The following is a 115343-nucleotide window of genomic DNA, read 5'->3' as shown; positions in this document are numbered from 1 at the left end:
CAACTCGGCCTGAAGGTACCGTTCTACGACCACACGAAGCATTACAACCAGGTGCGCGGCAAGTGGTGGGGCACCGACATCAATGAATGACAATACGGCTCCGGGTCGGCCGGCTCAACGACTTGGTAGTAATTTAACCTGTGGTGCCATAGGCTCCGGGTTCCCGATCAGGCCCCTGGGGTTGCGCTGATGAGTGATACGAAGTCCCAGCAAGAACCGTCGATGGAGGAAATCCTTGCCTCCATCCGGCGGATCATATCCGAAGACACCGAGCCTGCCGAGCCGAGCAAGCCTGAACCCGCACCGGCGCCCGCGGCGCCGCCGCCTGTTTCAGCCTTCGCACCGCCGCCGCCGGCTCCGGAGCCGATGGATGAGGACGTGCTGGAACTCACCCAGATGGTCCAGGACGACGGGTCGGTCATCGATGTGGAGGACCCGCCGGAAGACGATCCCTGGACGCGCGCCATGGACCCCGATCCCGAGCCGGAGGATGAGCCCGAGCCTCCGCTGTCGCTGGAAACCCTGGACGACCTGTTCGACAAGCCGGTGTCCCGGCCGCAGCCGATGCCGTTCAACCGGTACGACGACGACGACCTCGTGTCGGCGCCGACCGCCGCCGCAACCAGCGCCGCTTTCGCGCAGCTTGCCAGCACCATGGGCGGCAACCGCCTTTCCGGCGGCATGCATGCCTATGGCGGCGGACCGACGGTCGAGGACATCCTGAAGGACCTGCTTCGCCCCTTGCTGCGGGATTGGCTCGACCAGAACCTGCCGCCGATGGTGGAGCGCATGGTCCAGCGCGAAATCGAGAAGATGGTACGCCGCGCCCAGGGCGGCTGACGGACGTTCCAGCCACCGGCCCCGGGCGCGGGTATGAGTTGATCGGGGCGGGCCATGCTGAATGCAAGGCCCGCCATATCGTCGTTTATTCCGGCATTTTACGAAATCCGGACCAGTGAGAGGTTCAGCGATGCTGGACAAGACCTACAGCCCGGCGCAAGTCGAAGCGAAGCACTACGAAGCGTGGGAAAAATCCGGCGCCTTCGCCGCCGATGCGGACAGCAACGCGCAGCCCTACACCATCATGATGCCGCCGCCCAACGTCACGGGCAGCCTGCACATGGGCCACGCGCTGACTTTCACGCTTCAGGACATCCTGATCCGCTACCACCGGATGCGCGGAGACGACGCGCTCTGGCAGCCCGGTACCGACCATGCCGGCATCGCGACCCAGATGGTGGTGGAGCGGCAGCTGGCCGCCGACGGCAAGACCCGCCACGACCTGGGCCGTGCCGGCTTCATCGATCGCGTCTGGCAGTGGAAGGCCGAATCGGGCGGCACGATCACCCGCCAGCTCCGCCGGCTCGGCGCCTCGCCGGACTGGGACCGCGAGCGCTTCACGATGGACGAGGGACTGTCCAAGGCGGTCGCCAAGGTCTTCGTGACGCTGCACAAGCAGAACCTGATCTACCGCGACAAGCGGCTGGTCAACTGGGACCCCAAGCTCCACACCGCCATTTCCGACCTTGAGGTCGAATCGCGGGAGGTCAAGGGGCATCTCTGGCACTTCAAGTACCCGCTGGAGAACCGGCCGGACCAGTTCATCACGGTGGCGACGACGCGGCCCGAAACGATGCTCGGCGACACCGCCATCGCCGTCCATCCGGAAGACGAGCGCTACAAGGACCTGATTGGCAGCTTCGCCGTCCTGCCCCTGGTCGGCCGCCGCATCCCGATCGTCGGCGACGAGTACGCCGACCCGGAAACCGGCAGCGGCGCCGTCAAGATCACCCCGGCCCATGACTTCAACGACTTCGAGGTCGGCCGGCGCAACAAGCTGGAGATGATCAACGTCCTCGACCGGGACGCCAAGATCATCGACGACGCGATGATCCCGGAAGCCTATCGCGGCCTGGACCGTTACGAGGCGCGCAAGCGCATCGTAGCCGACCTGGAAGAGCAGGGGCTGGTCGAGAAGATCGAGCCGCATACCCACATGCTGCCGCACGGCGACCGGTCCGGCATGGTGATCGAGCCCTGGCTGACCGACCAGTGGTATTGCGATGCCGTGTCGCTCGCCCAGCCCGCCATCAAGGCGGTCGAGGAGGGCAGGACCGTCTTCGTGCCGAAGCAGTGGGAAAACACCTATTTCGAATGGATGCGCAACATCCAGCCCTGGTGCATCAGCCGCCAGATCTGGTGGGGCCATCAGATTCCCGCATGGTACGGCCCCGATGGCGCCGTCTTCGTGGAAGAGACTGAAGATGAAGCCAAGGCGGCGGCGGAAGCCCACTACGGCGCACCGACCGACCTCACCCGCGATTCGGACGTGCTCGACACCTGGTTCTCGTCGGCGCTCTGGCCGTTTTCGACGCTCGGCTGGCCCGACCGGACCAAGGAACTTGAGCGCTACTATCCCGGCGACGTGCTGGTCACCGGCTTCGACATCATCTTCTTCTGGGTCGCCCGGATGATGATGATGGGCTTGCACTTCATGGGCGACGTGCCGTTCCGCCACGTCTACATCCATGCCCTCGTCCGCGACGAACGCGGCCAGAAGATGTCGAAGTCCAAGGGCAACGTCATCGATCCGCTCGAACTGATCGACGAATACGGCTGCGACGCGCTTCGCTTCACCCTCGCGGCCATGGCCGCCCAGGGCCGCGACATCAAGCTGGCCGTCGGCCGGGTCGAAGGCAACAGGAACTTCGCGACCAAGCTTTGGAACGCCGCGCGCTATTGTCAGATGAACGAATGCGCGGCGCAGCCGGGCTTCGACCCGGCATCGGTCAAGCTGACGGTCAACCGCTGGATCGTCGGCGAGGTCGCCAAGACGGCCGCTCGTGCGGCGGAAGCCATCGAGGCGTACCGCTTCAACGACGCGGCCAATGCCCTGTACCAGTTCACCTGGAACACCTTCTGCGACTGGTATCTGGAATTCACCAAGCCGATCCTCAACGGTGACGACGCCGAAGCCAAGGCGGAGACACGCGCCACCACCGGCTGGGTCCTCGACGAGATCCTTCAGCTCTTGCATCCCTTCATGCCCTTCATCACCGAAGAGCTTTGGGAAGAGCTCGGCACCGGCCGGGAACACGGCCTGATCCGCGCTTCATGGCCGCAGTTCGGCTCCGACATCGCCGACGCTTCGGCGGAGGCCGAAATGGACTGGGTGGTCCGCCTGATCTCCACGGTGCGCGGAGTCCGCTCCGAAATGAACGTCCCGGCAGGCGCCCAGATCCCGCTGCTGCTGAAGGATGCTTCGCCCGGAACGGTGCAACGGCTCGATACCTACCGCGACATCATCCTACGGATGGCCCGCCTGTCCTCCGCCGACACGACTTCCGATGCGGCTCCCAAGGGCTCCATCCAGGCTGTGCTGGACGAAGCGACCGTCGTGCTTCCCTTGGCCGGCGTCATCGACGTCGATCAGGAGAAGGCCCGCCTATCGAAGGAGATCGACAAGCACACCGCCGAGATCGCCAAGATCGACCAGAAGCTCGGCAACGCCAACTTCGTCTCCCGCGCACCCGCGGAAGTGATCGAGGAACAGCGCGACCGCCGCGCCACCGCCGAAGCCGCCAAGCAGAAGCTGGCCGAAGCCCTGGCACGGCTGAGCGCCGCCTGACCCTCTTCCGCATCCGCGATTCTGATCTGTGTGGACGGTGTTTGTTAGGCCACGGCCCAACCTACGGGCTTCTGCTTCGTAGGTTGGGCCGTGGCCGAACACGTGCCGACCGCCGGTCAAGCTTTTCAGCTCCTAGCCTCAATAAAAACGGTGACACTTTCATCCAGCATCAGTATTTTCGGTGACAGTGTGCATTAAAAATCACGAATCCAATTGGCTTGACCTGCGATCGGCCGTCGAGTGTCAGCAGTGATGTCGGGCTGAAGAGGCCCGACCTACAAAGGCACATATTCCCTTCCATGGACAATGGACACTCCGGCCATTGTCCATCGTCCATGAGCACGCTCGCGTAGGTCGGGCCTCTGCAGCCGGACATCTAACGTTCCAGTCCAATCGACACCCTCTTCAGGATTGACCCAGCAGCCGAAAAAGGATAATAATCCTTTCATCAACGTCCCGGAAAGCGCCGCCATGCCCCAGTCTGCTGAAGCTTCAGCCGAATCCCCTTGTCACGTCCACCTCCCGCGCCGGCAAGAAGCTTTTGCAAGGCACGTGGCCGCCGGCCGCAGCCTGACCGAAGCGGCGCGGCTGGCGGGCTATGCCTGGGACAGCGCGCGCCAGACAGGATCGCGCCTGATGAAGGAGCCGCACATCGCGGCACGGGCGGCCCATCTTGCCCTTGCCCGCGAAGATCAGCGGCAAGACGAACTGGACGAACTGGTGGCGGTCCTCAAGCGCGTCATGATCGACAGCATGGGACGGCAGAACGACTTCGCCGCCCTTCGCGCCATCGCCATGATCGCCCGCCTGCGCGGCCTTGTGCCGACTGCTGCCAAGCGATCCAGCGGCCTCGAAACGGCAATGGAGGAAATGCGGCTGCAAGAGCCCAGGGCCGGCGAAGCGGAAGAGGAAGCCGGGCAGGCGGCCGAACAAGGCGAAGGCGTCACCGCGCAGGCTCCTGTCCCGGACGCCGAATCGGATACGGTTTTCGAACCGCCGATGCCTCCGGAAGCGCCATCGCCAGTCGATGCCTCGCCAGCGCCCGAACTGACGCATCCCCGCTCCACGGACCGGTCCGTTCAGCGTGCCGCCGCCCTTGAAGCCAACCGCGCCGCCGTCAGGCGGCGGATCTTCTGTTGCGAACACCTGTTGACCCTTCACCCGGAGCTATCCGGCCGAATAGATGACCCGAGCGACGCTCTGGCCTATTTCGACGAGAACGACCGGTTGCTGCCAAAGGACCTCTGGCCGTCAGCCAGAGTTCCACCCTCCCTCCAGGCCGGCGGCGAGGGGCCGGCCCGCAGTGATGACGTTTGATGACATCCGCGTCCTGTTACAGGGGGTGCTGCGCCCCGGGATCCATGCGGCAGCCGCTTCCCTCCCATCCGGACCGCAAACCGGACTGGGCTTTGCCGGAACACGGCGCTATGTTTCGACGCAAGAAATGCAGCCCCACGGGGACCTGAAAGCAACAAGAGGGAGTCGGCCATGCCCTACGGCGACAAGAAAACAACCACCTGGGACAAGTCCAATCTGCCGAGCCGGCATGTCTCCGTTGGACCGGAGCGGGCACCGCACCGCTCCTATTACTACGCCATGGGAATGACCGAGGAGGAGATCGCGCAGCCGTTCATCGGTGTCGCGACCTGCTGGAACGAGGCGGCCCCCTGCAACATCTCGCTCAACCGCCAGGCCCAGGCCGTCAAGATCGGCGTCAAGGCGGAGGCCGGCACCCCGCGCGAGTTCACCACCATCACCGTCACCGACGGCATCGCCATGGGCCATGCCGGCATGAAGTCGTCTCTGGTCAGCCGTGAGATCATCGCGGATTCGGTCGAAGTGACGATGCGCGGACACTGCTACGACGGTCTGGTCGGGCTGGCCGGCTGCGACAAGTCGCTGCCCGGCATGATGATGGCGATGGTCCGGCTCAACGTCCCCAGCGTCTTCATGTATGGCGGTTCGATCCTGCCGGGCCGCTACAAGGGCAAGGACGTCACGGTCCAGGACGTGTTCGAGGCGGTCGGTGCCCACAGCGCCGGCAAGATGAGCAACGAGGACCTGCACGAACTGGAATGCGTCGCCTGTCCGTCCGCCGGCTCCTGCGGCGGCCAGTTCACCGCCAACACGATGGCCTGCGTCTCCGAAGCGATGGGTCTGGCTCTCCCCGGCTCCGCCGGCGCTCCGGCTCCCTATGAGAGCCGCGATGCCTATGCCGAGGCGTCAGGCCGCGCCGTCATGGAGCTGATCCGGCGCAACATCCGCCCTCGCGACATCGTAACCCGCAAGGCGCTGGAAAACGCCTGCGTCGTCGTGGCTGCCTCCGGCGGTTCGACCAACGCCGGCCTGCACCTGCCCGCCATCGCGCATGAATGCGGGATCGAATTCGACCTGCACGATGTCGCCGAAGTGTTCAAGCGCACTCCCTATATCGCCGACCTCAAGCCGGGCGGACGCTACGTCGCCAAGGACCTGTTCGAGATCGGCGGCGTCCCGGTCCTGATGAAAGCCCTGCTCGACGGCGGCTACCTCCACGGCGACTGCATGACGGTCACCGGCAAGACGATCGCCGAGAACCTCGCCGACGTCGTGTTCCCGACCGACCAGGACGTGATCCGCCCGACCAGCGACCCGATCACCCCGACCGGCGGCGTTGTCGGACTGCGCGGCAACCTCGCTCCGGGCGGCGCCATCGTCAAGGTGGCCGGCATGAAGAAGCTCCAGTTCTCCGGTCCGGCCCGCGTGTTCGACTGCGAGGAGGACGCCTTCGCCGCCGTCGAGCGCCGCGACTACAAGGAAGGCGAAGTGATCGTCATCCGCTACGAAGGACCGCGCGGCGGTCCCGGCATGCGCGAGATGCTGTCCACCACCTCGGCCATCTACGGCCAGGGCATGGGCGACAAGGTGGCATTGATCACCGACGGCCGGTTCTCCGGTGCCACTCGCGGTTTCTGCATCGGCCATGTCGGTCCGGAAGCGGCGGTCGGGGGTCCGATCGGCCTGCTGAAGGACGGCGACATCATCACGATCGATGCCGACGCCGGCACCATCTCGGTCGGACTGTCGGACGACGAACTGGCCGAACGCCGCAAGGCCTGGACCGCCCGCCGTCACGACTTCCAGTCCGGCGCTCTCTGGAAATACGCCCAGACCGTCGGCGATGCGGAGAGGGGGGCGGTTACCCATCCCGGCGGGGCGGCGGAAACCCACTGCTACGCCGACATCTGATCGTATCGGTGCGCCCGCCCCACTCCAGCTTGAACAGGTCAGGCGCCCCGCATCATGATCTTCGTCCTGTCGAAGCTGGGGTGGGCGCTCGTCCGCCCCGGCAACCTGCTTGCCCTGATGCTGATCCTGGGGCTGATGTTCCAGGCCACGCGCCGCCCGCCTTTCCAGCGCCTGGGAAAAAAGCTGGTCATGGCTTCCGTGCTGCTAGTGGCGGCCCTGACCCTGCTACCGGTCGGACAGATGACGCTCCGCCCCCTGGAGGACCGTTTTCCCCAGCCTGAACTGCCCGGCCGGATCGACGGCATCGTCCTGCTCGGCGGCTCCGTCAATACCGAGATGTCGGCGGACCGGGGACAGCCCGTCCTCAACAGCGCTGGCGAAAGGATCACGGAGTTCGTCGCTCTGGCGCGCCGCTATCCGGAAGCCAAGCTGATCTTCACCGGCGGATCCGGCTACGTCTTCGCCGGCGACCTGCGCGAGGCGGACGTGATCCGGACCGTACTGGATGGCTTGGGGTTCGACACGTCGCGCATCGTCTTCGAGCGCGAGTCGCGCAATACCTATGAGAACGCGCTCTTCAGCCGCCCGCTGGCCGACCCGGCCCCGGGTGAGACCTGGCTTCTGATCACGTCGGCCGCCCATATGCCGCGTTCGGTCGGCATCTTCCGCCACGCCGAATGGCCCGTCACCGCCTATCCTGTGGATTACCGGACGGCGGGTTCGCTGACCTGGAGTCCCGATCTGCTCTACGGTCTGGATGCCCTCAACGAAAGCCTGCGGGAATGGGTCGGGTTGGCGGCCTACCGGCTGATGGACCGCACGGACTCATGGTTTCCCGGACCTGTACGAAACGATTAACCATTTTTGTTGGAGGTTATGAGTATATGAGGTAGTTTCGCTCCGCCTTTAGAGGGAAGTCAGGATGGCCGGTAAAGCTATGGCCAAGGATTCAGTCGCCGGCCGGTCGGGTGCGGGCAGGATGGCAAGGGGTCTGCTGATCGCCGTGGCCCTTCTGGCGCTCTCCGGGTGTGCTGAAACCAAGCAAGGGCAGAAGTCGGCCGTCCAGGGTCAGGCGCGTGCAGTCGGCGGCTTTAAGATCGGGGAACCGTATCAGGTCAAGGGCGTCTGGTACTATCCCAAGGAAGACTTCGGCTATGACGAGACTGGTCTTGCCTCCTGGTACGGTCCGGGCTTCCATGCCGAAACCACGGCCAACGGCGAGACCTTCGACCAGAACGAGCTGACCGGCGCCCACAAGACCCTGCCGTTGCCCAGCCTCGTCCGGGTGACCAACCTGGAGAACGGCCGCTCGATCATCGTCCGGATCAACGACCGCGGTCCCTTCGTTCCGGGCCGGATCGTCGATCTGTCCCGCCGAAGCGCGCAGTTGCTGGGTTTCGAAGGGCAGGGCAGCGCCAAGGTGAGGGTCGCGATCCTGCCGGAGGAAAGCCGCGCCATAGCCGCGGCGGCCCGTGCCGGTCAGGCGGGCGTCAGCGTCGCCGACATTTCGCCCGACGGCGCGCCCAAGCCGGTTGCGGCGCCCCGCGCCGCGGTCCAGATCGAGGGTGCGTCGCCGGTGGCGCGGCAGGTCGCGGAGCGGCCGGCGTTCGATCCGTCGCAGACCGTGGCGGGCGCCACCGTCGACGGAAGGTTCCTGCCGGCCGCCGTCGTCGCCGACACTCCGGTCAGGTCGAACGGCAGGTTGTACGTGCAGGCCGGGGCCTTCACGGTGTATGACAATGCCAACAGGCTGCGTGCCCGCTTGTCGGACCTCGGCACTACCCGGATCGATCCGACCATAGTCGGCAATACACAGTATTTCCGGGTTCGAATCGGTCCGCTTTCGAGCGTCGAGGCTGCCGACTCGATCCTCAATCAGGTCATCGAAGCCGGCAACAACGGTGCCCGCGTCATCGTGGACTGAACCGGATCCGCGTCAGAATCAGGAAACAGAGGGTAGCAAAAACAGATGTCCGTCGCCCATCCGCGCAAATCGATCGCCTGGATCGCCGGGATCATGATCTCCTGCATCGCGTCCGCCACGTCGGCCGCGTCGCTCGACACCATCGCGAAACAGGCTGTTCTGATCGATATGTCGACCGGCACCACCCTGTTCGAGAAGAACGCCCATCAACGCATGGCGACATCGTCGATGAGCAAGATCATGACGATGTACATGGTCTTCGAGCGGATCAAGGCGGGCCGGCTGTCGCTGGACGACACCATGCCGGTCAGCGAGCGTGCCTGGCGTATGCAGGGCTCCAAGATGTTCACGGAGCTCAACGCGCAGATCAAGGTGGAAGACCTGATCAAGGGCGTGATCATCCAGTCCGGCAACGACGCCTCGGTCGTCCTCGCCGAGGGGCTGTCGGGCTCGGAGGAGCGGTTCGCGGAGGAAATGACCAAGCGTGCCCGCGAGCTTGGCATGGCGGACAGCAACTTCAAGAACGCGACCGGCTGGCCGGACGACAACCACTACTCGACCTGCTACGATCTGGCTTTGCTGGCGGAGCACCTGATCAAGGAATATCCCGAGTTCTACCACTACTACTCCCAGACCGAGTTCACCTATCACGGCATCAAGCAGGGCAACCGCAACCCACTGCTCTACCGCAACATGAACGTCGACGGGATGAAGACCGGCCATACCGAAACCGCCGGCTATGGCCTCACGGCTTCGGCCGAGCGCAACGGCCGCCGCCTGATCCTGGTGGTCAACGGCCTGCCGAGCATGCAGGCCCGCGCAGACGAGTCCGCCCGCATCATCGAGTGGGGCTTCCGCGAGTTCGAATCCTACGCACTCTTCAAAAAAGGTGAGCCGGTCGAGCAGGCCGCCGTCTGGATGGGCGCCGCCGGCACGGTCCCGCTGGTGGTCGAGGACGACCTTCGCGTCACGATGAACCGAGACGAACGCAAGAACCTCAAGGTTTCGGTCGTGCTGGAGGAGCCGGTGCCGGCGCCTGTCGCCAAGGGCACCAGGCTCGGCAAGGTCGTCATGGAAGCGCCGGGCTTCAGCAAGCGCGAAGTGCCGCTGGTCGCGGGGCAGGACGTCGAGCGGCTCGGCTTCATCGGCCGCATCGGCGCCGCCGCCATGCATCTCGTTTCAGGCTCGGGTAGCTGACCGGTGACGCGCGGACGCTTCATAACCTTCGAAGGCGGCGAAGGCGCCGGCAAGAGTACCCAGGTACGCTTGCTGGCCGCAGCCTTGGCCGGGCAGGGGCGGGACGTGCTCGCCACCCGCGAGCCGGGGGGCGCCACAGGTGCCGAGGAGATCCGCAAGCTTCTGGTTTCCGGCGATCCCGGCCGCTGGGATGGGGTAACCGAAGCGCTGCTCCACTTCGCGGCCCGGCGCGACCATCTGGCGCGGACGGTCTGGCCGGCGCTGGACGCCGGCCGCTGGGTCGTATCCGACCGCTTCGCCGACAGCACTATGGCCTATCAGGGCTACGGCCACGGCCTCGGCCGCGAACCGATCGAACGCCTCTACGAAGTCGCCGTCGGCGGTTTCGCTCCGGACCTGACCCTGATCCTCGACATCCCGCCGGAAGCCGGCGTCACCCGTGCCCATGCCCGGCACGACGGCGAGGACCGCTACGAACGGATGGACCTGTCTTTCCATCGACGCCTGCGCGACGGCTTCCTGGAGATAGCCGGTCGTGAGCCGCAGCGCTGCGTCGTCATCGATGCGTCCGGCAGCGTCGACGAGGTCCATGCCACCATCCTGAAAGCCGTCGCCGACCGCCTGCTCGCATGAATGCTGAATTCCCCGATCCGCGCCATAACCCGGACCTGCTCGCCCATCACGCCGCCGAACAGGTGCTGCTGGACGCCTGGAACTCCGGCCGATTGCCGCATGCCTGGCTGATCGGCGGCATTCCCGGCATCGGCAAGGCGACCCTTGCCTTCCGCTTCGCCCGCTTCGTCCTGGCCAACGGCATCGAGCAGACCGGCGGCCTGTTCGGCGATCCGCCGCCCGCCGAGAGCCTCTACGTCGCCCCGACGCATCCGGTTTTCACGCGGATAGCATCCAACGGGCATGCCGACCTGCTGACCATCGAACGGCCGTTCGATGACAAGAAAGGCCGGCTGAAGACCGACATTCCGGTCGATCAGGTGCGCCGGATAGCGCCGTTCCTTCACCTGACCGCAGCCGAAGGCGGCTGGCGGGTGGTTATCGTGGACGGCGCCGACCGGCTCAATACCAGCGGTCAGAACGCAATCCTGAAGATCCTGGAAGAACCGCCGGCGCGCACCGTACTTCTCGTCGTGACTGAGAATCCCGGCGGGTTGCTCCCGACGATCCGGTCGCGCTGCCGCAAGCTGCTGCTGCCGCCTCTACCCGAGGATGTCGTAAGCGATCTGCTGGGACGGCATCATCCCGATCTGCCGGACGCCGACCGGGCGGCGCTGGCGCGTCTCGCCGAAGGCAGCATCGGCCGCGCACTAGACCTTGCCTCCGCGGGTGGGCTGACGCTGTACCGCGACCTGATGGGTTTGCTCGGCACCCTGCCCAAGCTCGATCTGGTGGCGGCGCATGGGCTTGGCGACAAGCTGGCGCGCAAGGGTTCCGATACCGCATACTACGCGGTGACGGATCTGCTGGTATGGTGGCTCGCCCGCTTCGCACGCTCGCTCGCTCGCGAAGCGCTGCCGCCCGAAGTGGTACCCGGCGAGGCAGCCCTGATGTCCCGGCTTGCCGGGGATCGCGGCCTTGATCGGTGGGTTGAGGTGTGGGAAAAGGTCAACCGCCTTTTCGCACGGGCCGAAAGCGCCAATCTCGATCGAAAACAGGTCATTCTGAATGCCTTGCAGACGGTGGAGGCTGCCGCCTCCGCCTGATGCGGAGCGGTACTATATATAGCCGTACAATATAAAAGACGACACGCCGCGCAGGAGAGCCGAATGGCCGGGTCAAAGCCCTATTACATCACGACGCCGATTTACTACGTCAACGACGTACCCCATATCGGCCACGCTTACACGACCTTGGCGTGCGATGTCCTGGCCCGCTTCATGCGCCTCGACGGCTACGACGTGAAGTTCCTGACCGGCACCGACGAGCACGGCCAGAAGGTCGAGAAATCGGCCAAGCTGGCCGGCATCGACCCGCAGACCTTCACCGACCGGGTTTCGCAGAACTTCCGCGACCTGGCGGCCGCGATGAACTACTCCAACGACGATTTCATCCGCACGACCGAACCGCGCCATATCGAGGCGTGCCAGGCGCTGTGGCGCAAGCTGGCCGACAAGGGGGAGATCTATCTCGGCTCCTATGCCGGCTGGTACGCCGTCCGCGACGAGGCTTTCTATGGCGAGGACGAGCTGACCACGACTCCGAGCGGTAAGAAGCTGGCGCCAACCGGTGCCGAGTGCGAATGGGTCGAGGAGCCCAGCTACTTCTTCCGCCTCTCGGCGTGGCAGGACCGGCTGATCAAGTTCTACGAGGACAACCCGGATTTCATCCTGCCGCCGGGCAAGCGCAACGAAGTCATGGCCTTCGTCAAGTCGGGCCTGCGCGACCTGTCGGTCAGCCGCACGACCTTCGACTGGGGCGTGCCGGTTCCGGGCGACGAGCAGCACATCATGTATGTCTGGCTCGACGCGCTGACCAACTACATCACCGCCGTCGGATATCCCAACACGGCGCCCGACAGCGACTACGGCAAGTACTGGCCGGCCGACCTGCACATGGTCGGCAAGGACATCCTGCGCTTCCACGCCGTCTACTGGCCGGCCTTCCTGATGGCGGCCGACCTGGAGCCGCCGAAGCGCGTGTTCGCCCATGGCTGGTGGACCATCGAAGGCCAGAAGATGTCGAAGTCGCTGGGCAACGTGGTGGCTCCGGATGCTCTGGTCTCGACCTACGGTCTCGACCCGACCCGCTACTTCCTGCTGCGGGAAGTACCGTTCGGCAACGACGGCGACTTCTCCAGGCGCGCCATGGTCAACCGCCTGAACGGCGACCTTGCCAACGACTACGGGAACCTTGTCCAGCGCGTGCTGTCGATGATCCAGAAGAACTGTGGCGCCAGCGTGCCTCAGCATGGCGAGTTCAGCGATGCCGACGGCAAGCTGCTGGGAGCCTCTGCGGCGCTGCTTGAAACCGTTCGACGGGAGTTGTCGGTGCAGGCTTTCCATAAGGCGATCGAGGCGCTCTGGGCCGTCATCGGCGACGCCAACCGTTACGTCGACGAGCAGGCCCCCTGGGCTCTGCGCAAGACCGATCCGGCCCGCATGGGAACGGTGCTGTATGTGCTGGCCGAGACGATCCGCCGGCTTGCCATCCTGACCCAGCCGCTGATGCCCGATGCGTCGGCCAAGATCCTGGATCAGCTCGCCGTGCCGCAGGACGAACGCGGCTTCGACCGTCTGGCCGAGGGACAGGCGCTCGCGTCCGGCACGCCCCTGCCGCCGCCGCAGGGCGTGTTCCCCCGGTTCGTCGAGGAAGCGGGAAACTGAGTGCGATGCTGATCGACAGTCACTGCCATCTGGATTTTCCGGACTTCGCCGAGGAACGGGACGAGATCGTGGCGCGGGCGAAGCGGGCAGGGGTCGGCCGGATGGTCACGATCTCCACCCGCATCAGCCGGTTCGACCAGATTCGCGAAATCGCCGAAGCCTACGAGGAAGTCTACTGCACCGTCGGCGTCCATCCGCACCAGGCGGCGGAGGAGCAGTCCGTTACCTCGGTCGGAAAGCTTGTCGAACTCTCGACTCATCCGAAGGTTGTGGGCATCGGTGAAACCGGGCTGGACTACTTCTACGACAACAGCCCGCGCGACATCCAGGAAGCGGGTTTTCGAATCCACGCCCAGGCCTGCCGGGAAACCGACCTGCCGATCATCGTCCATACCCGCGACGCGGATTCGGACACCGCCAGAATCCTTAAGGAGGAAGGGGCAGGGCAGGGCTTGCGCGGAGTCCTGCACTGCTTCAGCTCCGGCCGGGAACTGGCGGAGCAGGCCCTGGAGTTCGGCTTCTACATATCCCTGTCCGGCATCGTAACTTTCCGGAAGTCCGAGGAACTGCGCGACATCGTACGTTCGGTTCCACTGGACCGGATCCTGGTCGAAACGGACGCGCCCTTCCTCGCACCGATGCCGAAACGTGGCAAGCGCAACGAACCGGCCTTCGTCGCTCATACGGCCGCCGTGGTCGCGGAGGTCAAGGGCATCCCGGTCGAGGAACTGGCGGCTCGGACGACGGAAAACTTCTTCCGGCTCTTCAACCGGATGCCGGCACCGACGTCATGAGGATCACGGTTCTCGGCTCCGGCGGTTCCGCCGGCGTTCCGCTGATCGGCGGCGACTGGGGAGCCTGCGATCCCGCGAATCCAAAGAACCGGCGCAGACGTCCGTCGATTCTGGTCGAGGATCGCGGCGTCCGAGTCCTGGTGGATAGCGGCCCCGATGTCCGCGAGCAGTTGATCGCGGCAGGAGTCACTTGGCTGAGCGCAGTCGTCTACACCCACTCCCATGCCGACCATACCCATGGAATGGACGACCTGCGCGGCATCAACATTGCCATGGGCAGGCCGCTGGACGCCTATGCCGACCGCGGCACCCTCGACGACCTGATGCATAGGTTCGGCTACTGCTTCACGCCGATCAAGCCGGGCGCATTCTTCTATAAACCGATGCTGACGATCCACGAGATCGACGGTCCGTTCAGCATCGGGGGGATGGAGATCCTGCCGTTCGAACAGGACCACGGCTGGATGAAGTCCCTCGGCTTCCGGTTCGGAGATTTCGCCTATTCGACCGATGTCGTCAGGCTGGACGAAGCCGCATTCGGCGCGCTGGAAGGGGTCGATACCTGGATCGTCGACTGCGCCAGGATCGCGCCGCCGCATCCCGTCCACGCACATCTGGAAACCACTTTAGAATGGATCAAGCGGGTCAGGCCGCGCCGGGCTTACCTGACCCACATGAACCAGACCATGGACTACGACAACGTCATGCGGCTGTTGCCGCCGGGGGTCGAGCCGGCCTATGACGGGCTGGTCATCGAGATGGCTGGAACCGCTGCTCCATAGCTTGGCGAACCCGGACAGCCTCGCTGTCGTTCGGGATCTCGATGTCCGACCACGTCACGGCTTGTCCTGCCGGAACGTCGTTTCGCAACTTTACTTTGTGAGCAAGCCCGATCGGCAGGATGCCCATCTTTAGGCTCTGGTCGGCGGAGACCAGCTTGCCCCAGACCGTATAGCCACCCTCGCCATCCAGCATCTCTCCGGCCTTCAACTGCCGCTTGGCGACGGACGCCACATCGCCCCGGAAGCTGCGCGTTTGACCCGTCGGTTCGTGTCGCAAAGCCGCGGAAAGCACCGAAATACCAAGCTCGAGCCCGATCAGGTGATACGGCTTATACATCGCTGCATAGACGCCGCTATCGTCGGTCTTCAGCCCGTACTGCTTGAAACAAGCCTTGGCATAATCGTTTGGCGCCTTGAGAACGACATAGACGCCCCAGCGGAGGTCTCGAAAAACCGGTCGTCCATCCCGTTCCAGCGACGAGACGACCTCGACCATTCCCTCGCGTTCCAGAACACCGCCCACCGACTTCGGACGCAGGATATGGGGAAGATCATCGACGCCGCAGGGAGGAAACAGCAATCCGTCGGATGGAACGTCCAACTCGCAGGCATTGGCGATAGCCGCCATCTCGATCGCCGACTTGGTGCCGTCAAGGAAGGAGTTGAACATCTGGGCGTTCATTCCGCCCTGTCGAGCTTCCTCGTCGGTCAACCCATAGTGGCCCCAGACGTCGTCGGGAGTGACGGTATGAAAGAGCGGCAGGTACTTGGTGCCTTTGCCGGCAGCGACTACCTGGAAGCCGCACGACCGCGCCCAATCGACCATCTCGGACGTCAAGGCCGGCTGGTCGCCGTATGCCATCGAATAGACGACGCCTTTGGATCGGGCTTCCTCTGCCAGCAGAGGTCCCGCCAATACATCGGCTTCGACATTTACCATGACGATATGCTTGCCGGCGGCGATCGCCGCCTTGGCATGGGCGATACCGGCCGCCGGCGACCCGGTCGATTCTATGACGACCTCGACCTCCGGATGACCGCAGGCTTCGGCACCGGAGGTGACGAACTCAGTCCGCTCGATCCGGCCCTCGTCCCAACCAACCTGTCGGCAGGCATTTCGCGCCCGCTCGGGATCGAGATCGGCGATCACGGCGACTTCCAGGCCGGCAGTCGTCGGAACCTGCGACAGGAACATGGAACCAAACTTGCCGGCGCCGATCAGGGCGACCTTTACCGGTCGCCCCGCAGCCAGACGCTCCTTGAGGAGTTGGTGGAGGTTCATGATCTACTCCGCCGCCAGCCGGTGCGACCGCGCATAGTCGAGCAGCGCATCGTCCGGAACGGTCTGGATCGGCGCGAAGTCCTGATGCGCGATCCATTCTGGTCGTGTTGGCTTGCGGATGTAGTTCGACACCGAGTTGAGCGTCAGATAAACGATCTTGCGAGGGTAGGGGGTTATGTTACCTGCCGAGCCATGGACCAGATTGCCGTGGAACATCAGTACCGAGCCCGGCTTGCCGGTCGGCGCCACGATGCCGCCTTCATCGACCAGACGGCTGACGGTATCATGCTCCAAGGTCCAGAGCGGGTACGACGTCGTCTGCTTATCGTGACCCGCAGCCAGCGTGCCGTGCTTGTGGCTCCTGGGGATCAGCATCAGCGGCCCGTTGATCGGCATGACCTCGTCAATGAACACCGAGATGTTCATGGCCCGGGGGTCCGGCATGCCGTCGTCCCTGGCCCATGTTCCATAATCCTGGTGCCACTGCCAGACCTCGCCGTCGAACGCGGCCTTGGCGTTGATCTTGTACTGATGCATGTAAAGCTGTTCTCCGAAGAACTGCTCTACAGGCTCGATCAGGCGTGGGTGAGCCCCCAGGATCCGGAATGCTTCGTTATAGGTGTGGGCGGCGAAGGCGGTACGAGGCGCACCGCTTTTCTCGCGCCAGACTTCCTTCCGGTCGGAATGATAGATACCCTCGGCTTCGGTCCGAAGAACTTCGACTTCCTCGGGAGAAAAACACTCCGGCAAGAAAATGTAGCCTTCTTCTTCGAACTTCGCGAGCTGTTCTGCTGTCAGTTTCATTGTCGTCCCCTCCGTAAATTGGGTCTATCTTTGGCGACCCTTGTTTTCAGATTCTTGGAGTTCTCAAGCCGCCTCATTGCTGATCAGGGCCGCGAGGCGCTTCGCCGTTTCCGAGCCGGCCCGGCTGGTATGATCATGAGCCGCCAATTCGGCACGCTGCGCATTGCCGGCCAGGATGAAGCGGACGATGGCCGCATGTTCATGCCAGACCAGAAGACGCTCATCCGGGTTGTCGAGAACCACACCCATTGACCGCTTGAGGTGCGGCCACTGGGCCGCAACCGTTTCTTCGATCGCGGAATTTCCCGACAGGCGGTAGATGGTCGTATGGAAGTCGACATCCGCCTGGATGAAAACTGCCGCCGGACGGTCCGGTTTCAGCGACGCTCCGTTTTCCAGCGATTCTTCGAGTTGACGCCGCAGGGACGCATTCGCAGAACCGGCTGCGCAACGTTGCGCTGCGAGACGGGCGGCGAGGGCGTCCAGGGATGTCCGGACCTGATACAGATCCACGATCCTGCCGGCATCCAACGGTGCGACGGTCAGACCGCGTTTGCCGCTTTCGGTCAAGAGGCCCTGATGCTTGAGGAGTTGAAGCGCATGACTTACCGGTTGCCGCGACACGCCCAGCCATTCGGCAAGTTCTTCCTGGCGGATACGGCTGCCGGGAAGCAGGCTTCCGTCGGCAATCGATTCCACAAGCTGCTGGTAGACCTGATCGATGAGAACCGGCTGGGTGGCTATGGGCATCATGACGAAACGTCTCGGTCAAGGTTAGTGAATTCGGAATTCCGAATTCACTAACCCTGAGGCAAAAAGACAGTCCGGTCAAGCCTCATGTCGTTATATCTCACTGATAATTTCCATAATATAAATTATAGCTTTGATATTGTAGCTTGGGGTTTGCAGCCGCTTCCATGTCCGCTAAGGTCGTTGTCTCCCATCCGCTGCGGCAAGATCATCCCCTATGTCCGGAAATATAGATCGACTTATCGAGGTCATGGCCCGCCTTCGCGATCCTGATGGCGGCTGCCCCTGGGACTTGGAGCAGACCTTCCACACGATAGCGCCGCACACGATCGAGGAAGCTTATGAAGTCGCCGATGCGATCGAAAGCGGCGACATGGCCGCCCTTAAGGACGAATTGGGCGATCTGCTGTTCCAGGTCGTCTACTACGCCCAGATGGCACGGGAGTCTGGTGAATTCGACTTCGATGCCATAGCGGGTGCGATCTCCGACAAGATGATCCGGCGACATCCTCATGTCTTCGGCGATGTGAAAGTGGATAGCGCCGACGAGATGGTCCTGCGCTGGGAAGACCAGAAAGCGGTGGAACGCGAGGCCAAGGCAGCCGTCGAAGGCGGAAAGCCTCCAAGCGTTCTTGACGGCATCACCGGCGGCCTCCCTGCCCTCACCCGAGCTATAAAGTTGCAGAAACGTGCTGCTCGGGTCGGCTTCGACTGGGCAGCAACCCCGGACATCCTCGACAAGATCGAGGAGGAAATCGGTGAACTTCGTGCTGAACTTCAGGTTTCCGATAAGGCACGCCTCCAGGATGAATTGGGCGACGTGCTGTTCGCGGTGACCAACCTGGCCCGCCGGCTGGACATCGATCCGGAAACCGCTCTGCGCGGTACGAACGCCAAGTTCGACCGCCGGTTCCGCCGGATCGAAGCGCTGCTGGCGGATGACGGCCGGACGCCCGACCAGTCGAACCTGGATGAGATGGAAACCCTGTGGCAGCGAGCCAAGCGTGAGGAAACCGCGCTCGGCGCGACCGAGACCCGGGTTGAAGAGAAGAAGGAGTGAGACAATGAGCTATTCGAACAACGTGCCGCATAAGCCTGAGCTTGTGATGATCACGGGAGCTACCGGCGGCTTCGGCAGCGCCTTCGCCCGCCGCTTTGCGGCCTTGGGATCGAAGCTGGTACTGGTCGGCCGTCGGACCGAGAAGCTCAACGCCCTGAGGGATGAACTGAAGACCGAGGTCCACACGGTCGAGTTGGATATCCGCGACCGCAAGGCGATCGATCAAGCGTTCGGCAGCCTGCCCACCGAGTTCGCCGCCGTCGAAACCCTGGTCAACAATGCCGGTCTGGCATTGGGCGCCGATCCGGCGCAGAAGTCCGATCCAGACGACTGGGAGACCATGATCGACACCAACGACAAGGGTCTCGTGTTCGCGACCCGCGCTTTGTTGCCGGGAATGATCGAACGTGGACGCGGTCACGTCATCAACATCGGATCGACCGCGGGCAGCTACCCTTATCCGGGCGGGCACGTCTATTGCGCATCGAAGGCGTTCGTCAAACAGTTCTCGCTGGCGCTGCGCGCCGACCTACAGGGAACGGGCGTCCGGGTGACCAATGTCGAGCCGGGCATGTGCGAAACCGACTTCTCCCTGGTTCGCTTCAAGGGCGATACCGAAAAGGCCGGGAAGGTCTATGCCAATACGACCCCCTTGACCGCCGATGACGTTGCCGAGGCGGTTTTCTGGGCCGCCACCCTGCCCCCTCACTTCAACGTCAACCGGGTCGAGATCATGCCGACTACCCAGGCGTTCGGGCCGCTGGCTATCCACCGCTCGCAATAGCCGGAAACCTGATCAACCGGCGGCGGCGAAGAGCAACTCCCGCAACGCCGCCCAGGTTTCGCGATCGGGAGCCAGCAACAGGCCGCCTTCACGGTCGGCCGGGGTGTAGGCGTCGCCGTTCAGCTTGGCATGGTATCCGCCGGCCTCCGCATGCATCAGGGTGCCGGCGGCGTGGTCCCAGGGCATGATACGGCGGTAGAGGGAGAAATGAGCCTCACCGCTGTTCAGGGTCAGGTATTCGTGTGCGGCGCAGCGCAGGGTGAACGTACGGGCGAGTTGCTGCTTGCGCTCGTCCAGACGGTTGCGCGTCTCGCTGTCGAAGTAGCGGGACGATAGCACGCCGGACATATCGGGGAGGCTGACGGCCGGTGCCGTCCGCAGGCGGCCGGAGCCGGACCATGCGCCCTCGCCTTTCATGGCGACCGCCGTTCGCTTGCCGAGCGGATCGTGAATCCAGCCTGCCAAGGTTTCACCGCGCTGAACATAGGCGACGATGATGCCGAAAGCCGGCTTGCCCGCCGCGAAGTTGGACGTTCCATCGACCGGGTCGACGATCCAGACCGGTGCCTCGTCGAAAACCCGGTCAAGTACCTTCTTGTCAGCCGCGACGGCTTCCTCGCCGATCACGACCGAGGTGGGAACCAGCTCCATCAGACGCCGGGTAAGCTGCCGCTCGCTCTCCTCGTCTGCCACGGTGACGAGATCTCCCGGCCCCTTTTCACGGATTTCGTCTGTCGCCAACCGGCGGAAGCGCGGCAGGATCTCGGTTTCGGCGACATCACGGATGATGGCCGAAACGCGGTCTATGTCAGGCAGCATTAGGAGATTTCCAGGTGAGGCTCGGGAAGGCGGTTCAATATTTTAGATAGGATGCGGACAGGCGTTTGCCAAACTTCACGTCCGCTAAATGAAAAAGGGCCGCAACGTGAAGCTGCGGCCCCTTCCCATCGACAGGTAGCTTTCGGCTGGTCGGCCGAACGACAGGGACTTAGAAGCCCATGTCGCCCATGCCGCCCATACCACCCATGCCGCCACCCGGAGGCATGGACGGGCCACCCTTGGGCTCCGGCTTGTCGGCGATCATCGCCTCGGTGGTGATCAGCAGACCGGCGACGGACGCTGCGTCCTGAAGGGCGGTACGCACGACCTTGGTCGGGTCGATGATGCCGGCCTTGAACATGTCCACGAAGGTGCCGTTCTGGGCGTCGTAGCCATAGGACGGATCGGTCGACTCGAGCAGCTTGCCAACCACGACGGCGCCATCGGCACCCGCGTTGTCGGCGATCTGACGGGCCGGAGCCTTCAGGGCACGACGGATGATCTCGACGCCGACGCGCTGGTCGTCGTTGGCGACCTTGACGTCGTCCAGGGACTTCAGCGCGTACAGCAGAGCCGCACCGCCGCCCGAAACGACACCTTCCTCGACCGCGGCGCGGGTCGCATGCATCGCGTCGTCGACGCGATCCTTGCGCTCCTTAACCTCGACCTCGGTGGCGCCGCCGACGCGGATGACGGCAACGCCGCCGGCCAGCTTGGCGAGACGCTCCTGGAGCTTCTCACGGTCGTAGTCGCTGGTGGTCTCTTCCGTCTGACGACGGATCTGCGAGCAGCGAGCCTCGATGTCGGCGGCGGAACCAGCGCCATCGACGATCGTGGTCTCTTCCTTGGTGATCAGCACGCGCTTGGCGGTGCCGAGCATGTCCAGGGTAACGTTCTCGAGCTTGATGCCGAGATCTTCGCTGACGACCTGACCGCCGGTGAGGATGGCCATGTCTTCCAGCATCGCCTTGCGGCGGTCACCGAAGCCCGGAGCCTTGACGGCGGCGACCTTGAGGCCACCACGCAGCTTGTTGACGACCAGGGTCGCCAGGACTTCGCCTTCGACGTCTTCGGCGACGATCAGCAGCGGACGGCCGCTCTGAACGACGGACTCGAGGACCGGCAGCATCGCCTGAAGACCGGAGAGCTTCTTCTCGTGCAGGAGAATGAAGGGGTTCTCCAGCTCGGTGGTCATCTTCTCGGCGTTGGTCACGAAGTACGGGCTGAGATAGCCGCGGTCGAACTGCATGCCTTCGACGACTTCGAGCTCGGTCTCGAGAGACTTGGCTTCCTCGACGGTGATGACACCCTCGTTGCCGACCTTCTCCATGGCGCGGGCGATCATCTCGCCGATGTCGCGCTCGCCGTTGGCGGAGATGGTGCCGACCTGGGCGATCTCGGCATTGGTGCCGATCTTCTTGGACGAAGCCTTGACGGCGGCGACCACGGCTTCGACAGCCAAATCGATGCCGCGCTTCAGGTCCATCGGGTTCATGCCGGCGGCAACCGACTTGACGCCCTCGCGGACGATCGCCTGGGCCAGGACGGTCGCGGTGGTGGTGCCGTCACCGGCAAGATCATTGGTCTTGCTGGCGACCTCGCGCACCATCTGCGCGCCCATGTTCTCGAACTTGTCCGAGAGCTCGATGTCCTTGGCGACGGTGACGCCGTCCTTGGTGATACGCGGTGCGCCGAAGGACTTCTCCAGCACGACGTTCCGGCCCTTGGGGCCGAGGGTCACCTTGACCGCGTCGGCGAGAATGTCCACGCCGCGCAGCATGCGGGTGCGGGCGTCGACCGAAAACTTAACTTCCTTGGCAGCCATGCCTCTGGATCTCCTGTAACGCTGGTGACGCTGGGTTTTTTATTCGAGGACGCCAAGCAGGTCGGACTCGCGCATGATCAGAAGGGTCTCGCCCTCGATCTTGACTTCGGTCCCGCTCCACTTGCCGTACAGCACCTTGTCACCCGCCTTGACGTCGAGAGCGGTGACCTTGCCGTCATCGCCGCGAGCACCGGGGCCGGCGGCGACGATTTCGCCCTGCTGCGGCTTTTCCTTGGCGGTGTCCGGAATGATGATGCCGCCGGCAGTCTTGTTTTCCTGCTCGGTCGGCTTCACGACCACGCGATCGTGCAAAGGCCTGAACTTCATTGGGATCTCTCCGAGATGTCTGTCGCTGGCTTATGGCGCCAGCGGTGATTCTGTTAGCACTCAATGCCAGCGAGTGCCAACCGTATAGCGGCACATTACCGCGCCGTCAAGGTTCACACGGCGGCAGATGGGGTCGTGTGCCAAAATCTCCAGGGAAAATTATGTATTTTCGCTGAGCGCGACCGGGGCCGGCGGTGAGCCGGCCCCGGTCGCGGCCGCCTCACGAAGAGGCGGCGTGATAGTCGTAGCGGCTTTCGAACCGGGCCAGATCGGCCTTGTCCAGGGCGATCCGCAGATGGGCGAACTGCTCGTCGTCCTGCCGTTCCAGGATGTCGCCCCGGTCGTGAAGCCACGCGAGTGCCGCGCCATCGTCGATCCGGACATTCAAATCGACGGTTACCCGGTCGGCCGTCATGTGCCGGTCGAGCAGACCGAACAGCTCGCCCAGCCCGTCACCGGTCAGGGCCGATACCGCCTGCATGTGATCGTTGCGGGCGGCCTGGGCCAGCAGCGCGTTCCGGGCACCGCTGTCGAGCAGGTCGATCTTGTTCAAGACCTCGACGACGCGGTTGTCCTCGCCCTGGTCGATGCCGAGATCGCGCAGCACCGCATCGACGTCGCCCTTCTGGGCTTCCGAATCAGGGTGTGCGATATCCCGCACGTGCAGGATGATGTCGGCGGCCTGGACTTCTTCCAGGGTCGCGCGGAACGCGGCCACCAGATGGGTCGGCAGGTCGGAGATGAAGCCCACGGTGTCGGACAGGATCACCTTGCGGCCGGTCGGCAGCTCGATCGCCCGCATGGTCGGGTCGAGCGTGGCGAACAGCAGGTCCTTGGCGAAGACATCAGCCCCCGCCATCCGGTTGAACAGCGACGACTTGCCAGCATTGGTGTAGCCGACCAGTGCCACGACCGGGTACGGCACCTTGCTCCGCGCCTTTCTGTGCAGGTCGCGAGTCCGGCGGACCTCTTCCAGTTCACGCTTCAGCTTGATGATGCGATCGCCGATCAAGCGGCGGTCGATCTCGAGCTGGCTTTCACCGGGACCGCCGAGGAAGCCGAAACCGCCGCGCTGCCGCTCCAAGTGGGTCCAGGACCGCACGAGCCGGGAGCGCTGGTAGCTGAGAGCAGCCAGCTCGACCTGCAACTGACCTTCGCGCGTCCGGGCACGGGCGCCGAAGATCTCAAGGATCAGGCCGGTGCGGTCGATCACTTTGCATTCAAGCGCGCGTTCGAGGTTGCGCTGCTGGACTGGCGAAAGAGCATGATCCATTACGACGAGATCGATCGGGTGACCGTCCTCCTCGGCCTGATGGATCAGCTCGGCGAAATGGTCCACCGTTCCGGAGCCCAGAAGCGTGCCGGGCTGCGGCCGGTTGACCTTGACCGCTTCGGCATGGACGACATCCAGGTCGATCGCGGCGGCAAGTCCGACAGCTTCCTCAAGACGCGATTCGGGGCTGCGCGCTCCTTCCGTCGGATTGGGATCGCGCAGGATCGGATGGATCACGAGGGCGCGGCCGGCGCCCGTGGCAGACCGGCCATTACCCTGATCGGGTGCGTTAGGTGTTCTCACCTTCCTTAGGCGGCTCGAATAGTTGAATAGGATGGGCAGGCATCACAGTGGAGATTGCGTGCTTGTAGACCAGTTGGCTGTGCGCATCGCGTCGCAGCAAAACAGAGAAGTTGTCGAACCACGTAATGATGCCTTGTAGTTTGACACCGTTCACCAGGAAGACGGTGACCGGGGTCTTGTTCTTGCGGACGTGGTTTAGAAAAACGTCCTGAACATTTTGACTTTTTTCGGACATGTGCAATCGCCCCGTTTGTGATGGTTCTTGGGGCCCCATCCCAGAGCCCAGATAGCTTGCCGTAGCCCTTCAACTGGGCCAGGATCTTCTTTCCGTAGAAGACTCCTGCGATATGGTGCCTCGGAGCCGCTGCACCAAGTCGGATACTATATCGCAAGCGTCGAACCGATGCGCAGGAGGAAAATTCTGGAAATCATCCGGACTATCCCCGATCAACAGTGGAACACATCCTCCCGCATGGGCGCATTGCATATCGACATCGGCATCACCAATGAACCATACATCGGGACCCGCCGCAATCCCGCCCGGCGCAAGCGCCATGTGTATGGGATCAACTTCAGGTTTATCACGCGGTGCGTCACCCGCTCCAACCAGCTTACCGAAGTAATGGTTCCAGCCGAGTGCCTCCGACTCGGCCCGCAGGAACCGGCCGGTCTTGTTACTGACCACGCCAAGGTAGACGCCGCCGTCGGACAGTGCCCGCAGCAGCGATTCAGCACCGGGCAGCGGCTTCAGGTAATCCAGATGATGGCGGCCGAAATGGTCGTAGAAGATATCGCGGGCCTCAGTCCAGCGGTCGCCGAATAGCCGGGGAAAGCTGTCGCGCATGCTCTGGCGGACGCGGACGCGGGTTTCCGCCAGCGTCCAGGGAGGCAGGTCGTGGGCGACCAGCGCCGCGTTGAGGGCGGCATGAATGCAGCCCCAGTTGTCCACCAGAGTGTTGTCCCAGTCGAACAGGGCAGCGCGCGGCAGGCGAAGAGGCTCGCCGGTGGCGGCATCGGGGGGAACGGTCATGAGGCGCCCCGTTCCCGTGCGTAGTCCAGGTAGCCGTGGCGCAGCTTGCCGCTCAGCGCGCCGGGCTTGCCGTCGCCGACGGTCCGGTCGTCGATTCTGGTCACCGGCATGACGAAGGTGCTGGCGCTGGAGACGAAGGCCTCGCGCGCGGCATAGGCTTCCTCGACCGAGAAGGGTCGCTCCTCGAACCTGATGCCGGATTCCTGCGCCAGCTTCAAGATCGACAGGCGGGTGACGCCGTTGAGGATCAGGTTGTTGGCGTAACGAGTGACCAGCGTACCGTCAGATGTCACGATCCAGGCGTTGCTGGAGCAGCCCTCGGTGACATTGCCGTCGGGGTCCACCTGCCAAGCCTCGAACGCGCCGGCCTCCACCGCCTGCTGCTTGCCGAGAACCTGCGGCAGCAGGGAAACCGACTTGATGTCGCGGCGAAGCCAGCGGATGTCGGGAATGGTGATGACCTTGACGCCGTCCTGGAGCTGCGCCGGGGTCGCGAAGGCCCCTGCCCGCTTGGTGATCAGCACCAGCGAGCTTTCCACGTGCTTGGGAAACTTAAAGTCGCGCGGAGCGACGCCGCGGGTGATCTGGAGATAGATCGTGCCCTGGGTCACGCGGTTCAGCCCGATCAACCGGCGCATCAGGATCTTCAGCACCCTGGGCGAAACCGGCCACGCGATCCGCAGCTCGTTCAGGGAGCGCGTCAGGCGGTCCAGGTGCCCCTGCTCGTCCACAAGCCTGCCGCCGACGATCGTGACGACTTCATAGACGCCGTCGGCGAACTGATAGCCACGGTCTTCCACATGCACGACGGCATCGGTATGCGGCACGAAGCGGCCGTTGACATATGCGTATCGAGCCATGTTTCCCGCTTTTAGTTGTGTGGTATCGAGGATTGGACGTTATCGAACGTTGCAGTGGATCAGAAGAATTCAAGACGGACTGCGAACATCTTCTCGACCTTCTTCACCTGACCGACGGCCGCCAGGATGATGACCCGGTCGTGCGGCTTGATGACCGTGGAGGGCCTGGGGATGATCACTTCCTCTCCGCGCACGATGGCGCCGACGATGACGCCGGTCGGCAGCTTGATCTCCCGGAGCGGCGTGTTGATCAGGCTGGAAGTTTCCAGCGCCTCGGCCTCGATCACTTCGGCGAAGCCTTCGCGCAGGCTGTGGACCGACCGGATACGGCCGCGCCGGACATGCTGAAGAATCGTTGAGACGGTGATCGCCTTCGGGCTGACGACCGCGTCGATGCCGAGCGTGGTGACCAGCGGCGAATATGTCGTCTTGTTGATCAGCGTGATGGCGCGCTGGCAGCCGTAACGCTTGGCGAGCAGTGAGGCGAGAATGTTGCCTTCGTCATCGTTCGTCACTGCGACGACGGTTTCCGCCGCCCTGACATTGGCCTCTTCCAGGATCTCCGGATCCAGGCCGTCGCCGTGCAGCACCATGGTCCGGTTGAGCCGCTGGGCGATGTACTGGGCGCGGGCGCGGTCCACCTCGATGATGCGGGCGCTGACCTGCGGATGCTTGGCTTCCAGTTCTTCCGCAAGGCAAAGGCCGATATTGCCGCCGCCCAGGATGATGATGCGGCGCGCTTCCGTTTCCTCGTGGCCGAAGGCGGCCATGGCTCGGGTCAGGTGGCGGGTGTCGGCGACGAAGTAGACCTCGTCTCCGGGCAGCATCTGGTCGTCGCCGCCGGGAATGATCGGCTTGTCGTTGCGGACGATCGCCACGACTTCGAGGTTGAGGTCGGGGAACAGGCCGGTGAGCTGGCGGAGCGGCGTGTGCAGGATCGGGCAGTTGTCGGCGCAGATGACGCCGATAACGCGGACCTTGCCGTCGGCCAGCGGGATCATGTCGAAGGCGCCCGGAACCTGGAGACGCCGGGCGACGGCACGGGCGACCTCGATCTCAGGCGAGATGATAACGTCGATCGGCATGTGCTCGCGGGAGAACAGGTCGGACCAGATCGGGGCCAGATAGCTCTGATTGCGGACGCGGGCGATCTTGGTCGGGACGTTGAACAGCGAGTGGGCGACCTGACAGGCGACCATGTTGACTTCGTCGGCCAGCGTGACCGCGATGATCATGTCGGCCTCGGCGGCGCCCGCCTGTTCCAGCACGTTGGGATGCGAGGCGAACCCGACCATCGCCTGGACGTCCAGGGTGTCGCTGATCTTCTGGATCAGCTCCGGCGACTGGTCGATCACGGTGACGTCGTTGTTCTCGGTCGCGAGGTATCGCGCGATGTTGGAACCAACCTGACCAGCGCCGCAGACGATGACTTTCATGGGATGGTACCTGCCATCGTTCCTACCCAGGCATTATGCAAAGCGGCGATTGTTGGGCCACGGCCCAATCTACAGTTTCTCGTCGTCGTAGGTTGGGCCGTGGCCCAACACCGGTTCGGCTGCCAGCATGTGGAAGACACAGGCATCAATCCGCCGCCAGCTTGTGCGGCGGCTTGTCGTTGCCGTGGACGCCCAGCGACTTCAGCTTGCGGTGAAGGGCAGAGCGCTCCATCCCGACGAAGGCGGCGGTTCGGGAGATGTTGCCGCCGAACCGGGTGACCTGGGCCAGCAGGTACTCGCGCTCGAACACCTCGCGCGCTTCGCGGAGCGGCAGGCCCATGATCTCGCCGCCCTTGTCCCACTTGAGGACGGTCGGCGTGATGGCGCCGATCTCGGGCGGCAGCATGTCGGCGCGGATCGGCTCCTTCGGGTCGCCGGTCGACATGATCAGCAGCCAGTCCACGACGTTGCGCAGCTGGCGGACGTTGCCCGGCCAGTCGTAGGCCTGAAGGGCGGCCATGGCGTCCTCGCCGTATTCGCGGACGGGCAGGCCGGCGGTCTCGGCGGAGCGAATCATGAAGTGGCGGGCCAGCAGCGGGATATCCTCGCGCCGCTCGGTCAGGGGCGGGACCCGGATCGGCACGACGCTGAGACGGTAGAACAAATCCTGGCGGAACCTGCCGGCCTCGATCTCCGACGGCAGGTCGCGGTTGCTCGATGCGATGACCCGGACGTCGACCTCGACCCGAGAGCTGCCCCCTACCCGCTCAAAGGTCTGCTCCTGGAGCACCCGGACGATCTTGCCCTGGGTCTCCAGCGGCATGTCGGCCACTTCGTCCAGCAGCAGCGTGCCGCCATGGGCCTGTTCGAAGGTGCCGACCTTGCGCGGCAGGCCGTCCTGGCCGTGCTCCGTGCCGAACAGTTCCACTTCCAGCCGGTCGGGCCGCATGGTGGCGCAGTTCAGGCCGACGAAGGGGCCGTCGCCGCGCCGGGAGCGGGCATGGATCAGCCGGGCGACCACTTCCTTGCCGGAGCCGGCGGGGCCGGTGATCAGGACGCGGCTACCGGTCGGGGCCACCTTCTCGATCGAGTTGCGGACCTGGTTGATCGTCGAGGATTTGCCGATCAGCTCGGTCTGGCCGCCGGCCCGGAGGCGCAGTTCCTCGTTCTCGCGCCGAAGACGGGCGGCTTCGATGGCGCGCTCGACCAGCACCAGCAGCCGGTCCGCCTTGAACGGCTTCTCGATGAAGTCGTAGGCGCCCTGCTTGATCGCGGAGACGGCGGTTTCGATCGTGCCGTGACCGCTGATCATGATGACCGGCAGGTTGGGATGGTCGCGCTTCAGCTCGGCCAGGATCTGGATGCCGTCGAGACGGCTGCCCTGGAGCCAGATATCCAGGATGACCAGGCTTGGCCTTCGGGCACCGACGGCGGCCAGCGCCTGATCGGCGTCTCCGGCCTGACGGGTCTTCATGCCTTCGTCTTCGAGGATACCCGAAATCAGCATCCGGATATCGGCTTCGTCATCGACGATCAGAATGTCATGCGCCATAGCGACTCTGTTTCTGCTCTAGATCTTCGGCGGCCACGGCCGGCGCGGAAATTTCGGACTTGGGAATCACCAGGCGGACCTGGGCACCGACGCCGGAGGGCCGGTCTTCGAGCACGAGTTCTCCGCCATGATCCTCCATTACCTTTTTGACGATCGCGAGGCCGAGGCCGGTGCCCTTGGCCCGCGTCGTGACATAGGGTTCGGTCAGCCGGTCGCGTTCCTCGTGCGGCAGACCCTTGCCGTTGTCGGCGATGACGATCGCGACGCGATCGTCATGGACTTCAAGGCTCAAGTCGATCTGGCCCGGTGGCAGGACGGTACCCTCCGGCACCGGGCGGCCCTCGATCGAATCGACGGCGTTCTGGAGCAGGTTGGTAAGGGCCTGGGAGATCTGCCGGCCGTCGCACGGCACCGTCAGGGCGCCTTGCGGAAGGTTGGCCGTGAACTTGATGCCAGGATGGGCGCTGGATTGAAGGAACACTGCCTGACGACACAACTCGTTTACGTTCTGTGGCTTCATCACCGGACTGGGCATCCGCGCGAACGCGGAGAACTCGTCGACCATCCGTCCGATATCGTCCACCTGACGCACGATGGTATCGGTACACATCTGGAACGTCTCGGGGTCGCTGGTGATTTCCTTGAGGTATTTTCTGCGCAATCGCTCGGCGGAGAGCTGAATTGGGGTCAGCGGGTTCTTGATCTCGTGCGCGATACGACGCGCCACGTCGGCCCAGGCAGCCTTGCGTTGAGCCGACAATAGTTCAGTAACGTCATCGAAGGTCACTACGAAGCCGCGAATCTCGTTTCCAACCGATTCAGCGGCGACTCGGACCAGAAGGGTCCGTGCGGTCCCTGCCCGCCTCAACTGGACCTGAGCTTCCATCAGTTTCGTCGGACGGCGCCGGATGGTGCCGAGCAGCTCGCCCATTTCCGGCGCCACATCCACCAGCTTGCGCCCGATCAGGATCTCCGGATCGTCGACGCCCAGCAGATGTGCCCCGGACAGGTTCGGCAGGTTGATGCGGCCTTCATGGTCCAGTCCGACGACGCCGGCGGAAACGCCGGCCAGCACCGTTTCGGTGAAACGCCGCCGGAGGTCGAGTTGCCGGTTGGCTTCGATCAGCTCGCGACGCTGGCTTTCCAGCTGGCTGGTCATCCGGTTGAAGGCCCGGCTCAGGGTGCCGAGCTCGTCTTCCGGCAGCAGTTCCGGCACGCGGGCGCCCATGTCCCCCGCCCTCACCCGCTCCGCCGCTCCGATCAGGGAGCCGATGGGGGCCACCAGCGCCGTCGCGAAGTTCAGGCCGATCCAGACGGCGGCCAGGAGCAGCAGCAGGGCTACGACCACGAAGATCAGGGTGAAGGTGATCTGAAGGCTGGAGCGCTTGCCCTCCAGCTCGGCATAGGCGTCGGCGGCGTCCTGTGCGGCCTCCATATGGCTGAGGACGCGCGGCTCGACCAGCCGGCCGACGAACAGGAAGGTATCGACGAAGCGGTCGAGCCGGACAAGCGCCCGGACGCGGTCGTCGGTGTCGGTCACCATCAGGACGACCTCGCCCTGCCGGGCGCGCTCCAGCGAGCTTTCCGGGATCGGCTCGAACTCCAGGGTGAAGGACAGACCGGAGCGCGCCAGCATCCTGCCACTGCCGTCGAACACGATGGCCTCGGTCAGGGCCCGGAGCGCCGCCTGGGTTGCGACCACCTGGGCGAAACGGCCGGGATCGGTCAGCAGGCGGGCGGCTTCGCGGTTGAGGTCGTTCGCCATGGCCAGCGCGTCGGCGCGGATGACCTGCTGGTGTTCGTGCAGGTAGGCCTGGGCGACGGCACGGGATTCGACGATGGCGGTACGGACCCGCTCGCTGAACCAGGACTGGACGCCGACATAGAAGAAGATCGCCGAGAACGCGGCGACGATGATCGCCGGCATCACTGCCAGCAGGCTGAAGGTCGCGACGACGCGGACATGCAGGCGGGACCCGGCAAGGCCGCGCCGCCGCTCGATCCAGAGCGCCACGATGCGGCGGGCGACGATGACGCCCAGCAGCAGCAGCAGCGCCAGATCGAGGGTCAGCAGAAGGCTGACGGTATTGGGGTCGTTGCCGAAGGGGGGAGTGGCGGTCAGCGCGCCATAGGTCGCGAACCCTGCCCCGATGGCGGCCACGGCGAGAGCGACCGCCAGCTTGCCCGCCAGCCCGACGCGGCTGGCCCAGATCAGAAACTGGCTCCAGAAGGATTGCGGAAGTCCCGCAGGTTCACTGGTCATCGTCGCGTTGCACCGGGCTCTCTCATTCTGGCCCATTCTGTGGCGGGGATGCCACGAGACTGGACCAGGGTGTGTTATTTTAGCCCACGTATAACCTGGATATCCAGTTCCCTGATTTTCTTTCTGAGAGTATTGCGGTTGAGACCCAGCATCTGGGCCGCCTTGATCTGATTGCCGCGCGTCGCCGAGAGGCTGAGGGAGATCAGCGGACGCTCGACTTCCCGCAGGACGCGGTCGTAGAGGCCAGCGGCCGGGATGCCGTCCTTATGAGCCGCGAAGTAGTCCTTCAGGTGCCGCTCGACGGCGGAGCTGAGCCCCTCATTCTGATGTTCCTCGACCTGGGGAGAGGCCGGAGCCGAATCCGCCAGTTCGGACTCGATGATGTCGGTGCTGATGACTTCCTGGCTGTAGAGGGCGGCCAGCCGGCGGACGAGATTTTCCAGCTCGCGGACGTTGCCGGGCCAGCGGTAGCGCTTCATCCGCTCCATCGCCTGAGCGTCGATGCTCTTAATCGGCAGGCCCTGCGCCGAGGTCAGCGTCAGGAAGTGGCGGACCAGCGACGGGATGTCCTCCGTCCGTTCGCGGAGCGGCGGCAGGCGGATCGGGACGACGTTGAGGCGGTAGAACAGGTCTTCGCGGAACAGTCCCTGGCGGATCAGGGTTCGCAAGTCGCGGTGGGTCGCGGCGATGATCCGGACATCCGTCTTGATCGGCGTGCGGCCGCCGACGGTCGTGTACTCGCCTTCCTGGAGGACGCGCAGCAGACGGGTCTGAGCTTCCAGCGGCATGTCGCCGATCTCGTCCAGGAACAGCGTGCCGCTTTGCGCCTGCTCGAAACGGCCGGTCGAACGGGTCGTGGCACCGGTGAAAGCGCCCTTCTCGTGTCCGAACAGCTCCGACTCGATCAGCTCGCGCGGGATGGCGGCCATGTTGATCGCGACGAAGGGACCGCTTCGGCGCTTGCCGTATTCGTGCAGCGCGCGGGCCACCAGTTCCTTGCCGGTACCGGACTCGCCGGTGATCATGACGGTCAGGTCGGTGCCCATCAGCCGAGCGAGGACGCGGTAGATTTCCTGCATCGCCGCCGAGCGGCCGATCAGTGGAAGCTGCTCTTCGTTCTCGATGTCCTCGGCGGAGGCATGGCCGTTCAGCGCTATCGGCTGCGGCGCGCTGAGCGCCCGCTCGACCACGTTGACCAGTTCCTTGAGGTCGAACGGCTTGGGCAGGTACTCGAAGGCGCCGCGCTCGGCCGCCTTGACGGCGGTCATCAGGGTGTTCTGCGCACTCATGACGATGACGCGCAGCTCGGGTCGGATCTTCTTGATGCGGGGGATCAGGTCCAGCCCGTTCTCGTCCGGCATGACGACGTCGGTGATGACGAGATCGCCCTGCCCGTCGGCCACCCAGCGCCAGAGGGTGGCGGCATTTCCCGTGGTGCGGACATCATGGCCCAGTCGGATCAGTGCCTGGTTGAGCACCGTCCGGATCGCGCGATCGTCATCGGCGACCAGGATCGTCGATGCCGGCATTACGACTGCTCCAGAGACTGTTCAAAATCGGCATACATCGGTAGCGATACCTTGAATACGGTACGGCGCGGCAGGGTCTCGAAGTCGATGACTCCACCATGGTCGCCAATCAGTTTCGCAACCAATGCAAGACCCAGGCCGGTTCCGTTCCGCTTTGTCGTTACAAAGGGATCGAACAGATGGGTGCGAAGATCCTCCGGTATGCCATTGCCGTTGTCCTGCACGCTGACCAGCAACGGCAGGTGTACACGGCTCTCGATTCCCGGTACGGCCAGACGGACGCCATGCTGGTAGGCGGTGGTCAAGATTATCTCGCCGCTCTGCTCAGGGACCGCTTCTGCCGCATTTTTAATCAGGTTGAGGAAAACCTGGATGAGTTGGTCCCTGTTGCCATAGACGTCCGGCAGCGACGGATCGTACCGCTCGGTGAAGCGGACCGTCCGCGCGAAGCCGCTCTGGGCTACCTTGCGGACATGTTCCAGGACGCTGTGGATGTTGACGGCGGTCCGGTCGGGCGGACGCTTGTCCGAGAACACCTCCATCCGGTCCACAAGGGCGACGATCCGGTCGGATTCGTCGCAGATCAGGCGGGTCAACTCCCGGTCGGGCTCGGACGCGTTCTGTTCCAGCAACTGGGCGGCGCCGCGGATGCCGGAGAGCGGGTTCTTGACCTCATGCGCCAGCATTGCGGCCATGGCTGTGACGGACCGGGCGGCGTTGCGGTGGGTGAGCTGGTTGTCGATCTTGCGGGTGATCGACTTCTCGTGCAGCGACATCACGACACAATCCGCCGGCTCTCCCAGCGGCGCCACGCGCACGGTGACGAGGTGGACGCCGATCTTGGGCGTATCGAGCGTGACGCCGTATTCGGACATGCTGGCGCCGCTGATCCTGGCCTGATCGATCAGGAAGTAGACGGGACTGTCCTCGGGCAGCAGTTCCGTAAGCGGGAGTCCTATCAGCGCCGCGGCGCCGCAGTCGAAGAACTCCTGAGCCTCCAGATTGACGTAGAGGATTTCGTTGCGGCCGCCGATCACCAGCACGGGATCGGGCAGCGCATTGAGGATGCCGGAGGGATCGATTTCCTGCCGCATCGTCTTCCGCCAAGCTGTAGCTGCGCGCGCCATCAAGCCGCCATCCTGTCGATCGCCGGTGAATAGAAGTCCCGGATCATGGTGCGGACCCTGGCGGGGTCCGAAACCCGGTTGACATCGGCACGGAACTCCGCCGAACCGGCGAAGCCCTTGCTGTACCAGGAGACGTGCTTGCGGGCGATCTTGACGCCTGCGTCGATGCCGTAATGTTCCAGAATGGCCTCGTAATGTTCCAACAGCGTGGCTAGCTGCTCGTCTGGGCGCGGATCGGGCAGGTGCCCGCCGGTGCGGAGATAGTGGATCACCTGTCCGATGAACCAGGGACGCCCGTAGGTGCCGCGTCCGATCATCACGCCGTCGGCCCCGCTTTCCTCGAGACAGCGCGTGACGTCCTCGAAGGTATTGAGGTCGCCGTTGGCGATCACGGGAATGGCGACGGCTTCCTTCACGGCACGGATAGCCTTCCAGTCGGCGGTCCCGGTATAGAACTGGCAGCGGGTCCGGCCATGGACGGTAACCATGCGGATGCCGCATTCCTGTGCAATGCGGGCAAGGTTGGGCGCGTTGCGGCTGTCGTCGTCCCAGCCCAGCCGCATCTTCAGCGTGACCGGAAGGTCGACCGCCTTGACGGTAGCCTCCAGAATGCGGGCGGCGTGGACTTCGTCCCGCATGAGTGCCGAGCCGGCCTGTCCATTGACGATCTTCTTCACCGGGCAGCCGAAGTTGATGTCGATGATGGCGGCGCCCCGGTCCTGGTTGAGACGCGCCGCCTCCGCCATCGAGGCCGGATCGCAGCCGGCGAGCTGGACCGCCATGGGGAATTCTTCCGCGCAGTTGGTCGCCATCTTCATGGTCTGGCGCGAGGCGCGGATCATAGCCTGGCTGGCGATCATCTCGGAGACGACGAGCCCGGCGCCGCTGCGCTTGACGAGACGGCGGAACGGCATGTCGCTGACGCCCGACATGGGGGCGAGGATCACTGGATCGTCGATCCTGATGGAGCCGATGTTTATGCCCATGTTTTGGGCACTTCCCTGTAATGCTGTCATTTTGTGCAAGCTATCATGGGACTCGAAAATACCGCAAGCGCGAAGAATGCTGATGAAACTATCAATTCGCGCCCGGCCCCATCCAGATACGCGGATTTTGACTATTTTGAACTAAATACATTCATGAAACTAAAATGTCCGTGACGAATTTTACGCCAGGATAGCCCAAAGTGAGCAAAAGAAAGGCAAGCAGCACAAGCCGGGCTGCCCGTCTTCCCCGCACTCCGGTTGCGGCATGGGCAATCAGCAGTCCACCTATGACCAGGAAGGTGGCGACAGACAGGACTGTCTTGTGGTCGATCCGGAAAAGGATTCCCTGCTCGAAGTAGAGCACGGACATCCCGGTCACGAGCCCCAGGCCGAGAACGATCTCCGACGCGATCAGCAGCCTGCCCTGAAGCTGCTCACTGTCGGCCATGGGCGGCAGCATCCGGGTCAGGGTGGTCGGCCGCTTGGCCTTGAGTGCGCGTTCCTGAAGGAATGCGGCAAGCGCCGAAACCGCCGCCAGCGTCAGCAGCGCATAGGTCGTGACGGAAACCGTGATGTGGGCATCGACCCAGACGGTGGGAGCCGTGGGGCTGAGCGTCGGGTCGCGCGCTTCCGCCGTCGCGGTGGCGAACAGTCCGACCAGCAGCAGATAGGGCAGCAGCAGCGGCATCAGCCGCCATCCGGAACGTGTCGTCAGGCATAGGCCGGTGAACAGGACCATGCACGCCGCGATGCTGACCCAGAGAGTAGTGGAGATCCCCGTACGCCATGTGCCGTCCAGCTGTACCAGAGCCCATGTCAGAGGTCCGGCCGCCGCCACCGCCAAAACGGCCCAGAAGACCATGTCCGGCCCCCTGCCCTGACGGAACCCATCACGGACATAGGCCAGCAGCGTGGCCGGTATGAGAGCCATCAGGGCGGACAAGTTGAAAAGGACGTTTTGCAGCATGCTGTTCCGTTCTTCTTCCGGTACGGATGGCCGCTTGGCGACAGGGCCGCGACAGGCTAGGCTCCACGACCGGACATTCCAAGACTCAATCGCGCCTGGACCCGAGCGGCCAAGGCGTAAACAATCGAGAGTGCGAAACCGACTATGACTTCATGTGTGGCGCTGATCGTCGCCGCCGGCACCGGCGAGCGCTTTGGCGGAGACCGCCCCAAACAGTATCAGGATTTGGGGGGCCGCGCCGTGCTGCACCATACGGTCAGCGCATTTCTTCGCCACGATGCCGTCGATGCCGTACAGGTAGTGATCCAGCCGGCCCACCGTGAGCTTTACGACGCTGCGGTGGAGGGGCTTGGGATGCCGGAACCGGTCGCCGGCGGCGCCACGCGACAGGAATCCGTTCGCCTGGGGCTGGAGCGGCTGGCGGCGCTCGATCCCGTTCCCGATTTCGTCCTGATCCATGACGCCGCCCGGCCGCTGGTCGATGCGGCTACCATCAATGCGGTACGGACGAAGCTGGACGAGGTTCCGGCCGCCATCGCGGCGGTTCCCGTCACGGATACGCTGAAGCGTGGCGACACTAATGGCATGATCACCGGCACGGTCGAGCGGGCAGGCCTGTGGCGGGCGCAAACGCCTCAAGGATTCCGGTTTCCGGAAATTCTGAAGGCGCACCGCGATCTGGCGGGGGCGGAGCTGACCGACGACGCTGCGGTGGCCGAGCGCGCGGGGCTTGGGGTGGCACTGGTTCATGGCAATACGGACAATCTGAAAGTGACCAATCAGGACGATATGGCGAGGGCCGCCTTGACGATGAGCGCTAGCTTACCCGCCCCCTTGCCGGATGTGAGGACTGGGCTTGGCTTCGACGTCCACCGCTTCGCCCCCGGCGACCATGTGGTGCTGTGCGGCGTCAAGGTGCCGTACGAGGCGCGCTTGGACGGCCATTCCGATGCCGATGTCGGGCTGCACGCCCTGACCGACGCCATCTTGGGAGCACTGGCCGCCGGCGACATCGGCAGCCACTTTCCGCCCAGCGATCCGCAATGGCGCGGCGCCGACAGCGCCTTGTTCCTCCGGCACGCGGTCGGCATGGTAGCCGAGCGCGGCGGCGTCATCTCCCATGTCGACGTGACGCTGATCTGCGAAAGGCCGAAGATCGGTCCTCACCGTGAAGCCATGGTCGCCCGCATGGGTGAACTGCTGAATCTCGCATCGGACCGTGTCAGCGTGAAGGCGACGACAACGGAGCGGCTGGGCTTCACCGGACGCGGGGAAGGCATCGCGGCGCAGGCCGTCGCCACGATCCGGCTGCCGACAAGCTAGAAAGCTCCGCTTAGGCCCAAAGCTGAAGGAGGAACCGCCCATGTTCCCAGAAGACGTCCTTGAGCAGGCGCGCGACGTGCTTGCACGATTCTCGGCTGCCGGATGCAAGGTGGCGACCGCGGAATCCTGTACCGGGGGGTTGATAGCGAGCGCCCTGACCGAGATCGCGGGCTCCTCCAGCGTCGTCGAGCGCGGCTTCGTCACGTATTCGAACGAGGCGAAGGTGGAGTTGCTGAGCGTTCCAGGTGAGCTGATCGCGCGCGTCGGCGCCGTCAGCCCCGAGGTTGCCGAGGCCATGTCCGCCGGCGCGATCGCGCACTCACGGGCTGACGTGGCGATCTCCGTCACGGGGATCGCCGGCCCCGGCGGCGAAACGCCGGGCAAGCCCGTCGGACTGGTCTATTTCGGTATCACTCGACGCGGCGGGAGCGTCCGGCACGAGCGGTGCGTGTTTCCAGGCGACCGCTCGGCGGTGAGGATGGCGACGGTCAGGTTCGCGCTCGTACTGCTGGCGGACGTGAACCTGACGAAGTTCTGAGGCTCTCAGGCCGGGTTCGAGGTGGTGTCGGGAGTGGCAACCGGAACGGTGCCGTCGCCGTAGAGCTGGCGGGCGCGGGTTTCGAACGCTGCCACCATACGGCGGACCGCTTCGTTAAACAGCACGCCGATGATCTTCTGGAGCATCTTCGACCTGAACTCGAAATCGACGTAGAAATCGATCAGGCAGCCGCCGGTCTCGGTAGGACTGAAGATCCAGTGATTGTTCAGGTAGCTGAACGGGCCTTCGCTATAGGCGACGTTGATGCGGTCGGGTGGATGCAGTTCGACGCGGGAGGTGAAGCGTTCGCGGATCATCTTGAAGCCGATGATGAGGTCCGCGTAGACGACGTTCCCTTCCCGCTTACGGATACGCGCCGCCAGACACCAGGGCAGGAACTCTGGGTACTTCTCGATATCGGCGACGAGGTCGTACATCTGCTCAGGCGTATAGGGCAGTACCCGCTTTTCGGCGTGTGTCGGCATAGTCAGTCCTGGGAGACGGCGGCACCCGCCAGCTTCGCTTCACGGGCATCGCGCATCCGGCGGAAGTCGTCGCCGGCATGGTAGGACGAGCGGGTCAGCGGCGAACTGGACACCATCAGGAAGCCCTTGCCGCGCGCGATGGCGGCATAGCTGGCGAACTCGTCCGGAGTGACGAAGCGGTCGACCGGCTCGTGTTTCGGCGTTGGCTGGAGATACTGACCGATGGTCAGGAAATCCACGTCGGCGGCCCGAAGGTCGTCCATCACCTGCATTACCTCTTCCTTGGTTTCACCCAGGCCGACCATGATGCCGGACTTGGTGAAGATGCCGGGTTCCTGTTCCTTCACACGGGACAACAGGTTGAGGGAGGTAAAGTAACGGGCGCCGGGACGGATCGTCGGATAAAGCCGGGGAACGGTTTCCAGGTTATGATTGAAGACATCGGGACGCGCTGCCGCGACATGCTCGACGGCGCCCTTCTTCCGCATGAAGTCGGGAGTCAAGATCTCGATCGTGGTCGCCGGCGCGGTTTCGCGGATGCGGCGGATCGTACGGGCGAAGTGGTCGGCGCCGCCGTCTTCCAAGTCGTCGCGGTCGACCGACGTGATGACGACGTGCTGCAGGCCCAGCGTACCGACCGCTTCGGCGACGTTGTCGGGCTCATGCGGGTCGAGCAGGTCGGGACGGCCGGTCGCGACGTTGCAGAAGGCACAAGCGCGGGTGCAGACCGCCCCCAGGATCATGAAGGTCGCGTGCTTCTTCTTCCAGCACTCGCCGATGTTCGGGCAGGCCGCTTCCTCGCAGACGGTATTCAGCTTGAGGCCCCGCATCAGCTTGCGGGTCTCATTGTATTCCGTCGATACCGGGGCCTTTACCCTGATCCAGTCCGGTTTGCGCTGAACCGGGCTGTCGGGCCGCTTGGCCTTTTCCGGATGGCGGACGCGGTCGATCGGGGGGGAAGCGGTCATGATCCATCTAGCTCCATATGCCTGTGCCAGAAGTGTACCGCTTCGGCGAGGACATCAAGGTGCAATTTGAAGCGGGTGCCGCCTTTGCGGGCGGCACCCATCCCATCGATACGGTAGTCGGAAGCGGCTATCAGTAATGGATAGCCCGGCCATAGGCGGCCAGCACCGACTCATGCATCATTTCGGACAAGGTCGGGTGCGGGAAGATGGTGTGCATCAGTTCCGCTTCCGTCGTCTCCATGGTCTTGGCGATGCCGTAACCCTGGATCAGCTCCGTCACTTCGGCCCCGATCATGTGGGCACCGAGCAACTCGCCGGTCTTGGCGTCGAACACCGTCTTGACCATGCCTTCCGGCTCGCCGAGTGCTATGGCCTTGCCGTTCCCGATGAAGGGGAAGCGGCCGACCTTTACCTCGTAGCCGGCGGCCTTCGCCTTAGCCTCGCTCAGACCGACGCTGGCAACCTGCGGGTGCGAGTAGGTGCAACCCGGAATGTTGTTGACGTTGATCGGGTGGGCTTCCTTGATGCCGGCAATGTGCTCGACGCAGATGACGCCTTCGTGGCTCGCCTTGTGGGCCAGCCAGGGAGCGCCGACCACGTCGCCGATCGCGTAGACGCCGGGCTCGTCGGTCTCCAGCCACTCGTTGACCAGGATGTGGGACTTCTCGGTCTTCACCTTGGTGTTCTCGAGGCCGATATGCTCGACGTTGCCGACGATGCCGACGGCCAGGATGACGCGATCGACCGTGATCGTCTCGCTCTTGCCGTTGGCCTCGATCGTCGTCGTGACGTCGTTGGCGCCCTTCTTGAACTCACCGACCTTGGCGCCGGTGTAGATCTTCATGCCCTGCTTCTCGAACGACTTGCGGGCCATGGCGCTGATCTCCTCATCCTCGGCGGGGAGGATGCGGTCGACCATCTCGGCCACGGTGACCTTGGCGCCCATGTTGAGGTAGAAGCTGGCGAACTCGATCCCGATGGCGCCGGATCCGATCACCAGGATCGACTTCGGCATGCTCTCCGGGACCATCGCGTGGCGATAGGTCCAGACCAGCTTGCCGTCGGCCTTCATGTTGGGGAATTCACGGGCGCGCGCGCCGGTCGCGATGATGATGTGCTTCGCCTGGAACTCGCCGACCGTGGTCGTGCCGTCTTTCTCGACCTTGATCCTGCCCTTGCCGAGCAGGGTGGCGTGGCCGTCGATGACGGTGACCTTGTTCTTCTTCAGCAGGTGCTTGACGCCGCCCGAAAGCTGAGAGGCGACGCCGCGCGACCGCTTGACCACCTTCGCCAGATCGAAGCTGACCTCCTTGGCGGAGAAGCCGTAGTCGTCCAGGTGGTGCAGCAGGTGCGAAACCTCGGCCGAGCGCAGCAGCGCCTTGGTCGGGATGCAGCCCCAGTTGAGGCAGATGCCGCCCAGGTTCTCGCGCTCGACGACGGCGGCCTTCATGCCGAGCTGTGCGGCCCGGATGGCGGCCACGTAGCCGCCGGGACCGCCGCCGATGACGATAATGTCGAATTGAGTTTCAGCCACAGGCTTTCTCCCGTTAGAGCAGCATCGACAGCGGATCTTCGATCAGCTTCTTGAAGACGGCGAGGAATTCGGCGCCGACCGCGCCGTCCACCACCCGGTGATCGACCGACAGCGTGCAGCTCATGACCGTGGCGACGGCCAAGGCGCCGTCCTTGACGATCGGGCGCTGCTCGCCGGCACCGACCGCCAGGATGCAGCCCTGCGGCGGGTTGATGATGGCGCCGAAATCACGGACGCCGAACATGCCGAGGTTGGAGATCGAGAAGGTGCCGCCCTGGAACTCCTCCGGCTTCAGCTTGCCGTCGCGGGCGCGCTTGGCCAGATCCTTCATGGCGTTGGAAATTTCGACCAGTCCTTTGGTCTCCGCCGCCTTGATGATCGGTGTGATCAGGCCGGTCGGGGTAGCGACGGCGACCGAGATGTCGGCGTTCTCGTACTGGAGGATCGCGTCGTCGGTCCAGGCGGCGTTGGCGGCCGGCACCTTCTTCAGCGCCAGGGCGGTAGCCCGGATCACGAAGTCGTTGACCGACAGCTTGTACTCGTCCGAACGGCCGTTCAGCTCGGCCCGCGTCTTCAGGAGCTGGTCGATCTGGAGATCGATGGTCAGGTAGAAGTGCGGAACGGTCTGCTTGGCTTCCGTCAGGCGGCGCGCGATGACCTTGCGCATGCCCGAATTCGGGATCTCGCGGAACTTGATGCCCAGCTTGGTCGAGAAATCCTTGGCATCGACGCCCGCCGGCTTCTGGGCGGAAGGCACGGCTGCCGGGGACTGCGCCGCAGCCTGTCCGGCCGCCTGCGAGGGTGCGGGCTTCGGAGCCTCGGTCTTGGCGCCCTCGGCCGCGGCCGGCTTGGCGCCCTTCTTGGCGGTACCGCCGGAGATGGCGGTTTCGACGTCGTGCTTGACGATACGACCGTTGGGGCCGCTGCCCTGGATCTGCGAGAGGTCCAGGCCGGACTGCTCGGCCATCCGCTTGGCGAGCGGGCTCGCGAAGATTCGGTCGCCGGACTGGGCGGGAGACTGGGCCGGAGCCTGGGCGCCGTTGCTCTTGGGAGCCGGAGCCGCTTCGGGAGCGGGAGCCGAGGCGGCGCTCTCCGACTTTGCTTCGGGCTTGCTGGCTTCGGCCTTGGCTTCCGGCTGGGGAGCGGGCTTCGCAGCACCGCCGCCTTCCAGCGCGGAGGCATCCTCGCCCTCTTCCAGGAGGAGGGCGATCACCTGGTTGACGGCGACGCCCTGGGTCCCTTCCTGGACGATGATCTTGCCGAGCGTGCCTTCATCGACCGCTTCGACTTCCATGGTGGCCTTGTCGGTCTCGATCTCGGCGATGACGTCGCCGGACTTGACCTCGTCGCCTTCCTTCTTCAGCCACTTCGCGAGGTTGCCCTCGGTCATTGTCGGCGACAGCGCCGGCATAGTGATTTCAATCGGCATCTGGTGTGTCCCCCCGATGGCGCGCCGGCACTATAAGCGGCGCGCCGCCTTGATTGTCGCGTCAGCTCCGGTAAAGCACGGCCTTGACGGCCTTCTCGATGTCCTCGGGCTGAGGTAGAGCGAGCTTTTCCAGGTTGGCGGCATACGGCATCGGCACGTCGGCGCCATGGACCCGGTAGACCGGTGCGTCCAGATAATCGAACGCCTGTTCCATCATCAGGGCCGACATTTCGGCGCCGATGCCGGCGAAGGGCCAGCCTTCCTCGACCGATACGAGGCGGTTGGTCTTCTTGACGCTGTTGACGATCGTCTCGGTGTCGAGCGGGCGGATGGTGCGGAGGTTGATGACCTCGGCCTCGATCCCCTGCTCGGCCAGCCGCTCGGCGGCGGCCAGGGCCTGGCCGACCATGAACGAGAACGCCGTGATCGTCACGTCCTTGCCGGCGCGCATGATCTTAGCGCGACCGATCGGAACGATGAATTCGGGATCTTCCGGCACGTCGAAGCTGTGACCGTAGAGGATCTCGTGCTCGAGGAACACGACCGGGTTGGGATCGCGGATCGCCGACTTCAGCAGGCCCTTGGCGTCGGACGCGGAATACGGCGCCACGACCTTCAGGCCCGGGACATGAGCGTACCAGCTGGAATATTCCTGCGAGTGCTGGGCGGCGACGCGCGAGGCGGCGCCGTTCGGCCCGCGGAACACGATCGGGCAGCCCATCTGGCCGCCGGACATGTAGAGCGTCTTGGCGGCGGAGTTGATGATGTGATCGATCGCCTGCATGGCGAAGTTGAAGGTCATGAACTCGACGACCGGCTTCAGGCCGTGGAAGGCGGCGCCGACGCCGAGACCCGCGAAGCCGTGCTCGGTGATCGGAGTGTCGATGACGCGGCGCTCGCCGAACTCCTGGAGCAGGCCCTGGGTCACCTTGTAGGCACCCTGGTACTCCGCGACCTCCTCGCCCATGACGAAGACCTTGTCGTCACGGCGCATCTCTTCCGCCATCGCGTCGCGCAGCGCTTCGCGCACGGTCAGCTTGACGGTCTTGTCGAAATACTTGTCCTCGTCGCTGGCGGGCGGCGCCGCCTTGGTGCCTTTCGGCGGCTCGACCGGCAGGGTCGGCTTGGTCTCTTCCTCGCCTTTGACCTTCTGGAGAGCGGCGCTCTGGGTCGTGTTGTCCTGGACTTCGGGCGTTTCCAGCTTGTCGGCGTCTTCGTCCTCACCGACCAGCAAGGCGATCGGCGTATTGACCGCCACGCCCTCGGTGCCTTCGGCAATCAGGATCTTGCCCAGCTTGCCTTCATCGACAGCCTCGACCTCCATGGTCGCCTTGTCGGTCTCGATCTCGGCGAGGATATCGCCAGATTTGACGTCGTCGCCTTCCTGTTTGACCCATTTGGCAAGCTTGCCTTCGGTCATGGTCGGCGACAGCGCCGGCATCAGAATTTCAATCGGCATTCCAGTTCCTCCGGCACCAATCCCCAGTCGCGGCCTTCTGCGGGCCACAGAGGGAGAGGCGGCGCACCAAACATTGCGCGCCGCCCGATGGCCTCAAGCTGATGTTGCGTTAGGCTTCGATCAGGATGTCTGTCCAAAGCTCCGCGGGATCGGGCTCCGGGCTCTGCGTCGCGAAATCCGCGGCCTCGGCCACGATGTTCTTGATGTCCCGGTCGATCGTCTTCAGCGCATCCTCGTCGGCCGAACCGTTTTCCAGGATCAGCTTCTTGAGGTTGTCGATCGGGTCCATTTCCGTCCGCATCTTGGTGACTTCTTCCTTGGTGCGGTACTTGGCCGGATCGGACATGGAATGGCCGCGGTAGCGATAGGTCTTCATCTCGAGGATGACCGGACCGCTGCCTTCGCGGGCATGGGCGACGGCCTTTTCCGAGGCTTCCTTGACGGCCAGCACGCTCATGCCGTCGACGACATGGCCGGGAATGCCATAAGCGCTGCCGCGCTCGCACAGCTCGCCGGCGGAAGCGCGATGCTGCGAGGTGCCCATCGCGTACTTGTTGTTCTCGATCACGTAGACGACCGGGAGCTTCCAGAGAGCCGCCATGTTGAAGCTCTCGTAGACCTGCCCCTGGTTGATGGCGCCGTCGCCGAGATAACAGACGTTGATGTTGCCGTCCTGGGTGTACTTGTGCCCGAAGGCGAGGCCGGTGCCGATCGGCACCTGGGCCGCGACGATGCCGTGGCCGCCGAAGAACTTCTTCTCGCGGCTGAACATGTGCATCGAGCCGCCCTTGCCCTTGGAATAGCCGCCGCTGCGACCCGTCAGCTCCGCCATGACGCCCTTGGGGTCCATGTCGGTGGCCAGCATGTGGCCGTGGTCACGGTAGCTGGTGATGATGCTGTCGCCGGGGATCAGAGCGTTCTGCATGCCCACGACTACCGCTTCCTGGCCGATATACAGGTGGCAGAAGCCGCCGATCAGGCCCATGCCGTACATCTGCCCGGCCTTCTCTTCGAAGCGGCGGATCAGCAGCATTTCGCGGTAGTATTTGAGCAGTTGTTCGGTTGAATACTGAGGGGTTTCGTCTGCCTGTGGCTTGCGACGTCTGGACGTAGCCAAGTGCTCCTCCCGATGTTAGGCGGGATCGGTCATTGCCGTCCCGCCCAGGCTCTTGCTCGGGATAGAACTAACGCCGTAGAGCGCACGACGCAAGATAAATGCTCGCAATTCCTTGTTATCTAAAGCGAATTTCGTCTTAACCGGGATTTAGTTAAGCGCATGGCAACACTTGCGTTTTCGCCGCCCTATCTATTTCGGCTGGCCCGCTATGACCGGCGGCGCAACGCTGCTACGCGGTACGAGAATGATGACGTCGTCGGGATGGCTGTAATTCAGCACCGCGCGAGCCCGCTCATCCAACATGTCGGGATCGAGATGATCACGCTTCAACAGCGAGGCGCGCTGCTCCAGGTCGGTGCGCTCGCCCCTCACCTGGGCAAGGACCGCCTCCGCCTGCTGGATCTCGTTCTGTAGATGGGACAGCGCAATCAGGCCACGATCACCCTGGATCGCGTGATACGCGAAATAGCCGACGATCGCGGCGCCGATGGCGGGGCCGATCGTCTGACGCAGGGCACGGCCGAGTGCGTCTCTTACATGGTCGATTGCAGTCATGACGCGATGGAATCACGAAGAATTCCACCGCGTCAAATGAAAACTATCGATTGGGCAACGAGGGCCGAAAAAGGTTGCAGGATTACCCGCGTATCACGCTCCTACCGGCGAAACGAGCGGCGTTGCCCAACTGCTCCTCAATCCGGATAAGCTGGTTGTACTTGGCCAGCCGGTCCGAACGGGACAGCGATCCTGTCTTGATCTGGCCGCAGTTGGTTGCGACCGCGAGATCGGCGATCGTGGAGTCCTCGGTCTCCCCCGAGCGGTGCGACATGACGGCGGTGTAGGACGCCTTGTGCGCGATCTCGACCGCATGCAGGGTTTCCGACAGGCTGCCGATCTGGTTGACCTTGACCAGGATCGAATTGCCGACGCCCTTCTTGATGCCGTCGGTCAGGCGGACCGGGTTGGTCACGAACAGGTCGTCGCCGACCAGTTGGACTTTCTTGCCGATGGCGGCGGTCAATGCTGCCCAGCCTTCCCAGTCGTCCTCGGACATGCCGTCCTCGATCGAGATGATCGGGTAGCGGGCGACCAGGTCGGACCAGTAGTCCACCATGGCGCCCGGCTCGAGGATCTTGCCTTCGCCGGCGAGGTTGTATTTGCCGTCCTTGAAGAACTCGGTCGAGGCCGCGTCGATCGCCAGATGGATGTCCTCGCCCGGCTTGTAGCCGGCCGCTTCGATCGCCTGCATGACGAAGCCGAGGGCATCGTCGGTCGAAGCGAGGTTGGGGGCGAAGCCGCCCTCGTCGCCGACATTGGTGTTGTGCCCGGCGTCCTTCAGCTTTTTCTTGAGCGACTGGAACACCTCAGAGCCCATGCGGATCGCCTCGGCCACGTTTTCGGCCGACACGGGCATGATCATGAATTCCTGGATGTCGATCGGGTTGTCGGCATGGGCGCCGCCGTTGATGATGTTCATCATCGGGACCGGCAGCATGTTGGCGAAGGCGCCGCCGACATAGCGGTAGAGCGGCAGGTCCGCCTCCTGCGCCGCCGCCTTGGCGACCGCGAGGCTGACGCCGAGGATGGCGTTGGCGCCCAGCCGGGACTTGTTCGGCGTTCCGTCGAGATCGATCAGCAGCGCGTCGACCCCTTCCTGCTCGGCGGCTTCGTTGCCGGACAGCGCGTCGAAGATCTCGCCGTTGACGGCATCGACCGCCTTGAGCACGCCCTTGCCGCCGTAGCGGCCCTTGTCGCCGTCGCGAAGCTCGACCGCTTCGTGGGCGCCGGTAGAGGCGCCCGAAGGAACGGCGGCACGGCCGAAGGCGCCGGATTCGAGGGTCACATCGACCTCGACGGTCGGATTGCCGCGGCTGTCGAGAATTTCGCGCGCGTGGATGTCAGTGATCACAGACATGGAAAACCCCGAGGTGGCTTATTGGCTTTATCGCCGGCAAGTCATAAGCGCCAAATACCGGGTTATCAAGGAAACAGCGTGGGATACGTCCCGGCGGGACTATCACGCCGCACTCGCGAGGATGCCGGGCTGAACGTCGGGTTCCGAGACAAAACCGGTGGCGAGAGCGGGTAGCTCGGACAAGGTGGTCTGAGTCAACAGGCCGAGTTGGGCGACCGCATCGTTGAATGACGGCGATGCCGGATCGGCATAGAAGGCGCCGTCGTCGGCCGACATCGCCTGCGCGCCGACCGGTCCTGAGCCATAGAGCTTGATACCGTCATCGATGTAAGAGGCACGCTTGGTGATGTGTTCATCGGACTCCGAGAAACCTACGACTACACTGGCGCGTGTGCTGCCAGCCCGGAGCGCACCGGTCCAGTTCGCCAACCCGGCACCGTCGGGACCCCTGCCGAGGACATTGTTGTACAGGAGCGTTACGAAGGCCACATCGTTCAGGCTGCCATATTTCTGCTGGAACTCCGCCGATCCGGTAAAGCCGTCGGTGATCTGAAGCAGTGAGGAACCGCTTCTGAGTGCTGCGGTCCAGTTTTCCAGTCCCCCTGCCTCCGGCAGTCTGTTCAACGTCGTATGGTAAAGCCGCGCGACCTTGGCCGCGTTATCGTCGCTCAGCCACAAGCCTTTCTCGACTGTGGCCTTGGATTTTTCCATGTCCTCGACCGATTCCGAGAATCCCAGGACGGCATCGGCACGGCTCATCCCAGCAGCAAGCGCGTTGGTCCAGTTCGTAAGCCCACCGGCATCGGGTGTCCGGCCAAGGACGTTCTTGTACAGGAGAGTGACGAATGTCGTGTTATCCGGGCTGCCGTACCGGTTGAGGAACTCGGTCGAGTTGGTGAACCCCGAGACGGCCTGCTTCAACGTCATGGCGCCGGCCTCGATGGTCGACACCCAATTCTTCAAGCCGCTGTTGTCCGGCGTTCGGCCCAATGCGGCCCCATAAAGACGGTAGACCTGTGCTGCCGTGCCGGTGTTGCTTGCCGTCAGCGTTCCATCGGTGAATTTATAGTACTCGATCGAGTTATCGTAACAGTAATCATAGTCAGAACCATCATAGACATAGTTATTCGTGCCGGACCCTATGCTGATCGTTTTGTAGCTGGTGCGTGGAAGGTGCCATACCGCCGTGTCGATACCGGCGCCACCGTACAGAACATCGCCGCCGGCACCGCCGTCGAGAGTATCGTTCCCGTCTTCCCCGTGTAGATAATCCGCGTCGGCTCCGCCTGATAGAAGATCGTTTCCGAGTCCGCCATGTAGGCGATCGGCTCCAGCATCGCCATTGACGATGTCATCACCATTTGCCCCGCTCAGGGTATCGCCTCCCGATCCGCCCGACAGAGTATTGTTGAGACTGTTGCCCGTTATGGTATCAGAGCCGCTTCCCCCTACGGCATTCTCGATATCGGTACCGTAAGCAATGGACACGTTGTCTGTCGCGGGAGACATTAGAACACGAATATAACCGTTGGACGACGAATACACTCCAATCGAACTAAATGTCCCTTGATTCAAATTAATCTTGACGTTTTGGATTTGTGCAGTTGCGTCGATAGTGTCATTGCCGCCTCCATCCCATATGACTTCAGTGAACGGCGTCGTCATATTAGAGAATAGATATCTATTATCATTCTGTCTGACGCTTGTCCTGGCTCCATACAGATATTGAACAGCTGCTACATCGTAAAGAGCAGGAGCAGACCCATAAACGTTATAATCAGATAGCGACTGCCTATTGTAAGACATGATTGTGTATCGCTTATTGTCTTGATTATAGGATAGGTAAGGGCCTTCCGTTCCTCCACCGCCGGTATTGTAGTTCCCAGGATGCTTCAAACCAATGGCATGTCCGATTTCATGCACCAGAACACTGAATCCCGCATCACCGGGCGACGGAGAGGAGTTAATGTCGGAGTATCTCGAAAGGAAAACATCGCCGCCGATGCCACTGGAAGAAGTTGGGTAATAAGCATACGCAGCACTGTTAGTCTGATAATTGGTACCAAAGCGGATCGATCCTCCGGCATCAGCATCCGAGACTTCAGTAAATGTGATGTTGGCTACATCGGACCAAGTCGCCAAAGCTGCGCGTGCCGCAGATTTCTGTACCTCCGACAGCGGCGCGAACGCATAACTGTCATTCCAGCTTGCATAGTACGGCGCCTGCGTCATGAAGCTGAAGGTGACGTTGACGGCAGTTCCGATGGCTGATGCTGCGTTCCAGCGAGGAGTGCTGGACGGCAGTAGCGCTGACACATAGGAGCGCACCGTGCCGTCGGCACCGGAGCTGGCCAGCCCTTGAGGCATGTATACGCCATGCTCCGTGTGTTCCCCGTCGCAGGACCCGCATGTACATCCAAGCGAGGGATCGATCGTAAAATGGGCTGGATCAGGATCTACAGCCTCGATAGCATCAATCGCATTACAAGCCGAAGTCGACATCGAAGCATCCTAAGATGGACTGAATTTGCTATTAATTCTCTGATAATTCGAGCGATTTATAAGCATATTCGATGAAGAATGCTGCTTTTAAGTAGAACATGCGCTACTATGACGCTCATACCCTTAATGCGGGAATTTTTTAACGTCATACACCAGAGGCCAGACGTTGGTCCTGATTGCCCCGGTCGCTGAAGCTATATCGAAACTGACAAGTTGTTGTCAGGCCACACGCCAAGCGGCCGCTCCCCTTTTATCGGGAGCGGCGCGTAAGCCGATGGGGGAAACGCTTAGGCTCCGAACAGCCAGTCGCCTGGCGCAGTAGCGGATTGCGCCACGCCGGCCGTTTCCACCTGCCCGCCCTGGGCTTGGCCTTCAAGCATGATTCCATCGTCGATATAGGGCGCGCGCTGGCTCTGATGCTCGGCGGACTCCGAGAACCCTATGACGACTTCGGCCCGTGGCCTTCCGGAATCGATCGACTCCGTCCATGCGGCCAGACCGGAACTGTCCGGCTGACGGCCCAGCACGTTGTTGTAGAGAAGCGTCGTGAAGCCGGAGTTATCCAGCGTGCCGTAACGCGCGATGAACTCCGGAGAGCCGGTAAAATCGTCCGAAATTCCCAGAAGCGTGTCGCCGTTGCGCAGGGCATTGGTCCAGGTGACCAGTCCCTCCGCGTCCGGCAGCCGATCCAGGGTCGTATGGTAGAGACGCGCTACCTGGGCCGCCGTATCGTCGCGAAGCCACAAGCCCTGTTCGACGCCCGGGCTCGTCCGGTTGATGTTTTCCGCTGACTCGGAGAAATCGAGCACGACATCGGACCGGCTCTCGCCACCGCCAAGCGCGGTCGTCCAGGTCTGCATTCCGGGCGCATCGGGCTCCCGCCCCAGAACGTTCCGGTACAGCAGGGTAATGAAGCCCGCGTCTTCCGGATTGCCGTAGCGGCCGGTGAACTCCGGTGAACCGGTGAATCCGGCGACTGTTTGGTTGAGCGTCAGCGAGCCGGAGTCGATGGCGCCGACCCACCCCTTCATTCCGCCGGCATCCGGTTCCCGCCCGAGGGTGGCGCCGTACAGCCGATAGACTTGCGCCGCGGTGCTGGCGGTGTCGGTGACGTACTCCCCGTCCACGAAGACGAAATGCTCGACCGAGTTCCCGACGATCCGGTCGGTTCCCGAGGAATCCGCAACGGTGTCGTCGGCATTGGCATTCAGGGAAATGGCATAGGCGTTGCGCGGGCTTGACCAGAGGGCGGTATCCGGCCCCTCCCCGCCGTCGATGACGTCGCTGCCCGGACCGCCGTCGAAGGTGTCCTTGCCGGTGAGGCCGTACAATTTGTCATTGCCGGCCCCGCCGTTGAGGCGGTTGGCAAGGGCATTGCCGGTGATCGTATCGTCGCCGCTGCCGCCGTTGGCGTTGCCGATACTGGCTCCGTAGGCGATCGACACGTTGTTCACGGCGGCGCCACCGGCACCATTGGTTCCGATCGAACTGAACGCCCCTTCCCGCAGGTCGATGGTTGCGCCGCGTGTCTGGGCGCCCACGTCCAGCGTATCGGAGCCGGCGCCGTCCCAGATCACCTTCGTGAAGGCGGTTTCCGTATTCGATAGCTGGTAGACGTCGTCGCCCGGCCGAGTCTTCAGGTTGGCGCCATAGAGATGCTGGATCGCCGCGACGTCATAGAGTGCCGGCGCGGCACCGTAGGTGCCGTAGTTGGTCCACGGCTGAGTGGTATACGACATCGTCGTGAACTGGTGGTTGTCCTCGGCCGTCGGCAGGAAGGGACCTTCTGCTCCGCCGCCATGGGCATCGTAGTCGCCTGGATGCTTCAGCCCGATCGCATGGCCGATTTCGTGGACGAGAGTATGATACCCCCAGTTGCCGGGCTCCGGGTTCTTGTTGGATTCCTGGTCGTTCGCGATGTAGACGTCACCGCCGGCCGGGTCGGAATTGGGGAAGTAGGTGTAGCCGCCGCTGGCGCCGTTCTGGTTGTTGGTCCCGAACCTGATCTCTCCGCCATTGCCCGCGTCCGGCACTTCCTTGAACGTGATGTTGGCAACTTCCGCCCATGTCGCCAGTGCGGCGCGCACGGCAGCCTGCTGGACGCCGGACATCGGAGCGAAGCCGAACGAATCGTCGAACCAGGCATAGTCCGGCGACGCGGTCATGAAACTGTAAGTGACCGTAGCCGGGCTGCCGAGACTGGACTGATCGTTCCAACGGGGAGTTCCCGATGGCAGGAGCGCCGCTATGTAGTAGGGAAGTGCTTCGGCCCCACTGACATCGGCACTTGCCACCGGCACGTGTTCAATGGACTCTGCCGAGTCCTTCTGTGGTGCAGCCATGGGCCACCTTCGGCGCTGTTGGTGATCGCCTTGATTAGCCGGTCGAGACAGGGCATTGCAGTGACAAGTTGATTGCCGGAGCGGTTATTCGGGACATGAACGATGTCCCGAAAGTCGATCAGAACAGCGGATTGGCTTTAGCCAGACGGTCGAACTGAACCAAGGCCTCGAGGATGCCCGGCAGGTTCTTCAGATAGACCATGTTGGGGCCGTCGCTCGGCGCCTTGTCCGGGTCCTGGTGCGTTTCCATGAAGACGGCGGCGACACCGATCGAGATGGCAGCGCGCGCCAGCACGGGTACGAATTCCCGCTGGCCACCCGACGTTTCACCCTGCCCGCCCGGCTGTTGGACCGAGTGCGTGGCGTCGAACACGACGGGATACCCTGTGCGCGCCATGATCGGGATCGACCGCATGTCCGAAACGAGGGTGTTGTAGCCGAAACTGACGCCGCGCTCGCATAGCAGGATCTTCTGATTACCGGTGCTGGCGAGCTTGGACGCGACGTTCTTCATGTCCCAGGGTGCCAGGAACTGGCCTTTCTTGACATTGATCGCCTTGCCGGTTTCGGCGGCGGCCAGCAACAGGTCGGTCTGGCGGGACAGGAAAGCGGGGATCTGGAGCACATCGACCGCTTCCGCGACAGGACCGCATTGCTCCGGCAGATGGATATCGGTCAGGACGGGACAGCCCCAAGTCTCGCGGACTTCCGCCAGGATCGGCAGGCTGGTCTCCAGTCCGATGCCGCGGTTGCTCCCCAGGGAAGTGCGGTTGGCCTTGTCGAAGGACGACTTGTAGATCAGGCCGATGCCGAGCTTGCGCGTCAGCTCGACCAACGCGTGGCTGGTCTCCAGCGCGTGCTCCCGGCTCTCCAGGGCACAGGGGCCGGCAATCAGGACGAAAGGCCGATCGTTGGCGATGGAAAGCGGACCGACCTCTACTGTGCGGTTCAGCGTAGTGGCGTCTATCATAAGTCGACCCTCCCTGCGAGACCGGCCCCTGAAGGACCGGCCGGATTAAACCAGCCGGCTCTGCTCGATGGCGGCGCGAATGAAATCGATGAACAGAGGATGCGGGCTCAGCGGCTTCGACTTCAATTCCGGATGGAACTGGACGCCGACGAACCACGGATGGCCCGGCAGTTCGACGATTTCGGGCAGCGCGCCGTCCGGCGACAGGCCGGAGAACAGAAGCCCCGCAGACTCCAACTGTCCACGCAGGTTGATGTTCACTTCGTAGCGGTGCCGGTGGCGCTCGCTGATCAGCTCCGAATCGTAGATGTCTCGGACCCGGGAGCCTTCGATCAGCCGGCAGGGATAGGCTCCCAGCCGCATCGTGCCGCCGAGATCGTCGTTGGCGCCGCGAATCTCGGTCTGGTTGCCGCGTGCCCATTCCGTCATCAGGCCCACGACCGGGACGACGTCGCGGCCGAATTCGGTGGAGCCTGCGTTGGGAATGTCGGCCAGATGCCGCGCCGCCTCGATCACCGCCATCTGCATGCCGAAGCAGATGCCGAAATACGGGACCTTGTGCTCGCGCGCGAACTGAACCGCCCGGATCTTGCCTTCCGACCCGCGCTCGCCGAAGCCGCCCGGCACCAAGATGCCGTGGACATGCTCCAGATGCTGGACCGCGTCGTCGGATTCGAAGATCTCGGCGTCAATCCAGTCCAGCTTGACCCGGACATTGTTGGCGATGCCGCCGTGGACCAGCGCTTCCGCCAGCGACTTGTAGCTGTCGAGCAGGCTGGTGTACTTGCCGACGACGGCGATGGTCACTTCGCCCTCGGGCTGGCGCACGGTGTGGACGATGCGGCGCCAGCGGCTGAGATCCGGCTCGCCTTCGTGAGGCAATCCGAAGTAGCTGAGCACCTGAACGTCGAAACCCTGCTCGTGATAGCTGACCGGCACCTGATAGATCGTATCGACGTCCAGCGCCGCGATCACCCGCTCCTGGCGGATATTGCAGAACAGGCCGATCTTGCGGCGCTCGCCTTCCGGAATCGGGCGGTCGGAGCGGCACAGCAGGATGGAGGGCTGGATGCCGACGCTGAGCAGTTCCTTGACCGAATGCTGGGTCGGCTTGGTCTTCAACTCGCCGGCGGATGGGATGTAGGGCAGCAGGGTCAGGTGGATGAACAGCGAGTTCTCGTGCCCGACCTCGTTGCCGAACTGGCGGATCGCCTCCAGGAAGGGCGTGCTCTCGATATCGCCGACGGTGCCGCCGATCTCGCACAGGACGAAGTCCTCGTCCGTCACGTCGGCGCGGATGAACTCCTTGATGGCGTCGGTGACGTGCGGGATGACCTGGACGGTGGCGCCCAGATAGTCGCCGCGCCGCTCGCGCTGGATCACGGTGGAGTAGATGCGCCCGGTGGTGACGTTGTCGCTCTTGCGCGCGGCGACGCCGGTAAACCGCTCGTAATGGCCGAGGTCGAGGTCGGTTTCCGCGCCGTCGTCGGTGACGTAGACCTCCCCGTGCTGATACGGGCTCATGGTGCCCGGATCGACGTTGAGGTAAGGGTCGAGCTTACGCAGCCGCACCTTGAACCCACGTGCCTGGAGCAATGCGCCCAGTGCCGCGGAGGCAAGGCCCTTGCCGAGAGAGGAAACGACGCCGCCGGTAATGAATATGTACCGAGTCATGGTGTCTTGCCGATCCCAGTTTTGATCAATCATGCCTGAAATGAGAGAGGCGGCCGAACCGCCGCCTCCCGACTACCCGATCCTGTGCGCAGCGCTACTGAGATACCGGAGCCTGCGGAGCCGCCGGAGCCGCGGGCGGCGGCGCTTCGGACGGCGCCGACTGCTGGGGCGGCATCTGGTCGATGATGGAGCGCGGCCGGTTCTGCCCGCCGGCCATGATCGCCAGGACCAGGCTGGTCAGCATGAAGGCCCCCGCCAGGATCGCGGTGGTCCGGGTCAGCAGGTTGGCCGTGCCGCGCGCCGACATCATGCCGCCACCAGCCCCGCCGCTGCTGCCGATGCCAAGGCCGCCGCCTTCTGATTTCTGTACCAGCACCACACCGATCAGCGAAACTGCGATCAGCAGGTGCACGATCAGAACCACTGCTTCCATGGTCCGGAAACCTTCTCTTCTGAAAACCGATGCTCAAAAACCGATAGGCGCGCCAGCCGCCCCTTTCGGATGGGCATGGCACGCCTTCGACCGATATTTACTAACTCGTCATGAGTTTCGCTAGCGGCAAGTTTCCGCGATGCCCCAAAAATCGTCGGCGGCAAGGCTGGCGCCGCCGACCAGGGCGCCGTCGACATTGTCCACCGACAGCAGTTCCGCCGCATTCGACGGCTTGACCGAACCGCCGTAGAGGATGCGGGCCTGCCCGGGATTCTCGATCCGGCCGTCGATGGCCTTACGGATATGGGCGTGGACCTCGGCGACGTCGGCAGCCGTAGGGGTCTTGCCGGTCCCGATCGCCCAGACCGGCTCATAGGCGATCACGGTGTTGGCGGCGGTGGCGCCGGCCGGTATCGAGCCCGCGACCTGGGTCCCGACCACGTCGAGCGCCTTGCCGGCCTCGCGCTGCTCCAGCGTCTCGCCGACGCAGACGATCGCCACCAGACCGGCCTGATGCGCGGCGGATGCCTTGGCCGAAACCAGCGCGTCGTCCTCCCCGTGGTTCTGGCGGCGCTCGGAATGGCCGACGATGACGTGGGTGCTGCCCGAATCGGCCAGCATCGCGGCGCTGATGTCGCCGGTATGGGCGCCCGACTTCGCGACATGGCAATCCTGGCCGCCGACCGCCAGGGGGGTGCCGGCCACGGCTTCCGCGACCGAGTGGACGAGGGTCGCCGGCGGGCAGACGAGCATGTCGAACTTCACCGAGCCGGCGGCGTCGAGCCGTCCCGCCAGATCCTTCGCCAGTTCCAGCCCGGCGGCGCGGAGGCCGTTCATCTTCCAGTTTCCGGCTATCAGCTTGCGGCGCTCGGGCATGGGCTCCATCTCGATCTTCAATTGCGGTGTATGCGATGGGGACTGTTTAGCAAGTGCGGGCGGTTATTTCCACACTATGGGCGCGTCGCGCGGGTGGTAAATCGTCTGTTGCCGCTGTCCGGGCCGACACCTATGATGCCGCGCCGTCGGGGTTCTTGTCCCCGGCACCGTGATTATTGGCGCCGGATCGCCCGGCCTCCCGCTTTCAAGACGTTGGAACATGCTTCAAGCCCTGCGCAGCACCGTCGGCTCCTGGATCGTGAAGATCCTGTTCGTCCTCCTGATCCTCAGCTTTGGGGTATGGGGCATCGGCGACATTTTCCGTGGCCGGACCGACACGACGGCGGCCGAGGTCGGCGGCGTGAAGATTTCGACGGTCGAGCTGGACAACGCCTTCCGCCAGGAAGTGAACCGCCTGCGCCAGATGCTGGGCGGCCAGATCGATGCGGAACAGGCTCGCGCGCTGGGCCTGGTGAACCAGACGCTGGACCAGCTCATCCAGCGGCATCTGCTGACGCTGGCGGCCGATGACGCCGGGCTGCGGGTCGGCGATCCGCTGGTGCTGGGCCAGCTTCGGGCGGAGCCCGCCTTCCACAATCTGATCGGACAGTTCGATCCCGAACAGTTCCGGCGCGTGCTGGCGGCCAATCAGCTGACCGAGGACGCCTATGTCCAACTGCTCCGCACCGAGATCAAGCGGACCCAGGTCGTCGGCGCCGTCGCTGCCGGCGCTCAGGCGCCCGGCGCGCTGGTCGACGATCTGTTCCGCCGTCAGGCGGAGCGGCGGATCGCCGAAACCGTCCTGGTGCCGAACGCTGCCATGGGCGATGTCGGCACGCCGGACGATGCGGCCCTGACGGCATACCATCAGGAAAAGGCGGTCCGGTTCACGGCACCCGAGTTCCGCAAGCTGACCGTCGGCAAGCTGACCGTCGAGGACATCGCCAAGGACATCACCGTTTCGGACGAAGACCTCCATGCCGCCTACGACGCCCGGGCGGCCGAGTTCCAGACGCCGGAGCGCCGGACCGTCGATCAGGTGCTGGTGGCGGACGAAGCGACCGCCCGCAAGATCGAGTCCTCGGTCGCCCAGGGCCAAAGCCTGGAGGAGGCGGCCACGGCTGCCGGAGCCGAGGTCCTGACGCTGAACAGCCTGGCGCGGGAAGACCTGCTGCCGGAACTGACCGGGCCGGTGTTCGGCTTGCAGCAGGGCGGCCTCACCGCCCCCGTGCAGAGCCCCCTGGGCTGGCACATCGTGCGGGTAAGCGGCATCGAGGCCGGCAGCACGCGCGCCTTCGAGCAGGTACGCGACACAGTGCTGGCCGACGTGAAGCGCGACCGCGCCATGGACACCGTCTTCGAATCGGCCAACAAGGTCGAGGACGCGCTGGCAGGCGGCGCCAGCATCGAGGACGTGGCGCAGCAGTTCGGCCTGCGGCTGATCGAGGTTCCCGCGATCGACGCCAGCGGCCGCAAGCCGGACGGCGGTGCCGTCGCGGAACTGCCGGCGGCGCAACAGGTCGCCCAAGCTGCCTTCGGCGTGCAGCAGGGTTCCGCCACCACCCTGACGGAGACGCCGGACGGCGACTATTTCATCGCACGGGTCGACGCGATCACGCCGGCGACGCTCCGCCCGCTCGATACCATCAAAGCCGAGGTGATCGCCGCCTGGCAGGCCGATCAACGCGCCCAGCTTGCTTCCGGGAAAGCCGGCGAGATCGAGGAACGGCTGAAGGCCGGCAGTACGCCCCAGGACATCGCGGCAAGCGTCCCCGGCACCGTTGCCGGCGTCACCCCAGCCCTGACGCGCGCGGGCCGCGAAAACGGCGGACTACCTCCCGGGCTGGTGCAGCGCCTGTTCGAGATGAAGCAGGGCGAGGTGGCGACGGCGCCGACCCAGGACGGGCAGATCGTCGTCCGCCTGAGGGAAATCCAGGGGGCCGATCCGGCTGCCGCCGATGCACAGGTGGCCCAGGTGCGCCAGGGCGTCCAGCAGGCGATGGCCGGCGACCTTCTCGCCCAGTTCACCGATGCGCTTCGTCAGCGTTACCCGGTGTCGATCCACCAGTCGACCATCGACACAATGTTCCAGCGGAACTGACCCATCATGAAGGCGCTCCCCGCCCGTTCCGGCTTCGGCGAAACCTATGCGGCGGGCAAGCCGCAGGTCGTCTGGACCACCCTCGTCAGCGATCTGGAAACCCCGGTTTCGGCGATGATCAAGCTGGCGGACGGCCAGTCCAACTGCTTCCTGCTGGAGTCGGTGACCGGCGGCGAGGTCCGTGGGCGCTACTCGTTCATAGGCCTGAAGCCGGACCTGATCTGGCGCTGCAACCGCGACAAGGTCGAGATCAACCGGCGCGCCCGCATCGAAGCGGACGCCTTCGAGCCGAGCGACGAGCCGCCGCTCCAGGCATTGCGGTCGCTGCTGGCGGAGAGCCGGATCGACTTGCCGGCGGAATTGCCGCCCATGGCCGCCGGGCTGTTCGGCTATCTCGGCTACGACATGGTACGGCTGATCGAACGCCTGCCGGACGACAATCCGGACATGTTGGGCATCCCGGACGCGATCCTGATGCGCCCGACGATCATTGCGGTGTTCGACGGCATTCAGAACCAGATAACGCTGGTAACGCCGGTCTGGCCGGCCGACGGCATGAACGCCGAACTGGCTTACGACCTTGCGCTGGAAAGGCTCGGCGATGCCATCTCCGACCTGGAGCGCAACCTGCCGTACCGGCGCGAGGCGGCCAACGTGGTGCGTTCGCTGCCGGAGCCCGTGTCCAACACGACGCGGGAGGAATACCATGCGATCGTCGAACGGGCGAAGGAGTACATCCTGGCCGGCGACATCTTCCAGGTCGTCCCGTCGCATCGTCTCAGCGTGCCGTTCGAGCTGCCGCCCTTCAGCCTGTACCGGGCGCTCCGCCGGCTCAACCCGTCGCCGTTCCTTCTGTACCTGGATTTCGGCGACGGCTTGAGCATCGTCGGGTCAAGTCCGGAGATCCTGGTGCGGCTACGCGACGGCAAGGTGACGATCCGTCCGATCGCCGGGACGCGCAAGCGCGGCGCCACGCCCGATGAGGACAAGATCCTGGCCGCCGACCTGCTGTCAGACCCGAAGGAGTTGTCCGAACACCTGATGCTTCTGGATCTCGGGCGCAACGACGTGGGCCGCGTCGCCCAGATCGGCAGCGTGACGGTGACCGAACGGATGGTGATCGAGTACTACTCGCACGTCATGCACATCGTCTCTAACGTCGAGGGGACGATCGATCCGCAGCACGACGCGCTGGACGCCCTGTTCGCCGGGTTCCCCGCGGGCACCGTCTCGGGTGCTCCGAAGGTGCGGGCGATGGAGATCATCGACGAGCTTGAAAAGGCCCGGCGCGGCGTCTATGGCGGCTGCGTCGGCTATTTCGGCGCAAACGGCGCCATGGACACCTGCATAGCGCTCCGCACCGCCGTCCTTAAGGACGGCGTCATGCATGTCCAGGCGGGCGGCGGCGTCGTGGCCGACAGCGACCCGGAGGCCGAATACCAGGAAACGGTCAACAAGTCGCGGGCGCTGATCCGTGCAGCGGAGGAAGCGGTCAGGTTCGCTTCCAGCCGCTGACGCGTATGTTGGGCCGAGCGCCGTTCAGGCGGCGGCCCTGCCGCCGAAATCGAATCCGGCGCCTTCCACCGCATCCTTGACGGTATCCTCCGACAGGTCGCCGTCGACCGTCACCACTCCGGTCGGCAAGTCGACTTCGACCGTCGCGGCCGAGTCGCGTGCGGTGATGGCGTTGGTGACGGAGCGGACACATCCGCCGCAAGTCATCCCCGAAACCTTGTACTTCGCTGACATCGTGGTGCCTCCATTTGGCGTTTTACTGGTTTTACTGCTTGGTCGGTAGCTTTCCAAAGCCCTGGCGGGGCGGCTTCAGCCGCTCGGCTGGCGGTGCTTCAGAATGGCGCTGACGGGAACGAGCGTGAAGCCCTTAGCGGCGACGGACGGCAGCCATTCGACCAGGGCGTCCACGGTCGCGTCGTGGGGATGACCGATAGCGATGGCGTAACCCTGCCGCCGGGCGACGGCCTCCACTTTGGCAAGGCTCGCCCTGACCGCGCTTGGGCTCATGTCGTCGTCCAGGAAGACGTCCCGGCCCAGGGCGGGCAGGTGAATGCCGCGCGCGATGCCGAAGGCGACGCTGTGGCTGGTGGTGCGGCTGTCCAGGAACATCAGGCCGCGTCGCTGTAGCTCTCCCAGGATCACCCTCATGCCGGCAGCATCCTCCGTGAAACGGCTGCCCATGTGGTTGTTGACCCCGATATAGCCGTCGAACGACTTCAAGCCATGGTCCAGGCGGCGCAGCAGTTCGGCATTGCCGACGCCGACCTTCATGGCATCCGGTCCGGGATCGATGTCGCTGGCTCGCGGCTCCATCGGGATATGGACCATCAGCTCATGACCTGCCGTCCGAGCCGTCTTGGTCTGGCGCGGAAGGTCGTTGGCATAGGGCAGCCATGCAAGGGTCAGAGGGGCAGGCAATCCGACGACCCGGGAACTGCGCTTCCGGTCCAGCCCCATGTCGTCGATCACGATGGCGATCATGGGACCGCCGGAGCGCGGGACGAAAGGCACCGCGTTCTTCTGCCACAGCGGCGCGCCGGGAGCGAGCGGAGCCGGTGCGGCACCCGGCGGGAGCGGCGGCGGCATCATCGCCGCCAGGACCGTCGCCGGCGCCGGCTTGGCTAGCGGCGGAGCGATGATGGGGACAGTCGCCGAGGGTGCCTTCGGCGCGGAGGATTCCTCGGCCTGTTCCTGGACACGCGGTTGTTCGACACGGGGTGGTTCGACGCGGGGCATGTCGATCCGGGGAGCGGTCGGGCGCACCGTTTCCGGCCGGGTCGTGACGACCTGGGCAGGCGGCTTGTCCGACTCCCGCTGATAGAGGAAGCCGACCAGAGCGCCCGCGCCGAAGGTCAGGGCAAGGGCTCCCGCTGCCAGCGTGACGGGACGAAAGCGCTTCAGCAAGTCGGGCACCGCAGGCTTTCGCCGGGTGCGCCGGGGTTTCGGCGTCTTGGACGTTTTGGTCGTTGGACTTGGCATAATGTCAGGTGCGATGCTCTGTCGATGATGTAGCCAGCGAGTCGAGAATGGGACAGTCGGGACGGTCGTCGCCGTGGCAGCGCTGGACCAGGTCGACCAGCGTTTCACGGATATTCCGCAGTTCGGCGATCTTGGCGTCGATCTCCGCGATGTGACCGCGCGCCAGCGCCTTGACGTCGGCGCTGGCACGGCTCCGGTCGCGCCAGAGGGTCAACAGGTTGGCGACGTCCTTGACCGCGAAGCCCAGCGAACGCGCATGCGAAACGAAACGCAGGGTTTCGACCTCCTCCGACGTGTAGACCCGGTAACCGTTGGCGCTGCGGCCGGCGGACGCGATCAGGCCGATGCTTTCATAATAGCGAATGGTCTTGGCCGGCACGCCGGAGCGCTTGGCAACTGTCCCGATATTCATGAAACGCTCTCCCGATACGATGGGTTTTCATCGTTAACAGATCGTTACTCACAGCCAGATGGTATTCATATGGGGCTTCCAGTGCCGGGAAGGTCAAGGTACCGGCATGCGTCGCCGCGCTGGAATTTCCGGGTTCCGCCTTGTAGGGTAACCGCTCGCTTGTTTCCCATTTGTTTGCCGCGGGTTGCCGCATGCTGCTGCTGATCGATAACTATGACAGTTTCACCTACAACCTCGTCCATTTCCTCGGTGAACTGGGCGCGGAGATCGTGGTGAAACGTAATGACGCACTGACGGTCGCACAGGCGCTCGATCTGCGGCCCGACGGCATCGTGCTGTCTCCCGGTCCGTGCGATCCCGACCGCGCCGGCATCTGCCTGGACACCATCGCCGCCGCGGCCGAGCGGCGAATCCCGCTGATGGGCGTCTGCCTGGGTCATCAGGCGATAGGACAGGCCTTCGGCGGGCGGGTCATCCGCGCGCCCGCGCCGATGCACGGCAAGATAAGCATGATGAGCCACTCCGGCGAAAGCGTGCTGGCCGGCCTGCCCTCCCCCTTTCCCGCCACCCGCTATCATTCGCTGATCGTCGAGCGGGAAACGCTGCCGGACGTACTGAAGGTCACGGCGGAAAGCGAGGACGGGCTGATCATGGGCCTGATGCACCGCGACTTGCCGATCCATGGCGTGCAGTTCCATCCGGAGAGCATCGCCTCTGAACATGGTCACGAACTGCTGGCCAACTTCGTCCGGCTTACCGGTCCTGGCACCAGCACCCCATCGGAGCGCGCGGCATGACGGCCGATATGTCGGATATGAAGGCTATCCTGGCCGGCGTAGCCGCCGGTCGCCGGTTGAGCGAGGACGAGGCCGAACTCGCCTTCGACATCATCATGTCGGGCAACGCCACCCCGTCGCAGATGGGCGGCTTTCTGATGGCGCTGCGCGTGCGCGGCGAAACGATCGAGGAGATCACGGGGGCTGCCCGGACCATGCGGGCCAAGGCGGTGCCGATCGTGGCGCCTCCCGGCACGATCGATACCTGCGGCACCGGCGGCGATGCGTCCGGTACGTACAACATCTCGACGGCGACGGCTCTCGTGGTCGCGGCCTGCGGCGTACCGGTCGCCAAACACGGCAACCGCGCCGCGTCGAGCAAGTCGGGCGCAGCGGACGTATTGACGGCCCTGGGCGTCAACATCGAGTGCGAGATGACGCTGGTCCAGCGGGCGCTGGACGAGATCGGCATCTGTTTCCTGATGGCGCCGCGGCATCACACCGCCATGCGCAACGTCGCCGGCACGCGGGTCGAACTGGGCACCCGGACGATCTTCAACCTGATGGGGCCGCTGTCGAACCCGGCCGGCGCCAAGCGGCAGCTTCTTGGCGTCTTTTCCGAGGAATGGGTCGAGCCGCTGGCGCAGGTGCTGGCGCGGCTGGGATCGGAGACAGCCTGGGTCGTCCACGGTTCCGACGGGTTGGACGAATTGACGACAACAGGGCTTTCCCATGTGGCGCAGTTGAAGAACGGCCAAGTCACCCGGTTCGACCTCGATCCGGCCGATGCCGGGCTGAAGCCGTCCAATCCCGCCGACCTGAAGGGCGGCGACGCCGCGACCAATGCGGAAGCCTTGAACGCCGTCCTCGCCGGTTCGCTCGGCGCCTACCGGGACATCGTGCTGCTGAACAGCGCCGCCGCCCTACTGGTGGCGGGCAAGGCGGACGATATCAGGGACGCTGCCGATCTGGCACGGACGGCCATCGACGGCCGGGGTGCCAGAGCGGTGCTCGACCGGTTGATTAAGATGACCAACAGCGGAGACCCGGCATGAGCGATGTCCTTGACCGCATCTGCGCCGAGAAGCGAGTCCATGTCGCCGCCCGCCGCGCCGAGCGGAGCTTTGCCGAAGTCGACCGGGCGGCGCTGCGGGCCGATCCACCGCGCGGGTTCATCAAGGCGCTTCGCCGCAAGGTGGAGGCCGGAAGCTATGGCCTGATCGCAGAAATCAAGCGAGCTTCACCCAGCAAGGGATTGATTCGGGAAGATTTTCAGCCTGCCGCATTGGCGCGGGCATATCGGGACGGCGGCGCCGCATGCCTGTCCGTGCTGACTGATATCCCGTACTTCCAAGGGAATGACGCATTCCTGGTAGAGGCTCGCGCCGCCTGCGAATTACCGTGCCTTCGCAAGGACTTCATGCTTGATCCTTATCAAGTGGTCGAAGCGCGGGCGCTTGGCGCCGACTGCATCCTGCTGATCATGGCGGCTCTGGACGACCAGACCGCCAAGGAACTGGCGGAGGTCGCCGACCGCTACGGCATGGATGTCCTGGTGGAAGTCCATAACGGGGAAGAACTCGATCGCGCTCTTCAGCTTCCCTGTGAACTGATCGGTGTAAACAACCGAAATCTAAAGACTTTGGCCGTCGATATCGCCACGACGGAGCAGCTTGCAGCATGGCTTCCCGAAGGACGGATGCTGGTGAGCGAAAGCGGTCTCTATACGCCGGCCGACCTTGCCCGCATGGCGCAGGTCGGCGCCAAGTGCTTCCTGGTCGGTGAAAGCCTGATGCGGCAGCAGGACGTCGCCGAGGCGACCCGGTCTCTCCTGACACCGATGGCGGCCGAATGATGGAGAAGCCGACTGGAGGAGAAGCGGCCGCCGGGTTCACGCATTTCGACGCGGAAGGCCGCGCCGTCATGGTAGATGTCTCGGACAAGGACATCACGGAACGGACGGCGACCGCCCGGGGATCGGTGTTCATGAGGCCGGAAACGCTGGCCCTGATCATGTCCGGCGGCCTCAAGAAGGGAGACGTTCTCTCCGTCGCCCGGCTTGCCGGCATCATGGGGGCCAAGCGTACGCCCGACCTGATCCCACTATGCCATCCGCTGGCGCTTACGTCGGTCAAGGTCGACTTGACCTGCGATCCGGAACGCAACGCCGTCGACATCACGTCCACCTGCAAGCTGAAGGGCAGGACAGGTGTCGAGATGGAGGCGCTTACGGCGGTATCGGTCGCGGCATTAACCGTCTACGATATGTGCAAGGCGGTCGATCGCGGTATGACGATCGGCGATGTTAGTCTGCTCCACAAAGCGGGCGGCAAAAGCGGAGACTACGGGACAGCCCCATGATTCCAGTCGCCGAAGCCCTGAGCCGCGTCCTTTCCGCCTTCTCGCCGCTGCCGGCGGAACTGGTCGCGTTGCCCGACGCGCTGGGCCGGGTGACGGCCGAGGATATCCACGCACGCTTGTCCCAGCCGCCGGCGTCGATGTCGGCGATGGACGGGTATGCCGTCCGTGCCGAGGATGTGGCGCAGGCGCCCGCAATCCTGCGGCAAGTCGGCGAGGTTCAGGCCGGCAGCGCCTTCGACGGGCGGATCGGACCCGGGGAGACGGTGCGCATCTTCACGGGAGCGCCGCTCCCCGACGGTGCCGACAGCGTCGTGATCCAGGAAGACACGGAAGCCGAGGGAAACCGGATAACGGTTCTCCAAGCCGGTGTCCGTCACCGTCACGTCCGGTTCGCCGGCATCGACTTCCAGGCGGGGCAGATTGGCGTTCCGGCCGGGAAGCTTCTGACGGCTCGGGACGTCGGCCTTGCAGCCGCCATGAACGTGCCCTGGATCAGGGTTCATCGCCGGCCCCGCATCGCGATTCTCGCGACCGGCAACGAGGTCGTCCTGCCGGGCGACCCCGTCGGATCGAACCAGATCGTCAGTTCCAACGCGTTCGCGCTGTCGGCCCTGGTGACGGCTTTCGGCGGCGTGCCGTTCAACCTTGGCGTTGCTTTCGATACGCCGGAGTCGCTGGCGGAACTGACCGCCGGCGCTTGGAATGCCGACCTGCTCGTCACGTCGGGCGGCGCTTCGGCAGGCGAATACGATCTGGTCCGCAGCGTCCTGGGCGACCGGGGCATGGATCTGGATTTCTACAAGATCGCGATGCGGCCGGGCAAACCGCTGATGTTCGGCCGCCTGGGCGATGTTCCGGTGCTTGGACTGCCCGGCAATCCCGTTTCCAGCTATGTCTGTTCGGTCCTTTTCCTGCGCCCTGCCCTGCTCCGGATGCAGGGACTCGACCCTACGGAAACTCGCCTGAAGGCGCGCCTGGGGGTACCGGTCAAGCAAAACGACCAGCGCGAAGACTACATGAGGGCTACTCTAAGCCGCTCTCCGGCCGGCGAGTTGATCGCCCAGCCGTTCGAGTCGCAGGATAGTTCGCTGGTTTCGGTGCTTGCCCGGGCCGACTGCCTGATCGTCCGACCGCCTTTTGCGCCCGCGGCTTCCAAGGACGACATCGTGGAAATTCTTCCGCTGACGGGAGGTTCATTTAGTCTGTAGCTGGACCTTCCCCCTTTAAAAGAGTTAAATTTTTGATGGGGAATGCTTGACGCCTTACGTGAACCAAACTAGAACGTATGATAATGTTTGTGTTTTGTTCCGGACCGGGTGGTCACGCGCAGGGGGCGTAGATGCTGACACGTAAACAATACGAACTTCTGCTCTTCATCAACGACCGGCTGGGTGAAGGTGGAGTTTCGCCGTCCTTCGACGAAATGAAGGACGCTCTTGGCCTCAAGTCCAAGTCCGGCATCCACCGGCTGATTACCGGTCTTGAGGAACGCGGCTTCATCCGTCGTCTGCCTCATCGGGCGCGTGCGCTCGAAGTGCTGAAGCTGCCGGAGGGATCGGATGCTGGTAGCGGGCGCCAGCCGCGCGCCGCCGAGCGGGCCAAGTTCCAGCCCAACGTCATCAAGGGCGATTTCTCCGGCACGCTGGCCGGCCGGGAGGTCAACCATCAGGTGGAGGCGATCGAACTGCCGCTCTATGGCAGGATCGCCGCCGGTACGCCGATCGAGGCGCTGCGCGACAACAGCGCCATGATCAACGTCCCGTCCACGATGCTCCCGCCCGGCGATCACTACGCGCTCGAGGTTGCGGGCGACAGCATGGTGGAAGCCGGCATCCTTGACGGCGATACCGTCATCATCAACCGGTGCGAGGTGGCCGACAGCGGGTCGATCGTCGTGGCGCTGATCGATGAGCACGAGGTGACCTTGAAGCGTCTGCGCCGCAAGGGGCAGACGGTAGCGCTGGAGCCGGCGAACCCTGCCTTCGAAACCCGGATCTTCGGGGCCGACCGGGTGCGGGTTCAGGGACGCCTCGTCGGATTGCTGCGGCGTTACTGACGCGTCGGTTCGCAACGGGACCATTTGTCCGGTTTCGTTTACCGATGGCCTCTATAGTTCCCGATGACACCGCACGTCATGATTTGTGGGATTATCGGGGCCATCGATGGAGATCTTCAAGTTCTGGAAGCTCTACAAGAATCAGGTCGAGCCGGAGGTCAAAGGCTGGTTCTACGATCACGATCTGATCATGTTCTGGCTTCTGGACTTCATCCAGAAAGAGGCTGGCTGGCGCGGAGATCTTTGTGAGCTTGGGGTTTACGAGGGACGGTCGGCCATCGGCCTTGGAGCCTTGGCGCGACCGGGCGAATCGCTCTTCTGCTTCGACCTCTTCCATGAAGTCTCTCAGGCTGTCGTCGAAAGCAACATTCGCCGCTTTTGCCCTGATCTTGACGGCAGGCTGGGCTGCATACAGCGTGACCTCCCCTCGATGCGGGCCGTGCCTCCCGAGGTTGCGCCGGGCAGCTTGAGATTTCTCCACATCGACGCCGTTCACGATCATCCCGGCGTCCTCAACGATCTGCGGAACTTCGCTCCGCTGCTGACTCCCGAAGCCGTCATCGTGCTCGACGACTGCTTCGACCCGGATTGGCCAGGCGTCGCGACCGCCATGACGGAGTTCTGCCTGTCGGAGATGGGGCGACACATCCGGCCCTTCTCGGCGTCGAGATCCAAGATGTACCTGTGCGCCCGTCCCCTGGTCGAGGTCTATCAGCGATGCATCGTCGCCAGCCGCCACATCGACAACATGTCCTTCGAACGGGTGCTCGACGGGTCGGTTCTTCGCTGTTTCACCCACTACCCAGTGCTGCACGACGACCTGTTGCGGGTCCTGGATGCCGGCGACGGTGCCCGATAACGGTCACCCGGGCACCGCGACAGCTCCCGTCATCAGGGTACGCGCCGTCCTGAAGACGACGGCGCTGTCGGCGATCCAGCCGCCGTCGTACCGGATCTCCGACCCGACGGAAACGACGCCGGACGGATTGCCGACCCGGATTTCACCATCCGCCGCCGGTGGCGACGCCAGCAAGTTGGGCACCGTCCCCTCTATCCGGCACGCGACGCCGACGCACATGGCTCCGGTCAGGGTCACGGCCCGATGCGCCCGCTCCATCGACAGCATCCTGACTCCGATCTCGTGGGTTGCCGGTTCGAACGCCTCGCCGTCCAGGGTCCTGAACAGCGTCGGCTGAACGACCATCGCGATCTTCGGATTGGACAGGCCGACGGCATCCGGGGTGGCGGCCAGACCCATCATGACCCCAGCCTGCCTGCGGATCCGGTCGAGCTTGGCCATCAATCCCGGAACGGCTTCGATCTCGTCCGGCGATTCCGTGCCTTCGATGCTCAGGTCGGATGCCCGCACATAGACGACCGGGTTGCTGGCGTCGATCAGGGAGACTTCCATCTCGCCGACGCCATCGACCGTGATCCTGTCCACGACATTGCCGGTCGGCAGCAGGCCGGGAGTGACGGTGCCGCCGGGATCCAGGAAGTCCAGCCTGATGCGGGCGGCGGTTCCGGCGACGCCGGCGATGGCGAAGTCCCCCTTGGTCACCGCCTTGCCGTCCTTCACGTCGAAGCGGGCATGGATGATCTTGCGGGTGTTGGTGTTGTGGATGCGAACCAGCACCTCGCCGTCGGCAGCCTCGACCAGTCCGGTATCGACCGCGAAGGGGCCGACCACGGAAGAAAGGTTTCCGCAGTTGGCGCCGTAGTCCACTAGGGGGCGGTCGACGACGACTTGGCCGAATGTGTAATCGACATCGGCGTCGGGGTGGGTGGACGGTCCGATGATCGCCACCTTGGACAGCGAAGAGATGCCGCCGCCCATGCCGTTGAGCTGCCTTCCATACGGGTCCGGCGTGCCGAGCACGTCCAGGAACAGCCGGTCCCGCTCGGCCCGATCGGCCGGCAGGTCCCGTTCGTGGAAGACGACGCCCTTGCTGGAACCGCCGCGCATGAAGACGGCGGGGACGAATTTCTGGCTCATGGTGCTTCCTTGCTGATTTCGGCCACCTGATCGCGCCAGACGAACGGCAGGATGCCGCCATGACGCCACCATGCCAGTTCATCTTCGGTTTCGATGCGCAGCGTCAGGGGGATGGTTGTCCGGTTGCCGTCGGCGCGGTTGATGACGCAGGTGATCGAGGCGCGGACGCCGAGTTCGGTCGCCAGATCCGGCAGATCGAAAGTTTCCGTGCCGTCGATCGCCAGCCCGTCCGCCGTCGTCTCGCTTGGGAAGACGAGCGGCAGGATGCCCATGCCGATCAGGTTGGTGCGGTGGATGCGCTCGAAGCTTTCGGCGATCACGGCGCGGACGCCCAGCAGCGCTACGCCCTTGGCCGCCCAGTCACGTGACGAGCCGCAGCCGTAGTTGCGCCCGGCAACGATGACCAGGGGAACTCCGCGCCGGCCATACTCGAGCGCCGCGTCGAAGATCGGCAGGTCCGTGCCGTCCGGCAGCAGCCTCGTCATAGCTCCTTCCACACCCGGAACGATTTTGTTACGGAGCCGGATGTTTGCGAAGGTCGCCCGCACCGCGACCTCGTGATTGCCGCGCCGCGTCCCGTAAGAGTTGAAGTCGGCCGGCTTGACGCCGCGATCTGTCAGGAACCGCGCGGCCGGGGAGCCGGCGACGATGGCACCCGACGGCGACAGGTGGTCGGTGGTGATGCTGTCGCCCAACACGGCTAGCGGCCGCATTCGGGCTACCGGACCAACCGCCGGGATTTCCCGCGACAATAAGTCGAAATATGGCGGGCAGCGGACATAGGTACTGGCGGGATCCCAGGCGAAGCGGTCGCCCGCTTCACCGCCCAGTTTCTCCCACGTCTCGTCACCGTCGAACAGGTCGGCATATTTGCTGCGGAACAGGTCCGGCCCATAGGCGGAGTCGATGATCGCGACGATCTCCTCGGTATCCGGCCAGATGTCCTTCAGGGTGACCGGAAGCCCGTCATCGCCCATGCCAAGCGGGCCGGTCGAGATATCGGCCGTCATCGCCCCGGCCAGCGCATGGGCGATGACCAGGGCCGGCGAGGCCAGATAGGCAGCCCTGACGTTGGGATGGATGCGGCCTTCGAAATTGCGGTTGCCCGACAGCACGGCGGCCGCCACCAGCTTGCCGGCTTCGATCGCTTCCGCCATGGGCTTCGGGATCGGACCGGACATGCCATTGCACGTGGTGCAGCCGAATCCGACGACATGGAAGCCCAGCGCGTCGAGCGACGTCTGGAGACCCGTCCGCTCGAGTACCGCCGCGACGACCTGACTGCCGGGCGCCAGCGAGGTCTTGACCCACGGCTTGACCGTCAATCCCTTGGCAACGGCGTTGCGGGCCAGCAGTCCGGCCGCGATCATGTTGAAGGGGTTGGACGTGTTCGTGCAACTCGTGATCGCCGCGATCACGATGGCGCCGTCGGTCAACTCGAAGGATGCGCCGTCGACCGGCATTTTCCGGTCGGAAACCGGCCTGCCGCTGAGCTTCTCGTGATGCTCGCAGAAGGCCGTCGCGGCCTTGCCGAGATCGATGCGATCCTCCGGGTTCCACGGCCCCGCGATCGACGGGCGGATGCTTGCCAGATCCAGCGTCACGATCTGGTCGAACTCGGGCGCCGTGGTTGCCTCGTCGCGCCACAATCCCTGCGCCCTGGCATAGGCTTCGACCAGTTGGACCTGCTCCTCCGGGCGGCCGGTGAGCCGGAGGTAATCGCGCGCGCGCCAGTCCAGGGGGAAGAAGACGCAGGTGGCGCCGTATTCGGGCGCCATGTTGGCGATCGTGCCCCGGGTCGCGACCTGAAGCGCATCCAGGCCCGGCCCGAAGAACTCGACGAACTTCCCGACGACGCCGAGCGCGCGGAGCTTCTCCGTTATCGTCAGCACGAGGTCGGTCGGCGTGGTTCCCTCCGGCAGGTTGCCGCTGACCTCGACCCCGACGACTTCCGGGACCGGCAGCGACACCGGCTTGCCCAGCATGACGGCCTCGGCCTCGATCCCGCCGACGCCCCAGCCGAGCACGCTCAAACCGTTTATCATCGTAGAATGGCTGTCTGTGCCGACCAGCGTGTCCGGATATGCCACGATTCCCGCAGGCGTTTCGTCGATCCAGACAACCTTGGCCAGATGTTCGAGGTTGATCTGGTGCATGATGCCCTTGCCCGGCGGCACGACCCGAAGCTGGTCGAAGCTGCGCTGGCACCACCGCAAAAAGCTGAAGCGCTCCGCGTTCCGCTCATATTCGAGTGCGAGATTGGTTTGCCGGGCTTCGGGAGTGGCCGAAACATCGACTCTCAGCGAATGGTCGATCACCAGATCGGCGGGCACCTTGGGATTGACCGAGCGGGGATCGCCCCCGGCGGAGGCGACGGCATCGCGAAGCGCCGCGAGATCGACCAGAACGGGAACGCCGAGAAGATCCTGTAGAAAAACGCGTGCCGGATAGAAGGTCAAGCCGGCGCCGATACGACGCTCCGCGAGCGCTTGCAACTCACCCGGAGACGACCGGCCATCGGCGACTTGGCGCAACAGATTCTCAAGAAGAACGCGGAGGCTGAACGGCAGCCGGGCAAGCCCGTCGAAGCCCTGTACCGGAACATGGAGATAGCTCCTGTCTGCCACCTCCAGTTGCTTGTACTCTCCCATATTTTCCAACTCGAGAGAGTGTGACATCACATTGGACACCTTATGAGTTGCATTATTAGCGATAATGTATTAGATTTGTAAGAAAGACAATATCTAAGGAACCATTTTATGGGACATGCGACAGCGGATCTCGTCGACGCCTATGAGGAAACGCTCCAGGTCTGCGATCTACAGTTCCGAGACCTCGGCGGGCGCACGCGCTTTCATGGAATCATCCGCACGGTCCGCTGCAACCAGGACAACCTGCTGGTCAAGTCCGTGCTGTCGGAGCCGGGACACGGCCATGTCCTCGTGATAGACGGCGGCGGTTCGCTCCATTCGGCCCTTGTCGGCGACGTGGTGGCCGGTCTTGGGGTCAGCAACGGCTGGTCCGGCATCGTCGTGAACGGCGCGATCCGTGACTCCGCGGCCATGTCCGGCCTCGACTTCGGCGTCAAGGCGCTGGGGACCAACCCACGCAAGAGCACGAAGACCGGAGCCGGGGCCGTCGACCAGCCCGTCGGATTCGGTGGGGTCGTCTTCACACCCGGCCATAGTCTCTACGCGGACGAGGACGGCATCGTCGTCCGGGCCGAACCGGTCTGACCCCTGGACCTCGTTCCGAGGTCACGTCACTTACCTTTCGAGGAAACGACCATGAAGCGGTTTGTCGCAGTCCTTTGTGCGATGGCTTTCGTCACGTTCCCTTGGTCGTTGCCGGCGAAAGCCGACACCGCCCGCATAATGGTCCCTGCCTCGGCCGGCGGCGGCTGGGACGGCACGGCGCGGCAGACCATCCTGGCCTTGCAGCAGTCCGGCCTGTTCATGGGTGGAACGCAGTTCACCAACAAGGGCGGCGCCGGCGGAACGATCGGGCTCGCGGAGTTTATCCGGACCGGCAAGCGCGACGACAACGCCTTGATGTTCATGGGCGCCATCATGGTGAGCAGCATCATCACCTCGAAGTCGCCGGTTTCGCTCGATGGCACGACCCCGCTCGCGCGGCTGACCAACGAATACGACGCCGTCGCGGTGCCGACGTCGTCGGAGATCCGGACCCCGGCCGATCTGGTCGAGGCGCTGAGGAAGAGCCCGGGCGCCCTGGCCGTCGGTGGCGGATCGCTGGGTGGCGTCGATCACGTGGCACTGGCGCTGATCGCCCGCGAAGCCGGAGTTGCCGCCGGCAAGCTCAACTACATCCCGTTTCCGGGCGGCGGCGACGTCGTCACCGCCGTTGCCGGCGGCAAGGTGAAGGCGGCGATCTCCGGCGCATCGGAGTTGAAGCCGCTGGCCGACGCCGGCCGCGTGCGCATCATCGCCGTCACGGGGCCGGAGCGGCTCAAGGGCATCGACGCGCCTACACTCAAGGAAGCCGGCATCGACGTCGTGATAGGGAACTGGCGCGGCGTCGTCGGGTCGCCGGGCATGTCCGAGGCTGCCCACGCGGCCTGGCTGGAGCGGTTCGACAAGCTTGCCGCCGGCGAGGTGTGGAAGCAGACGCTGGAGCGGCAGGGCTGGGAAGACGCCTATCTCTCCGGCGACGCCTTCGTGGCTTTCCTGACGGCCGAAAAATCCAGGTGGAAGGCTATCCTGAAGGATGTCGGCCTCGCCTATTGAGCAGCCGGTCGCTTGACGGCTGGTCGAAGCCGGGCAGTGCATCCGCGCCACAGGGAAAGGCAGCATCTATGTCAGGATCGAAGACGCGTCCGTGGTGGCTGGGGCTTGGCACCACGGGTCTTGGAGGGATCTGGCTCAACGGCGCGCTCTCGCTGGACATCGTGGCGAAATATGGCGGCATCGGCCCCGGCCTGTTCGTCGGGCTGGTCGGCGCAGGCCTGGTGCTGCTCGGCATCGTCCTGACCATCAGGATCGGACTGGGGGAACGCTTCGAGCCCCAGGCGACCGAAGACATGACGCCCGACGCGCCGTTCTCGCTGAGCGGCTTCCTCCTGGCGACGACGGCCGCGGCCGTGCCGCTGGCTACCATGCAGCCCATCGGCTTCCCAGTCACGGCGGCGCTGGTCTTCGCCTTGGTCGCGCGCGCCTTCGGCGCCCGCCGCATCCTTCACGATGTGGCCTTCGGCCTGATCCTGGGGAGCGCCTGCTGGTATGGCTTCAGGAGCCTCGGCGTGGGACTTGGCGGCTTTCTTCCCCTGCTGGGCTGGTGAACGGCGCATGGACGCATTGCCATCATTGTTAGCCGGCTTCGCCGTAGCCCTCCAGCCGATCAACCTGATGTGGGCGCTGGTCGGCACCGTCCTCGGCACGGCGATCGGCATCCTGCCCGGCATCGGTCCGGCCCTGACCATAGCGTTGCTGTTGCCGGTAACGGCCCAGGTAGCCCCTGAATCGGCGCTGATCATGTTCGCGGGAATCCTGTACGGTGCGATGTATGGCGGGTCGACCACATCGATCCTGATCAATACGCCCGGCGAGAGCGGATCGATGATGACCGCGCTGGAAGGCAACCAGATGGCGCGCCGGGGCCGGGGCGCCGCCGCCCTCGCGACGGCGGCAATCGGTTCATTCGTGGCCGGAACGATCGGGACCGTCGGCTTGACCTTCCTGGCTCCGACCATCGCCGAACTGGCGTTCGTCTTCGGACCGGAGGATTACTTCGCCCTGATGGTGCTTGCGTTCACGTCCGTGTCCGTCGTCATGGGCACTTCCCGGCTCAGGGGCTTCATCGCGCTGTTCATCGGCCTTGCTCTCGGCGTCGTCGGCATCGACGGACAGACCGCGCAGGCGCGCATGGTGTTCGGCTCGCCGGAGCTGTTCGACGGCATACAGATCACCATCGTCCTGGTCTCGCTGTTCGCCATCGGTGAGACGATCTATGTCGCGAGCCGCTATCAAGCCGAGGCGCCAAGCATCAATCCACTTGCCGGCGGCATCCACATGACGGCGGAAGACTGGCGTCGGTCCTGGAAGCCGTGGCTGCGGGGAACGGCGATCGGCTTTCCCATCGGTGCCCTGCCCGCCGGCGGCGCCGAGATCCCGACCTTCCTGTCCTATACGCTGGAACGCCGGCTCGCCGAAAAGCCGGAGGAGTTCGGCCACGGCGCCATCGAAGGTGTCGCCGGACCCGAGGCCGCCAACAATGCCGCCGCAGCCGGCGTGCTCGTCCCGCTGCTGACGCTGGGGCTGCCGACATCGTCGACGGCCGCGATCCTGCTGGCGGCATTTCAGAACTACGGCCTACAGCCCGGTCCGATGCTGTTCATCAACAATGCGCAGCTGGTCTGGGGCCTGATCGCGTCGCTCTATGTCGGCAACGTCATGCTGCTGGTGCTCAACCTGCCGCTGGTCGGACTTTGGGTGAGGCTGCTGCTGATCCCCCGTCCCTATCTCTATGCCGGTATTATGGTCTTCTCGCTGGTCGGCATCTGGGGACTGGCGACATCGTGGATGGACCTTCTGCTGATGTTCGTGATCGGGCTGGCCGGCTACGTGATGAGAGTCTACGACTTTCCCGTCGCACCCGTCCTGATCGGCCTCATCCTCGGCCCGATGGCGGAAACCCAACTGCGCCGCGCCTTGTCGATCGGCCAGGGAGATCCGGTCACCCTCGTCTCGACGCCGATCTCGGCGACGCTGCTGGCGGTCTCGCTGGTCGTCCTGATCCTGCCGGCCCTGATGCGTCTGTTAGGACCGAAGGTGTCGGCGGCATGACGCTACGGTCGATACGGCCAACGCGATGGATTTTAGAACTTTCCTTGAATCCCCTTGCGTCGGCGTCCGTGCTTGCCGACACAATGACTGGCTTCCAGCAACCCGCCAGCCAAGGGGCCGATTCCTGCGCGATGCCGCTCATCCCCTGCACAGAACCCGCGGATCGATCCGTGCGCGATATCGCTTTCCTGCTGTTCCCCAAGTTCTCGATGATGGCGTTCACCTGTGCCGTGGAGCCTCTTCGGGTCGCCAATCACCTGATGGGGAGACCTTGCTACCGGTGGTCCACCGTCTCGGCCGAGGGCGGAACGGTGGTCGCGAGCAACGGGATGGCGCTGGTGACGGACCGGCGGCTGAGCGATGTGGAAAACGCCGATATGATGATCCTGTGTGCCGGCTTCGATCCGCAGGAGTCGTTCAGCGATGCGATGGCGGTGCCGCTCCGCCGGCTGGACCGGCAGGGCTCTATCCTAGGAGCCATCGACAGCGGCAGCCTGCTGCTCGCCCGCTCTGGTCTGTTGGACGGCCATGCCGCGACGACTCACTGGGAATGCCTTGACAGCTTGGCGGAGCAGTATCCCGAAGTCGACGTCCAGCCTTCGATCTTCGTCATCGACCGGCGCCGGCTGACCTGCGCCGGCGGCACCGCGGCATTGGACATGATGCTTCACCTGATCCGCATCGAATGCGGCCACCGGGTCGCCGTGGCCGTCTCGGAACAGTTCATCCATTCGACCATCCGCGAGGCGCGATCCAGCCAGCGCGCCGACATGCCGCAACGGCTCGGCGTCTGTCATCCCAAGCTGATGCGCGCCGTTCAGTCGATGGAGCAGAACTTGGAGGAACCCCTGACGGTCAATGCCCTGGCCGAGCGAGCCGGGTTGTCGGTCCGCCAGATGGAGCGGCTGTTCCATTCCACGCTCGGCCAGTCGCCGGCAAGCTATTACCTGTGGCTGCGGGTCGAGCGGGCGCGGTCATTGGTGCTCTACTCGGATCATTCCCTGTCGGAGATCGCGGTCGCCTGCGGCTTCGGCAGCTACGAGGGCTTTTCCCGGGCATACCGGCGCCACGCCGGAACCAGTCCCAGCAAGGACAGGACGACGGCGCAACTTCAGCCCACTCCCGGCGCCGCCTCCCTCAGGATGGAGGTTTGAGCAAGGCTGCCCGGAGCGCCCGCGCGCCATCCTCCAGCGCCTCGGCAGCGGTCGGGACCAGCCGGCTCCAATGCAGGAAGCCGTGCAGGACTCCGTCATAGATGCAAAGTTCGGCGCGTCCTCTCGCCCTTGCCACGGCATCGGCCAGCGCCAGACTGTCGTCGAGCAGCGGGTCGAGCGCCGCTGCCCCGATGAAGGCGGGCGGCAGGCCGGCGAGTTCGCACGACAATAGATCCGAGGCAGCCGATTCGGGGTCTGCGCCAACGCCTCGATAGCAGGTATCGTAGAACCGCAGTTCAGCTGGGGTGAGACCGTAGGCGTCATCGGCGAACCTGCGTCGCGACGCGGAATCCCGGAGACCGTAGAGGCCGTAGTACAGCAGCATGAACCTGATAAGACCCGGCCGCCGCTCACGTAGGCGCAGCGTTGCCGCCAGCGCCAGATGGGCGCCTGCGGAATCGCCGCCGATGCTTACGCGCTCGGGGTCGATGCCATAGGCCAGCGGAGCCTCGGCAAGGGCGAGGACCGCCTGCTCGACTGCGACGACCGCTTCGGGGTGCCGGTGCTCGGGGGACAGCGGGTAGTCCACACCTACGACCACCATGCCAGACCGGCGGCAAAGCTGCCGCATGATCCGGTCGTGGCTGTCAAGCGATCCCACGACGAAGCCGCCGCCATGGAGATAGACGAGCGCCGGCAGTGCTGGATCGCTCGACGGCCGGTAGACCCTGACGCCCATGGAACATCGGTCCAGGCGAAGGACATCGTTCGTGACCGAAGCGAGATCGATGACCGGCTCGTTCCACCGTGCCCGCCCGGCTTCATAAGCCGACCGCATCGCCGCAACGTCGTCACTCGCGGCGGGTACCGGCCCGGCGCTTATCGCCAGCGCTTCGGAAACTCCGGATGCCAGCTCATCGTCGGGCAGCGGCGTCACGAAGAGAGGCCGAGCGCCGTCTTGACGGCGGGCAGGCCGGGCTTGCCGTCGAAGGTCGTGACGTCGGCCAGCCAGCCATCCAGCACCTGCGGATTACCGCGCATCCACTGCTCGACCGCCTTCTTCGGGTCCATCTTGTCGTTCAGGATCATGACCATCATCTCGTTCTCCATCGGAATCGAGAACACGAGCTGCTTGAGGAAGTTGCCCAGGTTCGGACAGGTCTGGACCAGCCCCGCTTTGGTCAGGGTACGGACGGTGGCGCTGCCCCGGTTGGGGCCGAAATACTCCTCCCCGCCGTCCAGATAGCCCATCGGCAGCTTCACGTTCATCGGGTGAGGCGCCCATCCCAGGAACACCGCCCATTCCTTGCGCCGCACCGCGCGGTCGACGGAGGCGAGCATCGCGGCCTCGCTGGATTCCATCAGCTTCCAGCCGCCCAGGCCATAGGCGTTATCCGCGATCATCTTCTGGATCTTCGCGTTGGCGGAGGAGCCGGGCTCGATGCTGTTGATGGTGCGGTTGAACTTGTCCGCGTGCTTTTCAAGGTCGGCAAAGGTCTTCACACCCGCGTCGGCGGCCTCCTTGTTGACCGCCAGCGTCGTGGTGGCACCTTCCAGGTTGACCACGGCGATGTCGATCTGGCCGCCGTCGATGTATTTGCGGGTCATCTCTTCCTGTGCCGGCATCCAGTTGCCCAGGAAGGCGTCGATATTCTTCGAGCGCAGTCCCTCGATCGACACGGCGACCGAAAGGTTGACGACATTGGGCTGATATCCCAGCGCCGACAGGATGACGGACGCGGTGGTCGTGGTGGACGTAATGTCGGTCCAGCCCGGATCGGACATCCGGACCGCCTTGCACTCGGCGGGATCGGCAGCCGAAGCCGAGGCGGACCACAGGGAAGCGCTGCACAAGGCGATACCGGCGGCGGCCATCAGGCGGGCGGTTCTCAAAGACATGGTCAATCTCCCTGTTATGGTTGGTTGTGGAGGTTCAAGGGCCGTCCGGCTGCCACCGTTTCGGCATGACGGGACAATCGTTTCCAGTCCTGCCGCAAAGCCGCTTGATCGTGTCGAACACGACCGGATCGAACGCCATGGCGCGCGGCCCCGGCTTGCCGACCGACAGCAGCACCAGTTCCGTCCGGGCAACCGGGCCTTCCGTATCGAGGCGTTCTCGGGTCCAGTACATCGCGTGCTGGACCAGCATGCGCTTACGATCGGCCGCGGCGATCCAGGTGCTGATCTCCACCTCCTCGCCGCAGGCGACCTCGCGCAGATAAAGTATCCGGGCATCCACCGTGTAGACTGACCGGCCGGTCTTTGTGCGGAAGCCTTCGTCCATGCCGATGGCGTCGAGCAGTGCATCCGTCGCGTGGCCGAAGATCAGCACGTAATAGGCTTCGCTGAGATGACCGTTGTAGTCGACCCACTCCGGAGCCACCCGGGCGCGGTAAAGGCGGAGCGGCCCTTCCCCGGTCATGCCGTTACCGGATCGGGGGATTCCGCCCGCCGCTCGTGCCTCATGGGTGCCAGCGCCTCGATCAGGCGGATCAGGCAGTCGTCGCGCCAGCGCTCCAGCTCCTTGATGCTGCGTCCGTCGGCCTGAACAGCGGTTCCCTCGACCATGCGGTCGCGCAGTTCGCGCGTAAGCTCGGGTGCGACAAGCTTGGTCCAGGGCAGTTTCAGCGCCGGGCCGAACTGATCCAGCATATGGGCCATGCCGCCTTCGCCGCCGGCGAGATGAAAGGTCAGACAGGTTCCCATGAAGGCATAGCGCAAGCCGGGACCGTAGACGATGGCGTCGTCGATATCCTCCGTGGTGGCGATGCCCTCGTTGACCAAGTGCAAGGCCTCGCGCCACAGCGCCTCCTGGAGCCGGTCGGACAGATAGCCCTCGATCTCCTTCCGCATCCTCAGCGGACGCATCCCGATCGAGCGATAGAAGGCGGAAGCCCGCTCCACCGCGTCGGCCGCCGTGCGCTCCCCGGGGACGATCTCGACCAGTGGAAGCAGATAGACCGGATTGAAGGGATGGCCGATGACCACCCGCTCCGGATGGCGGCAATCCGCCTGAATCCGAGACGGAAGCAACCCGGAGGAACTTGAGGCGATGATGACTTCGCCACCGCAGTCGGCGTCGATTTCCGCCAGCAAGCGGCGTTTCAGGTCCTCGCGCTCGGGCGCGTTCTCCTGGATGAAGTCGGCGGCCGTAGCGACCTCGGCGACCGACCCCGCGAAGCGGAGGCGTTCCCGGTCCGCTCCCGGACCGAGACCCATCCGTTCGAGCGCCGGCCAGGCATTGTCGACCGCGGTCCGCAACGCCGGCTCACCGTCAGGGGCGGGATCGTACGCGATGATGTCCAGGCCGTGGGCAAGGGCGCGCGCGGCCCATCCGCTGCCGATGACGCCGCCGCCGATCAGGCCCAAGGTGCGGATCGTTGAAGAAGTGGACATTTGCTGGATTTTCCCCAAGGTGCGATTAGCGGCCGGGAGCTTTCAAGCCCAGGATCTCCCGAGCCTCGCCCGGACCGGCCACGCCGGAGCCGAGCGCCTCGACGATTGTGACGGCGCGTTCGACCAGACCGCCGTTGCTGGCTGGAACGCCGCGGTCCAGATACAGGTTGTCCTCGAGCCCGACGCGGACATTGCCGCCGAGCAGGACCGCCTGTGCTACCATCGGCATCTGCATCCTGCCGATGCCGAAACCCGCCCACACGCTGTTCGCCGGCAGCATGTCGCGGAGCGCCAGCATCATGCGCGGCTCCGGCGGCATGCCCCAGGGAATGCCGAGGCAGAACTGGAACAGGGGTGGTGCGTCCAGCAAGCCTTCTTCGATCATCCGCTTGGCGAACCACAGGTTGCCGGTATCGAAGATCTCAAGTTCCGGCTTGACCCCGAGGCGTTGAATGATCGCCGCTTGCCGGCGCAGAATGTCGGGGGTCGAGACATAGACCAGCGACCCGTCGCCGAAGTTCAGCGAACCGCAATCCAGCGTGCAGATCTCGGGCAATAGTTCGGCCACATGGGCCGCACGGGCTTCGGCTCCGACAAGATCGGTATCGGAGCCGAAGCGGGCCGGTTCATGGTCGGGACCGATGAACAGGTCGCCGCCCATGCCGGCGGTCAGGTTGACGATGACGTCGCTCCCGCTCGACCGGATGCGCTCCATCACTTCGCGGTAGAGTGCGACGTCGCGGCAGGGTTTTCCGGTTTCCGGATCGCGGACATGGATATGGGCGACGGCGGCGCCGGCCGATGCCGCTTCCAGCGCCGCTTCGGCGATCTGTTTCGGAGTGACCGGGATGGCGGGATGCTTGCCCACGGTATCGCCGGCGCCCGTGACCGCGCAAGTTATGATGACGCGGCGGTTGATCTCGGTGGAATTGGCCATGGCTGATCCCGCTGCTGAGCTTTGCTGAGTATCCGGACCGGGTTCGAGTCCCGGTTTCGACGATCAGTTTGCTGCAACGGCGGACGGCCACTTGACCGGAACCGTCATTCCCATGACCGGATGCGACATGATGCGAATATGATGGGGCGTATGCCAACGGGATCGGAGCTTGTGCCGCCTCAGCCCTTGCCCGGCTTCTTCCGGGTGCGCCCACGCTGCCCGACGGCTTCACCTTCCTTCCGCTGGACGAACAGCCGTCCCGCCTGCATCGCAGCCGCACGGCTGATGTAGTTCCCGCAGTCGAACCGCTGCCCGTCGAACGTCACTGCCAAAGTGAATTTCTGAGGGCCGGCTTCATCGATCTGGATGGTTGCTGAAGGATTCTTCATGGTGACGTAGCTATACCATCTCGCCCGGGCGTCCGCACCTCGGGAACGGCTCGACAAGGGCATCGCTGCGGCCGGATCGGCTGAACGTACGGCCGCGACGCTATCTCAAGTTCCCCAAAAGTCGTTCCGCGGCCCTTTGGTCGGCTGAGTACGCCCCTTCGGCAAACCACGTGCACATCGGCTCCAAAAGTGCGCGGGCGCTCTCACGGCGCCCGCGACCGTCCAGCAGGGCGGCAAGGTCGATCGCCGCGCGTAGTTCCCATGCCCGCGCGCCCTGACTGCGGCTCAGCTCGAGCGATCGGCTGAAGTGGATCTCTGCCTCGTCGGGATCGGAGAACGGCACCGCAAGCAGGAAATTGCCCTTAACGCGCAGCAGTTCCGGCAAGTAACACGAATTGCCCTTCGTTTCGGCATCCCGGATCGCGTCGTCGAGCAACTCGAGGCAGTCGGCGAAGCGCCACGCCTTCATCAATCCTTCGATAAGCGAAATGGTGAAGTGCGTGGTCAGCATTTCATAAGGCGCCGCGTGGAATACGCGCAGGCAGTCGCCAAGATCCTCGATGCCGCGAACCGCGTCCCCTCCGCGGATCGCCAGTTCCGCTTTGAAGCCATGTCCGACCGCAAGATAAGGTCCCAGTGAATGCGATTCGGCGCGCGCGATCAGTAGGTCGACATGCTCCTCGGCAGCCTTGATTTCGCCGGTCCAGATGAATACCGAGATTGCCCAGATCAACGCAATGGACAGGGTCAGGGAATGGCCCATGTCTGCCGCATCCCTGATCGTCCGCCGCGCCTGCGCCACCGCCTGCTCCGGAAGACCCTGCAGCCACAGCGTCCGCGCCAGGATCGCACCGGCAAGAATTTCGCATTCGAAGCCGATGTATATCGTCGTCGTCCGCCGAGAGCGCCAGGCATGGCGTAGAGCTGCCTCCAACTCCGCGCGGGCGTTGCCGTGGTCGCCCTCGAAATGCAGCGAGATGCCAAGCAACGACCTTGCCAGCGTGCTCGCGACCGGCTCTTCCAGCACGACCGCGGCGGCGGCGCAGCGCCTTGCATAGCTCAGAGCCGTGTTGAAATCTCCGACGCGCAGGTGGAACATCTGTAGCGGCGCCAGCACCTGAAGCTCTTCGAACGTATCGCCGGCCGCTTCGGCCAGCGCATGGCTTCTGTTCAGTGCCGCCCCCGCTGCATCCTTTCCCCCGCGCATGAACATCAGGGACACGCCCAGCGCGGCCTGAAGCTTCATTTCCTCGTGTCCAGCGCGGTCGGAACTCTCCAGCGAGCGGATCGCGCGATCCGACCAGCGATGACATTCGGGAAGCAGAGACAGCACCAGGAAAGCGGGAGCAGCGGCGGCGGCGATCCCGACGCCGGTTTGCGCGTCGCCGCCGGGGCCGAAAGACCAATCGAGAGCAGCGCGAACATTGTTGAGAGCAGCGAAATGGGACATCCGTTCGCTGCCGCTTGGAACAACGCGCCACCCGGCGCCGCTCCTTTCGAGCCATTGCCTGAAGTAGAGCGCATGACGTGCGGCGAGATCGGCACGATTACCCTCGTCGACGCCGATCTGGAGCGCAAAGGCGCGGGTCGTGTCAAGCAGCCGATAGCGCATCATCGCACCCGCAGGACGGACCGCGACCATCGACTTGGCGACCAGGCTGTCGATCGCGCTGAAGACGGACGCTTGGTCGACGGTGGCGTCCGTCACCACCGCCAATGCTGCCTCGATGGTGAAATCGCCGACGAAGACGGAGAGCCTGCGAAGCACCATGCGCTCGCTAGCCGACAGCAGCCCGTAGCTCCACTCCAGCGCCGCGCGCAGGGTCTTATGGCGTGGAGGGGCATTGCGTGATCCTGCCCATAGCAGGGCAAGGCTCTGATCGAGCAGTGCCGCTGTTTGTTCCAGGCCATAAGCCTCGACCCGCCTCGCCACCAGCTCGATTGCCAAGGCAACCCCGTCGAGCCTGCGGCAGATGGCGGCGACGATCGCAGCGCTGCCATCGTCGGCATCCGGTGCGGCACCGCTTGCCGTAGCGCGCTCGATGAAAAGCCGGGTCGCGGGGAACATCCGAGCGACCGCCGCCGTGACTTCGGAGCCTTCCGGCGGAAAGGCCAGCGGTGGCAATCTGTAGATTCGCTCGCCCTCGACCTGAAGAGCCTCTCTGCTGGTCGCGAGAATATGGACGCCCTGCGCCGCATCGAAGACCTGCGATGCCAGTGCAGCCGCCGCATCGATCAGATGCTCGCATGTATCCAGGATCAGGAGGATCCGCTTGTCGCGGAGAAAGGCGATCAAGCCGGGGGTAGGATCGTCGGACTGGACAGAGAGGCCGAGCATCGAGGCGATGGCGGTGGGTACCAGACCGGGATCGCTCAGCACTCCGAGGTCGATGAAGTGCACTGCGCCGGCGAAGGACCCGGCCAGTTCATACCCCGCTTCGATGGCGACCGTGGTCTTGCCGACACCGCCGGTGCCCACGATGGTCACGAACCGATGAGCCATCAGCTGCCCCGACACTGCTGCGACATCGTCGGCGCGGCCGATCATCCGGATGGGGCGGTTCGGCATCTGGGCATGCGCAAAGCTGGAAACATCCGCCGCAGGTCCGTCGTAGTGCTCCTCCGGCCGTGAGACCGGGGCCACGAAGCAATACCCTCGACCGTTCAAGGTGGCGATGTATCGTGCGCCGCCCCGCCCATCGCCAAGCGCCTTGCGCAGACCGGCGATCTGAAACCGCAGACTGCCTTCCTCGACCGTGACATCGGGCCAGACCTGAGCCATCAGGTCTTTCTTGCTGATGATTTCGTTGGGATGGGACGCCAATGCGATCAGGATGTCGATGGCACGCGCCCCCAGTTCCACCGGCGCGGTTCCCCGCATCAGGAGCCGCTCGCCCGGAGCCAGGGTGAAGGGACCGAACGCGATCCGGCTTTGGAACCGTGTCGTCATCGGCTCCATGACGCCCCTTTCCTTCGCGGCAACCCGCCTGGGCACCATCTGGCAGGAGCTAACGGCGCATAACAACACATAACGGGCGCTTCAGGCGGTTTCTGTCAAAGTCTTGGGGCAATTCGCTTTTCCATCAAGGAGAAACACGAACCATGACCCAAGCTGAAAGGCTGCTCTATACCGCAAAGGTCCATACCACGGGTGGGCGGGACGGCGCGTCGCGCAGCAGCGACGGATGCCTCGACGTGAAGCTTTCAACCCCGGGCGTCCCTGGCGCCGGCACCAATCCGGAGCAACTGTTCGCCGCCGGCTGGTCGGCCTGCTTCGAAGGCGCGATGGGCATCGCCGCCCGCCGGATGAAGGTCGTCCTTCCCGCCGATATGGCAATAGACGCCGAGGTGGACCTCAATCTGGCCGGTGACGCCTACTTCCTGCGTGCTCGCCTCGACATCAGCCTGCCGGGCCTGGAGCGCGGCGTCGCAGAAGCGCTGTCACAAGCAGCCCATGAAACCTGCCCCTATTCCAAGGCCGTACGCGGCAATGTCGACGTCACGATCACGGTGGTTTGAGCGGGAACTTGATCTGTACCGCCCTGCCCGCTCTCAACGAATTTCCAACCGCAACGGGAGAGATCGATGCCAGACGAAATCAACCACGGCCGCCGGGAGTTGCTCGGCGCTGCCGCCTTGACGCTGGCCGCCGGCCAATTCGCCACGGTCGGTTCCGCGCATGCGCGATCCGGCGGAACGAAGCCGGACACCATCGTCAAGCCGGGCGCCCATACCTCCTTCCACTCCCTGAAGCAGATCGAAGCAGGTGTCCTGAACGTCGGCTACGCGGAGGACGGTCCCGCCGGTGGCCCTGCCGTCCTCCTTCTGCATGGCTGGCCCTACGATATCCACACCTATGTCGACGTCGCTCCGGTGCTGGCATCGGCGGGGTACCGGGTGATCGTGCCGTATCTGCGCGGCTATGGCACAACCCGCTTCCTGTCGGACGCCACTCCGAGGAACGGCCAGCAGTCGGTGATCGCGGCCGATATCATCGCCCTGATGGATGCCTTGAAGATCGAAACGGCGACCGTCGCCGGGTGCGATTGGGGTGCTCGGACGGCCAACATCCTTGCTGCGCTGTGGCCGGAGCGTTGCAAGTCCCTGGTTTCCGTAAGCGGCTATCTGATCGGCAGCCAGCAGGTCGGCAGCATGCCTCTGCCGCCGAAGGCCGAGTTGCAATGGTGGTATCAATACTATTTCGCAACTGAGCGCGGCCGGGCAGGCTATGGAAAGTATACGCAGGATTTCGCCAGGCTCATCTGGCAGCTTGCATCGCCACGGTGGCGCTTCGACGAAGCGACGTTCCAGCGCAGCGCCGCATCCTTCGACAACCCGGATCACGTGGACGTCGTGATCCATAACTACCGCTGGCGGCTTGGCCTGGCCGAGAGCGAGCCGCAATTCGACGGCTACGAGCAGCGGCTCGCCCAAGCTCCCGCCATTACCGTGCCTACCATCACCCTGGAAGGCGACGCCAACGGCGCTCCTCATCCCGAGCCGGCAGCCTATGCCGGGAAGTTCTCCGGCAAGTACCAGCATCGGTTGATCACGGGCGGTATCGGGCACAACCTGCCTCAGGAAGCGCCGGAGGCATTCGCCCAGGCGGTTCTCGACGTCGACAAGTTCTGAGGACTGTTGCAACGGAGGCTCAGATGAGACCGATCAATATCCTGCTGTGCGCCGGAATGATACTGGCGCCGTTGGCAGCCACCGGACAGTCGGGATCGGCAGAGATGGAGGCTGCCGCCGTCACCTCGCCCCTCTTCGGTGTAGCCATCCCCGAAGGATATCGACGGTGGCAGCTTATCGCACCTGCCCAGGAGGCTGCGCCCCTGGACGAACTCCGGGCTGTTCTCGGCAATGCAGTCGCGATCGAGGCATATGGCAAGGGAGATCTGCCGTTTCCGGACGGGACCGTGCTCGCAAAACTGGCCTGGAAACACGTCCCCTCGCCGGTATTCGAACCCGCTTCCGTTCCCGGTGCGCCGACCACCGTCCAGATCATGGTCAAGGATTCGAAGAGATACGCGGCAACCGGCGGATGGGGGTTCGGCCGCTTCGTCGGCGGCAGGCCGGTGGACGAGGCGCAGCATCGGACCTGCTTCGCATGCCATGAAGCCCTGGTGAAGAACAACGATTTCGTCTTCACGCGCTTCGCGCCATGACGATCGGTCCGCCCCGTCGGCCAGCACGTGATCATTGCAGATCGAGAAGCCGGAGTTTGTGTATCAAGTCAAACGGCGTGGCGGCCTTCAATTTGCGGAAGGCGCTGCCGCGATGGATTTTCACGGTGATCTCGGCAGTCCCGAGTTCGTAGGCGATCTGCTTGTTCAGGAGACCTCGATTGACGCGCTTGAGAACATCGCGCTCCCGTGGCGTCAATCCGCTCGTCAACCGCCGAAGATCATCGAGATCCCTGTCCTTCTCGCGCCGTTCGACATCGCCGCGGATCGCTTCTGCTACGGCATCGAGGAGATCCTGGTCCCGGAACGGCTTCCGCAGAAAATTGACCGCCCCGCACTTCATCGCCCCCACCGACATGGGAACGTCGGCGTGTCCCGTGATGAAGACGATCGGAAGAGGAGCCCCCTGAGCCCACAGCCGCTTCTGCAGATCGAGACCGCTTTCCCCCGGCATGCGGACATCGAGAACGAGGCAGCATGGCCGGTCGGGAATGCCGGCTTCGATCAGGGCGGCGCAGATCATGACGCTGCCGGTTGTGCTTCAAGCTATATCCCGCCGGCTGCTGGGAGCCGGTGCGCATGGTCCGGCACAGCCTAGACGCCTGGGTACCGCCAGCGCATCCATACCGCCGTATAGGGCGATAGCTCAGGGTCGAAATTTGCGGCCGAGCGATACAATCCGCGTTCAACATCAAACGTCGGTATAGTCGACTGATCCTTTAACGAGCGGCCGGTGTACCTGGGTTCAACAGACCTGCCGGCGCGGTCCCGCTATCCTTTCCCCGACGTCTCGAAACGGTCCTCCCGGTGCCGGTATGAGAGCCGTCGGAGTTCACCTGATGAAAGGATCCGCCATGCTGAAAGGCAAGAATGCCCTGGTGACCGGTTCCACCAGCGGAATCGGGCTTGGAATTGCCACGGCCCTCGCCGAGACCGGCTGCGGCATCGTCCTGAACGGCTTCGGAGACCGCGCTGCGATCGACAGGATTGCCGCCGACCTGGAGGCACGCTTCGGCGTCCGGACGCACTACTCCGCCGCCGACATGTCGAAGCCGTCTGAAATCCGCGCGATGCTGACGGAAGCCGAGGCGGTGCTCGGGTCGGTGGACGTGCTGGTCAACAACGCCGGCATCCAGTTCACCTCTCCGATCGACGAATTTCCCGATGACCGCTGGGATGCCGTGATCGCAATCAACCTGTCTTCCGCTTTCCACACGACCAAGGCGGCGCTTCCGAGCATGAAATCGCGCGGCTGGGGCCGTATCGTCAACATCGCCTCCGCCCATGGACTGGTCGGCAGTGCCGACAAGAGCGCCTATGTCGCCGCCAAGCACGGTCTGGTCGGCCTGACCAAGGTTGCGGCGCTCGAGACAGCGAACACAGGCGTCACCGTCAATGCCATCTGCCCGGGCTGGGTGCTGACGCCGCTGGTCGAAAAGCAGATCGCCGACGGCGCACACCGCGACGGCGTCACCGTGGAGCAGGCACGGCATGATCTGCTGGCGGAGAAGCAGCCCCTGCTGCAATTCACTACGCCGGCCCAACTCGGCGCCCTGGCGGTATTCCTGTGCAGCGATTCCGCGGCGACGATGACCGGAGCGGCGCTGCCGATCGATGGCGCCTGGACCGCGCATTGACCCGCAAATCATTGGACATAAGAGGCAAGACTCCCATGTAATTCGCATGACTATACTGATCGTCCATCCCGATCCCACCGGCCCCGGCCAGGAAAGCGTCTGGTCGTATCCGCGCCCGGCAATCGCGGAGCCGTGTTCCCGGCACATCAGGATACTGCACCGAGGCGTCACGATCGCCGATACTTCGGCAAGCGTCCGGACGATCGAGACCAGTCATCCGCCCAGCTACTACATCCCGCCCTCCGACATCCTCCCCGGCCTGCTCCAGCCCTCCGCTCGACGTTCATTCTGTGAGTGGAAGGGCGACGCCGTTTATTTCAACCTTGCGGTCGGCGGCGTGAGGTTGCGGGATGCCGCCTGGAGCTATCCCGCCCCCAGTCCGAAATTCGAGATAATGCGCGACCATGTCGCCTTCTATGCCGGAGCCGTCGACGAATGCTTCGTGGACGGCGAACGCGTCACGCCGCAGCCGGGCGACTTCTACGGCGGCTGGATCACGTCCGACTTGGCCGGGCCGTTCAAGGGTGTGCCCGGCAGCCGCTTCTGGTGAACTTCCGAGCAAGCTGCCTTTGAGACTGTCGCGAAAGCCATTCGACGCGAAGTGTAATCCGGTTCATGTAATCTCCATCAATGCAGATCTAGTCTGCTGCATGAACAAGATCATCCGTGAAACCCTCTTCTTCATCGTCGCGTCGGCAGTTATCCTGCCGACGCCGATTTTGATCCTGGCCTGGATGACAGGCAGGACGTTGAGAGAAGTGCTTTTTCGCTGACCTCCGAAATTACGCCCTTAACGACGTTGTCCGGTCGAATTACGGCATCACTCCGGCAGCCCTGCCCTTCGCAATCCCTCGGCGAAGGTTGCGAGATCGTCCGGTCGGTTCATCGGAAGCCAAAGCGCGAGACTGGAGACGCGAAGCGTTGGGTCGAGTTGGCGCAGGTGGATCATCGCCCGCTCCGCTTCGTCCGTCCGGCCCGCAAGCGCATGGCTCGCGGCAATGATTGCGACGACCATCAGGAAGCTCGGCAAGTCTCTGTATGCCTTCTCCGCCCATGACAAAGCGGCGTCGTAACGTCCGGCGAACAGATGCGCCAACGCCATTCCCGCCTGCATTCGAAACATTTCCGGATCCAGCGGACTGAAACGCATGGCGCGCGTGAAATACTCGATGGCATCGTCCAGATCGCCGCGTTCGGTTCTCAGGAAGCCACCGAGGAACCAGGCGGCCGCCAAATTGGGATCGAGCGCCAGCGCCCGGTCGACCAATGCGATGCTGCCGTCGATGTCGCCTGCGAAATGCGCAAGTGCATGACCACCTCTGGTGAGCGCCACCGCATCGTCCATGCCGAGCTCGACAGCCAGACGGGCCAGTCGGGTACCTTCCGCGATCTCCCTCGGGCGATCGATCATCCAGCCATTGACCTTGCGCCAGAAATGGCACCATCCTGCCATCGCATATGCCGACGCGAAATCCCGGTCCAGCTCGATCGCCTTGTAGAACAAGGGCAATCCTTCCGCGATGGCTTCCCTGGTCCCCCGGTTCAAGGTCGCCCTTCCGCGCAGATAGTAGTCGTAAGCGTCGAGGCTGCCGGTCGGTTTCCGCTTCGCGCGTTCGATCTCGACCCGCTCGAGCTGCCGCGCGATTACGCCGACGATGCTCGCGGAGATCTGATCCTGCAATTCGAAGATGTCGTCGAGGGTGCCTTCGAAGCGCTCCGCCCAAATATGCGCACCCGTCGTCGCATCTATAAGCTGCCCTGTGATCCGAACGCGGTTTGCCGCTTTGCGCATGCTGCCTTCCAGCACATAGCGCACGCCCAGGTTCCGGCCGACCTGCTTGACGTCCACTGCCCGCCCTTTGTACGTGAAGCTTGAATTGCGTGCGATGACGAACAGCCAGCGGATGCGTGACAGGGCGGAGATGATGTCTTCGACCACGCCGTCGATGAAGTAGTCCTGCTCGGGGTCTCCGCTCAGGTTCAGGAATGGCAGGGCGGCAAAGGATGGCTTATCGGGAAGGGTCAGCGCAGGTGCGACCGCTTCATCCACTGTGAGGATCCCTGATGCCGAAAATGTCGTGGCATCAGGAGCCGGCGCCTCCCTGACCTCGCCGACGAACCGAAAGCCTTTGCGTGCAATCGTCCGGATCAGGCGCTGTTCGGCGCCGCTATCGCCGACTGCCCTGCGTACCGCATTGATATGGCTGGCCAAGGTCGATTCCGAGATGATCCGCCCATCCCACACCGCATCGATCAGGTTGTCCCGGCTGACGACCCGTTCGCGGTTCTCCACCAGGTAGACCAGCAGGTCGAAGACTTGCGGGCCGGTCGCGATCACCCCATTCCCGCGGAAGAGCTCCCGTCGGTCAGGGTCGAGCAAACAATCCGCGAACACGAACGGCATTCGGCGCTCCTTCACCGCCGTTTGCAGAGGTCGAGCACGTAGCCGAGCCGGCCGGACGACCGCTGCCGACGCGGACAAGCTACCGATAGCACGGCAGCGCCTTTGGTTCTTGGACAAAAAACCAAGCGAAACCCAAGAGCAATTCAAGGCTGCCGCAAAGTCATCGCGCCGCGTCTCAGGCATCCTCCCGCTCATCGATGGCGAAGGGGCGCCGCCTGTCCAGGGCGGCGGGCCTGGAACCTGATCCTTACCAATTGGAGACTCTGGTGAAAATCACAGTTATCGGAGGCAGCGGCCTCATCGGATCGAAGATCGTTACCCGGCTACGGCAGAAGGGCCACGAAGTGGTTGCGGCGTCGCCCAAGTCCGGCGTCAACACCGTCACCGGAGAAGGACTTGCCGAAGCGGTCAGAGGGACCAGCGTTGTCGTCGATGTCGCGAATTCGCCTTCCTTCGAGGAAGTGGCCGCGATGGACTTCTTCGAAAGATCCGGCCGCAACCTGCTGGCCGCGGAGATGGCCGCCGGGACGGCACATCACGTTGCGCTCTCGGTGGTCGGGACCGAACGTCTTCTGGCGATGGGTTACTTCCGCGCCAAGCTCGCTCAGGAAAACCTCATCAAGGCTTCGGGTATTCCCTACACGATCGTCCGCTCGACGCAGTTCTTCGAATTCATGGCCGGGATCGCCCAAGCGGGTACGGTCGGGGAAATGGCTCACCTGTCGCCAGCCCTGTTCCAGCCCATCGCATCCGATGACGTGGCGGACGCAATGACCGACGTCACGCTCGGGGCTCCCGTAAACGGCACGATCGAGATCGCCGGACCGGAACGGGCGCCGATTGACGAACTCGTCGGACGGTTCCTGGCTGGCACTCGCGATCCCCGCCGGGTGATCGCCGACACCCACGCTGGCTATTTCGGTATCGCGGTGAACGACCAGTCGCTTACCCCCGGCGCAAACCCACGCATCGGCGCAACGCATTTCGAAGACTGGCTGAACCGCACGCTGCCGCAGCGCTAGGCGGCCTGCGCGATATCTGAAGAGCACGGGGCTTATCAGCTACGAGGACAAAACACCATGGACCGAGCGACCTTGCGCGAGAGCGCATTCGCCATGCCGCCAACCAGCCCGGCCTTTCCGCCGGGACCCTATCGCTTCGTCGACCGGCAGTATTTCATCATCCGCTACCGCACCGATCCCGAGGCGCTGCGACGGGTGGTGCCGGAACCGCTCGAAATCGTCGAGCCGGTAGTGAACTACGAATTCATTCGAATGCCGGATTCGACCGGCTTCGGCGACTACACCGAAAGCGGCCAAGTCATTCCGGTGCGCTACCAGGGCCGGACCGGCAGCTATACGCACCAAATGTTCCTGAACGATCATCCCCCGATCGCCGCCGGCCGCGAGATCTGGGGCTTTCCCAAGAAGCTGGCGCAACCGACGCTTACGGTCGAGACCGACACGCTGGTCGGCACGCTGAACTACGGCTCCGTCCGCATCGCCACCGGCACGATGGGCTACAAGCACCGCTCCCTCGACTTGGCGGCGGAGGCCGAGGGCCTGCACTCACCGAACTTCCTGCTCAAGGTCATCCCGCATGTCGATGGCAGCCCGCGCGTCTGCGAACTGGTGCGCTTCCATCTCGAGGACGTGACCGTAAAGGGCGCCTGGACCGGTCCGGCATCCCTGCACCTGTTCTCGCACGCCTTGGCACCCGTCGCCGAACTGCCGGTGCTGGAGGTCCTGTCGGCTAAGCATCTGGTCGCCGACCTGACGCTCGGCCTCGGCACCATCGTGATCGACTACCTGGCGTGACCCGCGCCCCATTCACGGACCGTCAGTCCCGCCCTCCGATCGGTAGAAGCAGAAGATTGAGTCAGATGCACAACTTGAAACGCACGCGCGTCGCTGCGGCTACAGGACAGATCGACGTGCAGCAGATCGACGTGCCGCACTACGATGTCATTGCCCTGGTGCTGCAAGGCGGTGGTGCCCTCGGCGCCTATCAGGCAGGGGTTTATGAGGGGTTGCACGAAGCGGGGATCAGGCCGAACTGGCTGGCCGGCATATCGATCGGAGCACTCAACGCCGCGGTGATCGCCGGTTCCCCCGAAGCCCAGCGCGTGGATCGTCTCCGCGAATTCTGGGAGACGATCTGCACCGTGCCTGTCGATTGGGCCACGAACGAAAGCCTGACCGGAGCCTTGCCCTTCGCGCTCGACCTGCGCTCGGCCCACAACACGACCGCAGCCATGCGGGCCTTGCTCATGGGACAGCGCGGCTTCTTCAAGCCCCGCTTTCCTCCTCCGTTCATGTCGCTGTTTTCCGGTGACTCAGCCACCAGCTTCTACGATACCACGCCGCTGCGAGACACGCTGGAGCGGCTGGTCGATTTCGATCGCCTGAATTCCGGCGATGTCAGGGTCAGCGTTGGCGCGGTCAACGTTCGCAGTGGCAACCTCGTCTATTTCGACACGGCGGAGCGCTGGCTGAGGCCGGAGCATTTCATGGCTTCGGGTGCGCTGCCGCCGGGCTTTCCTGCTATCGAGATCGACGGTGAGTACTACTGGGATGGGGGCATGGTCTCGAACACGCCGCTCTCCCGCGTCCTGTCGAGCGAGCCGCGACGCGATACCCTGACTTTCCAGGTCGACTTGTGGTCGGCAAAGGGCCGGCTGCCTTCAGACCTGCAGGATGTCGCGAGCCGGCAAAAGGACATCCAGTATTCAAGCCGCACCCGCGCCATCACCAACCACATGCTTCAAATGCAGAAGATGCGTCAAGCATTGCTGGACTTGATGGAGCATCTGCCGAAAGAGGTGAAGAACGACGAACATGTCAGGGCCATTGCTGACATGGCTCGCCACCGAGCCCACAACATCGTCCACCTGATCTATCAGTCGAAGACCTTCGAAGGCCACTCGAAGGACTACGAGTTCGGCCCAGCTGCCATGCGCGAACATTGGCAAAGCGGTTTGGACGATATTCGCCGCACCCTGGCCGATCCGCGCCGCCTGAACCGGCCGGCAGCCGAGCTGGGCTTCGTCACCCATGACGTCCACCGCGAATCCCCCGTGTCCTAAGGCTGCCAGCCCAGGCCACACCATCCGGACCATATCACAAGGAAGGACAGATATGCTCATGTTGAAGGGCAAGGTTGCCGTCGTAACTGGATCGACCAGCGGCATCGGTCTCGGCATCGCCAAGGTACTGGCCGCTCAGGGCGCCGACATCGTGCTGAACGGCCTCGGATACGCCAGCGAGATCGAAGCGATCCGCAGCGGCATCGAGCGCGACCACGGCGTTCGGGCTGTTCATGACGGCGCCGATATGTTGAAGGGTGCGGCGGTGCGCGGCTTGGTTGCCGCGGCGGTCGAGAATTTTGGCCGCGTCGATATCCTGGTGAACAATGCCGGCATCCAGTTCACGGCACCCGTAGAGGAGTTCCCTGCCGACAAGTGGGATGCCATTCTGGCAATCAACCTGTCCTCCTCATTCCACGGCATCGCCGCCGCCTTGCCGCAGATGAAAAGACAGGGTTGGGGCCGAATCATCAACGTCGCCTCGGCGCATGGACTGGTCGGCTCGACCCATAAGGCCGCCTATGTCGCGGCCAAGCACGGGCTGGTCGGGCTGACCAAGGTAGTTGGGCTGGAGGCCGCCGGTACCGGCATCACCGTCAACGCCGTCTGTCCCGGCTGGGTGAGGACCCCGCTGGTCGAGAAGCAGATAGCCGACATCGCCGCTCTGAAGAGGATCAGTCAGCAGGATGCGGCGATGGATCTCCTGGGGGAAAAGCAGCCCTCGCGTTCTTTCGTGGCGCCCGAACAGGTGGGCGGCACCGTCGCATTCCTGTGTTCGCCCATGGCCGACCAGATCACCGGAACCGCCATCGCGGTCGACGGCGGATGGACTGCTCAGTAGCGATTTCCGGACGTGCTTGTGCCCACCAAAGAAGTTGACTTGTCATAGACAAGGTGAAAAATCATGAAGACGAAGGAAGAGAACCACGCCGTGCTGATTTCGATAGTCAGCGTGGTTACTTTCAACAGCCTGTTTTTATCCGCGAATGGGATCTTTATGCTCGTCGCTCCGGCCGTCTGGTACGACGCCGTGCCGGGCGTGACCGACACGGGCTTCTTCAATCAGCATTTCATCCGCGATATCGGGATAATCCAGCTATTCCTCGGCATCGCCTTCGGTCTTGGCATGGCCCGGCCGGATCGCCGTGTCGGGCTGTGGAGTGCCGCCACCTTGTGGCTGTGCGCACACGCACTCTTCCATTTCTGGGAAGTCGCAGTCGGCATCTGTTCCCCATCGGCGATCCCTCGTGATTTTCCCGCAGTCACCCTGCCGGCCATCGTCGGTATCACGCTCACGCTCTGGGCCATCCGTCGGGCAAGGTCCGGGAACACCTCGTTCGTACACGGCCGCCGCCACTTGTCCCGGCAAGCGCGAGGAGGAATCTCATGACTGCCATGAACGGCAAGGTCGTTGTCGTCACCGGCGGCAGTTCGGGCATTGGCCGGGCGGCGGCACTAAGCTTTGCCCGGCAAGGCGCCAGGGTGATCATCACCGGACGCCGCGCGGCACCGCTCGACGAGGCCGCCGCCGAACATCCCGGTATCGCAGCCCTGATCGCGGATACGGCCGAACCTGCCGATGCGGTGCGCACCGTAGCGACAGCCGTCGAAATGTGGGGCCGCTTGGATGTACTGGTGAACAATGCCGGCGCGGGAGCCATTCTGCCTGTCGCCGAGGCCACGGCGGATCGTATCCGAGATATCTTCGCCGTGAATGTGCTTGGCCCAAGCCTGCTCGCCGCAGCGGCGTTGCCGTCCCTGACAGCGACGAAGGGAACGATCGTCAATATCTCGAGCACGTTCGGGCATAAGCCCGTTGCTGGACTTTCCCATTACGCAGCGAGCAAGGCAGCGCTGGAACACCTGACACGCTGCTGGGCACTTGAACTCGCACCTCGCGGCATCCGCGTCAACGCGGTCGCAGCAGGACCTATCGAATCGGGCGCGCTGACAGGAATGATGGGGCTCTCAGCGGAACAGGCCGCGGCCATCAAGAACCAGGAACGCGAGCGGATACCGCTTAAAAGGCGCGGCAATCCGGATGACGTGGCGCGGTGGATCGTCTTCCTCGCCGATCCGGCCGCCGAATGGGTGACCGGTCAAGTGATCGCCATCGACGGCGGATTGGGGCTTGCATAACCGTAGCGACCGAACCCGCAAGCAATCATGGCTTCGACAGTGGCATGGCTTCAACGGTGGCTTTGACGCTGCCCGTCCACTGAAATGAAGAAGGCCATGGAAACCGTTGATTTCCATGGCCTTTTTGGTGAGCGCGCTGGGGCTCGAACCCAGGACCTACTGATTAAAAGTCAGTTGCTCTACCAACTGAGCTACACGCTCTCAGGGTCGGGGGGAACATAGGGGCCGGATCACTCCGGGTCAACCGCGATTTCCTGATTATCCCGCGTCTTCAAGGCTCTAAACCGTCGCTAAACCTTCAGCGTCTGGATTCGCTTGGTCGCGTCGTGGCTGTCCTGCTCGAACCGCGTCGCAAGGCGGGTGGCCACGCGGGGGGAAACGAAGCTGGTGATGTCGCCGCCGAGCCGCCCGATCTCCTTCACGAAGCGGGACGAGATGAACTGGTGGCGGTCGGAGGCCATCAGGAACACGGTCTCGACCTTCGGGTTCAGGCGAGCGTTCATGCCGGCCATCTGGAACTCGTACTCAAAGTCGGAGACAGCCCTAAGCCCCCGGATGATGATGGAGGCATTCATATCGACCGCGAAGTGCATCAGCAGGCTGTCGAAGGGCCGCACCTCGATCTTGGTGCCGTTCGGCTTGAGGGCCGCCACGTCCTCCTCGACCATCTGGACCCGCTCCTCGGTCGAGAACAGCGGACCCTTGCCGGCGTTTCGGGCGACGCCGACGATCAGGTGGTCCAGCACGCGGGTCGCGCGCTGGATGATATCCATGTGTCCGTTCGTCACCGGATCGAAGGTTCCCGGATAGACACCGATTCGCTGGCTCATCTCACGCCTCCCACCCTCACGTCAGGCCTTTCATCACACCGCTGCGCCATCGCCGGACTCGGCGGCGCCGCTTTCGGACGCACCGCTCTCCGGAAGTCCGTTGTCGGCTTCGGCTTCCTCGGTCAACCAGGCGACCGAAACCACCCGCTCACCCGGCGCGACCCTGAACAGGGTGACACCCTGGGTCTTGCGACCGGCGATCCGGACGTCGTGGATCGGCATGCGGATCATCTGCCCGCCGTCGGTTACTAACATCACCTGATGGTCATCCGTTACCGGGAACGTCGCGACGACCGGCCCGTTGCGCTCGTTCATCTCGATATTCCAGATACCCTGCCCGCCCCGGCCGGTTACCCGGTACTCGTAAGCGGAGGTCCGCTTGCCGAAGCCGCGCTCGGAGACTGTCAGGATGAACTCCTCCTTGCCGCGCAACTCGTCGTAGCGCTCCGGCGACAGGGGGATGTTGGACGAGACTTCGGCATCGGGATCGGGCGCCTCGTCGCTCGAGGCTTCCTCGCCAGCGGCCCGGCGCTCGGCGTTGGCCTGGCGGAGATAGGCTGCGCGATCATCGGCATCGGCATCGACGTGATGCAGCATCGACATGCCGATTACTTCGTCGCCGTCGGCCAGACGGATGCCGCGCACGCCGGTCGAAGTCCGGCCGCTGAAGATGCGGATGTCATCGACCTGGAAGCGGATACACTTGCCGTTGCGGGTCGCCAGCATGACGTCCTGATCAACGGTGCCGGTGCGGACGGCGATCAGTTGCTCGCCCTCCTCCTCCAGCTTCATGGCGATCAGGCCGTTGGCGCGGATATTGGTGAAGTCGGACAGCTTGTTGCGGCGGACGTTGCCCTTGCTGGTCGCGAAGAAGACGCACAGGTCGCCCCATGTCGTCTCGTCCTCCGGCATCGGCATGACGGTAGAGATCCGTTCGCCGTCTTCCAGCGGCAGCAGGTTGATCAGCGCCTTGCCACGGGCCTGCGGCGTGCCGAGCGGCAGGCGCCAGACCTTCAGCTTGTAGACCATGCCTCGCGACGAGAAGAACAGCATCGGCGTGTGCGTGCTGGCGACGAACAGGTCGTTGACCGTATCCTCCGCCTTCATGCTCATGCCGGAACGGCCCTTGCCGCCGCGCTTCTGGGCGCGGTAGGTCGAAACCGGCACCCGCTTGATGTAGCCGGAGTGGCTGACGGTGACGACCATGTCCTCGCGCTGGATCAGGTCCTCGACGTCGGACTCGAACTCCAGTTCCATCAGCGTGGTGCGGCGCGGGGTGCCGAAGCGTTCCTTCATCTCCAGCAGTTCGGTCCGCAGGATCTCCAGCAGGAGCGTGCGAGACGCCAGCACTTCGAGGTAATAGGCGATGCGGTCGGTGACTTCCCGCAGGTCGGCGCCGATCTTGTCGCGCTCCAGCCCGGTCAGTCGGTGCAGGCGCAGTTCCAGGATCGCGCGCGCCTGGGCGTCCGACAGCCGGTAGGTGCCTTGCGGGCTGACCCCACGGCCGGGCTCGTCGATCAGCTCGATCAGCGGAATCACGTCGCCGGCGGTCCATTCGCGGGCCAGCATTTCCTCGCGCGCGGTGCCGGGATCGGGAGCGCGCCGGATCAGCGCGATCATCTCGTCCAGGTTGGCGACGGCGACGGCCAGACCGACCAAATTGTGGGCGCGCTCGCGCGCCTTGCCCAGTTCGTATTCGGTCCGCCGGGTGATGACCTGTTCGCGGAAGGCGATGAAGGCGACGATGATGTCCTTCAGGGTCATCGTCACCGGACGGCCGCTGTTCAGCGCCAGGGTGTTCACGCCGAAGGAGGTCTGGAGCGGCGTGTAGCGGTAAAGCTGGTTCAGCACCACGTCGGGAACGGCGTCGCGCTTCAGTTCGATCACGACACGCACGCCGTCGCGGTCCGATTCGTCGCGAAGGTCGGAAATGCCCTCCACGATCTTCTCGTGAACCACCTCGGCGATCCGCTCCATCATGCGGGCCTTGTTCACCTGATAGGGCACTTCGTTGACGATGATGGCCCAGCGGTCCTTGCGGATCTCCTCCATCTCCGTCTTGCCGCGCATGATGACGGAGCCGCGGCCGGTATGATAGGCCTGCCGGATGCCGGTGCGGCCCATCACCAGCGCGCCGGTCGGAAAGTCCGGACCCGGTACGTGCTCCATCAGTTCTTCGATGGTGATGTCGTTGTCGTCGATATAGGCGCAGCAGGCGTCGATCACCTCGCCCAGGTTATGGGGCGGGATGTTGGTCGCCATGCCGACGGCGATGCCGCCGGCGCCGTTGACCAGCAGGTTGGGGAACCGGGCCGGCAGGACGTCCGGCTCGACCGACGATTCGTCGTAGTTGGGATGGAAATCGACCGTGTCCTTGTCGATGTCGTCGAGCAGGCTTTCCGCTGCCTTGGCCAGACGCGCTTCGGTGTAGCGCATCGCCGCCGGCGGGTCGCCGTCCATCGAACCGAAATTGCCCTGCCCGTCGATCAGCGGCAGGCGCATGGAGAAGTCCTGCGCCATGCGGACCATGGCGTCGTAGATCGCGCTGTCGCCGTGCGGATGGTATTTACCCATCACGTCACCGACGATACGCGCCGATTTCTTGTAGGCCTTGTTGCTGTCGTATCCGCCTTCCTTCATCGCATAAAGGATGCGGCGATGTACCGGTTTCAGGCCGTCACGGACGTCGGGGAGCGCGCGGCTGACGATCACGCTCATCGCGTAATCGAGATAGCTGCGCCGCATCTCCTCTTCGATGGTGACCGGCGAAATGTCGGATGGCGGTGGTGTCAGGTTGGCGGTCAAAAATCGAACTCGGGTTCAGGTGAAACGATAGCTGCGTTCAACAGACGCGGGCACGGCCGAACGATTTGGACGCCTGTCTTATATAGTGTCGGTGTACCAGTTTTTGCAGAAGCGAACAATCGGTTAGACCCCCTGGGCGCTAGCTTTGCGCACGATATAGGCACCGCGCTGACACGGGCGCGATCCTGTGCGGTGATGGCAAGCGAATGCATACACGGACCTTATGTCCGCGACAACAGGTGGAAGCGAAGCGACAGCACGGAGATCGATACCAGACTGGCGATCAGGATGCCCTCGAACAGACCGACGACGCCGCGTCCGGCGCTGAGCGCCAGCACCGCCCCCAGCGGGATCATGACCCCATAGTAGGAGAAGAAGTGCAGCGCGGTCGGGACCCAGGTGTCCGCCTGTCCGCGCAGCGCATTGGCCATCACCACCTGCCCGCCGTCGGCGATCAGGATGAAGGCGCTGAACGTCACCAGCGGCACGGTGACCGCCAGCAACTGCGGGTCCGTGGTGAACAGCCCGCCGATCTGCTCGGGAAACAGCGCGAACAGGCAGGCGACGACCGCCAAGATGGCACTGGTCACGCCAAGTCCGGTCCACCCCGCCATGACGATGTCGCGACGGTCGCGCCGGCCATACGCGACGCCGACCCTGACGCCGGTGGCGGAGGCCAGTCCGACCGCCGTCATGAACGGCAGGGCGATCAGGTTCAGCGAGATCGTATAGGCGCCCAACGCCAGCGGTCCCACCATGCCGGCGAATAAGCCAAGGATGGAGAAGGCGCTGCTTTCCAGCGCCAGACTGGCTCCTGCCGCATATCCAAGCCGCCGCTGTTGGGCCGCCTCCCGCCACCAGTGCCCGACGGGTTCGCGGATGCGCAGCAGCCTGCGGTCACGCAGGTTCCAGACATAGACCATCAGCGACAGTGCAAGCATCCAGCGTACTGCTGTCGTTGCCCAGGCGGAGCCTTCGGCCCCCATCGCCGGGATGCCCCAGGCGCCCCAGACCAGTATGATATTGAGCGGAACGTTCAGCAGGTTCGCAAGGATCATGACGACCATTCCCGGCAGTGGCCGCTTCAGCCCTTCCAGGAAGAAGGCGGATGCCGTGTAGAGCATCGCCGCCGGAAGTCCGGCTCCCATTACGGCCAAAACACGCGCTCCCCCCTCGGCCACGTCGGGCGCCTGCCCCGTCAGGCGGAAGAACGGTTCGCCAGCCAAGCTCGCCAAGGCTGTCAGAACGCCGAGCAGCAGTGCATAAGGCAGCGATCGGCGCCAGATCGGCCCGCATTCCTCCAGCCGGCCGGCCCCCACGGCATGGGACGTCATGATCATCGTACCGAGAAGCATGCCGATGCCGGCAGTCACCAGCATGCTGGCCGGCAAGGTGCCGAGCCCGAGATAGGCCAGTTCGTCCGAGCTGTAGCGGGCGACGATCAGGATATCGACGGCGGACATGACCATCAGGCCGGCGCGCGCGACGATCACGGGCGCTGCCAGCCTGAGCAGTTCGACGATATGTTGGCGCAGCCTGGCCCGATCCACGCCGCGTTCCTCCGGCACGATTGTTGTTATGATCTTCGTTCCAAAGCTACGTAAAGGGCCGGGAAGGAAACAGTGGGCCGCCCGCAGTGTCAATGCTCTCACTGAGATAGCAGGGTTGCGGCTGCTATACGCGCTTTCCTTGCGTGCGGGAGCGATACGCGACACTCGCCCTCCCCGGTCGGATAACTCGGTCAGATAAACGAAGACGCTGTTGCGCCGGTTGGAACATCAACCGCCGCTCCGCGTTCCTATGTCGAAATCGTTATCAACTTTGGAGAAGACGAACATGAACAAGCTCAACGCGCCGCAGCGTAAGTCCCGGTCCCTGGTGATCGCCGCCGGCGCTCTTGCCGTCGTTACCCTGCTGGGCGCCTGCAACACGTTCGAAGGCATGGGCCGCGACACCGAGCGGGCCGGCGAAGCCATCCAGGACAAGGCCAAGTAATCCATAAAGCTGTTGGCCAATCTGTTGGCGGTCCGGGATTATTCCCGCTCTCGACGGTTGATAAGAACTACCTGGACACAGCAGGAAGATCGAAATGACCCGTTATGAAATGACCGGCCCTCCCGGCACCGCTCCGGAGCCGCCTCCGACGACTCCTCCCGAGGTGCCGCCGGTCGTAGAGCCGCCGCCCGAGGTTCCACCGGATGTCGAGCCTCCGCCCGACGTCCAGCCGCCGACACGGGCTTTTTAGAGAGTTATTGGTTTTAGGTACGGTCCTGGACCGCCGAAGGGGAGATACCGGGTGACGCCCGGTATCTCCCTTTTGCTTTCGGGTTCGCCGGCTGCATATCCCATGATGTCAGCGGCCAACGGCTGGATTGTACAACCTGCCGCACCCCCGCCGCCCCTACCGGACTGCTATTGATTATAATGCTTCGCAATCGGTATTGCTTCGACCTGCGGCTTTGACGACAGGAAGATCGGACCGATGGAAGACTTGGGCGTCTGGGCGCAGCTTGTAACACTCGGGCAGGTCATCGCCATCGATCTCGTGCTTGCCGGCGACAATGCCATCGTCGTCGGAATGGCCGCCGCCGGCGTCCCGAAGGAACAGCGGCGGAAAGTGATCTTGGCCGGTATCGGCGCCGCGATCATGCTGCGCATCTTCTTCGCGCTGATCACGACACAGCTACTCGCCGTGATCGGTCTGACGCTGGCGGGCGGTATCCTGCTGCTGTGGGTCTGCTGGAAGATGTTTCACGAGCTGCGCGAGCAGCCCTCCAACGAAATCACTCCCGACGAAGCGCTGGAAGCCGGCAACCTTCCTGAAAAGGCGAAGCCGATGGGTACCGCCATCTGGCAGATCGTCGTCGCCGACGTGTCGATGTCGCTCGACAACGTTCTGGCGGTCGCCGGCGCCGCCCAGGAGCATCCCTATATCCTGGCGGCCGGCCTGCTGCTCTCGGTCGCCATGATGGGCACCGCCGCCAACCTGATCGCCCATGTGCTTCACCGCCACAGGTGGATCGGATGGATCGGCCTCGTGATCATCACCTATGTCGCGATCAGCATGATCTGGCGCGGCGGCGAGGAAGTAGTCCAGCACACCGCCTTCCTGTTCTGATCCCGTGACGGCAACTTCAGGAGCACCTACCGTCATGCGCGCGACCACCCGGCTCAGGAAGCTGTTCGAGGACGGCCACACGATCGTGGCTCCCGGCATCGCCGACGGGCTTTCCGCCCGGCTGGTCGCTCAGGCGGGTTTCGAGGCGGTCTATGCCAGCGGCGGTGCGATCTCGCGCGGCGCCGGAATACCCGACCTCGGGTTGCTGTCCTCGACGGAGATCGTGTCGCGGCTGGAAGGCATCGTGGACGTGGTGGAGCTTCCGGTCATCGCCGACGCTGATACCGGCTATGGCAACGCGCTGAATGCGCGGCGGGCGGTGCGGGCCTTCGAGCGCGCCGGGGTCGCCGCACTCCACCTGGAGGACCAGACGTTTCCCAAGAAGTGCGGTCACTACGACGACAAGTCTCTGGTACCGGTCGCGGAGATGGTCCAGAAGCTGAGAGCCGCGCGGGATGCCCTGCACGATCCCGACTTCGTGCTGATCGCCCGCACCGACGCGATCGCCGTGGAAGGCTTCGAAGCGGCGATCGACCGCGCCGCCGCCTATGTCGAGGCCGGCGCCGACATGGTCTTCGTGGAAGCGCCGACGACGGAGGAGCAGATCGCCGAGATCGCCCGCCGGGTTCCCGGCTGGAAGCTGATCAACATGTTCCAGGGCGGCAAGACGCCGCTGCTGCCGACCCGCCGCCTGGCCGAACTCGGCTACCAGCTCGTCATCATCCCCAGCGACCTCCAGCGTGCCGCCATCGCGGCGATGAGGCGGGCGCTGCACTGCATCGCCGAGGACGGAAGCACGGCGGCCATGGCCGGGGAGATGGTGACCTTCAAGGAGCGGGAGGCGGTGATCGGCACTGCGGACTATCAGGAATTGGACCGCCGCTTCGGGGCCTGAGCGGTTCCGACAAACGAGAACGGGGTGCCGGGCCACCGGCCCGCCACCCCGCGCTCCTGAAGGACGAAGCCTTCCTTACTCTTCCGGCAGCACCGGCTCGACGTTCCAGATCTCCGATGCGTATTCGGCGATGGTCCGGTCGCTGGAGAACCAGCCCATCGACGCCGTGTTGATAACGGCCTTCCGCGTCCACTGGTCCGGATTGCGGTAGAGGTCGGCCACCGCCTCATGAGCTTCGCGATAGGCCTGGAAGTCGGCCGTCACAAGGAACGAGTCGCCGCCGTCGGTCAGCGCCTGGATCAGCGGCCGGTAGCGGTGCGGGTCGTCGGGCGAGAAGACGCCGCTCGCGATCATGTCCAGCGCCCGCTTGAGGGGCGGGTTGGCCGCGATCACGTCGCGCGGGTTATAGGCATTGCCGTGCCGGAGCGCTCCCGCTTCCTCGGCGGTCAAGCCGAAGATGAAGATGTTCTCCGGCCCGACGGCGTCGCGGATCTCCACGTTGGCGCCGTCCAGCGTGCCGATCGTCAAGGCGCCGTTGAGCGCCAGCTTCATGTTGCCGGTACCCGACGCTTCCATCCCGGCGGTCGAGATCTGCTCCGACAGGTCGGCGGCGGGCATGATGATCTCTGCAAGCGTCACGTTGTAGTTCGGCAGTAGGGCGATCTTCAGCAGCCCACGGACGGAGGGGTCCTGGTTGACCACCTTGGCGACGTCGTTGATCAGCTTCAGCGTCAGCTTCGCCATGTGGTACGACGGGGCGGCCTTGCCGGCGAAGATCTTGGTGACGGGCACCCAGTTGACCGTCTGGCTGTCGCGCATGTCGTTGTACAGCGCGATCGTCTGAAGCACGTTCAGGAGCTGGCGCTTGTATTCGTGGATGCGCTTGACCTGCACGTCGAACATGCTGTCGACCGATACTTCGACGTTCAGTTCACGCCCGATCAGGGCCGCCAGCCGCTTCTTGTTCTGCCGCTTGGCCCGGCGGAACTCCTCGCGGAAGACTTCGTCCTCGGCGCGCGGCTTCAGCGCCTCCAGCTCTTCCAGGTTCCTGATCCAACCGCTGCCGATCCGGCTGGTGATCAGGTCGGACAGCGGCTTGTTGGACTGGTGCAGCCAGCGGCGCGGCGTGATGCCGTTGGTCTTGTTGTTGATTCGCTCCGGGAACTCGGTATGCAGGTCGGCGAAGACCGTCTGCTTCATCAGTTCCGTGTGGAGGCCGGACACGCCGTTGACCTTGTGGCTGCCGATGAAGGCCAAGTTGCCCATGCGGACGCGGCGGTCGCCGTTCTCGTCGATCAGCGACACCTTGGACAGGGTCGCGGCGTCGCTCTTGCGCGCCTGGACCTTCTGAAGGAAGCGGCCGTTGATCTCGTAGATGATCTGCATGTGGCGCGGCAGCACCCGCTCGACCAGCCGCACCGGCCAGGCTTCCAGTGCTTCCGGAAGCAGCGTGTGGTTGGTGTAGGAGAAAGTACGCTGGGTGATGTCCCAGGCATGCTCCCATTGCAGGGCGTGCTTGTCGACCAGCAGGCGCATCAGCTCGGCGATACCGATAGCGGGATGGGTGTCGTTGAGCTGGATCGCTGCCTTTTCCGGCAGCAGGTCGAAGCCGCTGTGATGCTGGCTGTAGCGGCGCAGGATGTCCTGGAGCGACGCGCTGGTGAAGAAGTATTCCTGCTTGAAGCGAAGCTCGCGGCCGGCGTCGGTCGCATCGTTCGGGTACAGGACGCGGCTGAGGTTCTCGGACAGGATCTTCTGCTCGACGGCCTTCATGTAGTCGCCGTCGTTGAAGTGGCCGAAGTGGAAGTCGCTGGTCGCCCGCGCCGACCACAGGCGCAGCGTGTTGATGGTCTTGCCGCCATAGCCGACGACCGGCGTATCGAACGCCATCGCCAGTACGCGCTCGGTATCGATCCATTTGTAGGCGCGCTCGCCCATGCTGTCGCGGGTCTCCTCGACCCGACCGTAGAACTGGACCGGGTACAGGATCTCCGGGCGGGGGAACTCCCACGGATTGCCGAACTGAAGCCAGTGCTCCGGATGCTCGACCTGCCAGCCGTGCTCGAACCGCTGCTCGAACAGGCCGAACTCGTAGCGAATGCCGTAGCCGTATCCCGGCAGGCCCAGCGTCGCCATGCTGTCCAGGAAGCAGGCGGCCAGACGGCCCAGGCCGCCGTTGCCAAGCGCCGCGTCCGGCTCCATGTCGACGATATCGCCCAGCCGCAGGCCAAGCCCGTCCAAAGCGTCGCCGACCGCCTGCATCACGCCCAGGTTGGCGAGGCTGTTGGTCATCAGGCGACCGATCAGGAACTCCAGAGACAGGTAGTAGACCCGCTTGGCGTCGGCCTTGTAGTAGTTCCGCGTGGTCTCCATCCAGCGATCGACAAGCCGGTCCCGTACGCCGAAGGCGGATGTGGTGAACCAGTCGCGACGGGTGGCTGCTCGCGTGTCCTTGCCCACCGTGTAAACCAGACCTTCCAGAAACGACCTTTTAAAGGCTTCCGTGTCCAGGCCCCGGTGTTCCAGGCTTCGCGGATTGTAGCGTGCGTCCATGGATACGAGACTTTCTGCTGCCGACTTCATGATTCGAACCGCGCGCCCTGTTCGTCGCGCGAATGACTACACGTGTACCTGTATTTAGGTTAACACTTCCTGAGCGTTGCTAATCCGGATCTGCATGTCCGGTTGTACCTGACGCGTCTTCCCTGTACCGGTGAAGAGCGTAGGATAATCTCACACTAGCGCGATCCATATCCGTCCCGAAGGGTGAGAACGTGGACCATATTACGGTAATACAACGAATTTCATCGGAAAAGGCAATCAGACGCGCTACCGTTTCGGATATATCCGCTCTATTGGAAGTCGAGAATCGCTCTTTCGAGTCAGATCGCCTTACCCGAAGGAACTTTAATTACCTTCTTAAACGAGGTAACGCCGTCTGTCTGGTCGAAACGGCAGGTTCCGCGGACGGAAGGACGGAGGGGCGGATTGCGGGCTACGTCCTGCTGCTGTTCAACGCCGGGACGTCGCTGGCGAGGCTATATTCCTTTGCGGTAGATCCCGATTTCCGCCGGACCGGCGTGGCGCACCGCCTGCTGGAAGCAGCCGAGCGCGCGGCCAAGGACCATGAATGCGTCTATATCCGGCTGGAGGTCCGGCGCGACAACGAAGCTGCGATCGACCTCTATCACCGGGCCGGCTACCGCGAGTTCGGCATCTACCGGGACTATTACGCCGACCACATGGAAGCGTTGCGGCTGGAAAAGCTGCTGCGACCGGCGACGGGACCCAGCGGAAGGGTGCCGTACTATGAACAAACTCTGGATTTCACCTGTGGGCCTTCCGCCCTCATGATGGCGATGAAGGCGCTCGATCCGGCACTGGAACTCAACCGTATGCTGGAACTCCGGATCTGGCGGGAATCGACTACGATCTTCATGACCTCCGGTCATGGCGGCTGCGGTCCTTACGGTCTGGCCCTGTCGGCGTGGCGCCGGGGTTTCGATGTCGAACTGGTGCTGAACGACGACCGCGCGCTGTTCCTGGACAGCGTGCGCAGCGCGGAGAAGAAGGAGGTGCTTCGTCTCGTCCAGGAAGAGATGCAGGGAGAAATCGCGGAAACCGACATCCGGGTCAGCTATCGCGGCTTCGGGGCCGGTGAGTTGACGGGGCTGGTTGAGGCCGGGGCGATCCCCGTCGTGCTGATCAGTTCCTACCGGATCTACCGCGAGAAGTTTCCGCACTGGGTCGTGGTCGCCGGCAGCGACGAACGGTTCTTCTACGTTCACGATCCCCTGGTCGAAACAGCCAAGCACACCAGCGACACCGATCGCGTCAACATGCCCATCCTCAAGAAGGACTTCGAGCGAATGGCCCGCTACGGCAAGGCCCAGCTCAAGGCCATGGTCGTCCTACGCTCCCGGCAGGATCATCACTGAATGTCGTCTCACCTGATCATCGTCGACAAGTCTTCCTCCTTCAAATTCGACCGCACCGACCTCGAAGTTCTCACGACCAAGGATTACATCGCCCGTCCGGAACTGGTCCGCACGCGCAATCCGAAGATCGTCAACCTCAGCCGGGCCTACAGCTACCTGGGGGCCGGCTACTACTGTTCCCTGCTGGCCGAAGCGCGGTCCCACAAGGTCATCCCGTCGGTCAAGACGATCCTCGACCTCAGCCAGAAGAGCATCTACCGCTACGCGCTGGCGGAATTGGAGGAGCTACTGAAGCGGCGCCTGCACAAGATGGCGCAGCCGCCCGAAGCGTCGTTCACGCTCTACAGCTTCTTCGGCAGCGCCGACGACCGGCGCTTCCAGGACCTGACGCGGCGGACCTTCGACCTGTTCCGCTGTCCGATGCTGAAGATCCAGATCCGGCTGAAGAACGACTGGCACATCCACTCGCTCCAGCCGCTGTCGCTGGACGACCTGCGCGCCGACCAGGAAGATCATTTCCGCGCGGCATTGGACGCCTACACCAAGTCGAGCTGGCGCGAACCGACGGAAAAGCCGGCTCCCCGGTACACTATGGCGATTCTGCACAATCCCAAGGAAGCCCTGCCGCCCAGCAGCCCGAAGGCGCTCCAGAAATTCATCAAGGCCGGTGAAGCTCTCGGCATCACGATCGAGCTGGTTGAAAAAAAGGATTATCTGCGTCTTGCGGAGTATGACGCTTTGTTCATCCGCGAGGACACGTCGCTCGACGACCACACCTATCGCTTCTCGAAGAAGGCCGAGAAAGAGGGGATGGTGGTCATCGACGATCCCAACTCGATCCTGAAATGCACCAACAAGGTCTATCTGGCGGAGCTTCTGAAGGCTCACAATCTGCCGGCGCCTAAGACAGTCATCGTCGACCGCGGAAAGATTCCCTGGCTCGAGCAACAGATCCCCTATCCGATCGTGCTCAAGATCCCCGACGGCTCATTCTCCCGCGGTGTATACAAGGTTCAGAACAGAGGAGAACTGGAAGCCACCGCGGCAACTCTGTTCGAAGAATCGGACGTAATACTGGCTCAGGAATTCATGTACACGGAGTTCGACTGGCGGGTCGCGGTCTTGAACCGGCAGCCGATCTTTGTCTGCCAATACCTGATGGCGAAGAAACATTGGCAAATCGTAAAGCATAGTACTGACGGCCGCTTCGAGCAGGGCTCGTTCAAGACCATGCTTGTGGATGAGGCGCCGAAAGCTGTGGTGGATATTGCCGTCAAGGCTGCCGGCTTGATCGGCAACGGCCTTTATGGAGTTGATCTCAAACAGAATGACCGAGGCATCTTCGTTATCGAGATCAATGACAACCCTAATATTGATACAGGTGTCGAGGATCTGAGGTTAAAGGATGAATTGTATAAAATTATTGTTCGCGAGTTCATAAGACGTTTGGACGGTAGGACAAATGGGGAGGTTGCCCGCAGCTGAGCGATATACCGCTTATTTGTACGCACACAAACAATTTCTTTAGTTGCCACCGGTGGAACATTCGGAAACGGCCCGCGTTGAATTCGCACAACACCGGAGCAACCGGGCCTGAGCCGCCAAGGGCTCAACCAAGGTCGGCTCCTGAAGAGGCAAAGGATCGATCGGGAGAGAAGCAAATACTCGGAAGATAGCGGATATTAGATCCGGGTCCTGGGAGTGCCGGCTGCCACCAGCACTCCAGGGCGGAGCTTGGAACCAAGTCCGCCTTTACAGGATCCGGTGAAGCACTGGCCCATCGGGACCTGCCAGTCCCTTTAGACCGGACCGCACCGCGCCCCGGTGCCGCCCCTCAGCGATCAAGAACGCGCGAACAAGAGACGATTGGAGCGTACATATGGCTTACTCGTTCGACAGTGAACTAGTCAACTGCATTCCGAATTTGCAGCGCTACGCCTGTAAGCTTACCCGCGACGCGTCGAGTGCGGAAGACCTGACCCAGGACTGCCTTGCCCGCGCCCTTTCCCGCTCCCATCGGTTCGAGCCGGGAACCAACATGCAGGCATGGCTGACCACCATGCTGAAGAACCTGCACTTCAACAACCTCCAGCGCGACAAGCATGTGACCAAGGTCGAGCTTTGGGACCACGCCATGTCGGTCGAGCCTTCACAGATTTCCAGCCTCGTGTTCCGCGATGTCGATCGTGCCTTCGACAGTTTGACGCCCTGCCAGCGCAAGGTCGTCCGTCTGGTCGCGATCGAGGGCCGGCCCTATCAGGAAGCGGCCGAAAAGCTCAACGTTTCGATTGGTACGATCCGTTCGCGCCTCTGCCGCGCAAGGGAGCGGTTGAACAACCTTATGGCTGCCTGAGATCCACGGGCGCGGGGATCTATCGAACCGCGCCCCGTCTTACACGTCTTTTCCCCAGCATCCGCCATTTCCGGCGGCATGGAGCAGTCATGTCCCCAGCACTACGGTCTCCACTGCAAAGGAACAAGAAGTGGGGCGGATTTGTTAAGCTCGCGGAATCACTCTCGTCGCCTGAGTGTGCCACTTTTCAATCACGGGGGCAGATTGCGATCCGCAATCAACATTGCGGTTACAAGTCAATTCAGCCTAAATGGCAGAGAAGTGCTCAAAAGGGCTCGAAAGTGCTCATAGTCGATGAGAATACCGCCTGCTTCGGTTTGTTCCCGTTGCGGGGTGAACCGCACCTTGTAGCGCCGGGATGTTTATCAATGAAGCGACTGACGATGAGCGATATCAACGCCTATCTGGATGGCGCGCTTAGCGACGAGGAGAAGCGGGAGGTCGAGTTGGTGATCAGAACCGACATCGAGGCGGCCGCTCTCCTCCAGCAATATCGGCAGCATGTCCAGGAGCTTCATCGCATCTATGACGGCGTCCTGAACGAACCGGTGCCCGAACGTATGCTCGATCTGCTCCGACGGAAAAAGACCGAAGGAGCCTGAAACTGCTGGGCGCCATGAATGCCGCTTCCGATTAAGAAAAAAGAACGCCGCGAGGTCATTGGACCAATTCTTCACTTCAGGGGTGTACAGGGCGAACGCTGGCGCGTTTCCGCCCTTTTCGTCCTGAATGGTGCCGCCGAACCACCCGACATGAAAGCCGACGGCGTCATGCTGCCGATCCCGCCGCGTCACATCGCGACGCTTGGCAAGCGGCACGTATGGCGATGGGAATTCGCGGTTCCCAGAGCTGAGGACGAGACCCGCGTCGGTTATGGTTTCCCTGATGGCAGCCGCTGGTACATGACGGTTCCGGGCCGGGCGGCAATGCCTCGTATTGCCTATACCGCCTGCAACGGAACCGAGGACGAGGACGTCTTCAGCCAGCAGAACCTGCCGCGCAACGCGCGCTGGGGTCATTTGAACGGGTTGCACCGGACGCGGCCGTATCACCTGCTGTTTCACGGGGGCGATCAGCTCTACGCCGATGCATTATGGAAGGACTGCCCCTCGCTCAAGGCTTGGCAGGCCCTGCCCGCCCGCGACGCCGTCGCGGCACCTTTCACGTCCGCCATGGCCGAGGAGGCGGAGGCCTTCTATTTCGACCTGTATTGCCACCAGTGGAGCCAGGCCGAGGCGGCGGCCCTGCTGTGCACCGTTCCCTCCATCATGATGTGGGACGACCACGATATCTTCGACGGATGGGGCTCCCATCCTGACGAGCGTCGTACCTGCCCGGTCTTCCAGGGGATCTTCGAGATCGCGCGCCGCAGCTTTTCGTTGTTCCAGTTGGGCTGCGCTCCGGACGATCCAGCGGATTGTATCTGGGGTGCGTCGGTCGGCACCTTCACGCAGGGGTTCAAGATCGGCGATCTGGGCATCTTCGTCCCCGATCTGCGGACCGAGAGGACCCAGGCGCGCGTGATGAGCGAAGAGACATGGACGGAACTGCCCGGCTGGCTCGAGCGGTTCGACGGTTGCAGGCACGTGCTCCTGATGTCCAGCGTCCCGATGGTCTTCGCCAACCTCCACGCCGTCGAGCGTCTGATCAACTTCTGGCCGGGAACGGCTTCCATGGAAGACGACCTGCGCGACCAGTGGCGCAGCTACGTCCACGAGAAGGAGTATCTGCGGTTCATCCGCCTGCTGGGTGGCATGTCGCGCGACCGGCAGCTTCGGCTGACTGTTCTGTCGGGCGAGATCCACCTTGGCGCCTGCGGCGTCATCCGCGGCGCCGGCTTCGAGATGTGGCAGTTGACGTCCTCGGGGATCGTCCACCCGGCGCCGTCCAAATTCTATGCGGACGTGCTGGAACGGTTGAGCCGGGGCACGGAGACGATCGCCACCGACACCACCCTCGAGATGGTCCCCTTCGAAGAAACCGGACGCCGGTACATACGAGCACGGAACTGGCTTGAACTGACATTCGACGAAGCCGGGCACCTCAATGCCCACTGGCAGGTGGAGGGCGAGAAGGAGCCGCTGATGCGGATCATCTGAATGGATGCCGGTCAGGTCAGTCGGAACGCTTGACCGCAAAGGCCAGTCCTGGGACGGGCTGGCCTTTTTCCCAGCGCGGTACGGCATCCTCCAGCACGGAAAGCTCCAATCCGGACTCCGCGACGACCCTGCGAAGATAGGCGGCACTGTGGGCGTAGCGGCGAGACGGTCCCAAGAGGTAGCCGTCGCCTCCGCAGTGCTCGACGGAAGCGCAGAAGTAGCCGCCGGGACGCAGTCCCAGAGCGGAAGCCCGCATGACGGGCTCCAGATCGCCGACATAGACCAATACGTCGGCCGCGACGATCAGGTCCCAAGCGCCCGGCGTCCCGGCGATCCCGCTGACCAGGTCGGCTACTTCAAGATGATCGTAGACGCCTCGCCGCCGCGCCTTCTCCACCATGCGTGGCGCCAGGTCCGATCCATGAAGCCGGCGCGCCAGCGGACGGAACGCCACCCCGGCAAGGCCGGTACCGCAGCCGACATCCAGGACGTCGAGGTCGCCATCCGCGATACCGGGAAGCCGGTCGGCCAGGGCGCGCAGCGTCTGTGGCGCCTGATACTTCAAGCGGATCGTCAGATCCTCATCGAACCTGTCGGCGTAGCGGTCGAACAACGCCCTGACATAGGCTTGCGACATGGTTTCCGTCGGATCGCCCTCGATGCGGCAGATCAGTGCCTGCACGGCGCAAGGATCGTCCGGGCCGGCGTCCAGGCACCGGTACAGGGCATCGGTAGCCTTCTTCCTCTCGCCCAAATCGAGCCAAGCCCGTCCGAGCGACAGCAGGCCCCTGGGCAGATCCGGAGATCGGCGCAGCAGCGGCTGGAGATTTTCGACCGCCGCCAGCGGATCGCCCGAGGCGATCAATGCTTCGGCCAGCTCCACGGTCGTACCCGCGTCGCCGGGATCGAGAAACAGGGCCTCACGGAACTGCTCCACCGCCTGGGCGGGCTGGCCGGCAGAGACATGGATGCGCGCCAATGCACGGCGAACCATTGCGTTGTCCGGCCGTTGCGCCAGCAGCCCGTTCCAGACTTCGAGGGCGCCAGGATTGTCGCCGATCCGGGCACGGGCTTCGGCCAGACCGTATTGCCAGTCAGCCCGGAACGGTTCCAGGTCGGCGGCAAGTCGATATTCCTCCACTGCTTCGGTCCATCGCCCCTGATCGGCGAGCAGACCCGCCAGCGCGCCCCTTGCTTCGCCGCAGGCCGGAGCCATCCCTATGGCGGTCCGAAAGCTGTCCTCGGCGGCGTCGCCGATGCCCGCATCCCGTAAAGCATAACCCGCGATCAAGGCCGCTTCGGCTATGTCCGGGAAGTTTTCCAGCCCGTGGCTGGAATCGGTATCGATCAAGATCTGAGTTTCCGTGATAGACGGCTGGTGCCTCGACTATCGGATATGCTCTACCCTACCCGTTCGGTCAATTGGGGATTTCTGTCACCACTATTTATGTACCCTTATGAAGTATTTAAATCCTATCGAACTTACCCGCTTAACGGGTCCAGGTTACATACCTGTTGACGTAGAGAGGAATTTCTGAAAAAACCTTTGTAGGTGCCGCGTGTGGCACTTGGAACTCAAGCCAGGAGGCGGTCGCCGTACCGGTATCGGCGATCGGTGAATAAATCCGTGCATGTGTACGGTGCCAGCGCGCAAGCTGGTGAGAGCCAGGGGGAAGAAGATCAATGCAGGCACCTTACGGGCGTCCGCGCATCTGTAAGTCACATCTGTTCATGACCGCGGTAGCGGCAGCGATGTGGTTCATACCCCCGGGCACGGCACAGGCGGCAAGCTGCACCGAGCATGTTCTGGAAGCGGAACGTGAGCTTGATATCCCGCGAGGCCTTCTGCTTTCGATCGCTCTGGTAGAGAGCGGCCAGGACGGATCGCCACAACCTTTCGCGATGAACCTTGACGGCAAGTCCGTCTATTCCGACAGCGCCAGCGAAGCGAAGTCGCACCTCCTCGATAATCAGGGACGGGTGCGGCAGAATGCCACGGTTGGATGCATGCAGCTGTCCGTTCAGCATCACCGGGCGAATTTTCGTCCCGTCGAACGCATCCTGGACCCCTCCGCCAATGTGTGGTACGCCGCTCGCTATCTGAAGCGCCTTCGTGCCGACTCGGGAAGCTGGAGCGCCGCCGTCGCGCGCTACAATGGGGGCGGGCGGTCGCAGCAGCGTGAGTATACCTGCAAGATCTACCAGCACCTGGAAAGCCTGGACAGGAACAGCGCGGCGCTGCTTCAAGGCGCCCGGTGCGCCCAGGGCGACCCGGCTATCGCGCCGGAGACCCGTCGCGCCTTCCGCAGGGCTCAGGTCGCATCGCAGGGCTGATCTCCGGTCCGGAGATCCGGGCTTGAGCATCTCCCGATCGAGGCGAGACTGGTTTACAGGGCGTCGAACCGCTAAATGGTCACGCCATGAATTACCGCCACATCTTCCATGCCGGCAGCTTCACGGATGTGATGAAGCATGCCGTCGTCGCCCTGATCCTCGAGCGTCTTTGCGCCAAGGAAACCCCGTTTGGCGTGCTCGACACCCATGCCGGGATCGGACGCTACGACCTCGAATCGCAGCAGGCAAGCAGGACCGGAGAGTATCTCGGCGGGATCGCGCGGGTCATGGCGGCGGCGGAGCGCCTTCCGCCGGGGTTGGGGCCCTATCTGAACGCCGTAAGGGCGCTGAATACCGAACCGGGCATGCTGCGCTGGTATCCGGGATCGCCACGGCTGGCGCGGCAGCTGATGCGGCCGGGTGACCGGCTGCTGCTGGCTGAACTCCATCCGGAAGACGTGGAGACGCTTCGGCAGGAGTTCGCCCGCGACCGCAACACGAGCGTCCAGCACATGGACGGCTATCGTGCCATCAAGGCGCATTTGCCCCTGAAGGAACGGCGCGGCATGGTCCTTGTCGATCCTCCGTTCGAAGTCACGGACGAGTTCGACCGGATGGTTGCGGCACTGGCGACCGGTCATGCGCGGTGGCCTACCGGCATATACGCCCTCTGGTACCCAATCAAGGAGCGGGCGGCGGTCTGGCGCTTCCACGATGCCCTTGAGCGCACCGGTATTCGCAAGATCCTGATGGCGGAGCTGACGATCCATGAGGAAGACACGCACCAGCGCCTGAACGGCTGCGGCATGATCGTGGTCAATCCGCCTTGGCAACTGGACCGGAACCTGGAACTGGTGCTCCCTGCCCTGCATGAGGCGATGGGAGCGCAGGCCGGCGGCGCGAGGGTCGAGTGGCTGGTGCCGGAATGATGAAGTCATAGGCTCGAAAAACGAACGCCCCGGTCTTTCGGAAAAGACCGGGGCGTCGTTTAGGTCGGATATCGGCTTCGCGCGACCGCTCAGGCGGTCTTGCGTGCCTGCTCCTTGGTCGCGACGGTGATCTTCTGCGCGGCGTCGTTGGCGACGCGGGCTGTCACCTCGGAAACCTTGACGCTGCTGTCCAGCAGGAGCTTGACCTCGGCGTTCAGCAGGTCGCTCTGCGCGGAGAGCAGGTCCTGCATGGTGCGGGCGCGCATGATGGTATTCATGCCATCGATGTTGCGCTGCATGGCGCTCTGAGTGTAGCTCATCCACTCGCGAAGGACGGACTGGAAGCCCTCGGCAAGCAGGGAACTGGTCTGAAGCAGAACGTCGAGGTTCTGCTGGGTGCGGTTCGCGACTTCTTCGGAAGCCTTGGCCTGAAGGTTGAACACGCGGCCGAACTGCTGCGTGGTCTGGTTGGCAACCTGCTTGGTCGCCTCGGCGGCATCCGTGGAAATCTTTGAAGCCGTTTCGGTCGCCTTGTCGGTGGCGGCGCGATAGGTCTGGGCGGTCTTCTCGGCTACGTCGCGCGTGGCTTCAGCGGTACGATCGGCAGTCTTGCTGACTGCTTCGGCGCCCTTTTCCGCGTTCTTTTCCATGGTATCGGCAGCGTCGCGAGTGACCTTCTTACCGGTTTCGGCGGCTTCGGCCGTTGCACCACGGGTCGCCTTGGCGACGTCCTCGCCAGCATCTTTGACAGTGCGGGTAGTGGTGTCTTTATCGGTCGCCATAGTCGACTCCTCAGATATCAAATTCTGTCCGAGCCCAGATCGGGCATGCGGCGTTAACGTTTCGTTAACTCATCTTGTTGCGCCGGTATACCATATCAACGCACATGCAACAAAGTATTTTTGATGAACAATCTCTAACTCTCGAAAGGTCATAATTTATTATTTATCTTAGGTGCACCGCACAACAAAACTACAAGACCACCTTTTGTACAGATGAGGTACACTTTCGTTAGAGGTTGCAAAGCAGCATGGCTTCCTATCCATGAAAAGCGCAGCAGAATCATGCATCTGAGCGCATCGACTTTAAGGAATGATAATTCATCTTCTACCCTGCGCCGAAAAGAAAATGGCGGCTCCGGGACGGAGCCGCCATTTGGCGATGATCCTGCGGCGGAGCGGTTCGGTCAGGTTTTCGCCTTCAGCAGTGCGCCGATCTCCCCGACGATGCCGCGCCGGAACAGCAGGACGCAGACGACGAAGATGACGCCGGTGACCACCGTCA

Annotated in this window: 105 protein-coding genes and 1 tRNA gene (1 of these 106 running past the window's edge); 54 read left to right on the top strand and 52 right to left on the bottom strand. The window is 63.7% G+C overall.

Going from position 1 to position 115343, the window contains the following annotated elements; all coding sequences use genetic code 11:
• The 13 genes from N826_RS21185 to N826_RS21125 all read left to right on the top strand — a co-directional run.
• On the top strand, positions 1 to 90 hold the final stretch of the coding sequence (locus tag N826_RS21185) for a TolC family outer membrane protein (RefSeq protein ID WP_044432089.1). It extends 1293 nt beyond the left edge of the window; only the last 90 of its 1383 coding nucleotides appear in the window; its start codon lies off the left edge, out of view; it ends in the stop codon at positions 88 to 90.
• Positions 91 to 189: 99 nt separating this feature from the next.
• Positions 190 to 840: a DUF2497 domain-containing protein gene (locus N826_RS21180; RefSeq protein ID WP_044432088.1), complete on the top strand. Its 651-nt coding sequence runs from the start codon at positions 190 to 192 to the stop codon at positions 838 to 840.
• A 130-nt stretch (positions 841 to 970) separates the two neighbouring features.
• The gene (locus tag N826_RS21175; RefSeq protein ID WP_044432087.1) at positions 971 to 3628 is read left to right on the top strand and encodes a valine--tRNA ligase; all 2658 of its coding nucleotides are present in this window, start codon (positions 971 to 973) and stop codon (positions 3626 to 3628) included.
• A 471-nt stretch (positions 3629 to 4099) separates the two neighbouring features.
• Positions 4100 to 4945 carry a terminase small subunit gene (locus N826_RS21170; RefSeq protein WP_084720977.1) on the top strand — a complete coding sequence of 282 codons (846 nt, stop codon included), beginning with the start codon at positions 4100 to 4102 and terminating at the stop codon, positions 4943 to 4945.
• Positions 4946 to 5116: 171 nt separating this feature from the next.
• A complete protein-coding gene (gene ilvD / locus N826_RS21165; RefSeq protein WP_044432085.1) occupies positions 5117 to 6856 on the top strand; it encodes a dihydroxy-acid dehydratase in 1740 nt (579 codons plus the stop codon).
• Between the two features lie 54 nt (positions 6857 to 6910).
• A complete protein-coding gene (locus tag N826_RS21160; protein WP_044432084.1) occupies positions 6911 to 7714 on the top strand; it encodes a YdcF family protein in 804 nt (267 codons plus the stop codon).
• A 64-nt stretch (positions 7715 to 7778) separates the two neighbouring features.
• Positions 7779 to 8780 (top strand): septal ring lytic transglycosylase RlpA family protein, encoded by a 1002-nt coding sequence (locus tag N826_RS21155; protein ID WP_244619648.1) that lies wholly within the window; start codon positions 7779 to 7781, stop codon positions 8778 to 8780.
• Positions 8781 to 8825: 45 nt separating this feature from the next.
• Positions 8826 to 9977 carry a D-alanyl-D-alanine carboxypeptidase family protein gene (locus N826_RS21150; RefSeq protein ID WP_044432082.1) on the top strand — a complete coding sequence of 384 codons (1152 nt, stop codon included), beginning with the start codon at positions 8826 to 8828 and terminating at the stop codon, positions 9975 to 9977.
• A 3-nt stretch (positions 9978 to 9980) separates the two neighbouring features.
• Positions 9981 to 10610, top strand: a complete 630-nt coding sequence (tmk, locus tag N826_RS21145; protein WP_044432081.1) for a dTMP kinase — start codon at positions 9981 to 9983, stop codon at positions 10608 to 10610.
• Entirely contained in the window at positions 10607 to 11695 is a 1089-nt protein-coding gene (locus tag N826_RS21140; protein ID WP_044432080.1) for a DNA polymerase III subunit delta', read from the top strand. The genes tmk and N826_RS21140 overlap by 4 nt, the downstream gene beginning before the upstream one ends.
• Before the next feature lie 63 nt (positions 11696 to 11758).
• A complete protein-coding gene (gene metG / locus N826_RS21135; protein ID WP_044432079.1) occupies positions 11759 to 13315 on the top strand; it encodes a methionine--tRNA ligase in 1557 nt (518 codons plus the stop codon).
• 5 nt (positions 13316 to 13320) lie between these two features.
• On the top strand, positions 13321 to 14109 hold the full coding sequence (locus N826_RS21130) for a TatD family hydrolase (RefSeq protein WP_044432078.1): 789 nt from the start codon (positions 13321 to 13323) through the stop codon (positions 14107 to 14109).
• Positions 14106 to 14891 carry an MBL fold metallo-hydrolase gene (locus N826_RS21125; protein ID WP_044432077.1) on the top strand — a complete coding sequence of 262 codons (786 nt, stop codon included), beginning with the start codon at positions 14106 to 14108 and terminating at the stop codon, positions 14889 to 14891. Before N826_RS21130 ends, N826_RS21125 begins: the two co-directional genes overlap by 4 nt.
• Here the strand turns inward: N826_RS21125 and N826_RS21120 are convergent.
• The 3 genes from N826_RS21120 to N826_RS21110 all read right to left on the bottom strand — a co-directional run bounded on the left by N826_RS21120 (position 14860) and on the right by N826_RS21110 (position 17730).
• Positions 14860 to 16173 carry an NAD(P)H-dependent oxidoreductase gene (locus N826_RS21120; protein WP_044432076.1) on the bottom strand — a complete coding sequence of 438 codons (1314 nt, stop codon included), beginning with the start codon at positions 16171 to 16173 and terminating at the stop codon, positions 14860 to 14862. The two genes, N826_RS21125 and N826_RS21120, sit on opposite strands and share 32 nt — an antisense overlap.
• 3 nt (positions 16174 to 16176) lie before the next feature.
• Positions 16177 to 16977, bottom strand: coding sequence for a phytanoyl-CoA dioxygenase family protein (locus tag N826_RS21115; protein WP_044432075.1), 801 nt, complete (start codon positions 16975 to 16977; stop codon positions 16177 to 16179).
• A gap of 63 nt (positions 16978 to 17040) precedes the next feature.
• A complete protein-coding gene (locus tag N826_RS21110; RefSeq protein ID WP_044432074.1) occupies positions 17041 to 17730 on the bottom strand; it encodes a GntR family transcriptional regulator in 690 nt (229 codons plus the stop codon).
• Between the two features lie 214 nt (positions 17731 to 17944).
• Between N826_RS21110 and mazG the strand changes: the two genes are divergently transcribed.
• Both mazG and N826_RS21100 read left to right on the top strand, forming a co-directional pair.
• Positions 17945 to 18787, top strand: coding sequence for a nucleoside triphosphate pyrophosphohydrolase (gene mazG, locus N826_RS21105; protein WP_044432073.1), 843 nt, complete (start codon positions 17945 to 17947; stop codon positions 18785 to 18787).
• Between the two features lie 4 nt (positions 18788 to 18791).
• Positions 18792 to 19571, top strand: a complete 780-nt coding sequence (locus N826_RS21100; protein ID WP_044432072.1) for an SDR family oxidoreductase — start codon at positions 18792 to 18794, stop codon at positions 19569 to 19571.
• Positions 19572 to 19583: 12 nt separating this feature from the next.
• Here N826_RS21100 and N826_RS21095 read toward each other — a convergent pair whose 3' ends face one another.
• From N826_RS21095 to N826_RS21030, 14 genes are all read right to left on the bottom strand, one after another.
• A complete protein-coding gene (locus tag N826_RS21095) occupies positions 19584 to 20390 on the bottom strand; it encodes an inositol monophosphatase family protein (protein ID WP_044432071.1) in 807 nt (268 codons plus the stop codon).
• A gap of 169 nt (positions 20391 to 20559) precedes the next feature.
• Entirely contained in the window at positions 20560 to 22215 is a 1656-nt protein-coding gene (gene groL, locus N826_RS21090; RefSeq protein WP_044432070.1) for a chaperonin GroEL, read from the bottom strand.
• A 39-nt stretch (positions 22216 to 22254) separates the two neighbouring features.
• Entirely contained in the window at positions 22255 to 22542 is a 288-nt protein-coding gene (gene groES / locus N826_RS21085; protein WP_044432069.1) for a co-chaperone GroES, read from the bottom strand.
• 220 nt (positions 22543 to 22762) lie between these two features.
• Positions 22763 to 24052 carry a GTPase HflX gene (gene hflX, locus N826_RS21080; RefSeq protein WP_084720975.1) on the bottom strand — a complete coding sequence of 430 codons (1290 nt, stop codon included), beginning with the start codon at positions 24050 to 24052 and terminating at the stop codon, positions 22763 to 22765.
• A gap of 52 nt (positions 24053 to 24104) precedes the next feature.
• A complete protein-coding gene (gene hfq, locus N826_RS21075) occupies positions 24105 to 24353 on the bottom strand; it encodes an RNA chaperone Hfq (RefSeq protein ID WP_044432156.1) in 249 nt (82 codons plus the stop codon).
• Positions 24354 to 24422: 69 nt separating this feature from the next.
• On the bottom strand, positions 24423 to 25148 hold the full coding sequence (locus tag N826_RS21070) for an HAD family hydrolase (RefSeq protein ID WP_044432067.1): 726 nt from the start codon (positions 25146 to 25148) through the stop codon (positions 24423 to 24425).
• Entirely contained in the window at positions 25145 to 26008 is an 864-nt protein-coding gene (locus N826_RS21065; protein WP_044432066.1) for a D-amino-acid transaminase, read from the bottom strand. The genes N826_RS21070 and N826_RS21065 overlap by 4 nt, the downstream gene beginning before the upstream one ends.
• Positions 26009 to 26067: 59 nt before the next feature.
• Positions 26068 to 27444 carry a Trk system potassium transporter TrkA gene (gene trkA, locus N826_RS21060; RefSeq protein WP_044432064.1) on the bottom strand — a complete coding sequence of 459 codons (1377 nt, stop codon included), beginning with the start codon at positions 27442 to 27444 and terminating at the stop codon, positions 26068 to 26070.
• Between the two features lie 145 nt (positions 27445 to 27589).
• Positions 27590 to 28996, bottom strand: coding sequence for a nitrogen assimilation response regulator NtrX (gene ntrX / locus N826_RS21055; protein ID WP_044432062.1), 1407 nt, complete (start codon positions 28994 to 28996; stop codon positions 27590 to 27592).
• A complete protein-coding gene (locus tag N826_RS21050) occupies positions 28986 to 31259 on the bottom strand; it encodes a sensor histidine kinase NtrY-like (RefSeq protein WP_044432060.1) in 2274 nt (757 codons plus the stop codon). Before N826_RS21050 ends, ntrX begins: the two co-directional genes overlap by 11 nt.
• 74 nt (positions 31260 to 31333) lie before the next feature.
• Positions 31334 to 32788, bottom strand: coding sequence for a nitrogen regulation protein NR(I) (gene ntrC, locus N826_RS21045; RefSeq protein WP_044432056.1), 1455 nt, complete (start codon positions 32786 to 32788; stop codon positions 31334 to 31336).
• Positions 32788 to 33915: a two-component system sensor histidine kinase NtrB gene (locus N826_RS21040; protein WP_044432055.1), complete on the bottom strand. Its 1128-nt coding sequence runs from the start codon at positions 33913 to 33915 to the stop codon at positions 32788 to 32790. The genes ntrC and N826_RS21040 overlap by 1 nt, the downstream gene beginning before the upstream one ends.
• Entirely contained in the window at positions 33915 to 34901 is a 987-nt protein-coding gene (gene dusB / locus N826_RS21035) for a tRNA dihydrouridine synthase DusB (protein WP_044432053.1), read from the bottom strand. The genes N826_RS21040 and dusB overlap by 1 nt, the downstream gene beginning before the upstream one ends.
• A gap of 151 nt (positions 34902 to 35052) precedes the next feature.
• Positions 35053 to 35868 (bottom strand): cytochrome C assembly family protein, encoded by an 816-nt coding sequence (locus N826_RS21030; protein ID WP_044432051.1) that lies wholly within the window; start codon positions 35866 to 35868, stop codon positions 35053 to 35055.
• A 144-nt stretch (positions 35869 to 36012) separates the two neighbouring features.
• On the opposite strand from N826_RS21030, the gene N826_RS21025 reads away from it, so the two are divergent.
• Both N826_RS21025 and N826_RS21020 read left to right on the top strand, forming a co-directional pair.
• Positions 36013 to 37191: a bifunctional 2-C-methyl-D-erythritol 4-phosphate cytidylyltransferase/2-C-methyl-D-erythritol 2,4-cyclodiphosphate synthase gene (locus N826_RS21025; protein ID WP_044432049.1), complete on the top strand. Its 1179-nt coding sequence runs from the start codon at positions 36013 to 36015 to the stop codon at positions 37189 to 37191.
• 40 nt (positions 37192 to 37231) lie between these two features.
• Positions 37232 to 37729, top strand: coding sequence for a CinA family protein (locus N826_RS21020; protein WP_044432046.1), 498 nt, complete (start codon positions 37232 to 37234; stop codon positions 37727 to 37729).
• A 5-nt stretch (positions 37730 to 37734) separates the two neighbouring features.
• Here the strand turns inward: N826_RS21020 and N826_RS21015 are convergent, their stop codons facing one another.
• From N826_RS21015 to tpiA, 14 genes are all read right to left on the bottom strand, one after another.
• On the bottom strand, positions 37735 to 38214 hold the full coding sequence (locus N826_RS21015; RefSeq protein ID WP_044432044.1) for a type II toxin-antitoxin system RatA family toxin: 480 nt from the start codon (positions 38212 to 38214) through the stop codon (positions 37735 to 37737).
• Positions 38215 to 38216: 2 nt separating this feature from the next.
• The gene (gene lipA / locus N826_RS21010) at positions 38217 to 39182 is read right to left on the bottom strand and encodes a lipoyl synthase (RefSeq protein WP_044432042.1); all 966 of its coding nucleotides are present in this window, start codon (positions 39180 to 39182) and stop codon (positions 38217 to 38219) included.
• A 130-nt stretch (positions 39183 to 39312) separates the two neighbouring features.
• Positions 39313 to 40716 (bottom strand): dihydrolipoyl dehydrogenase, encoded by a 1404-nt coding sequence (gene lpdA, locus N826_RS21005; protein WP_044432040.1) that lies wholly within the window; start codon positions 40714 to 40716, stop codon positions 39313 to 39315.
• Between the two features lie 13 nt (positions 40717 to 40729).
• Complete coding sequence (locus tag N826_RS21000; protein WP_044432038.1) at positions 40730 to 42145, bottom strand: pyruvate dehydrogenase complex dihydrolipoamide acetyltransferase; 1416 nt, start codon at positions 42143 to 42145, stop codon at positions 40730 to 40732.
• Between the two features lie 61 nt (positions 42146 to 42206).
• A complete protein-coding gene (locus N826_RS20995; protein WP_044432036.1) occupies positions 42207 to 43604 on the bottom strand; it encodes a pyruvate dehydrogenase complex E1 component subunit beta in 1398 nt (465 codons plus the stop codon).
• A 109-nt stretch (positions 43605 to 43713) separates the two neighbouring features.
• Complete coding sequence (gene pdhA / locus N826_RS20990; protein ID WP_044432034.1) at positions 43714 to 44721, bottom strand: pyruvate dehydrogenase (acetyl-transferring) E1 component subunit alpha; 1008 nt, start codon at positions 44719 to 44721, stop codon at positions 43714 to 43716.
• A 189-nt stretch (positions 44722 to 44910) separates the two neighbouring features.
• Positions 44911 to 45276, bottom strand: a complete 366-nt coding sequence (locus N826_RS20985; protein WP_044432032.1) for an FtsB family cell division protein — start codon at positions 45274 to 45276, stop codon at positions 44911 to 44913.
• Between the two features lie 82 nt (positions 45277 to 45358).
• Positions 45359 to 46636, bottom strand: a complete 1278-nt coding sequence (eno, locus tag N826_RS20980; protein WP_044432030.1) for a phosphopyruvate hydratase — start codon at positions 46634 to 46636, stop codon at positions 45359 to 45361.
• A gap of 102 nt (positions 46637 to 46738) precedes the next feature.
• Entirely contained in the window at positions 46739 to 49003 is a 2265-nt protein-coding gene (locus tag N826_RS41830) for a DUF4214 domain-containing protein (RefSeq protein ID WP_169789393.1), read from the bottom strand.
• A 422-nt stretch (positions 49004 to 49425) separates the two neighbouring features.
• A complete protein-coding gene (locus N826_RS45755) occupies positions 49426 to 51480 on the bottom strand; it encodes a DUF4214 domain-containing protein (RefSeq protein ID WP_084720969.1) in 2055 nt (684 codons plus the stop codon).
• A 118-nt stretch (positions 51481 to 51598) separates the two neighbouring features.
• Positions 51599 to 52450, bottom strand: a complete 852-nt coding sequence (kdsA, locus tag N826_RS20965; RefSeq protein WP_044432027.1) for a 3-deoxy-8-phosphooctulonate synthase — start codon at positions 52448 to 52450, stop codon at positions 51599 to 51601.
• A gap of 45 nt (positions 52451 to 52495) precedes the next feature.
• Positions 52496 to 54124: a CTP synthase gene (pyrG, locus tag N826_RS20960; RefSeq protein WP_044432025.1), complete on the bottom strand. Its 1629-nt coding sequence runs from the start codon at positions 54122 to 54124 to the stop codon at positions 52496 to 52498.
• Positions 54125 to 54218: 94 nt separating this feature from the next.
• The gene (gene secG / locus N826_RS20955; protein WP_044432024.1) at positions 54219 to 54557 is read right to left on the bottom strand and encodes a preprotein translocase subunit SecG; all 339 of its coding nucleotides are present in this window, start codon (positions 54555 to 54557) and stop codon (positions 54219 to 54221) included.
• A 120-nt stretch (positions 54558 to 54677) separates the two neighbouring features.
• Complete coding sequence (gene tpiA / locus N826_RS20950; RefSeq protein ID WP_044432152.1) at positions 54678 to 55433, bottom strand: triose-phosphate isomerase; 756 nt, start codon at positions 55431 to 55433, stop codon at positions 54678 to 54680.
• 220 nt (positions 55434 to 55653) lie between these two features.
• Between tpiA and N826_RS20945 the strand changes: the two genes are divergently transcribed.
• Positions 55654 to 57534, top strand: a complete 1881-nt coding sequence (locus tag N826_RS20945; protein WP_044432023.1) for a SurA N-terminal domain-containing protein — start codon at positions 55654 to 55656, stop codon at positions 57532 to 57534.
• Between the two features lie 6 nt (positions 57535 to 57540).
• Entirely contained in the window at positions 57541 to 59049 is a 1509-nt protein-coding gene (trpE, locus tag N826_RS20940) for an anthranilate synthase component I (RefSeq protein ID WP_044432022.1), read from the top strand.
• Positions 59050 to 59073: 24 nt separating this feature from the next.
• Here the strand turns inward: trpE and N826_RS20935 are convergent, their stop codons facing one another.
• The 3 genes from N826_RS20935 to cueR form a co-directional block, all read right to left on the bottom strand.
• A complete protein-coding gene (locus tag N826_RS20935; protein WP_044432019.1) occupies positions 59074 to 59283 on the bottom strand; it encodes a heavy-metal-associated domain-containing protein in 210 nt (69 codons plus the stop codon).
• A gap of 75 nt (positions 59284 to 59358) precedes the next feature.
• Positions 59359 to 60462 (bottom strand): divergent polysaccharide deacetylase family protein, encoded by a 1104-nt coding sequence (locus N826_RS40345; protein WP_052831711.1) that lies wholly within the window; start codon positions 60460 to 60462, stop codon positions 59359 to 59361.
• A 70-nt stretch (positions 60463 to 60532) separates the two neighbouring features.
• Positions 60533 to 60940 carry a Cu(I)-responsive transcriptional regulator gene (cueR, locus tag N826_RS20925; protein ID WP_044432018.1) on the bottom strand — a complete coding sequence of 136 codons (408 nt, stop codon included), beginning with the start codon at positions 60938 to 60940 and terminating at the stop codon, positions 60533 to 60535.
• A 191-nt stretch (positions 60941 to 61131) separates the two neighbouring features.
• Between cueR and N826_RS20920 the strand changes: the two genes are divergently transcribed.
• The 7 genes from N826_RS20920 to N826_RS20890 all read left to right on the top strand — a co-directional run bounded on the left by N826_RS20920 (position 61132) and on the right by N826_RS20890 (position 66992).
• Positions 61132 to 61737: an anthranilate synthase component II gene (locus N826_RS20920; protein WP_044432017.1), complete on the top strand. Its 606-nt coding sequence runs from the start codon at positions 61132 to 61134 to the stop codon at positions 61735 to 61737.
• The gene (trpD, locus tag N826_RS20915; protein ID WP_044432016.1) at positions 61734 to 62771 is read left to right on the top strand and encodes an anthranilate phosphoribosyltransferase; all 1038 of its coding nucleotides are present in this window, start codon (positions 61734 to 61736) and stop codon (positions 62769 to 62771) included. Before N826_RS20920 ends, trpD begins: the two co-directional genes overlap by 4 nt.
• Positions 62768 to 63571 (top strand): indole-3-glycerol phosphate synthase TrpC, encoded by an 804-nt coding sequence (gene trpC / locus N826_RS20910; protein WP_044432014.1) that lies wholly within the window; start codon positions 62768 to 62770, stop codon positions 63569 to 63571. Before trpD ends, trpC begins: the two co-directional genes overlap by 4 nt.
• On the top strand, positions 63571 to 64077 hold the full coding sequence (gene moaC, locus N826_RS20905) for a cyclic pyranopterin monophosphate synthase MoaC (protein WP_044432149.1): 507 nt from the start codon (positions 63571 to 63573) through the stop codon (positions 64075 to 64077). Before trpC ends, moaC begins: the two co-directional genes overlap by 1 nt.
• Positions 64074 to 65285 carry a molybdopterin molybdotransferase MoeA gene (locus N826_RS20900; RefSeq protein WP_044432012.1) on the top strand — a complete coding sequence of 404 codons (1212 nt, stop codon included), beginning with the start codon at positions 64074 to 64076 and terminating at the stop codon, positions 65283 to 65285. The genes moaC and N826_RS20900 overlap by 4 nt, the downstream gene beginning before the upstream one ends.
• Positions 65286 to 65416: 131 nt before the next feature.
• Entirely contained in the window at positions 65417 to 66133 is a 717-nt protein-coding gene (lexA, locus tag N826_RS20895) for a transcriptional repressor LexA (RefSeq protein WP_044432011.1), read from the top strand.
• A 106-nt stretch (positions 66134 to 66239) separates the two neighbouring features.
• Entirely contained in the window at positions 66240 to 66992 is a 753-nt protein-coding gene (locus N826_RS20890) for a class I SAM-dependent methyltransferase (protein ID WP_044432010.1), read from the top strand.
• Positions 66993 to 66995: 3 nt separating this feature from the next.
• Here N826_RS20890 and N826_RS20885 read toward each other — a convergent pair whose 3' ends face one another.
• A complete protein-coding gene (locus N826_RS20885; RefSeq protein WP_044432008.1) occupies positions 66996 to 68129 on the bottom strand; it encodes a 2-methylaconitate cis-trans isomerase PrpF family protein in 1134 nt (377 codons plus the stop codon).
• Positions 68126 to 70807 (bottom strand): aconitate hydratase AcnA, encoded by a 2682-nt coding sequence (acnA, locus tag N826_RS20880; RefSeq protein ID WP_044432006.1) that lies wholly within the window; start codon positions 70805 to 70807, stop codon positions 68126 to 68128. The genes N826_RS20885 and acnA overlap by 4 nt, the downstream gene beginning before the upstream one ends.
• Positions 70808 to 70888: 81 nt before the next feature.
• Here acnA and rraA point away from each other — a divergent pair, with 81 nt between their 5' ends.
• The 5 genes from rraA (at position 70889) to N826_RS20855 (ending at position 75585) form a co-directional block, all read left to right on the top strand.
• Entirely contained in the window at positions 70889 to 71365 is a 477-nt protein-coding gene (gene rraA / locus N826_RS20875) for a ribonuclease E activity regulator RraA (RefSeq protein WP_044432004.1), read from the top strand.
• Between the two features lie 51 nt (positions 71366 to 71416).
• Positions 71417 to 72376, top strand: coding sequence for a Bug family tripartite tricarboxylate transporter substrate binding protein (locus N826_RS20870; RefSeq protein ID WP_044432003.1), 960 nt, complete (start codon positions 71417 to 71419; stop codon positions 72374 to 72376).
• Positions 72377 to 72444: 68 nt separating this feature from the next.
• Positions 72445 to 72927 carry a tripartite tricarboxylate transporter TctB family protein gene (locus tag N826_RS20865; protein WP_044432002.1) on the top strand — a complete coding sequence of 161 codons (483 nt, stop codon included), beginning with the start codon at positions 72445 to 72447 and terminating at the stop codon, positions 72925 to 72927.
• A 7-nt stretch (positions 72928 to 72934) separates the two neighbouring features.
• Entirely contained in the window at positions 72935 to 74431 is a 1497-nt protein-coding gene (locus tag N826_RS20860; RefSeq protein WP_044432000.1) for a tripartite tricarboxylate transporter permease, read from the top strand.
• A 170-nt stretch (positions 74432 to 74601) separates the two neighbouring features.
• Complete coding sequence (locus tag N826_RS20855; RefSeq protein WP_052831706.1) at positions 74602 to 75585, top strand: GlxA family transcriptional regulator; 984 nt, start codon at positions 74602 to 74604, stop codon at positions 75583 to 75585.
• Here N826_RS20855 and N826_RS20850 read toward each other — a convergent pair.
• The 7 genes from N826_RS20850 to N826_RS20820 all read right to left on the bottom strand — a co-directional run bounded on the left by N826_RS20850 (position 75569) and on the right by N826_RS20820 (position 83266).
• Positions 75569 to 76522 (bottom strand): alpha/beta hydrolase fold domain-containing protein, encoded by a 954-nt coding sequence (locus N826_RS20850; protein ID WP_052831704.1) that lies wholly within the window; start codon positions 76520 to 76522, stop codon positions 75569 to 75571. The two genes, N826_RS20855 and N826_RS20850, sit on opposite strands and share 17 nt — an antisense overlap.
• Positions 76519 to 77484, bottom strand: coding sequence for a choline ABC transporter substrate-binding protein (choX, locus tag N826_RS20845; protein ID WP_044431999.1), 966 nt, complete (start codon positions 77482 to 77484; stop codon positions 76519 to 76521). The genes N826_RS20850 and choX overlap by 4 nt, the downstream gene beginning before the upstream one ends.
• A 34-nt stretch (positions 77485 to 77518) precedes the next feature.
• A complete protein-coding gene (locus tag N826_RS20840; RefSeq protein WP_052831702.1) occupies positions 77519 to 78007 on the bottom strand; it encodes a thioesterase family protein in 489 nt (162 codons plus the stop codon).
• Entirely contained in the window at positions 78004 to 78981 is a 978-nt protein-coding gene (locus N826_RS20835) for an L-carnitine dehydrogenase (protein ID WP_044431997.1), read from the bottom strand. Before N826_RS20835 ends, N826_RS20840 begins: the two co-directional genes overlap by 4 nt.
• Positions 78982 to 79006: 25 nt before the next feature.
• Positions 79007 to 79918: a 3-dehydrocarnitine:acetyl-CoA trimethylamine transferase CdhC gene (gene cdhC / locus N826_RS20830; RefSeq protein WP_244619649.1), complete on the bottom strand. Its 912-nt coding sequence runs from the start codon at positions 79916 to 79918 to the stop codon at positions 79007 to 79009.
• Between the two features lie 179 nt (positions 79919 to 80097).
• Positions 80098 to 80307: a hypothetical protein gene (locus tag N826_RS20825; protein WP_044431996.1), complete on the bottom strand. Its 210-nt coding sequence runs from the start codon at positions 80305 to 80307 to the stop codon at positions 80098 to 80100.
• Between the two features lie 100 nt (positions 80308 to 80407).
• Entirely contained in the window at positions 80408 to 83266 is a 2859-nt protein-coding gene (locus N826_RS20820; RefSeq protein WP_044431995.1) for an ATP-binding protein, read from the bottom strand.
• A gap of 143 nt (positions 83267 to 83409) precedes the next feature.
• Here N826_RS20820 and N826_RS20815 point away from each other — a divergent pair, with 143 nt between their 5' ends.
• The 3 genes from N826_RS20815 (at position 83410) to N826_RS20805 (ending at position 85475) form a co-directional block, all read left to right on the top strand.
• The gene (locus N826_RS20815; RefSeq protein ID WP_044431994.1) at positions 83410 to 83826 is read left to right on the top strand and encodes an organic hydroperoxide resistance protein; all 417 of its coding nucleotides are present in this window, start codon (positions 83410 to 83412) and stop codon (positions 83824 to 83826) included.
• Positions 83827 to 83892: 66 nt separating this feature from the next.
• On the top strand, positions 83893 to 84939 hold the full coding sequence (locus tag N826_RS20810) for an alpha/beta fold hydrolase (RefSeq protein ID WP_044431992.1): 1047 nt from the start codon (positions 83893 to 83895) through the stop codon (positions 84937 to 84939).
• Positions 84940 to 84962: 23 nt separating this feature from the next.
• Positions 84963 to 85475: a cytochrome P460 family protein gene (locus N826_RS20805; protein WP_044431991.1), complete on the top strand. Its 513-nt coding sequence runs from the start codon at positions 84963 to 84965 to the stop codon at positions 85473 to 85475.
• Between the two features lie 31 nt (positions 85476 to 85506).
• Here the strand turns inward: N826_RS20805 and N826_RS20800 are convergent, their stop codons facing one another.
• Complete coding sequence (locus N826_RS20800; RefSeq protein ID WP_052831700.1) at positions 85507 to 86016, bottom strand: response regulator transcription factor; 510 nt, start codon at positions 86014 to 86016, stop codon at positions 85507 to 85509.
• A gap of 316 nt (positions 86017 to 86332) precedes the next feature.
• On the opposite strand from N826_RS20800, the gene N826_RS20795 reads away from it, so the two are divergent.
• The 3 genes from N826_RS20795 (at position 86333) to N826_RS45750 (ending at position 87903) form a co-directional block, all read left to right on the top strand.
• The gene (locus N826_RS20795; protein WP_280178481.1) at positions 86333 to 87130 is read left to right on the top strand and encodes a 3-hydroxybutyrate dehydrogenase; all 798 of its coding nucleotides are present in this window, start codon (positions 86333 to 86335) and stop codon (positions 87128 to 87130) included.
• A gap of 46 nt (positions 87131 to 87176) precedes the next feature.
• Positions 87177 to 87680, top strand: a complete 504-nt coding sequence (locus N826_RS20790) for a DUF427 domain-containing protein (protein WP_044431989.1) — start codon at positions 87177 to 87179, stop codon at positions 87678 to 87680.
• Between the two features lie 100 nt (positions 87681 to 87780).
• The gene (locus tag N826_RS45750; RefSeq protein ID WP_280178482.1) at positions 87781 to 87903 is read left to right on the top strand and encodes a hypothetical protein; all 123 of its coding nucleotides are present in this window, start codon (positions 87781 to 87783) and stop codon (positions 87901 to 87903) included.
• 47 nt (positions 87904 to 87950) lie between these two features.
• Here N826_RS45750 and N826_RS20785 read toward each other — a convergent pair whose 3' ends face one another.
• Positions 87951 to 89534 carry a winged helix-turn-helix domain-containing tetratricopeptide repeat protein gene (locus tag N826_RS20785; RefSeq protein ID WP_044431988.1) on the bottom strand — a complete coding sequence of 528 codons (1584 nt, stop codon included), beginning with the start codon at positions 89532 to 89534 and terminating at the stop codon, positions 87951 to 87953.
• A gap of 266 nt (positions 89535 to 89800) precedes the next feature.
• On the opposite strand from N826_RS20785, the gene N826_RS20780 reads away from it, so the two are divergent.
• The 6 genes from N826_RS20780 (at position 89801) to N826_RS20755 (ending at position 94758) form a co-directional block, all read left to right on the top strand.
• Positions 89801 to 90556: an SDR family oxidoreductase gene (locus N826_RS20780; RefSeq protein WP_044432138.1), complete on the top strand. Its 756-nt coding sequence runs from the start codon at positions 89801 to 89803 to the stop codon at positions 90554 to 90556.
• 57 nt (positions 90557 to 90613) lie between these two features.
• Complete coding sequence (locus tag N826_RS20775) at positions 90614 to 91351, top strand: acetoacetate decarboxylase (protein WP_044431986.1); 738 nt, start codon at positions 90614 to 90616, stop codon at positions 91349 to 91351.
• A gap of 65 nt (positions 91352 to 91416) precedes the next feature.
• Positions 91417 to 92619, top strand: a complete 1203-nt coding sequence (locus N826_RS20770) for a DUF3734 domain-containing protein (RefSeq protein WP_044431985.1) — start codon at positions 91417 to 91419, stop codon at positions 92617 to 92619.
• Between the two features lie 58 nt (positions 92620 to 92677).
• On the top strand, positions 92678 to 93460 hold the full coding sequence (locus N826_RS20765) for a 3-hydroxybutyrate dehydrogenase (RefSeq protein ID WP_044432136.1): 783 nt from the start codon (positions 92678 to 92680) through the stop codon (positions 93458 to 93460).
• 63 nt (positions 93461 to 93523) lie between these two features.
• A complete protein-coding gene (locus N826_RS20760; RefSeq protein WP_063772288.1) occupies positions 93524 to 94009 on the top strand; it encodes a hypothetical protein in 486 nt (161 codons plus the stop codon).
• Positions 94006 to 94758, top strand: coding sequence for an SDR family NAD(P)-dependent oxidoreductase (locus tag N826_RS20755; protein WP_044431984.1), 753 nt, complete (start codon positions 94006 to 94008; stop codon positions 94756 to 94758). Before N826_RS20760 ends, N826_RS20755 begins: the two co-directional genes overlap by 4 nt.
• Before the next feature lie 125 nt (positions 94759 to 94883).
• Here the strand turns inward: N826_RS20755 and N826_RS20750 are convergent.
• From N826_RS20750 to N826_RS20735, 4 genes are all read right to left on the bottom strand, one after another.
• Positions 94884 to 94959, bottom strand: a tRNA-Lys gene (locus N826_RS20750).
• An 89-nt stretch (positions 94960 to 95048) separates the two neighbouring features.
• On the bottom strand, positions 95049 to 95588 hold the full coding sequence (gene coaD, locus N826_RS20745; protein ID WP_044431982.1) for a pantetheine-phosphate adenylyltransferase: 540 nt from the start codon (positions 95586 to 95588) through the stop codon (positions 95049 to 95051).
• 33 nt (positions 95589 to 95621) lie between these two features.
• Positions 95622 to 98333, bottom strand: a complete 2712-nt coding sequence (gene gyrA, locus N826_RS20740) for a DNA gyrase subunit A (RefSeq protein WP_084720983.1) — start codon at positions 98331 to 98333, stop codon at positions 95622 to 95624.
• Between the two features lie 281 nt (positions 98334 to 98614).
• Positions 98615 to 99943: an MATE family efflux transporter gene (locus tag N826_RS20735; RefSeq protein ID WP_244619651.1), complete on the bottom strand. Its 1329-nt coding sequence runs from the start codon at positions 99941 to 99943 to the stop codon at positions 98615 to 98617.
• A 286-nt stretch (positions 99944 to 100229) separates the two neighbouring features.
• Here N826_RS20735 and N826_RS41825 point away from each other — a divergent pair, with 286 nt between their 5' ends.
• The 4 genes from N826_RS41825 to N826_RS20725 all read left to right on the top strand — a co-directional run bounded on the left by N826_RS41825 (position 100230) and on the right by N826_RS20725 (position 102406).
• The gene (locus tag N826_RS41825; protein WP_147040860.1) at positions 100230 to 100388 is read left to right on the top strand and encodes an entericidin A/B family lipoprotein; all 159 of its coding nucleotides are present in this window, start codon (positions 100230 to 100232) and stop codon (positions 100386 to 100388) included.
• 94 nt (positions 100389 to 100482) lie between these two features.
• Positions 100483 to 100638: a hypothetical protein gene (locus N826_RS43230; RefSeq protein WP_157599356.1), complete on the top strand. Its 156-nt coding sequence runs from the start codon at positions 100483 to 100485 to the stop codon at positions 100636 to 100638.
• 237 nt (positions 100639 to 100875) lie between these two features.
• Positions 100876 to 101511, top strand: coding sequence for a TerC family protein (locus N826_RS20730; RefSeq protein ID WP_044431979.1), 636 nt, complete (start codon positions 100876 to 100878; stop codon positions 101509 to 101511).
• Between the two features lie 34 nt (positions 101512 to 101545).
• The gene (locus tag N826_RS20725; RefSeq protein WP_044431978.1) at positions 101546 to 102406 is read left to right on the top strand and encodes an isocitrate lyase/PEP mutase family protein; all 861 of its coding nucleotides are present in this window, start codon (positions 101546 to 101548) and stop codon (positions 102404 to 102406) included.
• A gap of 75 nt (positions 102407 to 102481) precedes the next feature.
• On the opposite strand, the gene N826_RS20720 is transcribed toward N826_RS20725, so the two are convergent.
• Positions 102482 to 104959 carry a glycogen/starch/alpha-glucan phosphorylase gene (locus N826_RS20720; RefSeq protein ID WP_044431977.1) on the bottom strand — a complete coding sequence of 826 codons (2478 nt, stop codon included), beginning with the start codon at positions 104957 to 104959 and terminating at the stop codon, positions 102482 to 102484.
• A 221-nt stretch (positions 104960 to 105180) separates the two neighbouring features.
• Here N826_RS20720 and N826_RS20715 point away from each other — a divergent pair, with 221 nt between their 5' ends.
• The 5 genes from N826_RS20715 (at position 105181) to N826_RS20695 (ending at position 110796) form a co-directional block, all read left to right on the top strand.
• Positions 105181 to 106344, top strand: a complete 1164-nt coding sequence (locus tag N826_RS20715; protein ID WP_186818097.1) for a GNAT family N-acetyltransferase/peptidase C39 family protein — start codon at positions 105181 to 105183, stop codon at positions 106342 to 106344.
• Positions 106345 to 107829: a RimK family protein gene (locus N826_RS20710; protein ID WP_044431976.1), complete on the top strand. Its 1485-nt coding sequence runs from the start codon at positions 106345 to 106347 to the stop codon at positions 107827 to 107829.
• A gap of 394 nt (positions 107830 to 108223) precedes the next feature.
• A complete protein-coding gene (locus N826_RS20705) occupies positions 108224 to 108697 on the top strand; it encodes a sigma-70 family RNA polymerase sigma factor (protein WP_044431975.1) in 474 nt (157 codons plus the stop codon).
• A 368-nt stretch (positions 108698 to 109065) separates the two neighbouring features.
• Positions 109066 to 109299, top strand: coding sequence for an anti-sigma factor family protein (locus tag N826_RS20700; RefSeq protein WP_044431974.1), 234 nt, complete (start codon positions 109066 to 109068; stop codon positions 109297 to 109299).
• Between the two features lie 150 nt (positions 109300 to 109449).
• A complete protein-coding gene (locus tag N826_RS20695; protein WP_244619653.1) occupies positions 109450 to 110796 on the top strand; it encodes an alkaline phosphatase D family protein in 1347 nt (448 codons plus the stop codon).
• Positions 110797 to 110812: 16 nt separating this feature from the next.
• On the opposite strand, the gene N826_RS20690 is transcribed toward N826_RS20695, so the two are convergent.
• Positions 110813 to 112147: a tetratricopeptide repeat protein gene (locus N826_RS20690; RefSeq protein WP_052831697.1), complete on the bottom strand. Its 1335-nt coding sequence runs from the start codon at positions 112145 to 112147 to the stop codon at positions 110813 to 110815.
• Between the two features lie 401 nt (positions 112148 to 112548).
• On the opposite strand from N826_RS20690, the gene N826_RS20685 reads away from it, so the two are divergent.
• Positions 112549 to 113130 (top strand): transglycosylase SLT domain-containing protein, encoded by a 582-nt coding sequence (locus N826_RS20685; RefSeq protein ID WP_169789392.1) that lies wholly within the window; start codon positions 112549 to 112551, stop codon positions 113128 to 113130.
• An 86-nt stretch (positions 113131 to 113216) separates the two neighbouring features.
• A complete protein-coding gene (locus N826_RS20680) occupies positions 113217 to 114059 on the top strand; it encodes a 23S rRNA (adenine(2030)-N(6))-methyltransferase RlmJ (protein ID WP_044431972.1) in 843 nt (280 codons plus the stop codon).
• Positions 114060 to 114148: 89 nt separating this feature from the next.
• Here N826_RS20680 and N826_RS20675 read toward each other — a convergent pair whose 3' ends face one another.
• Positions 114149 to 114841, bottom strand: a complete 693-nt coding sequence (locus tag N826_RS20675; RefSeq protein ID WP_052831693.1) for a phasin family protein — start codon at positions 114839 to 114841, stop codon at positions 114149 to 114151.
• Positions 114842 to 115343: the final 502 nt, after the last annotated feature.

The organism is Skermanella aerolata KACC 11604 (genome assembly GCF_000936425.1).
Lineage (GTDB): Bacteria > Pseudomonadota > Alphaproteobacteria > Azospirillales > Azospirillaceae > Skermanella > Skermanella aerolata.
Note: the sequence above shows the minus strand (reverse complement) of the source record. Positions and strands in the feature narration are given on the sequence as shown.

Excerpts from the sequence above, each read along its gene's own strand:
- N826_RS21180 (WP_044432088.1), top strand. The coding sequence starts at position 190 with ATGAGTGATACGAAGTCCCAGCAAGAACCGTCGATGGAGGAAATCCTT.
- N826_RS21175 (WP_044432087.1), top strand. The coding sequence starts at position 971 with ATGCTGGACAAGACCTACAGCCCGGCGCAAGTCGAAGCGAAGCACTAC.
- N826_RS21170 (WP_084720977.1), top strand. The coding sequence starts at position 4,100 with ATGCCCCAGTCTGCTGAAGCTTCAGCCGAATCCCCTTGTCACGTCCAC.
- ilvD (WP_044432085.1), top strand. The coding sequence starts at position 5,117 with ATGCCCTACGGCGACAAGAAAACAACCACCTGGGACAAGTCCAATCTG.
- N826_RS21160 (WP_044432084.1), top strand. The coding sequence starts at position 6,911 with ATGATCTTCGTCCTGTCGAAGCTGGGGTGGGCGCTCGTCCGCCCCGGC.
- N826_RS21155 (WP_244619648.1), top strand. The coding sequence starts at position 7,779 with ATGGCCGGTAAAGCTATGGCCAAGGATTCAGTCGCCGGCCGGTCGGGT.
- N826_RS21150 (WP_044432082.1), top strand. The coding sequence starts at position 8,826 with ATGTCCGTCGCCCATCCGCGCAAATCGATCGCCTGGATCGCCGGGATC.
- N826_RS21140 (WP_044432080.1), top strand. The coding sequence starts at position 10,607 with ATGAATGCTGAATTCCCCGATCCGCGCCATAACCCGGACCTGCTCGCC.
- metG (WP_044432079.1), top strand. The coding sequence starts at position 11,759 with ATGGCCGGGTCAAAGCCCTATTACATCACGACGCCGATTTACTACGTC.
- N826_RS21130 (WP_044432078.1), top strand. The coding sequence starts at position 13,321 with ATGCTGATCGACAGTCACTGCCATCTGGATTTTCCGGACTTCGCCGAG.
- N826_RS21125 (WP_044432077.1), top strand. The coding sequence starts at position 14,106 with ATGAGGATCACGGTTCTCGGCTCCGGCGGTTCCGCCGGCGTTCCGCTG.
- N826_RS21120 (WP_044432076.1), bottom strand. The coding sequence starts at position 16,173 with ATGAACCTCCACCAACTCCTCAAGGAGCGTCTGGCTGCGGGGCGACCG.
- N826_RS21115 (WP_044432075.1), bottom strand. The coding sequence starts at position 16,977 with ATGAAACTGACAGCAGAACAGCTCGCGAAGTTCGAAGAAGAAGGCTAC.
- N826_RS21110 (WP_044432074.1), bottom strand. The coding sequence starts at position 17,730 with ATGATGCCCATAGCCACCCAGCCGGTTCTCATCGATCAGGTCTACCAG.
- mazG (WP_044432073.1), top strand. The coding sequence starts at position 17,945 with ATGTCCGGAAATATAGATCGACTTATCGAGGTCATGGCCCGCCTTCGC.
- N826_RS21100 (WP_044432072.1), top strand. The coding sequence starts at position 18,792 with ATGAGCTATTCGAACAACGTGCCGCATAAGCCTGAGCTTGTGATGATC.
- N826_RS21095 (WP_044432071.1), bottom strand. The coding sequence starts at position 20,390 with ATGCTGCCTGACATAGACCGCGTTTCGGCCATCATCCGTGATGTCGCC.
- groL (WP_044432070.1), bottom strand. The coding sequence starts at position 22,215 with ATGGCTGCCAAGGAAGTTAAGTTTTCGGTCGACGCCCGCACCCGCATG.
- groES (WP_044432069.1), bottom strand. The coding sequence starts at position 22,542 with ATGAAGTTCAGGCCTTTGCACGATCGCGTGGTCGTGAAGCCGACCGAG.
- hfq (WP_044432156.1), bottom strand. The coding sequence starts at position 24,353 with ATGTCCGAAAAAAGTCAAAATGTTCAGGACGTTTTTCTAAACCACGTC.
- N826_RS21070 (WP_044432067.1), bottom strand. The coding sequence starts at position 25,148 with ATGACCGTTCCCCCCGATGCCGCCACCGGCGAGCCTCTTCGCCTGCCG.
- N826_RS21065 (WP_044432066.1), bottom strand. The coding sequence starts at position 26,008 with ATGGCTCGATACGCATATGTCAACGGCCGCTTCGTGCCGCATACCGAT.
- trkA (WP_044432064.1), bottom strand. The coding sequence starts at position 27,444 with ATGAAAGTCATCGTCTGCGGCGCTGGTCAGGTTGGTTCCAACATCGCG.
- ntrX (WP_044432062.1), bottom strand. The coding sequence starts at position 28,996 with ATGGCGCATGACATTCTGATCGTCGATGACGAAGCCGATATCCGGATG.
- N826_RS21050 (WP_044432060.1), bottom strand. The coding sequence starts at position 31,259 with ATGACCAGTGAACCTGCGGGACTTCCGCAATCCTTCTGGAGCCAGTTT.
- ntrC (WP_044432056.1), bottom strand. The coding sequence starts at position 32,788 with ATGCCGGCATCGACGATCCTGGTCGCCGATGACGATCGCGCGATCCGG.
- N826_RS21040 (WP_044432055.1), bottom strand. The coding sequence starts at position 33,915 with ATGGCGCGCGCAGCTACAGCTTGGCGGAAGACGATGCGGCAGGAAATC.
- dusB (WP_044432053.1), bottom strand. The coding sequence starts at position 34,901 with ATGGGCATAAACATCGGCTCCATCAGGATCGACGATCCAGTGATCCTC.
- N826_RS21030 (WP_044432051.1), bottom strand. The coding sequence starts at position 35,868 with ATGCTGCAAAACGTCCTTTTCAACTTGTCCGCCCTGATGGCTCTCATA.
- N826_RS21025 (WP_044432049.1), top strand. The coding sequence starts at position 36,013 with ATGACTTCATGTGTGGCGCTGATCGTCGCCGCCGGCACCGGCGAGCGC.
- N826_RS21020 (WP_044432046.1), top strand. The coding sequence starts at position 37,232 with ATGTTCCCAGAAGACGTCCTTGAGCAGGCGCGCGACGTGCTTGCACGA.
- N826_RS21015 (WP_044432044.1), bottom strand. The coding sequence starts at position 38,214 with ATGCCGACACACGCCGAAAAGCGGGTACTGCCCTATACGCCTGAGCAG.
- lipA (WP_044432042.1), bottom strand. The coding sequence starts at position 39,182 with ATGACCGCTTCCCCCCCGATCGACCGCGTCCGCCATCCGGAAAAGGCC.
- N826_RS21000 (WP_044432038.1), bottom strand. The coding sequence starts at position 42,145 with ATGCCGATTGAAATCACTATGCCGGCGCTGTCGCCGACAATGACCGAG.
- N826_RS20995 (WP_044432036.1), bottom strand. The coding sequence starts at position 43,604 with ATGCCGATTGAAATTCTGATGCCGGCGCTGTCGCCGACCATGACCGAA.
- N826_RS20985 (WP_044432032.1), bottom strand. The coding sequence starts at position 45,276 with ATGACTGCAATCGACCATGTAAGAGACGCACTCGGCCGTGCCCTGCGT.
- eno (WP_044432030.1), bottom strand. The coding sequence starts at position 46,636 with ATGTCTGTGATCACTGACATCCACGCGCGCGAAATTCTCGACAGCCGC.
- N826_RS41830 (WP_169789393.1), bottom strand. The coding sequence starts at position 49,003 with ATGCCTCAAGGGCTGGCCAGCTCCGGTGCCGACGGCACGGTGCGCTCC.
- N826_RS45755 (WP_084720969.1), bottom strand. The coding sequence starts at position 51,480 with ATGGCTGCACCACAGAAGGACTCGGCAGAGTCCATTGAACACGTGCCG.
- kdsA (WP_044432027.1), bottom strand. The coding sequence starts at position 52,450 with ATGATAGACGCCACTACGCTGAACCGCACAGTAGAGGTCGGTCCGCTT.
- pyrG (WP_044432025.1), bottom strand. The coding sequence starts at position 54,124 with ATGACTCGGTACATATTCATTACCGGCGGCGTCGTTTCCTCTCTCGGC.
- secG (WP_044432024.1), bottom strand. The coding sequence starts at position 54,557 with ATGGAAGCAGTGGTTCTGATCGTGCACCTGCTGATCGCAGTTTCGCTG.
- tpiA (WP_044432152.1), bottom strand. The coding sequence starts at position 55,433 with ATGCCCGAGCGCCGCAAGCTGATAGCCGGAAACTGGAAGATGAACGGC.
- N826_RS20945 (WP_044432023.1), top strand. The coding sequence starts at position 55,654 with ATGCTTCAAGCCCTGCGCAGCACCGTCGGCTCCTGGATCGTGAAGATC.
- trpE (WP_044432022.1), top strand. The coding sequence starts at position 57,541 with ATGAAGGCGCTCCCCGCCCGTTCCGGCTTCGGCGAAACCTATGCGGCG.
- N826_RS20935 (WP_044432019.1), bottom strand. The coding sequence starts at position 59,283 with ATGTCAGCGAAGTACAAGGTTTCGGGGATGACTTGCGGCGGATGTGTC.
- cueR (WP_044432018.1), bottom strand. The coding sequence starts at position 60,940 with ATGAATATCGGGACAGTTGCCAAGCGCTCCGGCGTGCCGGCCAAGACC.
- N826_RS20920 (WP_044432017.1), top strand. The coding sequence starts at position 61,132 with ATGCTGCTGCTGATCGATAACTATGACAGTTTCACCTACAACCTCGTC.
- trpD (WP_044432016.1), top strand. The coding sequence starts at position 61,734 with ATGACGGCCGATATGTCGGATATGAAGGCTATCCTGGCCGGCGTAGCC.
- trpC (WP_044432014.1), top strand. The coding sequence starts at position 62,768 with ATGAGCGATGTCCTTGACCGCATCTGCGCCGAGAAGCGAGTCCATGTC.
- moaC (WP_044432149.1), top strand. The coding sequence starts at position 63,571 with ATGGAGAAGCCGACTGGAGGAGAAGCGGCCGCCGGGTTCACGCATTTC.
- N826_RS20900 (WP_044432012.1), top strand. The coding sequence starts at position 64,074 with ATGATTCCAGTCGCCGAAGCCCTGAGCCGCGTCCTTTCCGCCTTCTCG.
- lexA (WP_044432011.1), top strand. The coding sequence starts at position 65,417 with ATGCTGACACGTAAACAATACGAACTTCTGCTCTTCATCAACGACCGG.
- N826_RS20890 (WP_044432010.1), top strand. The coding sequence starts at position 66,240 with ATGGAGATCTTCAAGTTCTGGAAGCTCTACAAGAATCAGGTCGAGCCG.
- N826_RS20885 (WP_044432008.1), bottom strand. The coding sequence starts at position 68,129 with ATGAGCCAGAAATTCGTCCCCGCCGTCTTCATGCGCGGCGGTTCCAGC.
- acnA (WP_044432006.1), bottom strand. The coding sequence starts at position 70,807 with ATGTCACACTCTCTCGAGTTGGAAAATATGGGAGAGTACAAGCAACTG.
- rraA (WP_044432004.1), top strand. The coding sequence starts at position 70,889 with ATGGGACATGCGACAGCGGATCTCGTCGACGCCTATGAGGAAACGCTC.
- N826_RS20870 (WP_044432003.1), top strand. The coding sequence starts at position 71,417 with ATGAAGCGGTTTGTCGCAGTCCTTTGTGCGATGGCTTTCGTCACGTTC.
- N826_RS20865 (WP_044432002.1), top strand. The coding sequence starts at position 72,445 with ATGTCAGGATCGAAGACGCGTCCGTGGTGGCTGGGGCTTGGCACCACG.
- N826_RS20860 (WP_044432000.1), top strand. The coding sequence starts at position 72,935 with ATGGACGCATTGCCATCATTGTTAGCCGGCTTCGCCGTAGCCCTCCAG.
- choX (WP_044431999.1), bottom strand. The coding sequence starts at position 77,484 with ATGTCTTTGAGAACCGCCCGCCTGATGGCCGCCGCCGGTATCGCCTTG.
- N826_RS20840 (WP_052831702.1), bottom strand. The coding sequence starts at position 78,007 with ATGACCGGGGAAGGGCCGCTCCGCCTTTACCGCGCCCGGGTGGCTCCG.
- N826_RS20835 (WP_044431997.1), bottom strand. The coding sequence starts at position 78,981 with ATGTCCACTTCTTCAACGATCCGCACCTTGGGCCTGATCGGCGGCGGC.
- cdhC (WP_244619649.1), bottom strand. The coding sequence starts at position 79,918 with ATGGCCAATTCCACCGAGATCAACCGCCGCGTCATCATAACTTGCGCG.
- N826_RS20825 (WP_044431996.1), bottom strand. The coding sequence starts at position 80,307 with ATGAAGAATCCTTCAGCAACCATCCAGATCGATGAAGCCGGCCCTCAG.
- N826_RS20820 (WP_044431995.1), bottom strand. The coding sequence starts at position 83,266 with ATGGAGCCGATGACGACACGGTTCCAAAGCCGGATCGCGTTCGGTCCC.
- N826_RS20815 (WP_044431994.1), top strand. The coding sequence starts at position 83,410 with ATGACCCAAGCTGAAAGGCTGCTCTATACCGCAAAGGTCCATACCACG.
- N826_RS20810 (WP_044431992.1), top strand. The coding sequence starts at position 83,893 with ATGCCAGACGAAATCAACCACGGCCGCCGGGAGTTGCTCGGCGCTGCC.
- N826_RS20805 (WP_044431991.1), top strand. The coding sequence starts at position 84,963 with ATGAGACCGATCAATATCCTGCTGTGCGCCGGAATGATACTGGCGCCG.
- N826_RS20800 (WP_052831700.1), bottom strand. The coding sequence starts at position 86,016 with ATGATCTGCGCCGCCCTGATCGAAGCCGGCATTCCCGACCGGCCATGC.
- N826_RS20795 (WP_280178481.1), top strand. The coding sequence starts at position 86,333 with ATGAAAGGATCCGCCATGCTGAAAGGCAAGAATGCCCTGGTGACCGGT.
- N826_RS20790 (WP_044431989.1), top strand. The coding sequence starts at position 87,177 with ATGACTATACTGATCGTCCATCCCGATCCCACCGGCCCCGGCCAGGAA.
- N826_RS45750 (WP_280178482.1), top strand. The coding sequence starts at position 87,781 with ATGAACAAGATCATCCGTGAAACCCTCTTCTTCATCGTCGCGTCGGCA.
- N826_RS20785 (WP_044431988.1), bottom strand. The coding sequence starts at position 89,534 with ATGCCGTTCGTGTTCGCGGATTGTTTGCTCGACCCTGACCGACGGGAG.
- N826_RS20775 (WP_044431986.1), top strand. The coding sequence starts at position 90,614 with ATGGACCGAGCGACCTTGCGCGAGAGCGCATTCGCCATGCCGCCAACC.
- N826_RS20770 (WP_044431985.1), top strand. The coding sequence starts at position 91,417 with ATGCACAACTTGAAACGCACGCGCGTCGCTGCGGCTACAGGACAGATC.
- N826_RS20765 (WP_044432136.1), top strand. The coding sequence starts at position 92,678 with ATGTTGAAGGGCAAGGTTGCCGTCGTAACTGGATCGACCAGCGGCATC.
- N826_RS20760 (WP_063772288.1), top strand. The coding sequence starts at position 93,524 with ATGAAGACGAAGGAAGAGAACCACGCCGTGCTGATTTCGATAGTCAGC.
- N826_RS20755 (WP_044431984.1), top strand. The coding sequence starts at position 94,006 with ATGACTGCCATGAACGGCAAGGTCGTTGTCGTCACCGGCGGCAGTTCG.
- coaD (WP_044431982.1), bottom strand. The coding sequence starts at position 95,588 with ATGAGCCAGCGAATCGGTGTCTATCCGGGAACCTTCGATCCGGTGACG.
- gyrA (WP_084720983.1), bottom strand. The coding sequence starts at position 98,333 with ATGCGGCGCAGCTATCTCGATTACGCGATGAGCGTGATCGTCAGCCGC.
- N826_RS41825 (WP_147040860.1), top strand. The coding sequence starts at position 100,230 with ATGAACAAGCTCAACGCGCCGCAGCGTAAGTCCCGGTCCCTGGTGATC.
- N826_RS43230 (WP_157599356.1), top strand. The coding sequence starts at position 100,483 with ATGACCCGTTATGAAATGACCGGCCCTCCCGGCACCGCTCCGGAGCCG.
- N826_RS20730 (WP_044431979.1), top strand. The coding sequence starts at position 100,876 with ATGGAAGACTTGGGCGTCTGGGCGCAGCTTGTAACACTCGGGCAGGTC.
- N826_RS20725 (WP_044431978.1), top strand. The coding sequence starts at position 101,546 with ATGCGCGCGACCACCCGGCTCAGGAAGCTGTTCGAGGACGGCCACACG.
- N826_RS20720 (WP_044431977.1), bottom strand. The coding sequence starts at position 104,959 with ATGGACGCACGCTACAATCCGCGAAGCCTGGAACACCGGGGCCTGGAC.
- N826_RS20710 (WP_044431976.1), top strand. The coding sequence starts at position 106,345 with ATGTCGTCTCACCTGATCATCGTCGACAAGTCTTCCTCCTTCAAATTC.
- N826_RS20705 (WP_044431975.1), top strand. The coding sequence starts at position 108,224 with ATGGCTTACTCGTTCGACAGTGAACTAGTCAACTGCATTCCGAATTTG.
- N826_RS20700 (WP_044431974.1), top strand. The coding sequence starts at position 109,066 with ATGAAGCGACTGACGATGAGCGATATCAACGCCTATCTGGATGGCGCG.
- N826_RS20695 (WP_244619653.1), top strand. The coding sequence starts at position 109,450 with ATGAAAGCCGACGGCGTCATGCTGCCGATCCCGCCGCGTCACATCGCG.
- N826_RS20685 (WP_169789392.1), top strand. The coding sequence starts at position 112,549 with ATGTGGTTCATACCCCCGGGCACGGCACAGGCGGCAAGCTGCACCGAG.
- N826_RS20680 (WP_044431972.1), top strand. The coding sequence starts at position 113,217 with ATGAATTACCGCCACATCTTCCATGCCGGCAGCTTCACGGATGTGATG.
- N826_RS20675 (WP_052831693.1), bottom strand. The coding sequence starts at position 114,841 with ATGGCGACCGATAAAGACACCACTACCCGCACTGTCAAAGATGCTGGC.